At 62.8% G+C, this 115,343-nt stretch carries 82 protein-coding genes, 29 pseudogenes and 1 other annotated feature (2 of these 112 only partly in view); of the genes and pseudogenes, 58 read left to right on the forward strand and 53 right to left on the reverse strand.

Annotated features, from left to right (window positions below; all coding sequences use genetic code 11):
• On the reverse strand, nucleotides 1-86 hold the 5' end (the start) of the coding sequence (locus tag AB8998_RS03765; RefSeq protein ID WP_073881228.1) for an IS256 family transposase. It extends 1,147 nt beyond the left edge of the window; the window shows 86 of its 1,233 coding nt (coding positions 1-86); its start codon is at nucleotides 84-86; its stop codon lies off the left edge, out of view.
• Nucleotides 87-202: 116 nt separating this feature from the next.
• Nucleotides 203-286 (reverse strand): annotated as a pseudogene (locus tag AB8998_RS31665) (site-specific integrase); the annotation flags it as partial.
• 188 nt (nucleotides 287-474) lie between these two features.
• Here AB8998_RS31665 and AB8998_RS03770 point away from each other — a divergent pair.
• From AB8998_RS03770 to AB8998_RS03780, 3 genes are all read left to right on the forward strand, one after another.
• Complete coding sequence (locus tag AB8998_RS03770) at nucleotides 475-987, forward strand: hypothetical protein (RefSeq protein WP_007172179.1); 513 nt, start codon at nucleotides 475-477, stop codon at nucleotides 985-987.
• A 9-nt stretch (nucleotides 988-996) separates the two neighbouring features.
• Complete coding sequence (locus tag AB8998_RS03775; RefSeq protein ID WP_225325864.1) at nucleotides 997-1,509, forward strand: hypothetical protein; 513 nt, start codon at nucleotides 997-999, stop codon at nucleotides 1,507-1,509.
• A 497-nt stretch (nucleotides 1,510-2,006) separates the two neighbouring features.
• Nucleotides 2,007-2,627, forward strand: a complete 621-nt coding sequence (locus AB8998_RS03780) for a hypothetical protein (protein ID WP_225325865.1) — start codon at nucleotides 2,007-2,009, stop codon at nucleotides 2,625-2,627.
• Nucleotides 2,628-2,708: 81 nt separating this feature from the next.
• Here the strand turns inward: AB8998_RS03780 and AB8998_RS03785 are convergent, their stop codons facing one another.
• From AB8998_RS03785 to AB8998_RS03835, 11 genes are all read right to left on the reverse strand, one after another.
• Entirely contained in the window at nucleotides 2,709-3,227 is a 519-nt protein-coding gene (locus AB8998_RS03785) for a hypothetical protein (RefSeq protein ID WP_073877504.1), read from the reverse strand.
• A 71-nt stretch (nucleotides 3,228-3,298) separates the two neighbouring features.
• Nucleotides 3,299-3,883 (reverse strand): hypothetical protein, encoded by a 585-nt coding sequence (locus AB8998_RS03790; RefSeq protein WP_007172183.1) that lies wholly within the window; start codon nucleotides 3,881-3,883, stop codon nucleotides 3,299-3,301.
• Nucleotides 3,884-4,105: 222 nt separating this feature from the next.
• Entirely contained in the window at nucleotides 4,106-4,576 is a 471-nt protein-coding gene (locus tag AB8998_RS03795; protein WP_007172184.1) for a hypothetical protein, read from the reverse strand.
• The gene (locus tag AB8998_RS03800) at nucleotides 4,573-5,229 is read right to left on the reverse strand and encodes a hypothetical protein (protein ID WP_369736888.1); all 657 of its coding nucleotides are present in this window, start codon (nucleotides 5,227-5,229) and stop codon (nucleotides 4,573-4,575) included. The genes AB8998_RS03795 and AB8998_RS03800 overlap by 4 nt, the downstream gene beginning before the upstream one ends.
• 284 nt (nucleotides 5,230-5,513) lie before the next feature.
• Nucleotides 5,514-6,770, reverse strand: coding sequence for a hypothetical protein (locus tag AB8998_RS03805; RefSeq protein ID WP_369736889.1), 1,257 nt, complete (start codon nucleotides 6,768-6,770; stop codon nucleotides 5,514-5,516).
• Nucleotides 6,767-8,491, reverse strand: a complete 1,725-nt coding sequence (locus tag AB8998_RS03810; protein ID WP_007172186.1) for a hypothetical protein — start codon at nucleotides 8,489-8,491, stop codon at nucleotides 6,767-6,769. The genes AB8998_RS03805 and AB8998_RS03810 overlap by 4 nt, the downstream gene beginning before the upstream one ends.
• The gene (locus AB8998_RS03815) at nucleotides 8,491-9,960 is read right to left on the reverse strand and encodes a tyrosine-type recombinase/integrase (protein ID WP_162839945.1); all 1,470 of its coding nucleotides are present in this window, start codon (nucleotides 9,958-9,960) and stop codon (nucleotides 8,491-8,493) included. The genes AB8998_RS03810 and AB8998_RS03815 overlap by 1 nt, the downstream gene beginning before the upstream one ends.
• A gap of 89 nt (nucleotides 9,961-10,049) precedes the next feature.
• Nucleotides 10,050-10,679 carry a hypothetical protein gene (locus tag AB8998_RS03820; protein ID WP_007172188.1) on the reverse strand — a complete coding sequence of 210 codons (630 nt, stop codon included), beginning with the start codon at nucleotides 10,677-10,679 and terminating at the stop codon, nucleotides 10,050-10,052.
• A complete protein-coding gene (locus AB8998_RS03825; protein ID WP_007172189.1) occupies nucleotides 10,676-11,899 on the reverse strand; it encodes a hypothetical protein in 1,224 nt (407 codons plus the stop codon). The genes AB8998_RS03820 and AB8998_RS03825 overlap by 4 nt, the downstream gene beginning before the upstream one ends.
• A complete protein-coding gene (locus AB8998_RS03830; protein ID WP_007172190.1) occupies nucleotides 11,896-12,828 on the reverse strand; it encodes a tyrosine-type recombinase/integrase in 933 nt (310 codons plus the stop codon). Before AB8998_RS03830 ends, AB8998_RS03825 begins: the two co-directional genes overlap by 4 nt.
• A complete protein-coding gene (locus AB8998_RS03835) occupies nucleotides 12,797-13,060 on the reverse strand; it encodes a hypothetical protein (RefSeq protein ID WP_225325868.1) in 264 nt (87 codons plus the stop codon). Before AB8998_RS03835 ends, AB8998_RS03830 begins: the two co-directional genes overlap by 32 nt.
• A gap of 150 nt (nucleotides 13,061-13,210) precedes the next feature.
• Here AB8998_RS03835 and AB8998_RS03840 point away from each other — a divergent pair.
• The 8 genes and pseudogenes from AB8998_RS03840 to AB8998_RS03875 all read left to right on the forward strand — a co-directional run.
• Nucleotides 13,211-13,778, forward strand: a pseudogene (locus tag AB8998_RS03840) (tyrosine-type recombinase/integrase); the annotation flags it as partial.
• Nucleotides 13,738-14,847 carry a tyrosine-type recombinase/integrase gene (locus AB8998_RS03845; protein ID WP_007172192.1) on the forward strand — a complete coding sequence of 370 codons (1,110 nt, stop codon included), beginning with the start codon at nucleotides 13,738-13,740 and terminating at the stop codon, nucleotides 14,845-14,847. The pseudogene AB8998_RS03840 and the gene AB8998_RS03845, both read left to right, overlap by 41 nt.
• On the forward strand, nucleotides 14,844-17,099 hold the full coding sequence (locus tag AB8998_RS03850; RefSeq protein ID WP_007172193.1) for a tyrosine-type recombinase/integrase: 2,256 nt from the start codon (nucleotides 14,844-14,846) through the stop codon (nucleotides 17,097-17,099). Before AB8998_RS03845 ends, AB8998_RS03850 begins: the two co-directional genes overlap by 4 nt.
• On the forward strand, nucleotides 17,089-17,529 hold the full coding sequence (locus AB8998_RS03855; RefSeq protein WP_007172194.1) for a DUF6262 family protein: 441 nt from the start codon (nucleotides 17,089-17,091) through the stop codon (nucleotides 17,527-17,529). The genes AB8998_RS03850 and AB8998_RS03855 overlap by 11 nt, the downstream gene beginning before the upstream one ends.
• A 225-nt stretch (nucleotides 17,530-17,754) precedes the next feature.
• A complete protein-coding gene (locus AB8998_RS03860; RefSeq protein WP_007172195.1) occupies nucleotides 17,755-18,081 on the forward strand; it encodes a helix-turn-helix domain-containing protein in 327 nt (108 codons plus the stop codon).
• Nucleotides 18,082-18,929: 848 nt separating this feature from the next.
• Nucleotides 18,930-19,550 carry a hypothetical protein gene (locus AB8998_RS03865; RefSeq protein ID WP_007172196.1) on the forward strand — a complete coding sequence of 207 codons (621 nt, stop codon included), beginning with the start codon at nucleotides 18,930-18,932 and terminating at the stop codon, nucleotides 19,548-19,550.
• A 46-nt stretch (nucleotides 19,551-19,596) separates the two neighbouring features.
• A pseudogene (locus AB8998_RS03870) lies at nucleotides 19,597-20,524 on the forward strand (IS5 family transposase).
• A 46-nt stretch (nucleotides 20,525-20,570) separates the two neighbouring features.
• Nucleotides 20,571-21,498 (forward strand): annotated as a pseudogene (locus AB8998_RS03875) (IS5 family transposase).
• Here AB8998_RS03875 and AB8998_RS03880 read toward each other — a convergent pair.
• The gene (locus AB8998_RS03880) at nucleotides 21,499-22,755 is read right to left on the reverse strand and encodes an IS30 family transposase (protein ID WP_420492635.1); all 1,257 of its coding nucleotides are present in this window, start codon (nucleotides 22,753-22,755) and stop codon (nucleotides 21,499-21,501) included.
• A 169-nt stretch (nucleotides 22,756-22,924) separates the two neighbouring features.
• Between AB8998_RS03880 and AB8998_RS03885 the strand changes: the two genes are divergently transcribed.
• Entirely contained in the window at nucleotides 22,925-23,602 is a 678-nt protein-coding gene (locus tag AB8998_RS03885) for a hypothetical protein (RefSeq protein ID WP_174814221.1), read from the forward strand.
• A 159-nt stretch (nucleotides 23,603-23,761) separates the two neighbouring features.
• On the opposite strand, the gene AB8998_RS03890 is transcribed toward AB8998_RS03885, so the two are convergent.
• Nucleotides 23,762-24,361 carry a TetR family transcriptional regulator gene (locus AB8998_RS03890; RefSeq protein WP_033717415.1) on the reverse strand — a complete coding sequence of 200 codons (600 nt, stop codon included), beginning with the start codon at nucleotides 24,359-24,361 and terminating at the stop codon, nucleotides 23,762-23,764.
• 428 nt (nucleotides 24,362-24,789) lie between these two features.
• Between AB8998_RS03890 and AB8998_RS03895 the strand changes: the two genes are divergently transcribed.
• On the forward strand, nucleotides 24,790-25,401 hold the full coding sequence (locus tag AB8998_RS03895; RefSeq protein WP_007172200.1) for a TetR/AcrR family transcriptional regulator: 612 nt from the start codon (nucleotides 24,790-24,792) through the stop codon (nucleotides 25,399-25,401).
• Between the two features lie 75 nt (nucleotides 25,402-25,476).
• Nucleotides 25,477-25,923, forward strand: coding sequence for a DUF6188 family protein (locus tag AB8998_RS03900; protein ID WP_007172201.1), 447 nt, complete (start codon nucleotides 25,477-25,479; stop codon nucleotides 25,921-25,923).
• Nucleotides 25,924-26,037: 114 nt separating this feature from the next.
• Here the strand turns inward: AB8998_RS03900 and AB8998_RS03905 are convergent, their stop codons facing one another.
• Together AB8998_RS03905 and AB8998_RS03910 are read right to left on the reverse strand one after the other, a co-directional pair.
• Nucleotides 26,038-26,934, reverse strand: a complete 897-nt coding sequence (locus AB8998_RS03905; RefSeq protein ID WP_033717417.1) for an alpha/beta fold hydrolase — start codon at nucleotides 26,932-26,934, stop codon at nucleotides 26,038-26,040.
• On the reverse strand, nucleotides 26,931-30,017 hold the full coding sequence (locus tag AB8998_RS03910; protein WP_007172203.1) for an MMPL/RND family transporter: 3,087 nt from the start codon (nucleotides 30,015-30,017) through the stop codon (nucleotides 26,931-26,933). The genes AB8998_RS03905 and AB8998_RS03910 overlap by 4 nt, the downstream gene beginning before the upstream one ends.
• A gap of 804 nt (nucleotides 30,018-30,821) precedes the next feature.
• Here AB8998_RS03910 and AB8998_RS03915 point away from each other — a divergent pair.
• Together AB8998_RS03915 and AB8998_RS03920 are read left to right on the forward strand one after the other, a co-directional pair.
• Nucleotides 30,822-31,463: a TetR/AcrR family transcriptional regulator gene (locus AB8998_RS03915; protein WP_007172204.1), complete on the forward strand. Its 642-nt coding sequence runs from the start codon at nucleotides 30,822-30,824 to the stop codon at nucleotides 31,461-31,463.
• A gap of 245 nt (nucleotides 31,464-31,708) precedes the next feature.
• Nucleotides 31,709-31,865: pseudogene (locus AB8998_RS03920) on the forward strand (DUF5078 domain-containing protein); the annotation flags it as partial.
• 50 nt (nucleotides 31,866-31,915) lie between these two features.
• Here the strand turns inward: AB8998_RS03920 and AB8998_RS03925 are convergent.
• The 4 genes and pseudogenes from AB8998_RS03925 to AB8998_RS03940 form a co-directional block, all read right to left on the reverse strand.
• A complete protein-coding gene (locus AB8998_RS03925) occupies nucleotides 31,916-34,849 on the reverse strand; it encodes an MMPL/RND family transporter (RefSeq protein WP_007172562.1) in 2,934 nt (977 codons plus the stop codon).
• Nucleotides 34,846-35,265, reverse strand: coding sequence for an MmpS family transport accessory protein (locus AB8998_RS03930; RefSeq protein WP_007172563.1), 420 nt, complete (start codon nucleotides 35,263-35,265; stop codon nucleotides 34,846-34,848). The genes AB8998_RS03925 and AB8998_RS03930 overlap by 4 nt, the downstream gene beginning before the upstream one ends.
• A 218-nt stretch (nucleotides 35,266-35,483) precedes the next feature.
• Nucleotides 35,484-35,790 (reverse strand): annotated as a pseudogene (locus AB8998_RS03935) (TetR/AcrR family transcriptional regulator); the annotation flags it as partial.
• A gap of 82 nt (nucleotides 35,791-35,872) precedes the next feature.
• On the reverse strand, nucleotides 35,873-36,883 hold the full coding sequence (locus tag AB8998_RS03940) for an alpha/beta hydrolase (protein ID WP_033721600.1): 1,011 nt from the start codon (nucleotides 36,881-36,883) through the stop codon (nucleotides 35,873-35,875).
• Nucleotides 36,884-37,160: 277 nt separating this feature from the next.
• On the opposite strand from AB8998_RS03940, the pseudogene AB8998_RS03945 reads away from it, so the two are divergent.
• Nucleotides 37,161-38,449 (forward strand): annotated as a pseudogene (locus tag AB8998_RS03945) (IS1380 family transposase); the annotation flags it as partial.
• Nucleotides 38,448-38,783: pseudogene (locus AB8998_RS03950) on the forward strand (IS5 family transposase); the annotation flags it as partial. The pseudogenes AB8998_RS03945 and AB8998_RS03950, both read left to right, overlap by 2 nt.
• Before the next feature lie 14 nt (nucleotides 38,784-38,797).
• On the opposite strand, the gene AB8998_RS03955 reads toward AB8998_RS03950, so the two are convergent.
• The gene (locus AB8998_RS03955; RefSeq protein ID WP_046187320.1) at nucleotides 38,798-40,072 is read right to left on the reverse strand and encodes an ISL3 family transposase; all 1,275 of its coding nucleotides are present in this window, start codon (nucleotides 40,070-40,072) and stop codon (nucleotides 38,798-38,800) included.
• A gap of 188 nt (nucleotides 40,073-40,260) precedes the next feature.
• Here AB8998_RS03955 and AB8998_RS03960 point away from each other — a divergent pair.
• Nucleotides 40,261-40,867, forward strand: a pseudogene (locus AB8998_RS03960) (IS5 family transposase); the annotation flags it as partial.
• 50 nt (nucleotides 40,868-40,917) lie between these two features.
• On the opposite strand, the pseudogene AB8998_RS03965 reads toward AB8998_RS03960, so the two are convergent.
• The 12 genes and pseudogenes from AB8998_RS03965 to AB8998_RS04020 form a co-directional block, all read right to left on the reverse strand.
• Nucleotides 40,918-42,059, reverse strand: a pseudogene (locus AB8998_RS03965) (acyl-CoA dehydrogenase family protein).
• A 287-nt stretch (nucleotides 42,060-42,346) separates the two neighbouring features.
• Complete coding sequence (locus tag AB8998_RS03970) at nucleotides 42,347-43,747, reverse strand: IS1380 family transposase (protein WP_369736302.1); 1,401 nt, start codon at nucleotides 43,745-43,747, stop codon at nucleotides 42,347-42,349.
• A gap of 71 nt (nucleotides 43,748-43,818) precedes the next feature.
• Nucleotides 43,819-44,493 carry a transglutaminase-like domain-containing protein gene (locus tag AB8998_RS03975; protein WP_369736890.1) on the reverse strand — a complete coding sequence of 225 codons (675 nt, stop codon included), beginning with the start codon at nucleotides 44,491-44,493 and terminating at the stop codon, nucleotides 43,819-43,821.
• A pseudogene (locus tag AB8998_RS03980) lies at nucleotides 44,490-45,889 on the reverse strand (cytochrome P450). Before AB8998_RS03980 ends, AB8998_RS03975 begins: the two are co-directional and overlap by 4 nt.
• 250 nt (nucleotides 45,890-46,139) lie before the next feature.
• Nucleotides 46,140-47,181, reverse strand: a pseudogene (locus tag AB8998_RS03985) (alpha/beta hydrolase).
• Between the two features lie 102 nt (nucleotides 47,182-47,283).
• Complete coding sequence (gene istB / locus AB8998_RS03990) at nucleotides 47,284-48,093, reverse strand: IS21-like element helper ATPase IstB (protein WP_007172566.1); 810 nt, start codon at nucleotides 48,091-48,093, stop codon at nucleotides 47,284-47,286.
• A complete protein-coding gene (gene istA, locus AB8998_RS03995) occupies nucleotides 48,090-49,598 on the reverse strand; it encodes an IS21 family transposase (protein WP_079669096.1) in 1,509 nt (502 codons plus the stop codon). The genes istB (AB8998_RS03990) and istA (AB8998_RS03995) overlap by 4 nt, the downstream gene beginning before the upstream one ends.
• 424 nt (nucleotides 49,599-50,022) lie before the next feature.
• A complete protein-coding gene (locus AB8998_RS04000; RefSeq protein WP_007172211.1) occupies nucleotides 50,023-50,475 on the reverse strand; it encodes a MaoC/PaaZ C-terminal domain-containing protein in 453 nt (150 codons plus the stop codon).
• Between the two features lie 14 nt (nucleotides 50,476-50,489).
• Nucleotides 50,490-50,966, reverse strand: a complete 477-nt coding sequence (locus AB8998_RS04005) for an FAS1-like dehydratase domain-containing protein (protein ID WP_170826177.1) — start codon at nucleotides 50,964-50,966, stop codon at nucleotides 50,490-50,492.
• 32 nt (nucleotides 50,967-50,998) lie between these two features.
• Complete coding sequence (locus AB8998_RS04010; RefSeq protein WP_369741416.1) at nucleotides 50,999-51,307, reverse strand: AtuA-related protein; 309 nt, start codon at nucleotides 51,305-51,307, stop codon at nucleotides 50,999-51,001.
• A gap of 13 nt (nucleotides 51,308-51,320) precedes the next feature.
• Nucleotides 51,321-52,712 carry an acyclic terpene utilization AtuA family protein gene (locus AB8998_RS04015; protein WP_033721564.1) on the reverse strand — a complete coding sequence of 464 codons (1,392 nt, stop codon included), beginning with the start codon at nucleotides 52,710-52,712 and terminating at the stop codon, nucleotides 51,321-51,323.
• Nucleotides 52,709-52,882: a hypothetical protein gene (locus tag AB8998_RS04020; protein ID WP_007172215.1), complete on the reverse strand. Its 174-nt coding sequence runs from the start codon at nucleotides 52,880-52,882 to the stop codon at nucleotides 52,709-52,711. The genes AB8998_RS04015 and AB8998_RS04020 overlap by 4 nt, the downstream gene beginning before the upstream one ends.
• A gap of 456 nt (nucleotides 52,883-53,338) precedes the next feature.
• Here AB8998_RS04020 and AB8998_RS04025 point away from each other — a divergent pair, with 456 nt between their 5' ends.
• The 4 genes from AB8998_RS04025 to AB8998_RS04040 all read left to right on the forward strand — a co-directional run bounded on the left by AB8998_RS04025 (nucleotide 53,339) and on the right by AB8998_RS04040 (nucleotide 56,719).
• Nucleotides 53,339-54,493: an acyl-CoA dehydrogenase family protein gene (locus tag AB8998_RS04025; protein WP_007172216.1), complete on the forward strand. Its 1,155-nt coding sequence runs from the start codon at nucleotides 53,339-53,341 to the stop codon at nucleotides 54,491-54,493.
• Nucleotides 54,453-55,721, forward strand: a complete 1,269-nt coding sequence (locus AB8998_RS04030; RefSeq protein WP_007172217.1) for a thiolase family protein — start codon at nucleotides 54,453-54,455, stop codon at nucleotides 55,719-55,721. The genes AB8998_RS04025 and AB8998_RS04030 overlap by 41 nt, the downstream gene beginning before the upstream one ends.
• Nucleotides 55,722-55,741: 20 nt before the next feature.
• Nucleotides 55,742-56,122, forward strand: coding sequence for a Zn-ribbon domain-containing OB-fold protein (locus AB8998_RS04035; RefSeq protein WP_046185921.1), 381 nt, complete (start codon nucleotides 55,742-55,744; stop codon nucleotides 56,120-56,122).
• Nucleotides 56,123-56,194: 72 nt separating this feature from the next.
• Nucleotides 56,195-56,719 (forward strand): transposase, encoded by a 525-nt coding sequence (locus tag AB8998_RS04040; RefSeq protein ID WP_369741417.1) that lies wholly within the window; start codon nucleotides 56,195-56,197, stop codon nucleotides 56,717-56,719.
• 393 nt (nucleotides 56,720-57,112) lie between these two features.
• Here the strand turns inward: AB8998_RS04040 and AB8998_RS04045 are convergent, their stop codons facing one another.
• Nucleotides 57,113-58,660, reverse strand: coding sequence for an acyl-CoA synthetase (locus AB8998_RS04045; RefSeq protein ID WP_007172220.1), 1,548 nt, complete (start codon nucleotides 58,658-58,660; stop codon nucleotides 57,113-57,115).
• Between the two features lie 62 nt (nucleotides 58,661-58,722).
• A complete protein-coding gene (locus tag AB8998_RS04050) occupies nucleotides 58,723-59,922 on the reverse strand; it encodes an acyl-CoA dehydrogenase family protein (protein WP_007172221.1) in 1,200 nt (399 codons plus the stop codon).
• Nucleotides 59,923-60,690: 768 nt separating this feature from the next.
• On the opposite strand from AB8998_RS04050, the gene AB8998_RS04055 reads away from it, so the two are divergent.
• Nucleotides 60,691-61,344 (forward strand): TetR/AcrR family transcriptional regulator, encoded by a 654-nt coding sequence (locus AB8998_RS04055; RefSeq protein WP_007172222.1) that lies wholly within the window; start codon nucleotides 60,691-60,693, stop codon nucleotides 61,342-61,344.
• A gap of 214 nt (nucleotides 61,345-61,558) precedes the next feature.
• Here AB8998_RS04055 and AB8998_RS04060 read toward each other — a convergent pair whose 3' ends face one another.
• Complete coding sequence (locus AB8998_RS04060; protein ID WP_007172223.1) at nucleotides 61,559-62,323, reverse strand: enoyl-CoA hydratase/isomerase family protein; 765 nt, start codon at nucleotides 62,321-62,323, stop codon at nucleotides 61,559-61,561.
• 226 nt (nucleotides 62,324-62,549) lie between these two features.
• Between AB8998_RS04060 and AB8998_RS04065 the strand changes: the two genes are divergently transcribed.
• The 9 genes and pseudogenes from AB8998_RS04065 to AB8998_RS04105 all read left to right on the forward strand — a co-directional run.
• Complete coding sequence (locus AB8998_RS04065) at nucleotides 62,550-63,950, forward strand: IS1380 family transposase (RefSeq protein ID WP_369736302.1); 1,401 nt, start codon at nucleotides 62,550-62,552, stop codon at nucleotides 63,948-63,950.
• Nucleotides 63,951-64,447: 497 nt separating this feature from the next.
• Nucleotides 64,448-66,001, forward strand: coding sequence for an acyl-CoA synthetase (locus tag AB8998_RS04070; RefSeq protein WP_007172224.1), 1,554 nt, complete (start codon nucleotides 64,448-64,450; stop codon nucleotides 65,999-66,001).
• A gap of 92 nt (nucleotides 66,002-66,093) precedes the next feature.
• Nucleotides 66,094-67,152, forward strand: a complete 1,059-nt coding sequence (locus AB8998_RS04075; protein WP_007172225.1) for a BtrH N-terminal domain-containing protein — start codon at nucleotides 66,094-66,096, stop codon at nucleotides 67,150-67,152.
• 338 nt (nucleotides 67,153-67,490) lie between these two features.
• Nucleotides 67,491-68,948, forward strand: coding sequence for a flavin-containing monooxygenase (locus tag AB8998_RS04080; RefSeq protein WP_007172226.1), 1,458 nt, complete (start codon nucleotides 67,491-67,493; stop codon nucleotides 68,946-68,948).
• A gap of 447 nt (nucleotides 68,949-69,395) precedes the next feature.
• Nucleotides 69,396-70,007, forward strand: coding sequence for a TetR/AcrR family transcriptional regulator (locus tag AB8998_RS04085; RefSeq protein WP_046184315.1), 612 nt, complete (start codon nucleotides 69,396-69,398; stop codon nucleotides 70,005-70,007).
• Between the two features lie 56 nt (nucleotides 70,008-70,063).
• Entirely contained in the window at nucleotides 70,064-71,362 is a 1,299-nt protein-coding gene (locus AB8998_RS04090) for a cytochrome P450 (RefSeq protein ID WP_007172228.1), read from the forward strand.
• 11 nt (nucleotides 71,363-71,373) lie between these two features.
• The gene (locus AB8998_RS04095; RefSeq protein WP_007172229.1) at nucleotides 71,374-71,565 is read left to right on the forward strand and encodes a ferredoxin; all 192 of its coding nucleotides are present in this window, start codon (nucleotides 71,374-71,376) and stop codon (nucleotides 71,563-71,565) included.
• A gap of 121 nt (nucleotides 71,566-71,686) precedes the next feature.
• A complete protein-coding gene (locus AB8998_RS04100) occupies nucleotides 71,687-72,745 on the forward strand; it encodes an LLM class flavin-dependent oxidoreductase (protein ID WP_007172230.1) in 1,059 nt (352 codons plus the stop codon).
• Nucleotides 72,746-73,082: 337 nt separating this feature from the next.
• Nucleotides 73,083-74,101, forward strand: a pseudogene (locus AB8998_RS04105) (flavin-containing monooxygenase); the annotation flags it as partial.
• A 37-nt stretch (nucleotides 74,102-74,138) separates the two neighbouring features.
• Here AB8998_RS04105 and AB8998_RS04110 read toward each other — a convergent pair.
• Together AB8998_RS04110 and AB8998_RS04115 are read right to left on the reverse strand one after the other, a co-directional pair.
• Nucleotides 74,139-74,567: a transposase gene (locus AB8998_RS04110; protein WP_250644919.1), complete on the reverse strand. Its 429-nt coding sequence runs from the start codon at nucleotides 74,565-74,567 to the stop codon at nucleotides 74,139-74,141.
• Nucleotides 74,542-75,474 (reverse strand): annotated as a pseudogene (locus AB8998_RS04115) (transposase); the annotation flags it as partial. The gene AB8998_RS04110 and the pseudogene AB8998_RS04115, both read right to left, overlap by 26 nt.
• Nucleotides 75,475-75,495: 21 nt before the next feature.
• Here AB8998_RS04115 and istA (AB8998_RS04120) point away from each other — a divergent pair.
• The gene (istA, locus tag AB8998_RS04120) at nucleotides 75,496-77,004 is read left to right on the forward strand and encodes an IS21 family transposase (RefSeq protein ID WP_079669096.1); all 1,509 of its coding nucleotides are present in this window, start codon (nucleotides 75,496-75,498) and stop codon (nucleotides 77,002-77,004) included.
• The gene (istB, locus tag AB8998_RS04125) at nucleotides 77,001-77,810 is read left to right on the forward strand and encodes an IS21-like element helper ATPase IstB (protein WP_007172566.1); all 810 of its coding nucleotides are present in this window, start codon (nucleotides 77,001-77,003) and stop codon (nucleotides 77,808-77,810) included. The genes istA (AB8998_RS04120) and istB (AB8998_RS04125) overlap by 4 nt, the downstream gene beginning before the upstream one ends.
• Here the strand turns inward: istB (AB8998_RS04125) and AB8998_RS04130 are convergent.
• The 4 genes from AB8998_RS04130 to AB8998_RS04145 all read right to left on the reverse strand — a co-directional run bounded on the left by AB8998_RS04130 (nucleotide 77,807) and on the right by AB8998_RS04145 (nucleotide 82,578).
• Nucleotides 77,807-78,001, reverse strand: coding sequence for a hypothetical protein (locus tag AB8998_RS04130; RefSeq protein ID WP_369741826.1), 195 nt, complete (start codon nucleotides 77,999-78,001; stop codon nucleotides 77,807-77,809). The two genes, istB (AB8998_RS04125) and AB8998_RS04130, sit on opposite strands and share 4 nt — an antisense overlap.
• A 242-nt stretch (nucleotides 78,002-78,243) precedes the next feature.
• Complete coding sequence (gene ltrA, locus AB8998_RS04135) at nucleotides 78,244-79,986, reverse strand: group II intron reverse transcriptase/maturase (protein ID WP_369736891.1); 1,743 nt, start codon at nucleotides 79,984-79,986, stop codon at nucleotides 78,244-78,246.
• A gap of 697 nt (nucleotides 79,987-80,683) precedes the next feature.
• On the reverse strand, nucleotides 80,684-81,922 hold the full coding sequence (locus AB8998_RS04140; RefSeq protein ID WP_007172236.1) for an IS110 family RNA-guided transposase: 1,239 nt from the start codon (nucleotides 81,920-81,922) through the stop codon (nucleotides 80,684-80,686).
• A 332-nt stretch (nucleotides 81,923-82,254) separates the two neighbouring features.
• Nucleotides 82,255-82,578 (reverse strand): hypothetical protein, encoded by a 324-nt coding sequence (locus tag AB8998_RS04145; RefSeq protein ID WP_007172237.1) that lies wholly within the window; start codon nucleotides 82,576-82,578, stop codon nucleotides 82,255-82,257.
• A 137-nt stretch (nucleotides 82,579-82,715) separates the two neighbouring features.
• Here AB8998_RS04145 and AB8998_RS04150 point away from each other — a divergent pair, with 137 nt between their 5' ends.
• From AB8998_RS04150 to AB8998_RS04170, 5 genes and pseudogenes are all read left to right on the forward strand, one after another.
• On the forward strand, nucleotides 82,716-83,606 hold the full coding sequence (locus AB8998_RS04150; RefSeq protein WP_172975555.1) for a metal-dependent hydrolase: 891 nt from the start codon (nucleotides 82,716-82,718) through the stop codon (nucleotides 83,604-83,606).
• Between the two features lie 46 nt (nucleotides 83,607-83,652).
• Nucleotides 83,653-85,218 carry a flavin-containing monooxygenase gene (locus tag AB8998_RS04155; protein ID WP_007172240.1) on the forward strand — a complete coding sequence of 522 codons (1,566 nt, stop codon included), beginning with the start codon at nucleotides 83,653-83,655 and terminating at the stop codon, nucleotides 85,216-85,218.
• A 162-nt stretch (nucleotides 85,219-85,380) separates the two neighbouring features.
• Nucleotides 85,381-85,587: pseudogene (locus AB8998_RS04160) on the forward strand (transposase); the annotation flags it as partial.
• Nucleotides 85,588-85,956: 369 nt separating this feature from the next.
• Nucleotides 85,957-86,835 (forward strand): annotated as a pseudogene (locus AB8998_RS04165) (IS110 family transposase); the annotation flags it as partial.
• A 54-nt stretch (nucleotides 86,836-86,889) separates the two neighbouring features.
• A pseudogene (locus AB8998_RS04170) lies at nucleotides 86,890-87,284 on the forward strand (transposase); the annotation flags it as partial.
• Nucleotides 87,189-87,288: a sequence feature (AL1L pseudoknot), on the forward strand. Its footprint overlaps the pseudogene before it by 96 nt.
• Nucleotides 87,289-87,342: 54 nt before the next feature.
• On the opposite strand, the gene AB8998_RS04175 reads toward AB8998_RS04170, so the two are convergent.
• Nucleotides 87,343-88,653, reverse strand: coding sequence for an IS256 family transposase (locus AB8998_RS04175; RefSeq protein WP_369736892.1), 1,311 nt, complete (start codon nucleotides 88,651-88,653; stop codon nucleotides 87,343-87,345).
• 78 nt (nucleotides 88,654-88,731) lie between these two features.
• Here AB8998_RS04175 and AB8998_RS04180 point away from each other — a divergent pair.
• Nucleotides 88,732-89,574, forward strand: a pseudogene (locus tag AB8998_RS04180) (IS3 family transposase); the annotation flags it as partial.
• Between the two features lie 479 nt (nucleotides 89,575-90,053).
• A pseudogene (locus AB8998_RS31525) lies at nucleotides 90,054-91,394 on the forward strand (IS256 family transposase).
• A gap of 352 nt (nucleotides 91,395-91,746) precedes the next feature.
• Here AB8998_RS31525 and AB8998_RS04200 read toward each other — a convergent pair.
• Nucleotides 91,747-92,196 (reverse strand): SRPBCC family protein, encoded by a 450-nt coding sequence (locus AB8998_RS04200; protein WP_007172254.1) that lies wholly within the window; start codon nucleotides 92,194-92,196, stop codon nucleotides 91,747-91,749.
• 315 nt (nucleotides 92,197-92,511) lie between these two features.
• Between AB8998_RS04200 and AB8998_RS04205 the strand changes: the two genes are divergently transcribed.
• Nucleotides 92,512-93,213 (forward strand): TetR/AcrR family transcriptional regulator, encoded by a 702-nt coding sequence (locus tag AB8998_RS04205; RefSeq protein WP_033721584.1) that lies wholly within the window; start codon nucleotides 92,512-92,514, stop codon nucleotides 93,211-93,213.
• A gap of 146 nt (nucleotides 93,214-93,359) precedes the next feature.
• Here AB8998_RS04205 and AB8998_RS04210 read toward each other — a convergent pair whose 3' ends face one another.
• A complete protein-coding gene (locus AB8998_RS04210) occupies nucleotides 93,360-93,677 on the reverse strand; it encodes a hypothetical protein (protein ID WP_367870059.1) in 318 nt (105 codons plus the stop codon).
• 82 nt (nucleotides 93,678-93,759) lie between these two features.
• A pseudogene (locus AB8998_RS04215) lies at nucleotides 93,760-94,173 on the reverse strand (transposase); the annotation flags it as partial.
• Nucleotides 94,174-94,230: 57 nt separating this feature from the next.
• On the opposite strand from AB8998_RS04215, the pseudogene AB8998_RS04220 reads away from it, so the two are divergent.
• The 3 pseudogenes from AB8998_RS04220 to AB8998_RS04230 all read left to right on the forward strand — a co-directional run.
• Nucleotides 94,231-95,111 (forward strand): annotated as a pseudogene (locus AB8998_RS04220) (DDE-type integrase/transposase/recombinase); the annotation flags it as partial.
• A gap of 223 nt (nucleotides 95,112-95,334) precedes the next feature.
• Nucleotides 95,335-96,210: pseudogene (locus AB8998_RS04225) on the forward strand (IS110 family transposase); the annotation flags it as partial.
• Between the two features lie 210 nt (nucleotides 96,211-96,420).
• Nucleotides 96,421-96,634: pseudogene (locus tag AB8998_RS04230) on the forward strand (integrase core domain-containing protein); the annotation flags it as partial.
• Nucleotides 96,635-96,676: 42 nt separating this feature from the next.
• Here the strand turns inward: AB8998_RS04230 and AB8998_RS04235 are convergent.
• Nucleotides 96,677-96,990, reverse strand: a pseudogene (locus AB8998_RS04235) (IS256 family transposase); the annotation flags it as partial.
• A gap of 190 nt (nucleotides 96,991-97,180) precedes the next feature.
• Between AB8998_RS04235 and AB8998_RS04240 the strand changes: the two are divergent.
• The 9 genes and pseudogenes from AB8998_RS04240 to AB8998_RS04280 form a co-directional block, all read left to right on the forward strand.
• A pseudogene (locus AB8998_RS04240) lies at nucleotides 97,181-97,542 on the forward strand (metal-dependent hydrolase); the annotation flags it as partial.
• Nucleotides 97,543-98,048: 506 nt separating this feature from the next.
• The gene (locus AB8998_RS04245) at nucleotides 98,049-98,762 is read left to right on the forward strand and encodes an MlaE family ABC transporter permease (RefSeq protein WP_085981747.1); all 714 of its coding nucleotides are present in this window, start codon (nucleotides 98,049-98,051) and stop codon (nucleotides 98,760-98,762) included.
• Nucleotides 98,763-98,872: 110 nt separating this feature from the next.
• Nucleotides 98,873-99,634 (forward strand): ABC transporter permease, encoded by a 762-nt coding sequence (locus AB8998_RS04250; protein ID WP_369741418.1) that lies wholly within the window; start codon nucleotides 98,873-98,875, stop codon nucleotides 99,632-99,634.
• A 6-nt stretch (nucleotides 99,635-99,640) separates the two neighbouring features.
• Nucleotides 99,641-100,858, forward strand: coding sequence for an MCE family protein (locus AB8998_RS04255; RefSeq protein ID WP_007172259.1), 1,218 nt, complete (start codon nucleotides 99,641-99,643; stop codon nucleotides 100,856-100,858).
• Entirely contained in the window at nucleotides 100,855-101,898 is a 1,044-nt protein-coding gene (locus AB8998_RS04260; RefSeq protein WP_007172260.1) for an MCE family protein, read from the forward strand. The genes AB8998_RS04255 and AB8998_RS04260 overlap by 4 nt, the downstream gene beginning before the upstream one ends.
• On the forward strand, nucleotides 101,895-103,460 hold the full coding sequence (locus AB8998_RS04265; RefSeq protein ID WP_007172261.1) for a virulence factor Mce family protein: 1,566 nt from the start codon (nucleotides 101,895-101,897) through the stop codon (nucleotides 103,458-103,460). The genes AB8998_RS04260 and AB8998_RS04265 overlap by 4 nt, the downstream gene beginning before the upstream one ends.
• Nucleotides 103,457-104,971, forward strand: a complete 1,515-nt coding sequence (locus AB8998_RS04270; RefSeq protein ID WP_007172262.1) for a virulence factor Mce family protein — start codon at nucleotides 103,457-103,459, stop codon at nucleotides 104,969-104,971. Before AB8998_RS04265 ends, AB8998_RS04270 begins: the two co-directional genes overlap by 4 nt.
• Nucleotides 104,972-104,973: 2 nt before the next feature.
• Nucleotides 104,974-106,101: a virulence factor Mce family protein gene (locus AB8998_RS04275; protein ID WP_033721559.1), complete on the forward strand. Its 1,128-nt coding sequence runs from the start codon at nucleotides 104,974-104,976 to the stop codon at nucleotides 106,099-106,101.
• 5 nt (nucleotides 106,102-106,106) lie between these two features.
• On the forward strand, nucleotides 106,107-107,651 hold the full coding sequence (locus AB8998_RS04280) for an MCE family protein (RefSeq protein ID WP_007172264.1): 1,545 nt from the start codon (nucleotides 106,107-106,109) through the stop codon (nucleotides 107,649-107,651).
• Here AB8998_RS04280 and AB8998_RS04285 read toward each other — a convergent pair.
• From AB8998_RS04285 to AB8998_RS04300, 4 genes and pseudogenes are all read right to left on the reverse strand, one after another.
• Nucleotides 107,651-107,800 (reverse strand): annotated as a pseudogene (locus AB8998_RS04285) (IS3 family transposase); the annotation flags it as partial. The gene AB8998_RS04280 and the pseudogene AB8998_RS04285 overlap by 1 nt on opposite strands.
• Before the next feature lie 65 nt (nucleotides 107,801-107,865).
• Nucleotides 107,866-109,084, reverse strand: a pseudogene (locus AB8998_RS04290) (ISL3 family transposase).
• Nucleotides 109,085-109,320: 236 nt separating this feature from the next.
• Nucleotides 109,321-110,244 carry a ferritin family protein gene (locus AB8998_RS04295; protein ID WP_007172267.1) on the reverse strand — a complete coding sequence of 308 codons (924 nt, stop codon included), beginning with the start codon at nucleotides 110,242-110,244 and terminating at the stop codon, nucleotides 109,321-109,323.
• A 113-nt stretch (nucleotides 110,245-110,357) separates the two neighbouring features.
• Nucleotides 110,358-110,572, reverse strand: a pseudogene (locus AB8998_RS04300) (SDR family NAD(P)-dependent oxidoreductase); the annotation flags it as partial.
• Between the two features lie 877 nt (nucleotides 110,573-111,449).
• On the opposite strand from AB8998_RS04300, the pseudogene AB8998_RS04305 reads away from it, so the two are divergent.
• Both AB8998_RS04305 and AB8998_RS04310 read left to right on the forward strand, forming a co-directional pair.
• A pseudogene (locus AB8998_RS04305) lies at nucleotides 111,450-111,653 on the forward strand (IS3-like element ISMysp3 family transposase); the annotation flags it as partial.
• A gap of 346 nt (nucleotides 111,654-111,999) precedes the next feature.
• The gene (locus tag AB8998_RS04310; RefSeq protein WP_033721575.1) at nucleotides 112,000-113,016 is read left to right on the forward strand and encodes an AurF N-oxygenase family protein; all 1,017 of its coding nucleotides are present in this window, start codon (nucleotides 112,000-112,002) and stop codon (nucleotides 113,014-113,016) included.
• 212 nt (nucleotides 113,017-113,228) lie between these two features.
• On the opposite strand, the gene AB8998_RS04315 is transcribed toward AB8998_RS04310, so the two are convergent.
• Nucleotides 113,229-114,092 (reverse strand): SDR family NAD(P)-dependent oxidoreductase, encoded by an 864-nt coding sequence (locus AB8998_RS04315; RefSeq protein WP_007172270.1) that lies wholly within the window; start codon nucleotides 114,090-114,092, stop codon nucleotides 113,229-113,231.
• A gap of 545 nt (nucleotides 114,093-114,637) precedes the next feature.
• Here AB8998_RS04315 and AB8998_RS04320 point away from each other — a divergent pair.
• Nucleotides 114,638-115,343, forward strand: the 5' portion of a protein-coding gene (locus AB8998_RS04320; protein ID WP_170826031.1) for a metal-dependent hydrolase. It continues 185 nt past the right edge of the window; the window shows 706 of its 891 coding nt (coding positions 1-706); it begins with the start codon at nucleotides 114,638-114,640; its stop codon lies beyond the right edge, outside the window.

Raw genomic sequence — 115,343 nt, forward strand, 5'->3', positions numbered from 1 at the left:
TCAGCGGCTTGAGTGACCCGCTCGCCGGCATCGGCGGTGCGTAGTGCATCGAGCACCTCCAACAAGGCAGACTGATCCAGGGCCATCGCGATGTTCCTCTCGGTAGTGATCCTTGGTCGTTTCACCACAGAGACTCACGCGATGGCCCCTCTACATCGGCACCGACACGCCGCTACTTACACCACACCCGGGGACGTTCCCTGATTGATGCGTGGCCCATTGCCTTTTGCAGGAGTCGCAAGTCGGCGCCGGCCCGTCGTGACAGCGATGCGTAGGTATGCAAGAGGTGTGTGGTGTCTGGGGTGGTTCAGAACGGTTGATGCCGGTGGTCATTGGTGTGTGGTGCATGAGGGTGGGATCGGCTTATGTTGTGGGACTGGGGGATCGGGAAACATTGGTGGTGGACAAATGTGGACGCACTGATGTTGGTCAGTGTGGTAGAGCGGGACAGCCGGTTCGTCGTATGGTGCGGCGATGGGAACGATCAACTCGAAATCAGCGGCGCGTAGGCGGGTTCGCGAGGCGCAGCTTAGAGCGAACGAGGCACGCGTGGAGTGCGAGCGGCAAAACGTCGATGACGCGGCGTCGTTACTCGTTGAGCTGGGTCGCCTGGCGGCCGTGGAGGAGTGGGAGGCAACTCGCATCCTCGAGATTCGGGCAGAGGCAGAGCGGCGTCGGCACACGCACCGCCAGGCCGGCGGCATCGCGGTGGCTCGAATGCAGGGTCGCGGCGAATCACTCGCGGCGATAGCGGAATTGGCTGGGGTCAAAGTCGGTAGCGTTCGGATGATGTTAAAGGCGGCGAGCGCGCACACTGGCGCGGCGGTGCAAGCACTAGGTGAGGGCAACGGCGCGGCGGCCCCTGGCGCGGCGCCGTTGGCACTAGGTGCGAACGGCGTTACTGCGCATGACGATGGCGCGGCGGCGCAAGCACTAGGTGCGAATGGCGCTGCGGCGCATGACGAAGGTGTCGGTGGCCGGGTTTAGCGTGGGCGCGTGCGTGTTCATCTGGGGATGCCGCTGTGGGTCGATCCTGTTGTGCACGCCGACGAATGCCGGCGCTTTGACTCCGACGTGGTGCAAGGACCCGGCGCTGACGACTGCGATTTTTTCACGGGGGCTATCGGTAAAGACGGATATGGCCGGTTCTTCATTTACCGTGGGGGTAAAGGGATTTGCGTGCGGCCGCACCGGTACGCGCTGGCGCGTCGACTCAGTGTGCTCCTTCAGCCAGACGAGTTGGGCCTGCACGAGTGCGATAGCCCGCTGTGCGTGAAAGTCTGTGCGGCCGAGGCGACATTCCAGCATGTGGTAATCGGCACTCAGAGTGAAAATATGCGACGAATGGCCCGGATGCGGCGCGGAGGAGGCCGCAGGTCGATTCCCAGTGATGGGTTATGGGCTCGGCGGGAGCGCTCGGTCGCGTTGCACACGGTGTTGCGGGAACGCGGCTGGGATCGGGCCGCAGTGGAGGCGGCGCGCCTCGGTGATATGCCGATGTTGTGGTGAGGGTGTAAGCACTGTTGGTGATTTAGCCGGCGAGTACTGCCGGTCGTGCTGCGCTGCTGTGGGAACGGGGTGGATGCGATCCAGCCGATAGACGGCGGTATGCATCGCCCAGTAGACGGCGACGATGTTGGCCCCGGGTATCACGCTGGCTAAGACGGGCCCGCACGTCGGCCGGATTGCTTCACCGTATGCGGCTGCGGCGCACTGCTCGGGGCTGGGAAGAACCCTGGCCGGGGCGCTGTGGGCGGTGTGAGGCGACGCTTGGCGCCAACAGGGTGCTTGTCGGACTAGTTCAGTGCACTTGCGGGTCGATGCACCGTACTCACTTCTGCCGCAGGACGAGCGGAATTGCATCTGCTGCAACATAATTGCTCGGTTGAGAGCGAGTATAGCGCCCAGTAAAGCGCGTCCCGCGGACATCGGATCACACCTCAGAAAGGGTGCTGTCTCGACACTTACGTCTGGCGCATCATTGTCGCATCTAGTACAACAGGATGGTGGGCGTCGAGTTGCCGGGGTCAGCAGCGCTGTCGCTGGTGTCGAAAGTGCTTCCGTTGGATCCAGAAGCCACGGTCTTCACCGCGATGCTGTCTGGCTGGGCTGATCAGCAGCGAGCCCGGGTGTGCAAGCCACCGACGGTGCAGGCGCGGGCGAGCGTGGTGCGCCGTTTCGCCGAGTTCACCGGGACGTATCCCTGGCAGTGGCAAGCAGATGACGCGGATGCGTTTTTCTCCCAACTGCTTTCCGGTGCGGAGCCAAAAGCTGACTCGACGGTACGGGGATACCAAAACGCATTGCGGTTGTTCGGCGACTTCGTTACTGACACGCGATATGGATGGGCGTCTTTGTGCGCTGAGCGGTTCGGGCAGGCCCCGGCACAGATCCTGCATGACTGGAACACCGTGCGTCACGTCAACGAGTTTGAGGGGCGGCCGGGACGGCGCCCGCTGAGCTATGACGAGGTTCAAGAGCTCTTCGATGCCGCCGATGGCTTGGTAGATCAGGCGCGACTTCGCCACCGCAAGGGAGCGTTGTCAGCGTTGCGGGACTCGACGCTGCTGAAGACCGTCTACGCGTATGGGCTGCTCTCCGGGGCTCAACCAGATGCAGCGGCGTGATTCTCTGAGTTTGTGCAGTTCAGAAGCTGATGTTGGGATGCTATCTGCTGCAACAGGTGTGGTGCAAGTCGACTCGCGGTTTCAGCGGGGCCGGCCTGGCGCGTTGAGTCGGGCCATGAGTTCGCGGTTGGTAGCGCGGGCGGCGGCGAGGTCTTCGTCGCGTTCGTCGAGTTGTTGTTGTTGGTCGAGGACCTGCTGTTCGAGATGGGTGATCCGTTGGTGGAGTGCATCGATGTCGGTTGGGGCGTCGAGCCCGGACTCGCGCCATGTTTGTTCGCCGAGTGCTTGGGAGAGCCGCTGCTCGAGTTGGCGGATGCGGGCGTTGAGCCGGGCGGCGCGTTCGTGGGCGGCGAGCAGGTCGGCCTGCAGTGAGGCTTGGGTGACCGTGGGGCCGGTGTGTTCGTCGGGGACTGGATCTGTTTGCAGCGCATGGATTTTCTCGAGTAGGTCGCGGTACCGATAGAGGAATGTGCGGTCGACTCCGGCCGCACGAGCGATCGCGGCCGCGCTGAGCCGGTCGCCGGCGGCTGCGGCTTGGTCGATCGCGGCCAGCACGCGCCGGCGTCGGCGCATCGAGTCGCCGCGACGGCCGTCGAGCATCGATCGGGTGCGTGTGCTCGACGAGACAGATTGTGCGCGTGTGTGATTCGACGTGGTGTCGGTGGTTGTGGTCATGCGGTGGCCTCCGAAGCGGGGGTTGCTGGTGCGGGTGGGGTGGCGGCGAGGGTGGGCATGCCGAGCGGGACCGTGTGGGCCGCACGATGACGACGCACGATGGCGACCGCGTCGTTGATCTGCGCTCGCTCCGTGTCGTCGAGTTCGGCGATGTCGCCTTTGATCCTGTTGATCAGTCGCCGGATTCGGGTGATCTCCTCCTCGGTGGGGGTGGCGTCGGCGCGGGCCCATTCGTCCACTCCGTCGATGGTGGCGGCCAGCCGTTCGCGGGTGCGCAGCAGGTCGTCCAGGTATGCCTGCAGGTCGGGCAGGAAGGCGATGTTGGTGCGGAAGTGATCGCAGCCGACGCAGCGGAATCGGATCGGGCAGGCACCGCCGCCGGCCTTGACGTTGGTTGGTTCGGTGCAGGTGCCGTCGGGGACGGCGACCTCGCCGATGGCGTGGCGGGCGCGCTCGGAGTCCAGCAGGGCGTGTGCGTCACGCCAGATCCGGTTGCCGTGCCGGTCGAAGCTGAGCGTGGTGACCGTGTCGACGGCGTCGCGGCGGCGGTCCTCGCCGATGCGGTAGTAGCGGCGGGTCACCGAATAGCTTCGGTGATCGAGCAGTTCGGCCAGGACGTCGATCGGGATGCCGGCGTCGGCGTGGCGTTGGGCGTAGGAATGGCTTGTCTCCGCAGTGGCTGTGTGCGGTCGGGTTCGTGTTGCGTTTGACGTGGCCGATTCTCGGCGTGGAGTTCGTCGCTGATCGCCGTTCGTGTGGCGATAACGCGAAACCGATTGTGATGGACGTCACTGCCGGGTCGGTCAGCATGGTCCCATTACCCTCTGCTGGTATTTCGGGCGATTCGACGCGAGGCGGGTGATGCCTGCCGCCGGGTCGTTGGCCGTGCGGAGCCGAAGGATCTCGTCGTGCTGGGCAGCGATCCGGGCCAGGGCCTGGCTTCGGAAGTTGGTGAGCTCCTGGATTGTCGAGTTGACGTGGGCGAGGTTGTTTTTCAGCTTCTCGACCTCCGTCTTGAGGCGTTCGATCTGTGCGGTTTTCGGGTCCGGGGTTTCTCCGGCCTGCTGAAGCTGCTGGAGGCGGTGCTCGAATTCGGCGCGTAGGTGTGCGTAGGGCCGGGTGCCGTAGAAGGCGGTGCGGTCGACCCCGGCTGATAGTGCGAGGGTCTTGATATCGCAGTTGCCGCCGGGTGAGATCTCGCCGCGCAGAAGCCGGTCCATGGCGGCGCGGATGCGGTTCTCGTTGTGGATGCGTTGGGCGGCAGTGATTCTCATGCCTGTTCCTCGGGTGCGCTGGTTCCTGTGGCAGTGTCGATGCTGGTGATGACCTGGACGGCGCGGTCGTAGTCGGCCTGCAGACGAGCGCGTTCGGCGGTTCGGGTTTTGCCGAGTTGGCCGAGGAAGGTTTTGGTGCGTTCGGCGTGCTCGGCCCAGACGGGCCGGTGGTGCTGGTGGTGGGTGGCCTGCGGGCAGCGTGCGGAGTCACACATGCCGATCATCGGCCGGTCCGCGGTCAGGGTGCCTGCAAGTTTCAGGCAGAGCGCGCGGGAGGGGTCGGTGAACCAGCAGTAGTTCGCTGGGCCGAGGTGCAGCGCCGTGGCGCGTTTGGACAGCAGGTTGAGGATGTCGCGGTCGTTGCGCTGGATCTTCGGCGCCGCAGTGGCTTTGGTGTTCGGGTCGGTGTCGATGGTGGCGAAGAATTCGGTCAGGCTGCGGGCGCCGGGTCCGGCGGGCAGGATGCCTTGCTGGTAGTTGCGGAACTCGGCCAGCACGAGCTTGAGTATGTGGTCGGCCTCGAGCTTGTTGACCTCGGCCAGCAACTCTGCTTGAGCGCCGCCCGGTCGAGCCGCGTAGCCTTCCGTTGTCGCCGCGGCGATATGTTTGAGGTGCAGTTTTGCGGCGAGGACACCGCCAGGCCGGTAAGCCATCTCCAGGGCAACCGTTCTTCTGAGCATACGCAGTGCTACTGGTTCGTCGGGGATCGGGACGAGTCCGAGACGGGCTCCGGCCGGGGAATTCACCCAGGCGCGGAACCAGAGGTAGCGGACTCGGAAGCTGAACCGGGACAGCAGGAGAACACCGTCACGCGGGTCGTCGTGGAGCTGCTCGATGAGTTCGATCGCGCGGTGGACCGGTTCGATGACGACCCATTCGTCGTCGGTGCCGCCGAGGCCCTGACCTTTGATGATTTTGCTGGCGATGCGATAGCACTTCAGGCCGGAGATCGGTTCCTCGACCGGCAGCCGACCCGCAGTTCCATCAGCTCACTGGCCCGCATTCCGGACGCGCCAGCCAGGACAACGATCGCTGCGGTGCGGGCGATGCCGACCATGGCGACCGCTTCGGACCGGTGCACTGGCAGTGTCCAAGGCAGCAAGGTCGCACCATCGGCGGCCGGGACTTCGGCGGCGTTGCGGCCGAAGATCTTCTCGACTCCGACGGTGTTGAGGGTGTCGATCAGCGGTTTGCGCAGTGTGGGCATCCATTTCGCCCAGAACTGGACGTATCCGGCCTGCCGCGCCAGGGTCCCGGTGGAGACCGGCAGCAGCGGGTCGTTCGCGTCCCAGCCAGCCTTGAGTCTGCGGTTGACGTCGTGTTCTTCGAGCATCGGCAGCGGTGTGTCGGTCGCCCTGTGGTCGGCCAGCAGCATCGTGATGTCGCTGACCATCGCCGGGGAGCCGTGACGAAGCCCGGGGGCTCCGGTAGCCCAGACACGGTCGATCTTGCGGATCTGCTCGTTCAGCTCGACAACGTGCGGGCCGAGGATCTGCACCAGGTGCAGGGCCGCGGCCAGCATCGGCTGCAGCACTTCGGCAGGAACGGCAGGTGTCTTGTTTCCGTCGCGACCAGAAGGCATTTCGGCGACCGCGGATGCTGTTGCGCCGCCCCAGGGGCGCAGATCGGCCGGAACCCGGTCGGCGGTGAACAGGTCACGGTAGTCGACCAGATCGACGATCATCTGCGCGGCTGCGCGCCGGACGCCTGGGCTCTGCTCGCCAACGATGACGCCGTCGGGGTCGATCACGTAGCGTCGGAACGCCAGGTATTCCTCGCAGAGGTGGGTGTCGAGCTCGGTGAGGGCAGTGATGCCCCGCTGATCGAGCCAGCCGAAGAACTTGCCGGCCTCGTAGAGGCGGCTGTAGCAGCTGGTCAGATGCAGTGGGGTGCGGTAGGCGCGTGGCAGACGGACCACGGCATTGTGATTCGGGGCCAGCAGCGCCAGGATCAGCTCCTTGGCGACCAGCCGCCAGCGGGTGTCGGTGATGGTGGTGAAGTCGAATCGGCGTCGGTAAAGGGCCATTTGGACCGGGAGCCCGACCACGTCGGTGAAATCCCACAGGTCGTCGTCGAATACCGGTCGTGGCGTGCCGCCCGGCAGCGTGAGCCCGGCGTCGCGGCAGATGTCCGCGCCGGTGAACGGCGACCGTGGTTGAACGCCGGGTGCTGCGGTCGCGATTGTGCTCGTCATGCGGTGCGTTCCTCTGGGCGCAAGGGGATTTCGTCGTCGCTGTCGGTGACGCGTGCGGCTGCGACAGCGAGTTCGGCGGGGTCGAAGCGGTCGAGGATCTGGTCGATCCGGGCGGCGTAGGGGCCGAAGACGGTCATGAAGTGGGCGGCGGGCATCTGCTGCCACTGGCGCGAGAAGAATGCCTTGAGCCGCAGCAGGTTCACTGCGTGCCGCGGAGCGAACACCGCCAGCGGGCAGAGCAGGCAGACCCAGGGACGTGCCGGGCATGGTTTGCCTGCCGGCCCGTGTAACCCGGCCAGCTGATCGGCGCAGGCTGCGGTGAACACATCCCGCGCGCCACCGACCAGCTCGGCGAGCACGCCTTCGTCGAGCTTCATCACCGCCAGCAGCTGCGGGTAACCCTCGGCGAGCGCCGCCGCGTCTTCCTCGGTGATCACGGCCGGAGGGTGCGCGCGGCGGAGGATGTCGTGCTGGGCGTCGGCGATGATCGTCTCGACGGCGTGGCGTTGACCGGGAGTCGTCGCCGACAGGTAGTGGTCACCCTCGACCGCGGGCGTGTGGTTCGGGTCGATCGTGGCGCGCGCATTCCCGGTCCAGGACTTCTTGTCCCGCATCGCGTGATGGGTGGTGCGGATGCGGGACCGGTGCAGTTTCATCGGCTGACCGTCGTCGCCGACGATGCCATGGCGGCGCATCCACCGGCCAATCGCGGACCGGTTCACGTCATCGAGGCGGCGGGAGTAGCCGGGCTGGCTCATCCCCAACCACAGCGTGGTGCGCTCGTCCGGCGGCACGAAGCTGCGCAACAGCGCCGAGTGCGCCAGCCACTGCTCGAGCAACCGCACCGCCGGCCGCGGCAACGTCGCGCTCTCGGCGGCGGTGCGCCGTTTGATATAGGACAGCAGAACAGTCGAATCCCCGGCCCAGTCGATGTCCCCGATGTCCAAGTCGGCGATGCCGTCGGGGACGATGCCGGAATAGATCCCGAACAGCAGCCGGTAGGCGATCACGACCTCGAGATGCGGGAACATCGCCAGCGCAGCCTCGTGGAAGACAGCGATGACTCCTCGATGACGGAAAACGTTGATGGACATGCCAATTTCCTCAGCAGCTTCGCTGCTGCCAAGCGGGCCGAGTGTCGACAACAGCCAGCAGAAGTTCTGATGAGTCCACGCACCCGTGCCCGGATGCCGCCCTCCGGCGGCGGACGCCAGCGCGCGCCGATGTGCCGCGTAGGAGTCGTCGACCTGCTGTCGGCAGGCCATGGTCAGCCGCTGCCATGCGCCCTCGGAATAGGGCGGCAACGGGCGCCGATTGCGCTGAATGTTGAAGTGCCGCCCTGCGGCCAGCTCCAGCACCCCCTCGCCGAGACGGCCGCCGGATCGCGCATAACCTTCCACCAAGTACCGAGTCAGCGCCTCCAGCCAGTTCGGGCCCGCCATCCAGAACTGCGCCAGCTGTCCGCGCCGCAGATCGCCGACACCGCCGGTGAAACCCTGATCAGAAAGTGTTCGCACCATCCTGTGCAACCCACGCACGTACTGGTCGACGGTGCCAGCAGTATCGACGCTGCCGTGAGGATGGATCAGCTCCACCAACCCGGTGGCCAGATCACGCACCAACCCGGGGTTCGGCAACCCCGTGAGATCGAATGCAGCTCTGCTGCCGTCGCTGAACACGCAGGCCAAACGCAGCGGATCATCGAGCACCGTCGTCGGCATCACAGCTCCTCTTCGGTGTCGTCGTCGAACTCGGCGTCGGCTTCCCGCTGTGCGGCGGTATCCTCGGTGAGTCCCGCTGCGGCTCCGGCGGTTTCGTAGGCTTGCCGGTAAATCCGCGTCGTATCAAGACGTTTCAGGTATTTCTCGGTCGTCAGAACCGTGGAATGCCCGAGCAAATCGCGCAGCACCAGCAGCGGGTCGGCCTTGGTCAGGTAGAACACCAGCGCTGCGTCGGCGTCGGTGTCGCATACCAGCTTCGCTGCCTGTCGGTAATAGCCGGTCACCAGATATTCCAGCGTCTGCATCGAGAACGAGTGGCGGAGTCGGTGCGGGTGGACGTGCGGGAACCGTGGTTCGAACCGTGCGCGGATCCGGTCGGAGGTGCGTTCGAACACCGTCGCCCACGCCGTGAACGGGCCACCATCACCCTTCACCGCTAGCAGGCACGACCCGCCCTCGGGTGCCACCAGCCGCCGTCGCTCGGCCGGGGTGAGCGACTCCCAGGACCGGCGGACGCCGTTGATCCGGCCGCCACGGGCGTCCGGTTCGGTGACCTGCAGCGGTTCGCCCCGGCGTCGTGGTGGCCGCCAGGCCGATCCGTCGGTGACGGCAGCGCGGTCGAGCTGCAGGTAGTCGTGCAGCCCGGCCAAGGCGTCGTAGGAGATCCAGGTGGTTCTGAACTTGCGGCCCTTGGTGATTCCCGCAGGCACCGGAAACGGGATCGGGATCACCGTCGGCGCCGGCGGCAGAGCCGGGATTTCCCACGGCAGCAGATGTGTGAACTCGCCCAGCCGCAACCCGGTCGCCAGCGCGAGGTCCCCGATCGCGGCGTTGCGGGTCATCTCCCGGCCCGCGAACCCGGTGTCGCGGGTGCCATCCGGCGCCAAACCGCGCAACCCCTTCCGGAACAGGTCGGTGAAGTCCGGCTCCAAATACTTGATGGTCACATGCGGTTTCGGGGTGCGGCGCACCGCCAAGTTCACCCGGACATCGCGGCCGGTGCCGGCGAAGACCGCTCGCGCGGATCGGTAGGTGAACGGCTCCGCCTCGGCGTATCCCTCGTCCATCGCCCACCGGTAGAACAGCGACAGGATGCTCATGTGCTGCGCCCACGTGGTCGCCGCGAATCTCGCCCGGATTGCTCCGGCGGCGCGGTGCTCGGCGTATCGGCTCAGCCCTGCCTTGAGCCGGTCTCGCGAATCGAACAGGCCCACACCGTGTTCGGCGAGGAATTCCGTCCATTCCTTGACCGCCCGCGCGTAGTTCTCCCACGAACTCGGCGCCGGAGCCCCGCTGGCCGGAAGCAGCCGCAACCACCGATTGATCACCGTCGTCGGCCGCGGCACGGCCGGGCCGTCCTCGAACAGCAAGTCGTCATCGATCAGCACCGGCATCCCCTCTGGGATCACCGGCCGGTGCTCGACACCCCAGGACTGCCAGCCCTGCGACGAGAAAAAGCTCAAGATCACGACTGGAGACCATACAAACACCACACGGCCTCACCAAAGCAGAAACGCCGAGCACGCCCGGGCCTTTCAGGCCAATCGCAACACGGGAACTAAGCGGGGACAATGTGCCGGTAGGCGTAGGGCACGATCTTGGTCATGTCAAACTCGACTCCATCGCGGGTGCGCAGTGTCGGCAGGTCGGCCACCCAGTCGCGGTGGCGCGCCTGCAGGGTGGTTCTGCTGATTGCCTTGTGCCCGTCGGGATTTCGATAGGGCGTGGGCAGCAGCTTCAGCTTCGCGGCCAGGGTGTGGGGGAAGCGTTGACGGATTCGTTGTTGTTGGCCGGTGATCACCGCGGCGGTGGCCGTGCTGATCGGCAGCCGTCGGCCGAGCCGGTTGGCTTTGATGTTGTCGTAGACCAGTACGTCGCCGCCGTCTTTGTCGCGGGCCAGGCAATCCAGCGGCAGATTGAGGATGTCCTCGGGGCGGCGGCCGGTGTCGATGCCGATCTGGGTGGCGACCCTGACCTCGACGGGTTCGAGGGAGTCGAGGTTGGCGCACAGGACGGCCATGATCTCCGGTGGCAGGCATCGGCCGGGCTCGCCGCGTTCGGGGTCGGCGGGGATGTCGGCGCGTTCGATGGCGCAGTCGCCGGGCAACCCGGCCGCCGGCCGTCCGGTTCTCGTCAGCCCCAGGGATCGGATCCCGGCCAACACCTGCCGCATGTCACGGCAGATCATGTTGCGGCGGTAGCGACCGATCTGGCCGGTGAACTCCAGATGGCCGAGCCGGTTGAGGAATCCCTCCAAGTCGGTCCGGCCCAGCGCGGTCGGGTCAAGCCCGTGATCGGGTCGGCGATGCAAGTGCTCGGACAGCAGCCCGATGCTGTTGATCTTGCCGCGAACGCGAGAGGCGCCGCTGCCGCGGTGCTGGGGCAGTTGCTCGGCAGCCCACCGCTTCGCGGCCCCGGCCAGCCAGGGCTGGGTGATCTTGGTGAACGACAGCGTGCCGGGGTACCGAAGATCGCCAGATCCCAGCGGTCCTTATCCTGCTCGACACCCGGATCGGCCAACACGCGGCGGGCGTCGCGGGCGAACGAGGCCAGCACCGAGCGTGCACGCTTGCCGGGAGCCAGGCCCGGATCGCAGTCGTGGATCGAGCCGACCTGGTGGCGACGCAGCGTGTCGCAGACCGCTCGCAGCACAACGTCGGTGAGCCGCAAGCCATCCCTAACACGGGTCTGCAAGCCCGTCAGCACTTCCACAACTACCAGGGAAGGCAGCGCCCGCAGGTTGACCTGCCCCGGCTCGGCCACGCCCGATTCCCGGACCCGCCACCACTGTTCATCGAGTTCGGCATGCTCTTGCTGGTCCACGCTCCATCGCTGATAGTGGGTCGTGCAGTAGCCGATCGCGCCGTCGGCCGTGCGGGTGCACGCCGGCACCAGGCATGCCGGCAGCGGCGGCCTTGGCCGCACTCGCGGATCGCTCACGAACTGTTCCAGCGAGATCGGGATGCGCCTGCCCCGGAACTGTTGGGCGTGCGGTTCACACATCACCGCGTCCCGCACCGTCGGCGTGCACCGGCACTGCGGGACGGCGCAGCGTTCCGCGGGAACCGGTGCGGCGGGCAGGCTTTCGGCAGCGGCGATGTCCTCGACGCTCATGCCCATGCCGGTCAGCCTGGTGAAACATCGGTGGCAGATCTCGGGGGCGTCGTTGTGGACGGTTCCGACGCATCGTTCCACCCGGCACACCTTCCGGCCGAGCAGCCGATGCTGCGCGGGCAAGTACAGCACCCGGGTCACCGGATCCCATCCGGCCTCGTCAAGCAGTCCTTGGTCCAGCGCCCTGGCCAGGTGCGTGGCCGCGCCACTCAGGGCGGCCCCGTCCAACACATGCGCGAACTTGCAGGATTCCTCATCGCCCGGGATCGTCCTGGCCGACGTCACGGCGGTCACCGGCTCGCTCCGGTCTGTTCGCGGGGGCTGGGCACCGCGTCCACCGCGGCCCGCAGTCGAGATGCGTCCGGATGCAGGTAGATCTGGGACGAGGAGACAGCCGCGTGTCCGAGCAAATCAGCGACCACGTCGATACCGGCCCCGGCGTCGACGACGTTGCTGCCGTAGGCGTGTCGCAGCTGGTGCGGGCGGACCGGGGTGTCCAATCCGGCCCGGCGGGAGACCGCTGCCATCAGCTCGCCGATCGCGTCGGGCCGCATCGGCGCGCCGACGCGGCCGCGGAACAGGTTGACGAACACGAAATCACTACCCGCCGCGGCCGGAACTCGCATGCGCTCGAACTCGTAGACGTCGAATGCTTGCACGACAAGGAAATCCAGCGGCACCACCCGCTGTCGGCGCGATTTGGCCCACGCCCCGTTCGGGTTGTCGTCTCGGCGCACCACATGCAGATGCGCCCGAGCGACCTCGCATCCCAACCGGCGCGAATCCACCAGCAGGTGCACATCACTGCGCCGCAGCCCGCACACCTCGCCCCGACGCAGCCCGCCCCTGGCCATCAGCAGCACGATCAGCTTGTCCCGCGTGGACCGGCAGGCCCGCAGCAGCGCGACGATCTGCTCATCGCTGGCCCGATCGATCGTCGTTTCCGGTTCCCGCAACCGGTGCCGGGCCCGCATCCGCCATGCCAGGTGGCCATCGTCGTTGCGGGCTTCCGCCGGCAGGTCTCGGTCATCGGCCACCTCGTACAGCATCGACACCAAACCCGCCGAGCCGTTGCCGGTCGCGACCGCGTGCACCACCATCCCCCGCACCGCGGTGAGCACCCCGTTGATCCGCGATGGGCCCCGCGCCGGGGCGGCCCCCGGACCGGCCAACACCACTCCCGAAGCGACGTCATCGACGCCCGCTGGCCAGCGGTCCGGCATGGGCCAGCCACGTCATGAACAACGCGAACTGCTCGACACCGGCCTGCCAGGACCGGCCCGTCCTGGCGCACCAGCGCAGGAACAACGCGATCGCGTGTGCATACGCCTTCGTCGTGGATTCCGCGCCGTCGCGGCCGAACCGCTGATGCCGCAGATACTCATCGGCGATGCCGACTACCTGCAGATCCTCATCCAGCACCGTCCAATACCGTTGCCCGGACGGCAAACTCACCGGAAACGCTCGCATGGGCCCTCGCTTTCAAGTCGACAGTCAGAAACGACTACCAGCCACGAGCACCACACCCACGGAGAAACGCCGCACCGCCCACCAGATCACCCACTACGAGCGACGTCATGCAACAGGTCGCAGACCCCCGGAGAAGGCTTGCGGCGCCAAGAGGCGGTGGGGCTAGACCTGGTGGATCTGAGATCGAATCCAAAGCTACCGTCCTACGGGCGTTTTGGCGGCGTATTCGTCCGATTCGGAAAAGCGTCCCGCGGTAGTTCGCCGAAGCGACGCGTCGTGCTGACGGTGCCGGAAATGGACTGGATTGTCCAGGTTTTCGAGTCCTACCTGGAGGAGGTTCGTCCATGCTTTCGAGCGGGCCGGCATCCGGCGTTATGGGTCACCGAACGTTGCGGCCGTCTCTCCAGACGCGCCGCGAACGAGGCCTTTGTGGCTGCGCGTGACGCCGCGGGGTTGCCGCAGGAGCTGGACCTGCATTCGCTGCGCCAGACCCTACGTCACACACCTGACCGAATTCGATTACCCGGAGCGCTTCGTGCAAGTTCTCTCGAGCCCGCACAGGGGTGTCCACGACGTGCAACACGCACGTGGCGTTGGCGGCGATCTTCGTGGCGGAGGTGGTTATCTGCAGCGGTCCATCACGCAGATTCCACGGAGGTTTGATGCTTGTGCAACGGGTACTGATGCCCACTTCGTCGCTTGAATCCTGGACGGTCCTCGGCGACGGAGGCGGCTCGGTGGAGCCAATCGAGCGCTACCTGGCCTATCTGACCGACATCGAGCGGTCCCCGAACACGGTCAAGGCCTATGCGCACGACCTGAAGGACTGGTTCGTCTTCCTCGACGCTCGCAGCCTGAACTGGCGCGAGGTCCGATTGGAGGATCTCGGGGAGTTCGTGTCCTGGCTGCGGCTGCCGCCGGCTGGCCGGGCTGGCGCAGTGGTGCTGTTGCCCTCGGCTGAGCATCACTGCTCTGCGGGAACCGTCAACCGGAAGCTGGCGGCGATCAGCGGCCTCTACACGTTTCACGCCCGGCACGGAGTCGACCTCGGCGACTTGGTCACTGAACTGCACCCAGGTCGGCGCCGGCGCTCGGGATGGAAGCCGTTCCTCTACCACCTGAGCAGCGGCCAGCCGGAGCGGCGGCGCACGATCAAGCTCCGGACCCCGCGTCAGCATCCGACCATTCTGACCGCCGGTCAGGTGCAGGCGATCCTAGATGCCTGCATCCACCTGCGGGATCGCTTGTTGTGGGCGTTGTTGTGGGACACAGGGATTCGGATTGGTGAAGCGCTAGGTCTGCGTCACGAGGACGTGGCCGCTGCCGAGGGTGAGTTGACGGTCGCGCCGCGATCCAACGACAACAGGGCGCGCGCCAAGTCGGCGACACCGCGCACCATCCCGATCAGCCCGCAGCTCATCCGCCTCTACGCCGACTACCTGCACGACGAATACGGCGATCTGGACTCCGACTACGTGTTCGTCAACCTCTGGGGCGAACCGTTCGGGCACCCGTGGGGCTATCCCGCGGTCTACGACCTGGTGTTGCGGCTGCGCCGGAGCACCGGCATCGACTTCGATCCCCACTGGTATCGGCACACCTACGCCACGCGTTTGCTCCGCCAGAACACCCCGATCGAGGTCGTCAGCACGCTGCTGGGGCACTCCTCGATCGCGACCACGATGGACATTTACGGGCATCTGTCCGTCGAGGACGCCCGCCGGGCTCTGGAGGCGGCCGGCTTCCTGACCGGGCAGGAGGTGCAGTGGTGACCGCGGCAGTCCCGCCGCTACCGTCGGCTGCGGCTCCGGGCTTGCTGCGCAAGCTGGTGGCCGCGGTTCGACCGGAGTTCCGGGTGGACATCCTCGTTCCCGAGCGTGGTGCGCTGGTGTTCGACACCGCGCCGTGCCGGGTGCCGGGCTGCGTGCGCCAACCGCGCACCCGCGGGCTCTGCAAAGGCCACTACGTCGGTTGGCAGCAAGAAGGCCGCCCGGACATCGACGTGTTCGCCACGACTGCAGCACCGGAAGGGCTCGGGCGCAAAGAGCTCACGGTCTGCGCCGTCCAGGGCTGCCGGTACGGAGGTGCTCGCCGGGGTTTATGCCCACGCCACCAAGGGTTTTGGGAACGGTCCGGCATCGCCGACCGAGACGTATGGCTGGCTGCCGTTGCTCCGGTGGATGATCCCGATCATCCCGTCTGCGCGTTGTCCTATTGCACGCTATGGACGCAGGGACGGTCGCCGTTCTGCGTCAATCATCGGTCCCGATGGGCAGCGGTGGGATGTCCCGACATCGACGAGTTCATCGTGCTCTGCGAGTCCTATGGCGACGACCGGTTCGACTTCCGACCGTTCGGTGATCGCCGACAGCTCAAATTGGAGATGCAGTACGCGCTGCAGTGCCGGCACGATGAACGCCAGGTCAAGACTCCCGCTGCCGTCGCGCGTCCTGTCATCGCACTCACGGCCGCCAGTGGGGTGGCCTCGCTGCTGGACTGGCCGATGGCACGTTGGATCGAGTTCTTCGACGCCAACCACGCTGCGCAACACGGCCAGAACGGACAGCTGGCGTTTCTGCGTTACGCCTATCGCTGTCTGGAGGACCTGCACTGCGGCAGCGGGTGGGAGGCCGAGTTCCCGCGCGACGTGTGGGAGCTGCACCGGCTCGGCGTCGAGGGCCGCAAGCGGCTGCGCTTCGACGGCATTGCGCAACCGTGGCTGCGGGATCTGGCCAAGCGGTTCGCCCGCTGGCGGTTAAGCATCGGACGCAGCCCCAACCAGACCTACATCGACGTCCAGGCGGTGACGCGTTTGGCCGGCTTCTTGGCGTCCCCGCCGGTCGACATCACCAGCCTGGCCGGCATCAACCGCGCGGTATTGGAGCGCTACCTGGCCGACCTGTCCACCGACCCCCGGGCACTGCACTCCCGCAGCCGCGACATCAGCTCGCTCGGTGCGTTCCTCGACGCGATCCGCCGCCACGAGTGGGACCACGACCTGCCCGCGAGTGCCGCGTTCTATCCCGACGACTTCCCCAAACCCGCGAAACGCCTGCCCCGCGGGCTGGCCGAGCACATCATGGCCCAGGTCGAACAGCCCGCGAACCTCGACGGATGGAACAACCCCGAGAGTCGGCTGCTCACGATCATCCTGATGCGCTGCGGACTGCGCGTCGGTGACGCCACCAAGATCGCCTTCGACTGCGTCATCCGTGGCGGCGACGGAGCTCCCTATCTGCGCTACACCAACGGCAAGATGAAACGCGAAGCTCTCGTCCCGATCGACGAGGAAGTCGAGCAGGCCATCGCCGAGCAACAACAGCGGATCCTGCGCCGCTGGACCAACGGCAGCCCCTGGCTGTTCGCCGCTCCGAAGATGAACCCAGACGGCCGCCGGCCGCTGACTACGCCCTCCTACCGCGGCCAGCTACGGGACTGGCTGGCGCGCTGCGAGATCCGCGACGAGCACGGCCGTCCAGTGCATCTGACTCCGCACCAATGGCGGCACACCTTTGGAACACGGTTGATCAACCGGGACGTGCCGCAAGAAGTCGTACGGGTGTTACTCGATCACTCCAGCGGTGAGATGACAGCTCACTACGCCCGCCTTCACGACACCACCGTCCGCCGGCACTGGGAGTCCGCCCGCAAGGTCGATGCCAGGGGCCAAACCGTTGCGATCGACCCCGACGGCCCACTGGCCGAAGCGAACTGGGCCAAGCAACGGCTCGGGCGCGTGACCCAAGCATTGCCCAACGGCTTCTGCGGGCTGCCAGTTCAAAAGACCTGCCCGCATGCCAATGCTTGTCTGACATGTCCGATGTTCGTGACTACGCCCGAGTTCCTGCCGCAACACCACGAACACCGTCAGCAAGTCCTGCAGATCATCTCCGCTGCCGAGGCGCGCGGTCAGTTACGCCTCGTCGAGATGAACCAACAAGTCCTGGGAAACCTCGACACCATCATCACCACACTCGAAACCGACTCCGGTTCAGAGGAATTGGATTCTGCTGATGCGGGCTGACAACACCCGGCACCTCATCGTCGCCGCCCGACAACGCCACGAACTCACCCGAGCCAAGGCGATCCAGGCATTGAGGACCCTCGACGCCGAAGGGCGCCCGGTCACCTTCGAGGCCGTGGCTCAAGCAGCGGCGGTGTCTCGGTCCTGGCTCTACGCGCAATCCGACGTCCGAGCTGAGATCGAACGGCTTCGCGCTGCCCACCGTCGAGCACCCGCGACACCGGTCCCCGCGCGGCAACGAACCTCGGACGCCTCACTGCTACGCAGGCTCGAAGCCGCCAACCAGCGCAACCGGAAATTGGCCGAGGAGAACCGCACGCTCCGAGACCAACTCGCCCGAGCACTCGGCCAGCAGCGCACCGCATCCGAAACCACGTCAACCCGCACCCCCCGGAAACGTCTCAGCTCGATAACGATCGGTCCCTGCTGAAAGGCCTCCCCCATGACCCCACCTCAAACGTCGACGACAACGTCCACAACGAAACACCGCAGGTCAAAGCCCCGAATAGGCCAGCGGCTCAAGATAATTCAACACCAAGTCGGACATTCCTATGCGAGCACCACGTCGATCTATAGCCACGTCTGACGAGTACCGCAACCGTTTGCTCCGTGAAGCGCTCACCAAACGCGGCATTGCCGTCGGGGAGGATCAACCGTGATCAAGAAGATGGGTTATCAGTGGCGGCTGCGGGCGCTGATGGCGCAACGGGAGCTGTACCAGACGACTGATCTGGTTCCGCTGTTGGCCGAACGTGGCGTGGTCCTGTCGCGAGAGCAAGTGTTTCGCCTGGTCACTGCGCCTCCCCAACGGCTCTCAATGGACGTGCTGGCAGCGTTGTGCGACATCTTGGAATGCTCGCCCAACGACCTGATCGAAATCGAAGCCGTCAATCAATCGGTGAAGAAGGCGGCCGGGGACTCACCGCGGGAGGTGCCGAAGGTGCGGCGCACGACTGTGCGTCGACCTGACCGCAGCTCATGAGAGGATCGGCGAACTTCAGGCCCGACGCGTGGGATCGAGTCCGCGCTCACGTAGTCCGCGCTCTTGGCGACCTATCGCTTGCAGATGCCGACCGCCTCCTGAAAGCTGCTCGTGTCGACCGGCCGAAAACGCTCAATCAGGTCGACGCGTACCTGGCCGCTCATGGCGACGGAGTGCTCAACCCGGACGCGTCCTGCCCGCGGGGGCTTATGCGCTTGACGCACGTACTGGTGGCTGATGGCCACGCGTCGGTGAAGCCGCCGGCCTGTACGAATTGTCAACAGCGCGTGTCTCTGACCGCGATCGGTCCGACCGGCCGCATTTGTGGTCGCTGCAGAGATCTCGATCGATCGTTCACGTGCGCGCGATGCGCAAAGACCTCTGTCAGCAGACGCGTCAATCTTCCCGACGGACCCGTGTGCACGAACTGTTACAGCCGCGACCCGTTGTCGCGCAAGGAATGTAGCATCTGCGGACGCCTCCGTCCCCGGGCACGTCGACTCGTCGACGGCGGCGTGCTGTGTCCCACGTGCGCGCCACCGCGCCTATACACCTGCTCGGGATGCGGACAACGGCGCCGCGCCCCGTACGTGGCATCGGAAGGACGCATCTGCACGAACTGCTACGCCAAAGCCAGCACCGTGTGGGTATGCGGATTATGCGGAGCCACCCGGCGCCGCCAAAGCAGCAGCGTCCTCGGCCCGCACTTGTGCGGCACCTGCCGCGCCATCACAACGAGGACCTATTCCGGGATACGTTCACCACACTCGAAATCCACCTGCGCGTTCTGCCGACAACGGCGCGTTGTAGCCCGCCATTGGCCAGCGGGGCCTGTCTGCACACCGTGCGTGCGCAAGGCGAAGATGTACCCGTCACCATGCGCGGCGTGCGGCCAGCAGGCGGTGCTGATCGGATTTGACCCCGACGAGCGCCAAATCTGCGGGCCATGTTCTGGCTCCACGCTCGACTACCGCTGCGCCAATTGCGGTCAACCGGGTATTCGCGCGCATAATCGATGTAGCCGCTGCCACACCGCCGAATTACTGCACAACGCCTTAGCCGGGCCGGATGGCCAGATACCGGCGCAACTGAAGCCACTGGCGGACGCTCTTGCCAACGCCAATGATCCACGCAGCGTCGCCGTCTGGCTCGGCAAGAGCGCCGCCGCGGAGCTCCTCATGAATCTGGCGCGCACCGGACAGACCATCACTCACCACGCACTCGATCAGCTCCCACCCGGTGGGCATGTCAACTACGTACGTGAAATCCTCGTTCGCACAGCAGTATTGACGCCGCGTAACGAATACCTCGAACGTATCGAGCCATGGGTGGATCGCCACCTAGCCAACTATCCCGCCGAACACGCACGGCTGGTCCGCAGCTACACCATCTGGTACCTCCTGCACCGAGCCCGCCGAGCCAAACAACCACTAAGCAATCCCGGGTGTCAACGGCGGGGTGGCTTCTAGGGCGTGTCTCCCAATTTTTCGACTGTTGACCAGCCAGGATTGGCTGGTGACGCGGATTGGTGTGATTTCTGACGAGTTCTGGGCGGTGGTTGAGCCGTTGATGCCTTCGCATGAGGGCAAGCGGGGCCGGAGGTTTGGTGATCACCGGTTGATTTTGGAGGGGATTGCCTGGCGGTTTCGCACGGGATGCCCGTGGCGGGACCTGCCCGCTGATTTCGGGCCATGGAAAACGGTGTGGAAGCGTCATCACCGATGGTCGCTGGATGGCACCTATGACGTGATGTTTGCTCAGGTGGCGCACGCCTTCGGGTTCGACGCCGAGATGGCCGGCGATATCGAGAAGCTGTTGTCGGTGGATTCGACGAACGTACGGGCGCATCAACATTCGGCGGGTGCCCGGTCGGACACGCTGGCAAAAGGGGGCCCTGTCGAATTACAAGAAATCCGCCGATGAACCCGACGACCATGCAATTGGGCGTTCGCGAGGCGGGCTGACCACCAAGATCCACACCCTGACCGATCAGCGCGAAGCTGTTGTCGCGGTCCGGTTGACCGCTGGCCAGGCCGGCGACAATCCGCAGTTGCTGCCTTTGCTCGACGACTACGACCACGCCTGCGCTGAGCACGGTGTGACCGGTGGCGACTTCCGATTGCTCGCCGACAAGGCGTATTCACACCCGAGCACGCGCACCGAATTACGTTCCCGAAGAATCAAGCACACGATTCCCGAACGCAAAGACCAGATCGCCCGGCGCAAGGCCAAGGGATCGGCCGGGGGTCGCCCACCGGCGTTCGACGCCGAGCTCTACGGTCTGCGCAACACCGTCGAACGAGGCTACAACCGGCTCAAGCAATGGCGCGGTATCGCGACCCGCTACGACAAATACGCCCTGACCTACCTCGGCGGTGTCCTATTGGCCTGCGCCGTAATCCATTCCCGCGTCGGAAACAACCAATTGGGAGACACGCCCTAGGGCGTGTCTCCCAATTTTTCGACTGTTGACCAGCCAGGATTGGCTGGTGACGCGGATTGGTGTGATTTCTGACGAGTTCTGGGCGGTGGTTGAGCCGTTGATGCCTTCGCATGAGGGCAAGCGGGGCCGGAGGTTTGGTGATCACCGGTTGATTTTGGAGGGGATTGCCTGGCGGTTTCGCACGGGATGCCCGTGGCGGGACCTGCCCGCTGATTTCGGGCCATGGAAAACGGTGTGGAAGCGTCATCACCGATGGTCGCTGGATGGCACCTATGACGTGATGTTTGCTCAGGTGGCGCACGCCTTCGGGTTCGACGCCGAGATGGCCGGCGATATCGAGAAGCTGTTGTCGGTGGATTCGACGAACGTACGGGCGCATCAACATTCGGCGGGTGCCCGGTCGGACACGCTGGCAAAAGGGGGCCCTGTCGAATTACAAGAAATCCGCCGATGAACCCGACGACCATGCAATTGGGCGTTCGCGAGGCGGGCTGACCACCAAGATCCACACCCTGACCGATCAGCGCGAAGCTGTTGTCGCGGTCCGGTTGACCGCTGGCCAGGCCGGCGACAATCCGCAGTTGCTGCCTTTGCTCGACGACTACGACCACGCCTGCGCTGAGCACGGTGTGACCGGTGGCGACTTCCGATTGCTCGCCGACAAGGCGTATTCACACCCGAGCACGCGCACCGAATTACGTTCCCGAAGAATCAAGCACACGATTCCCGAACGCAAAGACCAGATCGCCCGGCGCAAGGCCAAGGGATCGGCCGGGGGTCGCCCACCGGCGTTCGACGCCGAGCTCTACGGTCTGCGCAACACCGTCGAACGAGGCTACAACCGGCTCAAGCAATGGCGCGGTATCGCGACCCGCTACGACAAATACGCCCTGACCTACCTCGGCGGTGTCCTATTGGCCTGCGCCGTAATCCATTCCCGCGTCGGAAACAACCAATTGGGAGACACGCCCTAGTCAACGTCGCAACAGTTGATGGTCTGGTGAGGTTAGCAGCGCGGTGAAAAGTTCGGCGGGACTGCGGTCTTCGAGGGTGTGGCGGGGGCGGTTATTGATCTCGTATTCGACAGCGCGCAGATGGTCGGGTGTGTAGGTGCTTAGGCTGGTGCCCTTGGGGAAATATTGGCGTAGCAGCCCGTTCGCGTTCTCGTTGCTGCCGCGCTGCCACGGCGAGCGGGAGTCGCAAAAGTAGACCGGCACGCCGAGGTCTGCGGTGATGTCGGTGTGTCGGGCCATTTCGATGCCCTGATCCCAGGTGATCGATCGGATCAAGTTCGATGGCAGGCCACCCATGGTCGTGGCGATCGCGATACGCAGGGAGTCGGCGTCACGGGTGGGAAGGTGCATCAGCCGAATCAGGCGGGTCTGGCGCTCGACCAGGGTCCCGATCGCCGAGCGCTGGTTCTTGCCGACGATGAGGTCACCTTCCCAATGCCCCGGCTGGCTGCGGTCGGCGGGAGCGAATGGCCGCTGATGGATCGACAACATCGGCTGGGCGAACCTCGGACGCCGCCGACCCGGCCGCTGGTGCGCGCGGCGATGGGTCCTGCCAGTGCGCAACGGACCCCGGTGTGACGACCTGACCTGTGGCGGCCGTATCAAGCGCGAATGGGGTTGGTACACAGCCCGGTAGATGCTTTCGTGGCACAACCACATCAATCGGTCCTCGGGGTATTCGCGCCGCAAGTGTCGGGCGATCTGCTGCGGGCTCCACCGTTGAGCGAGGAGCTCGGCGATCAGGTCACACAGGGCGGGATTCTTGTCGACCCGCCGCTGGTGACGACGCGCTCTGCGCTGAACCGCCCAGCGGTGGGCTTCAAACGGCCGGTACTGGCCGTCGCGGCGGCTGTTGCGGCGCAACTCCCTCGATACGGTCGATGGTGCCCGGCCAAGCGTGGTGGCGATCTGCCGAACACCCATGCCCGTGCGGCGCAGATCGGCGATGCCGATCCGCTCCTCTTCGGATAGATAGCGATCGCTGATCTGGCGCACAGCCAAACGATCGAGTGCGGGCACGAATCCCACGGCCTCGCCACGCCGATAGGTTTTGTACCCCCTTGCCCAATTGTTTGCTGCGGTACGGGACACACCGACTTCACGACCCGCCGCCAAGATGGACCAGCCCCGGGCGCGCAGCTCCGTAAATCGCTCACGCTTGGCGGACTGTGGCCGTCGGCCCGGGCCTTTTTTCACGCGACGCGACGATGACAACACAACCTCCAGAACCTAGAGAAGTGTTGCGACCGCCCCTAGAAACCACCCGGGGACACGGGGTCAGTTTTCAGACGACGCCGACACCGGGGCAGCACGCATTCGCCGCCAGGTGTGCGTCGCACTGGAATTCCTCGCTTGGCTCGAGACCCGGGGACGCACCCTCGCCACCATGGACCAAGCAGACATCGACAACTGGTTGGCCCACGGCACCTGGCGACACCGAGAGATCCGGCCCTTCCTGCACTGGACAACTCAGCGTCGCATCACCCACGGCGCCTCCGCGCCGGCCAACCGACCCAGCCCGCCCTCGGTGTTCATCGACGAAGCCACGCACCTCGAGCAACTCCGCCGATGCCTCAACGACAACACCATTGACATCGATGTGCGCGCCAGTGGTGCGCTCATCCTGCTGTACGGAATCACCACCATGCGAGTACTCGGGTTACGACAGAACCAGATACACACCCAGGACGGCCACACCTACCTCACCCTGCGCGACCACGAAATGGTGCTGCCTCCTAAGCTCGCCCAACTGCTCGCACAACTGCCGCGTCCAACCCGGCGCTCGACCCTGCCCGAACCCTCAACACCGGACCGGCTCCTGTTTCCCGGACGAACACCAGACCGCCCAGTCAACTCGGGCGTGTTCGGCAAGCGACTCAAACATAGCGGCCTGACAATCCGAGGCGGTCGCAACACCGGCCTCATCACAATGGCAGCCGAGTTACCGGGCGCAGTTCTGGCCGACCTACTCGCCATCGATATCGTCACCGCGACCCGCTGGGCGGCATATGCCAAACGCGACTGGAATCAGTATCTTGCCACCCGAAAAGCGGGCTCTACCTAGCAATTGCGCCTGCCCCACTAGGGTTAGCCCATTTGATCACCGGTGGTTGCCGTTACAAATATGGTGTGGGGTTTCGGGTTACCGGCCGGGTCCTCCGGGCTGTGGACGTGGCAACGGCCGCGGCTGCCGCCGAGCGCGATGGTTCATCGCGGTCCGCGATTAGTCGAATCCGGCTAGTGTGATTCTCAAGGCTTGTTCCAGTTGAATGTGGAGCGGTGGACTCGTTTTGGTGTCCGTGCTAAGCCAGCGCCGAAGTATGAATTGTGCAGTGGCCAAACCCGTGTGGACCAGCAGCGAGGGGCGGATGTCGGTCACCGCGTCGACGTCCATATGCGTAGCGACCAGTTCGATGAGCCGGTGGTTATCGTTCTCGCTGATCAGCGCCGATTCGCCCAGTAGGTGGGGGGCGGTCCGGATGGCTTCTCGCCAGTATTGCAGATTCTGATTTGCTTTGTCCCAAGCGGTTTCGATAAGCAGACGCATCAGAGTTTCGGTTGCTGATGCATCGGACGGCTGGGCGCGGTAGGACGCAACGATTTCGGCGACCGTTTGCCGGACGGGTGCGACAAGCAGGTCTTCCTTGGTGGGTGCGTAGCGGAAGTAGGTACTGATCGAGATTCCGGCCGCGGCCGCGATGTCCTCGGTTGTCACGGCAGCGAATCCGCGTTCGGCGAAAAGCTGGTGTGCGGTGTTCTGGATCTCGGAGATCAACTCGGCGCGGCGTCGGTCCCGTAACGAGCGGATGTTTGCTGACGGCATGCCATCACCTTCGTCAATGTGACATTCCAACTGCATTATGAGCTATGGTACGAACAGTAGCGTAGCGAAACCGAAAGTACTGGGGGTATTTCCTTGCCGGTGTCGCAGCGTCGGGTGCCGTGGGTTGCGTGGGGAATTGCGGCTACCCGCATGAGTATTCGCTGCCGAGTGCGCCCGGAAGCGTCCGCCGATCGGGTCCGCGTTTCGCACCGCGGTCTGGACGGCACAGCTTCAGTACCCACTCATGGCTGTGTCACCAGTACGCTCGTGCTAGCCCCGTTTACCGCACTCGCGGCTCTTGCAGTTGCGCTTGCGGCTGCACGCATATCCAACGGTCTGCAAAGACATCGTCTTCCCCGAAGGGGGATTTGAGGAATGTCATCCCGCCACCTCCTCGTCGAAAGGTCTATCCCCGAAGTGAAGTCGTAGTGTCGGTTGACGTACCGTTCCGCGCGGCGCCAGATTCCGAGACCGGTACCGGGGGCAGCACCGCAATCCTCGATGCTGCCCGAGCGGTCGCAACGGCGGGCGGTTTCAAGGCCGTGCGTCTCAAGACGGTGGCCAAGCAAGCTGGCATCACTGTCGGGTCACTGTATGACCATTTCGCGTCGAAGACCGACCTGCTGGTGACGCTGCTCGCCCGTGAGTTCGAGCGGGTGAATCAGGAACGCGACTGGAGCACGTGCGCCGCTTCCCCGAGTGACCGACTGGGATCGTTGACAGCGCGGCTCCACGACGAGTGGCAGCAAAACCTGCAGCTCACCGAGGCCGTGGTTCGGGCATTCGTTATGGCGGGCACAGACGAAGCCTTGACAGTGCAACACGCCGCCGACGTCGTCGAAAGCATGCTGGCGCGCACGGTTGGTGGGCCGACGCAGGGAGCTTGCGAGCGACAGATCGCCGGAGTCATCGCAGATATCTGGCTGGCCAATCTAATGGCTTTCGTCGTCGGACGGGCGACAGCAGCGGAGGCGCGCGAGCGCATTGATCGAGGTCTGCAGCGCATTCTTGCTGCGTGGAACGCGAGCAAGAGCGCATAGCAATACTAATAGTATCGGTGCGCTACTAGCGGTAGCATAGGTAGGCGACTCGCTGGTGCGTCGAAGGGAGTGGTTATGTACACGCAATGGATCGAGCAGTGCACCGTGCAACGAGTCTCGCTGCACGAAGGGCTGGTAGTCGACCTGGACGATCACAACCAGCTGGTGATTTCCCGACCGATGCGGCTGACCCTCCCTCCGGCAGCAGGCTGGCCTGAGGAAGAAGTGTTGATCGACCCTATCAATCTTTCGGCCGAGGAGCGGCCACTGTTGGACCTGGCCGGAGCGATCTGCACGCGTGCCTGGTGCGACGACGACGGTGCGCTGCATCTGTGTTTCTCCCGCGGCCACCGCATCGATGTCGACCCGGATGCGGCGGCGACTTCGTGGGAGCTCTATGGCAAGTGCCACGGCTACATGGCGTGTCTGCCGCGGGGTCGAGTCCGGGTGATTCGGCACGACCTTCCTGTTGACGAGAATGACTTAGACGCAACACAATCAGTGGCCATGGCGCATCAGTAGCCGCGCGCCTGGCGACAGGACGGCACAAGCGCCGAAGGCGTGCGAACGATAGATCGAGCCATCTCGATGGGTGTCCGACGTGTCAGCCGGGGCGGGTGCAGGTTCGCTGGATGCTTACGTCGGGGTCCTTGTGGTGCGGTCGAGGAAGTCGGTGACCGCGGCGGTAAACGCGTCGTTGTTGTCGCCGGCAACCATGTGACCGGTGCCGGTGACGTCCGTCGTTTCGGCGTGCGGGACGAGCTGGAGGAATTCGTTGACGGTTTCCTGGGAGACTACGTCTGACAGTGCGCCGCGTACTAACAGCGTTGGGGCCGTGATTCGACGTGCTCCTTCGGCGAGAAATCCGCTGATGGCGTCGAACTCCTCGCTGCCTGTCATGAGATTGCCTTGCAGGACATCGAAGTTGGAGCTGATGAACGCTGGGTCCCAGCGCCAGATCCATCGTCCGTCGCTACGTTGCCGCAGGACCTTGTGCAGGCCGTCGAGATTTTCGGGTCGCGCGCGCCGGGGGTTGTATTCGGCGATGATGTCGGCGGCGTCATTGAGTGAGCCGAATCCGTCGGGGTGGGCGGCCATGAATGACACGACGCGACGGGCTCCATGAAATTCGATCCGCGGGGTGATGTCGACCAGGACAACGGCTGCCCAGAGGTCGGGTGGGGCCAGCAGATGGGTAGCGAGGATGATCAGCCCACCCAGCGACGCGCCGACGACGGCGGGGGGACTGTCGGCGCTGACGTGTCCTCGTACCGAGATCAGATCGGATACGAACCGTTCGACGTCGTATTGTCCGATCGGGTCCCAGTCGCTGTCGCCGTGACCTCGTGTGTCGTAGGCGACGACGGTGTAGCCGTGGGAATGGAGTCGACGAGCGGTGGTGGCCCACGCGTGACGGTTCTGACCGCCGCCATGGAGGAGCAGCACGACGGGGCGAGTCGCGGCGTGCCGGTAGCAGTCGGCCACGAGAGTGATCCCGTCGCTGGTGCGGATGCGCTCCTGGCTAATTGTCATGTGGTCCGATGTGGTCGGCCGTTGTGAGTCAGGGGTTTCCGTTGCGGCCACCAGCTCGCTTCGCGCAGCAGTGTGGCGATCGCGGGAACCGTGAGCGTGCGAACGACGAAGGTATCCAGAAGTAGGCCGCAGCCAATGATGAACCCGGCTTGGATCATGATCGCGATGGAGCCGACGATCAGGCCGAACATGCTGGCGGCGAAGATGAGCCCGGCCGAAGTGATGACTGAGCCGGTATTTGCGACGGTTCGCAGGACGCCGACGCGAATGTTGTGGGTCGATTCTTCGCGTAGTCGCGAGATGAGCAGCATGTTGTAGTCGGCGCCGACGGCCACCAGGATTATGAACGCTAGAAGCGGTACGGGCCAGGCGATTTCCTTGCCGAGGCCATATTGAAAGACGAGGGTTCCCAGTCCGAGCGCGGCGCCGTAGTTGAGCACGACGGTACCCAACAGGTAGAGCGGGGCGACCAGGGCGCGCAGCAATACGACCAAGATGAGGCCGACGATGACGAGGGTCGCAAAGGCCAGCTGATGAAAGTCGGCGGAAAGCAGGCGTTGGATGTCGGAGTTGACGGCGGGGAATCCGGCCATCGACACCGTGGCGTTGGCCAGCGAGGTGTTGGGTCGTGCGGCATCGGCGATCTCGGTGATTTTGTGGGCGAGGTTCATCGCGTCGCTGCTGTAGGGGTCGTAACTGGATTCGATGGCGAAACGCGCGGTTTTGCCGTCGGGCGACAGGAAATGCTTTGCGACGTCGGCGAATTGGCGGTTCTCGAAGGCATTGGTGGGAAGGTAGAAGCCGCTGGCGTTGTCTGAGCCGGCGGTGGTTCGTGCGGAATTCTGCAGTTGGGTGGCGATTTGGCTCATGCCCGACAGCATTTCGATGTTGCTGTCGGCCAGGGTGTGCACGCCGGTGGCGAGGGCCTGTGCGCCGGAGGCGAGTTGGCTGATGCCGCTTTGGAGGCGGCGGATGTTGCCGGCCAGGTCGGCAGGGTCGCCGAGTGCTCCGAAAGCCTTGTCCAGCGACGTGATTGCGTTTTGGACGTCGGCCACGGTGCCGGCCGCGGTGTCGCTGCCGGGCTGGTAAAGGTCGCCGAGGTTGGCGAGCTGGTTGAAGAAGCCGGTATGGCGCAGGGTCACCAGGATCTGCACCTGGTCGCGGAGTTGGGCGCATTCCGGTGTGGTCGCACACCATGGGGAGGTGTTGAGCGCACCGACGAGCGGGTCGATGGCGGCGATTGCGTTTTGGGCTTGGTCGGCTTGCTGGCGCAGTCCCGGACCGGTTCGGATGGCTTGGTCGACGGCCGGGGCGGTAGCCGAAAGCTGCTGTAGCAGCGGACGGAACCGCTGGACTTGGGATCCACTGGATTGGGCCTGGGTGAGGATCCCGGTCAACGGTGTCAACGCGGTGCGCAAGGTGGTGTCCAGTTGCGCGAGACCGCCGGCGAGTTGGTCGGCGCCGTGGGTGAGTTTGGCCAGGTCATCCTTATGGGCGTCTCCCTTGGCGACCGCGCCGGCCATCTTGTTACCGATCTGGCCGTTTTGCCACGACAGTTGAGCCTGGTCCAGGCGTGCGCCCGTGGGCCGGGTGACACCGGAGACCTTGGTGACACCAGGCAGTTGCGAGACCCGAGACGCCATTTCATCCAGGTCGGCCAGGGCCTTGCTGGTGCGCATATCAGTGGGCGATTCAACCAGCATGAATTCGGTGATGATGACGTCCTTGCGAAAGTGGCGGTCCAGCAGGTGATACCCCTCATTGCTGGCGGTGGTCGCCGGCTGTCCTTGGCGATCGTCGTAGCTGATGTGCATAGTCAGCGCGACGGCCGCCAGGCCTAGCACCAGGGCCAGACTGGCGACCAGCAGTGGAACGGGTCGACGCACCACGGCCACGGCGATCCAGTTCCAGTAGCGGCGTGTGCGGTCGGCCTTGGGTTCACCGATGCCGCGTTTGGCCGCCAGCGCCAACACCGGGGGAAATAAAGTCACCGTGGCCGCAAATCCGACAAAGACGGCGATTGCGCACGCGGGACCCAACGCGGCGAACACGCTCAACTTCGCGAACACCATGGCCAGAAACGCAAACGCCACGGTGGCGGCCGAAGCCAAAATCACGCGCCCGATGGTGGCGGTCGCGTTGATCACCGACAGATCCGGCGGGACGTTTTGGCGTCGCTGCTCGTGATATCGACTGATCAAGAACACCGAATAATCGGTGCCGGCACCCAGCAAGATCACCGTCATGAAGGCGATGGTGAACTGCGACACCGGCATGCCCGATTCGCCCAACGCTGATAGCACTCCGCGCCCCACCGCCAGGCTCACGCCGATGACCAGCAGCGGCAGCAAGGCGGTAAACACCGACCGATACACGACCAGCAAAATCATCGCGATCAGGCCTGCTGTCGCGACCGAGATGACAACCAAATCCTCTTCGGCCGAAGCGATTTGATCGCGGAAGGTGGCCGGGGGCCCGGTGACGCGAACATCGGTGGGTGAGCCGCTAAATGCCTGGGCGGCGATCGTGCGGACCGCCTGGACCGATTCGGCAGCTTTGAGATCGCCCAGCGTTCCGGCCACTCCCACCGGCACATACCAGGCTTTGCCGTCTTGGCTGACTGCCTGGCTTGCGGTGACTGGGTCGGCCAACAAGTCTTGAACCAAGCGCACATGCTCCGAATCGGCACGCAACCGGGAAATCATCGCGTTGTAGCGTCCGCGCACCGGCGCAGTCAGGCCCGCCGGATCCTCCATCGCGACAAATATCGTCGTCTTGGATCCCTGCTCGCCGAAGGCCGCGCCCATGCGGTCTACCGTCTGAAGCGATGGCGCATCGCGCGGTATGAGATTCACTGACTGCTGTCTAACAACGGTTTCCAGCTGCGGGAACAGCACCGCCAGGGCAGCGGCGCTCACCACCCACATGCCGATGATCAGCACCTTATGTCGGATACTGAAACCCGCCAAGCGCGCTAGCCGATCGCTGTACGCGCCCTCACCGGCCGCAACCTTTTGAAGTCGCTCCCGAACAGGGCGACTCAAGGTCGCCACGCCCGAAGAGACCCACCCGTTGTCTGCCATCCCCCGCCCCGCTACTTCGAAAGAAATCAACGGTATCGCAACAGTACTACCAGTACCCTTCTACCTGCCCGGCGAAACCGCCACCGGTGTCCGAAGCTCTCTGATCGCCGCCGCGCAACCAGCCGCTTCAGGCGGTGACCAACGCGCCGTCGACGGTCCAGCATGTCCGGTACAGCGACACGTGATCCCTTTGCGCACAGGCGGTTTGACAATGACGATGCACCGACTCCGAAACAGTGACCGCTTCATGAACGGCGCAGGCGAAATCCCAGCCGGGAGATCAACCTGATCGGCTCGTCGCGCACGTGGTCATACATTTCCCGGTTCATCAACTCGTCGTCCAAGTAGGAGCAGGAGCGAGGAGGGTAGTGACGGGGACGAACGCGGCCGCGGTCATCAACCGGCGGCTGTCGGTGTAGGCGCCGAGTGATACCGCGGCGGACCAGCCTGAAATCGCGAACCCCCCGCGCCCACACATGCGTCTTGGTTAGCCCAAGCGGCACATTCATCGCCGACCAGCCCCGCCCGTCTGTGCGATTCCCCCTCGCGCCCGCCGGCAGAGTTCGTTCGTCCGCCACACGAACCGGCCTGTGGTGGCCGCGCCCTGGAGCTGCTCAACCAGGGATCGTCCGACCCGCTGCCCGATCATGCGTCCTCCTTCGCCCCACAGACCCTTACAGACAAGTGTACTAGTGGTATCGCTACGCTACTAGTAGTAGCGTAGCCGTCTAGGGGTCGAATCAATCGACCGATGCAGCCGCGATTCGGTGCCGGCCAGCTACGCGCGAGGTTTACGGTGACTACATGGAGCGCGACACCCTGGAATTCCCGGTCGACGACGATGATGACGTCGACCCGCGCCTGTTGCGCTCACGAACCCGGCTATTGGATGCGGCCACCAAACTCCTGAGCGCCGGCGGCATCGAAGCCGTCACCATCGACGCGGTCACCAAAGCCTCCAAAGTCGCGCGCACGACCCTGTATCGCCACTTCAGCAGCTCCACTCAACTGCTTGCCGCCACATTTGAAAGGCTGCTGCCGCAGGTCCACCCTGCACCGGAGACGGGATCGTTGCGCGACCAACTCATCGAACTGTTGAGCCGACAGGCCACGCTGTTCCAGGAGGCACCGCTGCACGTCACCACCCTGGCCTGGGTCGCGCTTGGCCGCACACCAAACGGCACCCAGGAAACCCACGACCGGCACGCGCTGCGCACACGGATCATCGACCAGTATCGCCAGCCATTCGATGCCCTGTTGCAAAGCCCCGAAGCCCGCGCCGACCTCGACGATTTCGACCCGGAGCTCATCCTGTGTCAACTCGTCGGGCCAGTGGCGTTTGCCCGACTCACCGGGCTGCGTGCCATCGATCGTCAAGACTGTGAGCGCATCGTCGATGACTTCCTCGCCGCGCACCGCCGCAAGGCCGATGAGCCCGCATCGTAGGCCACCGTCCGCAAACCCCTCTTTCCGCAGCAGCCGCTTCACTTTGTCCTCCAAGACTTCAGGACTTCATGCTCGACGGTGAGGTCTTTGATGGTTTCCCTATAGACCAACCGCCAACGTCACCAGCGGGCCTATGTCGCCGAAGTGTCTTCTGGTGCGGGGTGCAGCAGAAAGTAGGCGTTTAGGTCGATGTCTTAGCGACCGTCGGGCGCTATTGAGAAAGGTGCGTTGGATGTTGCAAAACTCGCGTGTTCTCCGAGGCTGTCTACGGCGATCCGCTTTGGTTCGCGTGGCCCAATCACATGAAGATCTTCTGCAACAACAAGGGCGTTGTCGCCAAGTCCACCCACGTGTGCAACAACTACCTTCCCCGGGGAAATGTCGGTCTGGAACTGGAGCTAACCCCGCCCTAGTCCCGCCGCGGTCGGGACTGCATGCACCTCAGCAATGCCTTAGTAGTGCGGTGAGGCCGCCGGGAACCGGTCGGTGGTCGCCGACTGCGGGTCATCTTGCCGGGGCAGCAGGTAGGCGCGAACCGCCGAACGTGGCCCGTAGGGCCGAAGTAGCTGGCTGGCCGGGCGAGTGCGTACCTGCTGCGGCCACCAGAACCAGCGCCCCAGCAGCGCGGCGACGGACGGCATCATGAATGAGCGCACGATCAGGGTGTCGAACAGCAGACCCAGGCCGATGGTGGTGCCGACCTGCCCGACGACTTTCAAATCGCTGAATATGAACGAGGCCATGGTGGCGGCGAAGACCAGGCCCGCAGACGTCACCACCGCACCGGTGCCGGCCATCGAGCGGATGATTCCGGTTTTCAAACCGGCACCGATTTCTTCTTTGAAACGGGACACCAGCAGCAGGTTGTAGTCGGATCCGACGGCCAGCATCAAGATGATGGACATCGCCAGCACCATCCAGTGCAGTTTGAAGCCGATGATGTCCTGCCACACCAGCACGGACAGTCCGAACGAGGCGCCCAACGAGATCAGCACCGTGCCCACGATGGTGACCGCGGCGACCAGGCTTCGGGTGATGATCAGCATGATGATCAAAATCAGGCTGGCCGCAGCTATTGCCGCGATCATCAGGTCGTATTTGGAGCCGTCGCGCATGTCCTTGTAGACCGCGGCGGTGCCGGCAAGGTAGATCTTGGCGCCCTCCAGCGGAGTTCCCTTGATGGCTTCCTTGGCTGCGTTCTTGATCGGCTCGACGTGCGAAATGCCTTCCGGGGTCGCGGGATCCCCTTCATGGGAGATGATGAAGCGGGCCGCGTGCCCGTCCGGCGACAGGAACATCTTCAGACCGCGCTTGAAGTCGGGGTTGTCGAAGACTTCCGGCGGGATGTAGAACGAGTCGTCGTTCTTGGCGGCGTCGAAGGCCTGGCCCATGGCGGTCGAGTTTTGGCTCATCACGTCCATCTGGTCATACAGCGACGACATCGAGCTGTGCATGGTCAGCATCATTTGCTTCATGGTCGTCATGGTGGCGATCATGGGCGGCATCTGCGCCAGCATCTGCGGCATCAAGGCGTCCAGCTGAGATATGTCGCCGGCAAGATAGGTGAATTTTTCGGTGATCTGATCCAGACCGTCGAGCGCGTCGAAGAGGGATCGCAGCGACCAGCAGCCCGGGATGTCGAAGCAGTGCTTTTCCCAGTAGAAGTAGCTGCGAATCGGCCGGAAGAAATCATCGAAGTTGGCGATGTTGTCGCGCAATGTGTTTGTGACATCCAACATTTCATGCGTGAGGCCGTCCATGTGGTGGGTGACCGCGGCCATCTGCGAGGTGATGTTGTACATGCGCTGCATGGTGTCGATGGACTGTTGCATCGCGTCGGCCTGCTTGAGCATGTCGTCCATGCGCTGGTGCATGTACTGCTGGTTTTCGACCTGCGTGGTGTTTTGCATGCTGATCTGGAACGGGATTGAGGTGTGCTCGATCGGCGTTCCCAGCGGCCGGGTGATCGCCTGGACGCGCGCGACACCCGGGATGTGGAAGACCCCCCTGGCGATCCGGTCCAACACCAGCATGCCCGCCGGGTTGCGCATGTCGTGATCGGTCTCGATCATCAACAATTCCGGATTCATCCGGGACGCGGGGAAATGCCGTTCGGCGGCGGCGTAGCCGATATTCGCGGGGACGCTCGGGGGTAAATACAGCCGGTTGTCGTAATTGGTTTGATAACCGGGTAGGGCGAGTAGACCGATGAGGGCGATCGCGACTGACACCGCGAGAATTGGCCCGGGCCAGCGCACGATCGCGGTGCCCACCCGTCGCCATCCCCGGGTCCGCATCTTGCGCTTAGGATCGAACAGCTTGAAGAAACTGCCGACGGTCAGGACCGCCGGACCCAAGGTCAGCGCGGCAGCAACGGCGACCAGCATCCCGACCGCACAAGGGATACCCATAGTCTGGAAATACGGAAGCCGGGTAAAGCTCAGGCAATACATCGCACCGGCAATAGTCAGGCCAGAGCCAAGGACGACGTGCGCGGTTCCGTGGAACATGGTGTAGAAGGCTTTTTCGCGGTCCTCGCCTAGGCCGCGCGCCTCTTGATATCGGCCGAGAATAAAGATCGCATAGTCTGTCCCAGCGGCGATGGCCAACAGCACCAAAATATTAACCGCGAAGGTCGACAATCCCATGATGTTGTTGTAGGCCAGGAAAGCGACAACCCCCCGAGCCGCCATCACCTCGATCACCACCATGAACAACGTGCTGAACACGGTGATAATCGAGCGGTATACCCACAGCAACATCACGATGATCACCACGAAGGTGATGATCGTGACCTTCTGGAGGCTCTTTTGTCCGGCCGAGTGCTGATCGGCGATCAACGCCCCAGCGCCGGTCACATAGGCCTTGACCCCCGACGGCGCAGGCACGCTGTCCACGATCTTGCGGACCGCCGCGACAGACTCGCTGGCCAGGCTCTCGCCCTGGTTACCAGCAAGATACGCCTGCACATAGGCGGCCTTGCCGTCGGAGCTTTGCGAACCGGCGGCCGTCAGCGGATCCCCCCAGAAGTCCTGGACGTGCTGGACGTGTTTCGTGTCAGCCTCGAGTTTGCGGACGATCTGGTCGTAGAAATGGTGGGCCTCATCGCCCAGCGGCTTGTCACCTTCCAGCACGATCATGACCGCACTGTCACTGTTGAATTCGTTGAATACTTTGCCGATGTGCTTCATCGCTTGCATCGACGGCGCGTCCTTGGGGCTCATCGACACGGTGTGTTCTTCGGCGACCGCGTCCAGCGATGGAACCAAGACGCTGAGGACGACGACAAGCCCCACCCAGGCAAAGACGACGGGCACCGCGAGTTTGTGGACCGTTCGCGCGAAAACCGGCATATGCGGCAGCCCTGCGGCCCGGTCATCGGTCATGCGGACTTCACTATGCAGAACGTTTGCGCATTCATACCCTGACTCGACCTTTCGTCCTTGACCACCTCGTCCACGATGATCCGGCAGCCGATTTGGTTGCTGTCGCCCTGCGCGACGATGTTGACGCTCACCGAGGGCAGCGTCGAGGTAACCGAGAGCGTCCAGGGCAAAGGCACGTTGCTAGCTTTCTGGGGCTGGGCATTGATGTCCAAGTAGTTGATGTTGGCCACCGTCCCCGGGGGACCATAAACCTGGTAAACCACGCGCTTGGGATTGAACGGCTTGATCTCATCGGCGATGCCGCTGGTCATCGTCTGATCGTCGTGGACGCCGAAAAAGGTGCGAAGCCGCAGTACGCAGAAGCCCGCTACCGCCACCACCGCCACGATGACCAGGACGATCCACATTTTCTTCATCGCAGCGCCAACGTGAATCCTCCCCAGCCAACCATCTCCCGCTAGTTGGGCGCCCCACCGCCCATTCGACTGGATCGATCGCAACTTAGCGTTTGGCGCAAAGCCATTGCCGGCGGAAGGCTGCGCGGTCTCGCCTGGTTCCCGGCCATCGACAAGGTTGGCATCGTTTTCACCGGTTGCAGTTCGCCAAGCCACTGCGTCCTGGTCTCCTTTTCTGTTCATGAGGTTTCAGAGATGAGGCCGATGCACCTGGCGGTCAGCAGGCGGGTCAAGGCGGACGCGAAGCCCAGATTCCACTCGGGCGGAACGACTTGCGCGCCCTTTGCGTAGACATCGGTGAGCCGCTCTGGCGGGTTGGCGTCTGCCAGAGGGTGGCCACCAGCGAGTAGGCGGCCAACAGCATATCCAGTGATCCCGAACGGCCGAGCGCAGGCAACGAGCTCTCAATTGCGTCGGCGGGGATAGCGTCGCGGCGGTCCTGATCCGCTTGACCTCGACAACCCGTTCGTCGTCCACCTCGTGCTGCGACCGGCGTCTTGGTCCGCGCCGCACTTGAAGCCCTGCGCTACTGGCTGCTCTATGTTCCACGACCTGCGCGATGGGCGGATTATGCGCTGTTCTTTTCCGGCGCGGTGGTGAGATGACGGATAAACATCGCCACCTCCTCAACCGCGCGAAGCGCATCTGGGTTGACGTCGAAACCGAGCTGGAACATGTGCATCGCCTTGTGCCACTGCTGCACCCACACTGGTACGCCGTGAGCCCGCAGCCGGTCGGCCAGCGTGAGGGTGTCATTGAGCAGCATCTCGTGGGTGCCAACCTGGAGCAAAAATGGGCCAAGGCCATGCAGATCGGCCTCCGACGGCATCACTGGCGCCGCCCGGGTGCCGTTGACAGTACCGAAGACGTCATAGAGGAACTTCACCGTCATGAACGGAAACATCACGTCGCGATGGTCTTTGAGGGCCCGGTACTTCAGCCCCATATCCGACGACGTCAGCGGTGACATCAGCGCCTGACCCGCAGGCACCGGCAGCCCGCTGTCGCGGGCGGCCAGTGCGGTACCGGCAGCCACCATGCCACCGGCCGAATCTCCTGCTAGCACAATGCGATCCGCTGAAAAGCCGAGCGACATAACGTAGCGGTAGGCGTCGAGCCCGTCGGACACGGCATCCTCAAGGCGGGCCTGCGGGGCCAGCCGGTAACCGACATTGAATACCCGCGCGCCGGTCTCTTGGGAGAGCTTACCGACAAACCGCCGATGCGAATTGAGACCCAAAGTCACCAGCGCCGAGCCGTGGAAGTAGACGATAACCCGGTCGGACTGGCGGGCCGTCGGGAATACCACCCACTCGGCCGGACACTGTGGCAATGCGACGGGGGTCACTTGAGTTCCCGCCGGTGGCGGCACCACGCGCAGCGGTTTGTCGATGACGTCAAGGCGTGCACGCTGCAACAGGTGAGGACTGAAACGGTTGATGACTATGCCGATGACGGTCAAGGTAGCGAGCACTGGGCGCGCGAAGATAGCCGTCAATAACGCCAGCAGGCGCGACTGCCAGCAGATGGAGCCGAAGTGGGCGCTCGCGGGCCGATCCCGCCAATCAGACGAATTCACAGAGCCAACGGTATCAGGTACCGCATGTATTAGATACTATCTGTATGGGGTCCGCTGTAACGCGCGAAGGAGTGAGGACGGTAGCGGTCTGCACGTTCGACAGACCCCTCGCGATCGGACGGGAGGGGCCCAGATCGCCGACTTCACAATGCTAGCCTCGAGGTTTCATGTCGTTGGGGGTTGTGACGGCGTGTAATGCACGGAAGCGCCTGTCCTGCAGGGAATTCTTGGGATTGCTGAAGTCTCAAGATCCTCAAGCAGGAAGGCAACTCCGTAGGTGAAGCGTAACGCAGTTGGTGGGCTGGTCGTCGATGATGTCCGCGAGTCGTTGGTGACGTCATCGGGCGCGGCGATGATGAACGAGACGATCCGGGTTGCGGGCCTGGGGCTTGTCCTATCGAGGGCGCTGGGGCCGTGGCGGCTGGCGCGGGCCCGCCATGATCCGGGCAAGGTGCTGCTTGACGTGGCGATCGCGGTCGCGCTCGGTGGTGACTGTTTGGCCGATGTGGCCGCAGTCCGTGCGCAGCGCGACTTGTTCGGAGTCGTGGCCTCCGACCCGACTGTGTCTCGGTTGTTTGCGGCGTTGGCCGTCGATGACGCCACCACCGATGCTGCGGTCATGGCGCTGCGCTCGGCACACGCTGCAGCCCGTGACCGGGTCTGGTCACGGCGTCGGCCGCTGGCGGGAACACCGGGAACACGAGAGGGTGGGCAGGTCATCGTCGATATCGATGCCACCCTGGTGGCGGCGCATTCGGATAAGGAGGGCGCTGAGGCGACCCACAAGATGTCTTATGGGTTCGCCCCGATGTGCGCTTTTGTCGACCATGGCGAGCACGGCACCGGAGAAACTCTGGCGCTGGACCTACGCCCGGAAAGGCCTCGCCGTTCAATAGTTCTGATCACATCACAGTGCTGGGCGCCGCGCTGGAACAACTGCCCGCCGCCGAGCGGGGCCAGGTGCTGGTGCGCGCCGATGCCGGCGGGGCGTCTAAAGCATTCCTGCATCACCTCACCGACGCCGGATTGCACTATTCCATCGGGTTTCCCGCTCACGGCCCTGTCCAGGCCGCGATCGAGACGATTCCCGAGCAGGCTTGGGTGGCTGCGCTCGACAGTGACGGCGCACCTCGTGAGGGTGCGCAGGTCGCCGAGCTCACCAACTGGATGCCGACCCCGGTCAAACCCACCCGTTCGCCGGCCAAGTACGGCCCCCAGGAATGGCCACGCGGGATGCGAGTCATCGCCCGCCGTGAACGTCCTCACCCCGGTGCCCAGCTACGGCTGACCGACCATAACGGCTGGCGAATCACCTGCTTTGCGACCAACACTCGCGGAACCGGCTGGACGCTGCCGACCCTGGAAGTGCGTCACCGCCAACGCGCCCGCGCCGAAGACCGTATCCGCTGTCTGAAGGACACCGGCCTGCGTAACCTGCCTTTCCACAGCTACCGGGCCAACCGGATCTGGCTCGAAGTCGTCGCCCTGGCTGGCGACCTGATCGCCTGGACTCAAACCCTGGCCTTCGAGCGTCATCAACCCGCCCGCAGCCAAGATCGATCTCGTGACACGGACGGGTGTGATTTGTGATGAGTTTTGGGCGGTGGTCGAGCCGTTGATGCCGTCGCATGACGGTAAGCGAGGCAACAGGTTTCGTGATCACCGGCTGATCCTGGAAGCGATCGCCTGGCATTTTCGCACAGGATGCCCGTGGCGGGACCTGCCCGCCGAATTCGGGCCGTGGCAAACAGTGTGGAAACGCCATCACCGGTGGTCGCTGGACGGCACGTACGACGAGATGTTCGCCCGGGTCGCGGCCTCGTTCGGGTTCGACGCCGACGTGCACGCCGACATCGAAAAGCTGTTATCAGTCGATTCGACCAACGTGCGTGCCCATCAACGGCTCTTCGTAATTCAGAGTGCATTGACAAGTTGGTGGAGTGCTCCGCTGTGTAGTAGTGAGCGCCAACGGTAGTGGGTGAGGTTGCGGAATCCGAGGGCGTTGCGGCGCAATGCTTCCAGGCGGCCGTTGATGGCCTCGGTGGGTCCGTTGGAGACGTGGTGGTCGAAGAAGGCCAGGATGTCGGCGCGGCGGCGCGATAGCGTGCGGCCGAGTTGGGCGATCTCCTCCAATCCGGCGGGTACGCCGCGCCGTATCGACTCGATCAGCCTGGTCATTGCCTTCTTGCCGTGACGTCGGTTCGGGTCGGCGTAGGCGGCGATGATCTTCTGATAGATCAGCCAGGCGACCTTGACGGCGAGATGGTCGTCGCCGTCGAGCACCTCGGTCAGCCGGGTGTATTGGCGTGGGGAGAGCAGCTGCAGGCGGGTTCGGGCGATGCGCCGGATCCCATAGAGCGGGTCACCGGTGTGTCCGCGCCGACCCAGGGTCTGCTGCTGGATGCGTTGGCGGATCAGGTCGAGCTTGGTCCCGGCCAAAGCCACAACGTGGAAGGGGTCCATCACGGTGACCGCGTCCGGGATGACCTCGGTGGCGGCGGTCTTGTAGCCGGCGAACCCGTCCATCGCAATGACCTCCACGGCCCGGGCAAAGTCGGTGGGTTGGGCGGCCAACCACGTGGCCAGTGCGGTCGCTGAGCGTCCTTCGACCAGGTCGAGCAGGCGTGCCGGGCCGGTCTGGTCGTGGGTAGGCGTGAGGTCGATGATCAGCGTGACGAACCCCTCTGTGCCGCGACGCCGAGGCGCCCAGCGATGCTCATCGACACCGATCACCGTCACCCCGGCCAGCCGATCCGGCCCGGTTGTGGCGATCAGGCCGGCGGTCGCACGCATCGCGATGGAGCTGACAGTATGCCAGGACACCCCGAGTTCGGCGGCGATCGCCGAAATGGTGGTGCGGTCGATCATCAACCGCCGCAATACATACCGGGCACAGCGCCGCGTCGTCGATGAGCGCGGGGCCGCCAACTTGCCCAGATCCTGGTTGAACACTGCCCGCCCACACGCTGGCGTTGTGCAGCGGTAGCGAGGTAGGGCACCCTGCAGCACCAGCGGGTAGCCGGCCACCGGCAGATCCGTCAACGGCCGAGTCACAGTGTCGCGGTAGCGGCCCTCCCGGCCGCAGTCCGGACACCTGGCGTCACAGGCCACCGGCCTGCAGAAGATCGTCGTCGTCTTCTCGTCGACCGCGGCGTCGGTGATCGTCACCCCCAACTCGATGGTGCGCATGATCGTGTCGGCAACAACCGACGGCGGGCAGGCAGTAGCCTCAGGCAAGGGTCACCTCGGTGGTGTTGGTGAAGCGGCGTGTAGGAACCTGAATCGTCACCCACCGAGGCCCCACCTCAGCTCAACGACACGAACCCCCACCGCGGATATCCGCCAACCACTGCTGCACGCTCATTTCCGCAGAGCCCCATCAACACTCGGCGGGCGCCCGTTCGGACACGTTGTGCACAGGGGGCACTGTCGAATTCGAATTACAAGAAATCTGCCGATGAGCCCGACGATCATGCGATCGGGCGTTCCCGCGGCGGGCTGACCACCAAGATCCACGCGCTGACTGATCCTCGCGAAGCTCCCGTGGCGGTCCGGCTCACCGCCGGCCAAGCCGGCGACAACCCGCAATTGATGGCGCTGCTCGATGATTACGCCGCGACATGCAGGGATTCAGACCAGTCCGCTGACGATTTCCGGTTGCTCGCCGACAAGGCGTATTCGCATCCGAGCACCCGTACCCAATTGCGTTCCCGCAGAATCAAGCACACGATTCCCGAACGTCGAGATCAGATCGACCGCCGCAAGGCCAAGGGATCCGCCGGCGGCCGCCCACCGGCGTTCGACGCCGAGATCTACGCGCTGCGCAACACCGTCGAACGTGGCTTCAATCGGCTCAAGCAGTGGCGCGGCATCGCGACCCGCTACGACAAGTACGCCCTAACATACCTCGGCGGTGTACTGCTGGCCTGCGCCGTGATCCATTCGATGGCTTTATCTGCGGTGGAGCTTGCCTGTCTCAAGTAGCAGATCCTCATCTGCGTTGATACACCGGGCGTTCGGTCGTCGCTATCTTGTCAAAGCGACCTCGAAATAATCTCTTTCATTATTTCGTTAGACCCCGCGTAGATTTTCTGTACTCGCTGATCAACCCAGAGACGCGAAATCGGATATTCCGTCATGTATCCGTACCCGCCGTGCAGCTGCAGGCAGTCGTCGAGGACTTTCATCGCCCGTTCCGTCGTCCACCATTTGGCCATCGCGACAGTTTGCACGTCGAGCTGGCCCTGGAGGTGTAGGCAGATGCAGTGGTCGAGGAATACTCGCGCAATCCTTGTTTCAGTGGCCGCTTCGGCCAGGGTGAACTTGGTGTTCTGGAACCCGAAGATCGTTCGTCCGAAGGCCTCTCGTTCGCGCGTGTATTTGACCGTCTGCTGCAAGGCCAATTCCATGGCGGCAACCGCTCCGACCGCAACGATTAGTCGCTCCTGCGGCAGTTGCGTCATCAGCTGGATGAAACCTTGCCCCTCGGTGTCGCCTAGCAGATGCGTCTTGGGGACGCGCACGCCGTCGAAAAACAATTCAGATGTGTCCTGACCGCGCTGACCTATTTTGCTGAGGACTCGTCCTCTCCGGAACCCGGGGCGATCGGCTTCCACGACAATCAGCGAAATACCGTTGGCACCTTGAGTATGTCGGTCTTGGCCACGACGACAATGAGATCGGCTTGCTGACCATTGGTGATGAACGTCTTCGAGCCGGTGATGACGTACTCGTCCCCATCGAGGACGGCGCGCGTCTTCACGCTTTGAAGATCAGATCCGGTTCCGGCCTCCGTCATCGCAATGGCACCGATCAATTCGCCCGACGCCATCTTGGGCAGCCACTGCCTTTTCAGGTCTTCCCGGGCGTAGTGCAGGATGTAGTGTGCGACGATGCCGCTGTGCAGGCCGGCGCCCCACGAACTGTCCCCGATTCGAGCTTGCTCTTCGAGCAGAACTGCCTCGTGTGCGAATGTCCCGCCGCCGCCGCCGTATTCGACCGGCATCGACATGCACAGCAGGCCCAGCTCGCCTGCTCGTTCCCACACCGCCCGGTCGACATGGTGTTGCTCGGCGAAGCGCTCTGAGTGGGGTGCAATCTCAGTGGCAACGAACTTTGCGGCGAGATCACGAAGCGCTTCCAATTCCGGGTTGAGCCAGGGTGAGGCGGCTGTCATAGGGAGGCGTCCTTTCGGTTAGCTGCCGTGAGATATCCCGCATTAGTGCTTTGCACAAGCATAATCTTTCAAACTGTTAATTGGTGAACGAGTCTGATATGGGCGGAGGCCTCAGAATTTCACGGTGGCCCGGGTTCTGCTGTGGCGGTCTGCGGGGCGGCAGCTTTGTCGAGGTTTTGAGGCTGGGGGTAGGCGGCGGCGCCGCGTGTCGTGCGGTGACGCCGGGTCCTTTATCCCGGGGGTGGTTACTCCTTTCTTGGGGTCGAGAGGGCATAGGGGCCTGTGGGTCAGGGTATGGCGCGGACCCTGTTGAGGGCGTCGGCGAATTCTTGTGCCCAGGGCCAGGTTTGGGGGATCCGCAGGATCAGGTAGCGGGATCGTTTGATCAGCCGGGCCGCGGCGTGCAGCAGCCGGTAGCGCAGGGTGGCGGGTTCGGCTTTGGCCAGTGGGCCGTCCAGGAGTAGCAGTCGCATCCAGCACAGCAGGTCGATGGCGATCGCGACGGCGGTGACCCAAGCGGTGTTGATGGCGAACGAGTGTGAGGGCCAGCGGGCCAGGCCGGTGTCTTTGCCGGTGCGGATGAAGCCCTCCACCCGGGCGTGGACGCGGTGGCGGGCTTCCAGTCGCTGGGGTTGTCCACCGGCAGTCGAGGTGGCGAGGACCTGGTAGCGGTAGCCGGCCAGCTGCTCGAACAATGACAACTGGGTGCCGTGTTCGATTTCTTCGCGCCGCACCAGGATGCGCATGCCGGCCGGCCAGCCGACCAGCCGATCCCCTCCGGTGCTGTGGCGCAGCAGCCCGGTCAACTCGGCGACCTGGGCGTCGTCACGGGCCGCTCCGGTGGCATCCAGTGCGGCTTGCCATCCCGCATCGGGCATCTGGCCGATCGCGACCCGGACCCGCTCATCGAGGTCGAATCCGACCGAGTAGCCCACTGACATCCCCGGCCGGGCATTGAGTTTCTCCAGGTGTTCGACGACGGCGTGGCTTGAACCCGCGCCGTCGATGGTGACCAGCAACTTGCGGCGCCACTTGGCCGGGATCGCCGCGATCGCGGCGTCGATGATCGCGATATGATCGGCCGCGGTGTTCGAGCCGGCGTTGCCTGCACGGGCGATCACCGCCAGCAGTTCGCCGGTGTTGTCACACCACGCCAACAGCGGGTGGAAGCCAAACCCGCCTTTGAAATTGCCTGCGGCGTGCTGCTTATCGCTGTGCGACTGAATCAGCGACGCGTCGATGCGGATCACGATCGTGTCCCCGAGGTCCCCATAGCAGGTCTGCGAAGCCGGGATCGCACCGTGGCGGGCCTCGATCGCCTCCCACACCCGAGAGCGGACCTTGTTGCGCACGGCCGTGACCTCGGTGATGCTCTGCTCGTCGATCTCGCCCAGGGACCGCCACATCGTCGGAACCGACGCCACCGCCTGAAACAACCGGTGCTGATCGCGCAGCACCGCGGTGCCGGCCAGGTTCTGCGCGCCGCCGGCGATCGATACCGCCACATCGCGCAACACCGCGCCTCGGTCGTGGGTGACTTCTGGGCGCGACAGCACCGACGACAAACCGCTGGTCAAACCCAGATTGTCGGCCAGCAACCGGGGTATCACGTTACCGGCGTGCCCGACCACGTCGTCGCCACGGACCTCAACTCGGACATTCTTCGACCAATCCGTAGTAGCCTGCATCTGACAGGTGCACTCCCATCCTGGATAACCGAGCCTCGAATACTCCGATTATCCTTGCGGCAGTGCACCTTTCACGTTAACGACACCCCTGAGCTCCACATTCGATGAAAAATCCAGGGAGGTTCGTAGATGAGTTCGCTGTAGTTGTCGCGCAGCGCGTCGATGATTTCCGTGAGGGGAAGGTCGTCGAAAACGCCACGGTCATGGAGGTATTCCATGTGTTGGGAGCCGTCGCCTGTGTGAGCGTGCAACATGGCGTCTCGCTGACCGTCGAATTCGATAGGAGGGACCCCGAAGCGCGCGCATAACTCGCGGTTGAACGCCGGCGTGGCCTTGACCCACCGGCCATTCAGCAGCATTTGACTGTAGCCGTGGTAGACGAAAACGTCCGAGCCACCCATCCGTTCACGGAGACTCGGGGTCTGCAGATGGTTGCGGACGTCGGCGAAACCCAACCGCGCCGGAATCCCCGCGGCGCGACACGCAGCCGTCAAGAGCACCGCCTTGGGGACACAGTAGGCGCGCTCGGCGACGGCGACCGCGCTGGCTCGGTACTGGCACGGGTCGTCGGAGACGGAATACGGGTCGTACCAGATCGAATCACGGACAGCGGTGAAGATGCGGCACGCCTTATCGACGGAATCAATGGCGTTACGCGTCGCCGATTCGGTGAACTGCTGCACGGCATCGTGTTTCCAGTCGAGGAATTCGGTGGGTGCAAGGAACCGCGCGAACTCTAACTTCATCGGTGGTGGAGCCTGATCGGTAACCCGTCGACCGGGATCGGCAGCGATGTGTTGTCCCAACGGATGCGGTAATCGGTGTCGAGGCCGAAGGTGAACGTGCGCAGCATCTGGTGCAGGATCGCTTTCACCTCGAGGGTGCCGAAATGCATACCGATGCATTTGTGCGCGCCACCCCCGAACGGCAGCCACGCGAAGCGATGGGCTTGGTCTTCGCGGCGTGGGACGTCGAAACGTAAGGGGTCGAAGCGATCCGGGTTATGCCAGACTTCGCGGACGAAATGGTTGACGGCGGGAGTGATCGCCACAAGCGTGTCGGAGGGGATGTAGTGGCCGTCTATTGCGGTGTCTTCCACTGTTTTGCGCATCACTAGCGGAACCGGCGCCACGAGTCTCATGGATTCCTTGATCACCAGATCGAGGGACCTGAGCCCTTCCAAATCATCGATCTCCGGTGACCGGTCGCCGAGAACATCGCTTTCGGCGCGAACCCGATCCTGCCATTCTGGATGCTTTGCCAGGTAATAAGTTACCGCGGTGGTGGTGATCGTCGATGTGTCGTGAGCGGCCATCATCAGAAAAATCATGTGGTTGATGACATCGGAGTCACTGAAACGTTGCCCGTCTTCGGTGCTGGCATGGCACAGCGCCGAGAACAGGTCATTGCTGTCGCCGGCCCGGGCGGCCGGCAAGTGCCGGGCGAAGTACTCCTCAAGCACCCGTCGGCCGCGGACCCCGGCGCGATAGCGGGTACCGGGAAGCGGCGCGCGGACGAGCGAACTGGCCGCGCGTACCGTAGCGACGAACGCCTGGTTAATGGCGTCGCTGCTGTCTTTGCCTCGGCCACCCATGAACACATCGGTGGCGATGTCGAGGGTCAGGTTTTTCAACAGCGGGTACATGCGGACGGACGGGCCGGTCGGCCACGTGGGCAGGGTTGCGCGGACGCAAGGGGTCACTTGGGTGACGTAGCCGGCCAGTCGCGGCCGCGTGAAGGCCTCCTGCATGATGCGCCGGTGCATGAGGTGTTCGTCAAAGCTCATCAGCATCAATCCGCGGTGGAAGAACGCGTCGATGAGAAAGGCCCAGCCGTCTTGCGAGAACGCCTTTGCGTTGGTGGTGAGCGCCTCTTGGGTAGCTTGGGGGCCCGCGATGACCGCCATTTTGGTACCGAACGCTCCCATCCACGAGACAGAACCGAACCGCTCGTAGCGCTCTCTGCCCAGGTCGGACCCAAACCGGATGTAGTCGAGGGTGTGCCCGACCAAGGGGAGCCCGGCATCACCGAGAACCGGTCGCAATCCGCTTCCAGCCGGGGGGCTGCCAGTTCACGCACTGGCCACCGCCGACTCCACCGGCGAAGTCCGTCGTCCACCCGTTGCGGCGCGGGAATCAAGATGACCGAAGATAACCGTTCCCGGGCTTTATGGCTTTATCGACGGGCGCGTGTAGCGGGTTAACCATTGTCGCTCCCCGGCCTGTGGTCGTCGTTGGCGGCCTGCTCGCGATGAGGAACCGACCAGCTGTTTACATTACGCCCAATAATGTCAAAATTAATACATGCATATCTGACTTGTCAACGGGCTCCCAGTGGCGCGCAAAGGCGGTCGCCGCGCAGCTAGCCGCTGCGCCCGCGTTCAGCTCCGGCGTCAAGGAAACTTGCGTTCAGCGCTGTCGGCGAGAAACGCCCCGCTGAGGCGCAAAGCGTGACGCGCCTCGGGCAAGAGTCGAAACAGGGCTTGAAACACGTGAATTTGACCGCGAAACACCTGAAGTTGCACGGACGACCCCGCGGCGAGCATGCGCTCGGCGAGTCGTCGGGAATCGTCGAGCAGCATTTCTCTCCCGCCCACCTGGATCAATGTCGGCGGCATGCCGGTGAGGTCGGTGGCGAGCACGTTGACGCGGGGGTCGTGCGGATCGGCGTCGCCCACGTAGAGACTCAGCGCCCGCGACGCGGATCGGGCGGATGCGAAAGGATCGCGGCGCCAGATTTCGCGAGCCGTCGCCAGCTGACACGTCAGATCGATGACGGGGGACATCAGTAGCATGCGGTCAGGCAACGGCAGGCGATGTGCGAGTGCACCCAACGAGGTCGCGACCGCCAGTTGGCCGCCCGCCGAATCGCCTGTGTCGGCGGCAAGTGAATACTGACCAGTGCGCGGCCGACTCCTGATCAGTTTTCGATTGCCGTTGACAGCCTGCGATCGCTACCGTGCGGGCTGATGTCGATTCTTCAGAGCCCGCCAACCACCGGTAGGCCCTCAGTGCGTCGTCAGCAGCCGCCGGATACGGGTAACGCGGAGCCAATCGATAGCGGACCGCGAAGACCGGGCGCAGCGACGCGGCAGACAGTTCGCCCAGCAGACCGCGATGGGTTTTGGGAGAGCACATCGAAAATGCGCCGCCGTGAATGTAAAGGATCGGTGGCCCGTCCGGGTTGACGTTCGGTGCGACGACCCAATCTCCCCTCACTCGATCGCCGGCGAAGACGGTGTCGACCAGCCTTACGCGCAGTCCTGGGCGTGGGCGGGACGCGATGAGCGCCGCCCGAAGCACCCGATCCATCACAGCAAGCCCGTACTGGTTGGACGGTAGTGCTTGCGTCAATGGGCGAAGGACCCCGCGTGCGGATGTTGCGATGAGGTAGCTTGTCAGGCTCGGATCCCAATCCGAGGAAACGGATATCACGATAAGCCAGCCAGCTTTTCGTTGGTGCGGCCCCCTTGTCAATGGCCAAGTAGAAGTACCCGCTGGTGGCCGGATAAAAGTACCCACCCCGTGCAGTGATTCTTAGATTGGTTGGGGGTTCTCCTTCCGGTGTTGGGCGTCCTTCATTCGGTAGGACTGGCCGTCGGTGATGACGACGGTGGCGTGATGCAGGAGCCGGTCCAAGATGCTGACGGCGGTGGTCTGCTCGGGCAGGAATCGACCCCACTCTTGGAAGGGCCAGTGCGAGCCGATGGCCAGGGAGCGGCGTTCGTAGGCGCCGGCGACGAGGCGGAACAGCAGCTGGGTGCCGGTGTCGTCGAGTGGGGCGAAGCCCAGTTCGTCGAGGATGATCAGATCGACACGGAGCAGGGATTCGATGATCTTGCCGACGGTGTTGTCGGCCAAGCCGCGGTAGAGGGTTTCGACGAGGTCGGCGGCGGTGAAGTACCGGACCTTGTGCCCAGCATGAATCGCAGCGACCCCCAGTCCGATCAGGGTGTGGGACTTGCCGGTCCCAGCCGGTCCGATGATCGCCAGATTCTGTTGTGTGCGAACCCATTCCAGGCTCGACAGGTAGTCGAACACCTTGGGCTGAATCGACGATGCGGCCACGTCGAAGGACTCCAAGGTCTTGGTGACCGGGAACCCGGCAGCCTTGAGCCGGTTGACGACGTTGGAGGCATCCCGTGCCGCCAGTTCGGTCTCGACGAGGGTCCGTAGCACTTCTTCGGGGGTCCAGCGCTGGGTCTTGGCGGTGATTAGGACTTCGGGGGCGGTGCGCCGGATCGCGGCGAGCTTGAGCCGCCGCAGCCCGGCGTCGAGATCAGCGGCGAATTGCGGAGTGGACAGTGGTGCAACGGGTTTGGTTGCCTTGGCTGGCGTGCCGTTCATGACGTGGCACCACCGTCTGCGGCCGGGTTGACCGTGTAGGCAGCCAGGGATCGGGTCGGGGCGACTGGGAGGTCCAGGATCAACGCATCCCCGGCGGGGCGGGGCTGCGGCGTTCCGGCGCCGGCGGCCAGGATGGACCGCACGTCGATCGCGCGGAACCTCCGGAACGCGACCGCCCGGCGAAGCGCGCCGACCAAGGCGTCGGTGCCGTGGGCGGCGCCCAACGCCAGTAGGACTTCCAGTTCGGAGCCCAGCCGAGTGTTGCCGATCGCGGCGGCCCCGACCAGGAATGCTTGAGCATCCTCGCCGAGTGTGCAGAACTGTTGCTCAGCATGAGTTTTGGGTCGTGGTCCGCGGCTAGGTTCCGGGCGGGGACCGTCGTAGTGATCGTCGAGGACTGATGCGCTGCCTGGGGCACCCAGTTCGTGCTCAGCCACGATCACCCCAGTCGCGGGCTCCACGATGCACAGCGCGCCGTGATCGACGACGACGGCCACGCTGGTCCCGATCAGTCGGGTGGGCACCGAGTAGCGGGCCGAGGCATACCGGACACACGACAGCCGGTCGACCTTGCGGATCACCGACGGTGCCCCGATTCGAAGTTGCAGCGACGGCAACGGTTGCAGGAGTTCCCGTTCGATCAGCAGTTGCTCATCGGGGACCGCACAGATCTCCGAATGCACCGCGGCATTGACCTCCAGACACCACGCCCTGGCCGCAACGTTGGCAGCACGCAGATCAACCGGCACCCCGGCGATGGCGGCGTCGGTGAGCAGCGGGACGGCGAGGTCGCGTTGGGCGTAGCCGCACAAGTTCTCCACGATGCCCTTCGATTTAGGGTCGGATGCATGGCAGAAGTCCGGCGCGAAACCGTAATGACCTGCCAGCCGGACGTATTCGGCGGTAGGGATCACCACGTTGGCGACCACGCCGCCCTTCAGACAGGCCATCCGGTCGGCCAGCACCCGGGCCGGGACACCACCTATCCCGGCCATCGCTTCGGCGATCAACGCCAACGTCGTGGACGCCTTCTGGTCGGTGGCGAACGCGACGAAGCGCCACCGGGAGAACGCCAGCACTGCGCAGAACAGGAACAACCCGGGTGCGGCTTGGGCCCAGTCGATCACCAGATACTCACCCGGTGACCACACCGCCGGGCGACGTCCCCGGTGATGTTCGTTGCGCCACAACACCTTCGCCTCAGCAACGAGGCGACGGAAGTTGCGTGCCGACCCGTCGTAACCGGCGGCCTTCGCGATCGGCAACATCCGCTTCGCCGACATCCGACCCGCCGACTTCTCGACACGCTCGGCGACCAGATCGGCCACCGCATCGTAATTGTGGGCCCGCTCGACCCGCGGCGGTGCGCTCTCACCGGCTTCGAATTTCTCGACGACTTTCTTGACGGTCCTATGGGTGGTGCCGCACAGCTGCGCGGCGCCGCGGTATGACCCGACTTGTTGATAAGCAGAAATGATGTCCATGCGGTCCCTCGCAGACTTCAATGGAACTCCCCGGTGGTGACGATGAGTGGTTGGCACCTTCACCGTCACCACCGGGGCCCGCAGTTCCTGATCGACACGACGAACACGGGGTGGGTACTTTTATCCGGCCACCAGCGGATACCTCCACTTGGCCACCAGTGGGTACTTTTTCATGGCCACGGACACCCCTGTAGCATCCCAAAGCCCGCGTATAGCGGATCGAGGTCGCTGGCGCGGGGCCACGTCGTCTTTGAAGTGGTGGGTATAAGAAGGAAGCAGGCCTTGTAGGAACCACTGTTACTGATCTACCGGCAGCCTTCAAAGCGACGCGCGCCGTCGTCGCCAGAGCCGCAGAGCTACGCGATCCAGAGCGGGTCGTCCCCCGGTCGAGCTGGCGCAGGAACGTAGGCAACGATGATGCAGCGACGGCTGTCGAAGTTCTCGATTACCGCCGACCGGCCGGCAGTTGCAAGGTCGCCTCACTGGGCACGCATATGCCCTCCTCGCTGGACACTGCCAGTTCCAGGTCGACCAGGCGCATTCCGCGGTCTTGGCGCTTGGCCACCACCCGCCCGGTAAGGGTCGCGGTCTGTCCCGGGTAGATCGACTTGATCATCGATATCTTGCGCCGGCGCAGGAGCGCGTCGGGGCCCGCCCAGTCGGTGAGGCCCCGGTCGATGAAGCCGTGAAAGAACAGCGTCGACAGGTAGATCGTTCGCTGGCCCTGGCTGCGTGCGTACTCCGGATCGTGATGGCCCGGGAACCAGTCCCACGTCGCCGCGGCGTTCATGCAGACCCGCTTGTAGGTGATAGGAATCGACACCGGCGTGATCTCGTCGCCGACAATGACGTCATCGAAGGTAAGGCCTTTGATGTCTGCAGTGCTGATCTTGGTCATGAGCGCCCCCGGGTTTACTGGGCTGTGTCGTAGCGGAACAGGACGTTGGTGTTGCGGGCGATGTTCTCGCCGTGCTGGTCGGTGTAGGTGGTAAGCGATGTGATGAAGACGCCGGTTCCCAGCCGAGTCGTCTTCTCGTCGGATAGCGAGACGATCTCCTCGACTATCCAAACGTGGTCACCGACTCGGGGTCGGCGCTCCAGCTCGGTGGTGGTGGAGGCGTTGATGATGTGGTGGCCGGGCAGGGGAACGTTGAGCGCGAAAAGCCCGTCCTCGCGGTGCAGGTGCGCGGGCGCCCATTGCGGGTTCATGCCCAGGGTCATCAGCAGGCCCGGTGGGCACTCGTCGCCCTCCCAGTACCGTGGGTTGGCGTCCTCAACCAGAGAGCAGTAGTAGAGGATCATCGATCGGTCGATCGGAAACCACGCCTGCTTTGGCTCGGAGCGACGACCGACCCAGGACCGGCCCTCCTCTAGAGTGCCGAACGCCATCCCGAGCCCGGTGACATCGTTGGTGTGGGAGCTCACGGTGTTGCCTTCCCTTCGATGGCGGGTTCGGGCAGGGGCATGCGGGACAGGATCGAACACATCGACTTGCCGGTCTCGTCGAAGCGCAGTGTTGCGGTTGCGCCGCCGCCGAGGGCTCCCCGCATGACGATGTTGAACGCATGCAGGCGAGGCAGCGTGTAGATCGTCACGGTTCCGGTGACCAGACCCTTCATGAAGGAGGTGATGGCCTCCGGCCGCAGTCCGCGTTGCAGCGCGGCAAAAGCCTCGGCGTCGCGGGCGAGCACCACGACGTTGGAGATGTCACCCTTGTCGCCTGAACGCACGAACGCCAACTCGTCAATGGTGGGCATCGAGCATCTCCTTGGCGGCCTGGACACGGACGTGCTGTGGGACGAACTCACGCGGTACCAGGGTCGGCCACAGCGCTATCACCTTGCGCACCGCCAGCGGCGCGCCGAAGGCGGTACCCACCGGACCGGCCGTCGCTGGCAGCAGCATCGCGCGGCGGGCGACCTCGGCCTCGCTGCGGGTGCGGCACTTGGCCACCATCCGGAGCTCGACCTCGTTGGGCTGGGCGTCGGGTGCCGGTCGTGGGGCCACCGGGCCGGCCAGCGCGTCCCAACCGACACGGTCGAAACGCATCTCCTGCGGAATGACACCCAGGTACTTGATGCGGCCGCGCACTAGCCTCTCGCAGAAGTCGGCCTTCTCCAGAGCATCGGGCCAGGGGATCATCGTGCGCCCCTCGGCGAGGTAGCCGTCCTCGTAGCCGATCTGCACCTTGAGCGTGTCCGGCCGTCGGCGGCCGGTCATGCCCGTGAGCTGCACGCGGTCGGGGCCGAGTTCTTTGACCTCGACACCGCCCATGTCGACGACACCGTCGGGCAGCAAATAGCAGAACGGGTCGTGCACTTCGTAAAGCAAATGCTCTTTGATGGTCCACTCGTTGAGCACCCCACCCGAGCCCGGCACCTTACTGATCACAGCGGTGCCGTCAGCCGACATCTCGGCCATCGGGAACCCGAGCCGCCACGGATCACGCGACAGCCGCCACTGCGAGGACATGCCGCCGGTCGCGATGCCCGCACACTCCAGTACATGACCGACGGTAAGCGCGGCGCCGATCAGGTCGGGATTACGCTCAAATATCCACCCGAAGTGGCGCATGAGCGGCCCGCAATAAAGCGCAGAGTCGGCAAGCCTGCCGCCGATCACGACATCGGCGTCGCCGTCAAGTGCGTCAATGATCCCGTCGGAGCCGGTGTACGCCGAGACAGCGACGATCCGGTCGGCGATGCGGTCGATGTCTTCTTCGCCGGACTCAAGGTGCGCGAATTGCCAACCCGAATCCCTGATTTCGGCGATTCTCCCCGTCAAGTCGTCGCCCTCAATGGTTCCGATGCGGGTGTCGGGATATCCGGCGTCACAGGCCACTCGCGCAGCGGCCAGTGCGGCGGCACCCGGGTTCGCTCCGCCCCCATTGGTCACGATGCCGACGTCGTTACGGCGGGCAGCGGGCAGCGCCTGACGCAGAATGGGTTCGACATCGGGCACGTACCCTTTACCCGGGTCACGCATCTTGGCACGGGTAAGGAGCGCAACGGTCAACTCGGCCAGCAGGTCGAAGCAGGCAAACTCGACACCGCCCTGCTCAATGAGTTCCACCGCGGGATCCACCATGTCACCCCAATAGCCGGCACCAGCACCGATCCGCACGCTGGCACTCATGCGCACTCCTGCGCCGCCTCGGCGCTTGCCGCCGCGATGTCGGCACTAGGCGGCGGCGCGCTTGGCGGTATCCCGCCGACTGCCGGATCGACAAAGGGCACGAATGCGGCGCGCCCGGCCAGCCGTCCTTTGCCGGTGACCCCCGCAGCAATCAGCATCGTTCCGGGCATCGTGTTTTCCTCCTCTCTGTCCCCGGCCGTCGACCGCAAAGCTCTTGGCCGCGGGCCTGTTAATTGGCGTTAGCGTACGCTGTCTTGACACCGCTCGGCAGTGACCCGAGGCCCGGCGTCCGGGTCAAGCGAATCGAGCTTCCCGAAGTTGTCGACGTTGCGCCACGCCAGAGGGGCGAGATTGCCTTTCTGCTCATGGGCTGGGGATTAGAACGACTCCGGCTGCTGCCGAGAAATCACGTATCCGGCGTGGCGTAAAGCCGGTCACTGGAAGTCGACGCACTACCGACACGCGGACTTGCGCGTCAATGTTAACGGCCGATAACGTATCACCGGGCGATTACGCTGCTGTCGAGCGGTGACGGAAGCTTCCCTCGAATTCCTCGGTGTGTCGCCTGAAGTTTGTCGTGGCCGGTGCAAACCCGGACCTGCGGGTGATTCAAGGGGTTGAGCGGTATGGAGATATCAGAGAGCCAGGAACGGCGGGATCTGCGGGCGGCGGTTGCGGCCATCGGGAAGTCGTACGGCCACGATTACTACCTGACCAAATCCCTGGGGGGCGAGAAGTCTACGGAACTGTGGCAGGAGGTAGGTAAGCAAGGTTTTCTCGGGGTGAATATTGCCGAGGAGTACGGCGGTGGCGGTGGGGGTATCTACGAACTGCATGCCGTGGGAGAGGAGTTGGCGGCGGCGGGGTGCCCGTTGTTGATGACGGTGGTGTCGCCGGCCATTTGTGGCACCATCATCCAAGCGTTCGGAACCGACGAGCAGAAACGGCGTTGGCTTCCGGGCATTGCGAGCGGCGAGATCATAATGTCGTTTGCGATCACCGAGCCCGACGCGGGCTCAAACTCGCACAACATAGCGACGACCGCCAAGCGGGACGGCGCCGACTGGGTTCTGCGTGGCACCAAGTACTACATCTCGGGAGTGGACGAGGCGCAAGCCATCTTGGTGGTCACCCGAACGGGTACTGACGAGCGTGGGCGCGGCCGGCTGTCGCTGATGGTGGTTCCCACGGACGCTGCCGGCCTGCAGAAGACTCTGATTCCCGTGCAAGCCGTGACACCGGAGAAACAGTTCACCCTGTTCTTCGACGATGTACGTGTTCCCGGTGACAACTTGATCGGCGCTCGGGACGAGGGACTGCGGCAGGTATTCGTTGGTCTGAATCCGGAACGGATAATGGGGGCGGCGCTGGGCAATGGGATCGGCCGGTACGCGTTAAACAAGGCATGTACCTACGCCCGGGAGCGCAGGGTGTGGGACACCCCTATAGGGGCACATCAGGGAGTCGCTCATCCGCTGGCGCACGCCAAAATTCAGGTTGAACTCGCACGCTTGATGACCCAACGGGCGGCCGCCTTACACGATGCCGGCGAGGCAGGGGCCGGCGAGGCGGCGAATATGGCCAAGTACGCGGCAGCTGAAGCCGGAATCCTTGCGCTGGACCAAGCGATTCAGACGCATGGCGGCAACGGTCTGGCTACGGAGTACGGGTTGGCGACGTTGTGGGGACCGGCGCGGTTGATGCGGACGGCACCGATCAGCCGGGAGATGATCCTCAATTATGTTGCGCAGCATAGTCTCGCGCTTCCACGGTCATACTGAACGTCGACTAGGTTTGGGTGGCTGCTTCCATGAGGTCAACGTGAGAACTTGGGCACTTGCCAGCGAGCCGGCTATCGCCGCAGTAGAAGAACTACCGCCAGGAAAGTACGAAGGCCACGACGGCGCGGGCATGCAGGAGTTGGTGCTTCGTCGGTTTCTGCAGAGCCATTCACTTGGTCCCCGCGATGTGGACGGCCTGCTGGTTTGCCCGTCCGGCATGGCCAGCGGTGCGGGTGCCGACATCTTCGTCCACGAGCGCCTCAATGACGTGTTGGGCATCCGGCCGCGCTTTTGTGAGACTGTCAACGTCGGTGGGGCGACCTACACGATCATGCTGTCGCGGGCTGCACTTGCAATCAGCGCCGGCCTTGCAAACGCGGTGCTCTGTATCGGTGCGGGGAAATTCCCCAAGGTGGGGCGGGGAGGCGGCGCCAACGCAATGGCGCGCATGATCAGCCACCCGGACTTTGAGTACCCATACGGCAGCTTCATCCCAGCCCTTTACGCCTTAGCCGCCACGCGGCATATGGCCGAACGCGGAACGAGCCGCGATGCTCTTGCCGCCGTGGCGGTCTCGAGCCGCGAGTGGGCGTTACGGCATCCAGATGCTTTGATGCGCAACGCGGGTCCGCTCACCGTCGAGATGGTTCTGGCTTCACGACCTATCGCGTGGCCGTTCAATTTGCTGGACTGCTCAGTACCGTGTGAAGGTGGCGCCGTGTTCCTAGTGGCCCATGGTGACCGCGCGCGGGAAATCACCGACCAACCGGCCTATGTATTGGGCTTCGGTGAACACCACGATCACGGCAACATCACCCACACCAGCGACTTCGCAACAATGGGTGCCAGCGTGTCAGCGCGTGCCGCGTTCGAAATGGCCGATCTTTCGCCTTCGGACGTGCAGGTGGCCGAACTGTACGATGCCTTCACGATCAACCCGATACTGCTGTTGGAGGAAACGGGGCTGGTGGCGGCAGCTAAAGGTGGCCACTTCTTCCTGGATGGGCGGGGGGCGCCCGGCGGTGACCTTCCGGTGAACACCTACGGGGGTCTGCTGTCATTCGGACACACCGGCGACGCGTCGGGAATGTCGATGCTGATCGAAGCTGCGCGCCAAGTGATGGGGAAGGCTGCGGATCGTCAAGTGTCTGCAGAAATAGCATTGGTACACACTTACGGCGGCATGATGGCAGACCATTCGACCGTACTCTTGGGGAGGACGCCGTGACAACTGCTCCCATGCCCACCGTGACTGACAGCACGGCCGTGTACTGGCAGCAGGCAGCTGTCGGGCGGTTTGTGCTCCCGAAATGTCGGGAGTGCAAGCGATTCCATCATCATCCCCGCCCTTGGTGCCCATACTGCTGGGCTGCGGATCTGGATTGGCAAGAACCTTCGGGAAAAGCGACGATCGTCACCTACACCGTCGTCCGTCAGGCCCCGTCGCCAGCTTTCACCGCTCCTTACGTCTTGGCGATAGTGGAGCTGGAAGAAGGACCTCGAATGATGACCAACGTGATCGAATGCAACGTCGATGAAGTGCGGGTCGGTATGGCTGTCGAGGTGGTCTTCGAATCACGAGGCAACCTGGCACTTCCGCAGTTCCGACGGGTCACGTCAACTGCGTGACGAGCCGACGCGAAAACTCACTTATCCAGCACCGATTACCTGTATTTGTGGGTGGATGGCATCCACCTCAAGGTGCGCCTTGAGGTGGAGAAACTCTGTTTGCTGGTAATGATCGGGGTCCGTGCTGATGGCCGCATGGAGCTCGTCGGGCTGGCTGACGGCTTCCGGGGATCGACTGAGTTCTGGGCTGATTTGCTGCGCGATTGCCGCCGCCGCGCCATGACCGCAGCGGTGCTCGCGGTCGGCGACGGCGCCCTGGGCTTCTGCAAGGCGTGCGGGAGGTGTTCCCGGATATTCGAGAGTAGCGCTGCTGGTGGCATAAGCAGGCCAATATTCTTGCCGCACTGCCGAAATCGGTGCACCCAGGGTGCAGTCGCGGCGATGAAGGAGATCTACAACGCCGAGGATATCGACAAAGCCCAGCTCGCGATCAAAGCGTTCGAGATCGACTACGGCGCCAAATACCCCAAAGCGGTCGCCCAAGATCGTCGACGACGCCGAGGTGTTTTTGGAGTTCTACCGGTATCCCGCCGAGCATTGGATCCACCAATCGCACCACAAATCCGATCGAAAGTACCTTTGCGACAGTACGTTTGAGGACCAAAGTCACCAAAGGGCCGGGCTCCCGCGCGGCCTGGCTGGCGATGGCCTACAAGCTAATCGAGGCCGCCCAGGCCCGCTGGCGCGCGGTCAACGCACCACACTTGGTCGCCCTCGTCCGTGCCAGCGCCGTCTTCCACAAGGGCAAGCCGCTCGAACGGCCTATCGACATCACACCCGAACCGTCGGCAGCTGAGCCTCGAACCGTCGGATCATCCGCCATCCCGCTGCGCTGCCACTCGTATCCACCCATGAACGACTCTCACCCAAAGCGATTCGGCAGGCGTGCGAAGATTTACGTCCATGCTGCCGCTGACCGCATTCTGCGTACCGCAACGTGGTCGAGGTGTGGCGAAAAGCAAATGTGCGTCTGGCCGAGAGAACGGCGTTTCAACGCAGAACTGAAAGCCCCTCCCCGCCGAATTGCAGGCGAAGCTCCGTCTTGAGCACCTTGCCGGTGGCGTTTCGCGGCAAGTCGGGAACGACATGTACTCGTGACGGGCATTTGAAGTGGGCAAGGCGTTCTCGAGCGTAATCGATAAGCTCCTCTGCATTGACGGCGGCATCCTGCTGAAGGGCCACGACGGCCACCGGAGTTTCGCCCCAACGCGGATGCGGCACACCGACAACCGCGACCTCGCGCACGGCATGGTGACGGTAGAGGACCTGCTCCACCTCGATCGGGTAAACGTTCTCACCACCGCTGATGATCATGTCTTTTTTTCGGTCGACCAGAGTGATGAAACCTTCTCGGTCAATGCGGCCCAAGTCGCCAGTATGAAACCAGCCGCCACGAAAAGCTTGCACTGTCGCCTCGGGAAGACCCCAGTAGCCCGCGAATACGTTAGGGCCGCGCACTACTAACTCGCCCACCTCGTCGACGGGGACGTCGTTGTCGGCGTCGTCGACGATACGAGCTTCGACGTGAAAAGCCGTCCGACCGATCGATCCGGCCTTCTCCTTAACGTGTTCAGCGTCGAGGAATGAGACGATAGGCGCGGTTTCGGTCATCCCGAAACCCTCCTGGAACGGCAGACTGCGTCCTTGGAAGAATTCGATGACGGTCAACGGACACGGTGCGCCACCCGCAGCCGCCAGTTCGAGAGCCGACAAATCGTGGTCCTCGAATCCATCGACGTTCATCAGCGCGGCCCACATCGCCGGAACCATGAATTGCACTGTCGCATGCTCTTGGGCCATCATCGCCAGCGTCTGTCGCGGATCGAAGGACGGCAGCAGCACGCTGCAACCGCCGACATGCAGCAGCGGCAGCGTGTGCACTCCGAGTCCCCCGATGTGGAACATCGGAGCCACGGCGACGGTCACGTCCGTCTCACGCAGCCCGCGCCCGATTGTCAGCGCGTTCATGACGTTCCACAGATGGTTGTCGTGGGTGAGCATCACACCTTTGGGACGCCCCGTAGTCCCGGACGTATACATCAGATTTGCAATGTCATGGCCCGCCACGTCGGAGCCCACAGCTGTGGGCGCTTCACTGTTCACAACGTCGTCGTAGGAAAGCTCACCGGCAAGGCATTCACCGCCGACGGCCATTTGGTGGCGGACCCGCACCCCATCCTCTGACACCGCGGCGCGGGCGACCGGGGCCAGCGGGTTGGAATACACGAGCACGTCTGCGCCTGAGTCGGCCAGCTGGTAAGCCACCTCTGCTGGCGCCAACCGCACGTTCATGGGCACGAAGATCGCGCCTAGTTTCGCGGCCGCCAGCATCGTTTCTATGAACGCGGGACTGTTGATCAAGAGACCGCCAACCCTGTCGCCCTTGCGGACACCGAGCGCTCGCAGGGCACGCGCAAGCCGGTTGGTCCGTTCATCGAGCTGAGTGAAGGTGATCCGTCGGTTATCGTCAACGAGGGCGGTGCGGTCGCCGGACAGGAAGGCCCGTTTCGTCGCCCAACTGCCAATACCCCTGTCCATGTGAACTCCTTCGGAGCCGGTCGCCCAGACACGTCGTCGTGGGCCGATTCAGTGCCGAACAGCTATAAGCCGATGCGCTTGGCGATGATCTCGTTCATGATCTCGTTGGTGCCACCGCCTATTCCGAGAATGCGGCAATCTCGGTAATGCCGTTCGACTTCGGACTCGCGCATATAACCCATCCCACCAAAGATTTGAACCGCCTCATTCACCACATAATCGCACGCGTATACGGCGGTGTTCTTGGCCATCGACACCTCAGTGACTACATCCTCCCCGGCCAGCCACCGTTGCATCACGGCGCGGGTGTAGGCGCGCGCGACGTCGACCTGCCTGGCCATTTCCGCGAGCTTATGGCGGATCACTTGACGAGCCGTCAGAGGTTTCCCGAAAGTCTGGCGTTCGCGCGCCCAACCCTTGGCTAATTTGAGCGCGCGCTCCGCCGTCGCGTATGCCTGCACGGCAATGCCGAGTCGTTCCGACTGAAACTGCTGCATGATCTGCAAGAATCCGCCGTTCTCTGCCCCCACCAGGTTCGCAGCGGGAACGCGAACGTCAAAGAACGAGAGTTCTGCGGTATCGCTGCAACGCCATCCCATCTTGTCCAGCCGGCGGTCAACCTTGAACCCCGGTGTGCCCTTGTCGATAACCAGCAACGAAACTCCGCCGTACCCGGGTCCCCCGGTACGCACCGCGGTAGTCACGAAGTCGGCGCGGACACCGCTCGTGATGAAGGTCTTAGCACCGTTGACCACGTACGTGTCACCATCGCGGACTGCTCGTGTGCGTAGGTTCGCCACATCTGAGCCCGCTCCGGGCTCGGTGACTGCCAGCGAGCCGATCATATCTCCGGCCAGGGTGGGGCGAACGTAGTGGTCGATCAGGGCATCCGATCCATTCGCGGCGATGTGCGGAAGCGCGATGCCGTGGGTGAACAACGCGGCGCACACGCCGGTAGACCCACCGCACGCCAGAATTGCCTCGGTTACCAACGCCGAATCGATCGCGTCGCCGCCGCTGCCTCCCACGTTCTCGGGGAATCCAACCCCGAGAAGTCCCACATCGGCAGCCTTACGGTGCAGCTCGCGCGGGATTTCACCTGCCTCCTCCCAATCCGTCACTTTCGGTGTTATCTCGCGAGCGACGAAAGATCGCGCCAACTGGCTCAGTGCTAGCCGCTCCGGCGTGGTCCACGGATCGTTGGGCACAGCGCAGCCTTCCGTCCCGGCTATGTGTTTGGTGGTTGCTTCGATATCCGTCATGATGGCTCCCGGATCGAATTGCGTCGGCAACCGAACAGCGGTTGCACGCAGGTGCAAGGTGTCTCAATTCGATTGTGCAGTCGGACGATTCGGAAAGCATTCGCCCAACGGGGCGAGCGGCCCGTGTGCTGAATTCCGAAACAATCGGAGCGAAACTTTGTCTTCGCCTCCCAGCGCACGCGCCGAAAGCATTGTCCTGGAGCATGACTGCGCCGCCCACCAACACGATCAAGCGCATAGGCGGCATCGGTCAGCCAGGCTCCTCGCGCGAGGATCGGCACTGAATCTCTCAAACCGATCCCTTCCTACCCACTCGCGACCGCGACTTAAGTCAATGCAAGGCTCGGGCGTCGCGTGCAAGTGGCCACCTCAAGGAGTGCTTCGCGTGCCCCGATTAGTCCAGAAACCGTCGAAGCTCAACAGCCTCAGTTACTGGTGGCTAACGTTACGTGCGAGGCCCAAGGATTTGCAACACCCATCGCGTAGATGTCGCGCTCCGGTGCACCAGATCTACGACTCATGCGAATGAAGGAGGTCTCGTCCGCCGATCACTGCAATCTATCCGGGTTGATTGTCTTGGTGGTTGCAGCCGCGCCGCGCTTGGAGGTACCCCGGGGCCTCTCCCAGTATGGACGTTGGATGGCGCGGCAGTTGTGCGTGGGGAGTGGGCATCGTGAAGAAGTGTTAACGTTCGTAGATCACCCGGAACGTGTGGGCGTTTCGAACGGAAGAGGTATTGCTGCTTCGACTGCGAAAGGATGGTCGACCGTGACCGACACAGTCACCGTCGGCCGCACGCGAGGAGGCGAGCGTCGCGAGCGGATTCTGGCGGCCGCCGCCGAACTCATCGCGGACCGTGGCTATCACGCTGTTTCTATGGCCGATATCGGCATCTCGGCAGGGGTCGTCGGTCCAGCGATCTACCGGCACTTTGACAGCAAGGCGGGCTTGCTGGCGGCACTGTTCGAACAAGTGATTGACACGCTGCTGCGACGGGCGTCGGCGATCGTTGAACAAAGCCGAGATGATCGCGAGGCGCTGACTGCCTTAGTAGCCGACCACGTTGCCCTGGTGATGGAGAAGCGCGAACTCGCCATTGTTTACTACCGAGAAGTCCATAATCTGCCTGACCATCGACGTAGTCGCCTGCGCCGCAAACAGCGCCTCTACGTTGAAGAGTGGGTGCACGTTTTGGGCGAGTTAAGGCCGGAGTTGGACGAGACGGAATTGCGCGCCGTTGTTCACGGCGCGATCGGTGCCATCCAATCGACGTTGCAATATCGCGATACGGGGATGCCTCCCGAGCGCGTCTCGGTGCTGCTCGCGCGGATGGGGCACGCTGTTCTCGGCGTTCCACCGTGCGAGTCGCACAGTGAGGATCGGGCAAGCCACGCGTTGCCGCAGCGCCGAGGTCGACGGTAGGCGCAACCTCGGAGTGTCCTCGCCTCGGCGTGTCCTCGGGAGGGTGATTTCGCTGAGCAGAGGCTGTCAATGATTTGCTTCGTGTCGATGGCTCCCTGGCCACGATTAAGCACGCCGCCAATCGGCTTGCTTGGCGGGCCCGCACGCCGCGCCAGTCAGCCGGCGGTCTCGCCGCGCGGTCCTTGGCACGAGCATTCGCAGACATCCGGCGTGTTCAGCGTCCCCGCCATACAGGTGCCCGTTTCTCCCGGAATGCGCGTGGGCCCTCCTGCGCGTCCGCGGAGTGGTACACGGGTTCCCAGATCTTCTCAGCCAGCGTGTATGCCTCCTCAAGGCGATGTCGCGCCGATAGATACGCAGTCTGTTTAGCGGCCAGCACCGACAGCGGAGCATTTCCAGCGATTAGAGCGCCCAGCTTCTGGGCTCGATCCCTAAGCCGAGCGGCGGGCACCACCTCGTTAACAAGACCCACTTCGAACGCCCGGGCCGCGCTGATCGGTTCGCCGGTGAGCATCATCTGCAGAGCGATTCTCGGTGGAACGAGCCACGAAAGAGGAGCGGCCCAGGGAGCTCCACGGCCGACTTTGACTTCGGTGATCGCGAACAGGGCATGCTCGGCGGCGACGATCAGGTCACACTGCTGTGCGAGCAGGAACCCGCCGGCGAATGCAACACCGTTGACCGCCGCGATGGTCGGTTTAGCGATGTCGATGTTGCGGCCGAACTGCGGGGCGAAGTCCAGTGGCGGAACCGCCAGCGCCTGGTGCGCCATCTCTTTAAGGTCGCCGCCGGCGCAGAATGCCTTTTCACCCGCGCCGGTCAAAACGAGTACGCGCGCGTCAGCGTCCTCATTGAACCGACGTGCGCCATCCCATAATCCTTGGCGCACGGCGACACTGAGCGCATTGCGAGAGTGGGGCCGGTTGATAGTCAGCCAGGCCACCCCATCGACGACGTCATAAATCACCGGATCATCCAAGGTAGTCCTTCCGCGTGTTCTGGGCACTGTCTCCATCGACAATGCCGGCGTCCCATCGGCGACCACTTGGACGTCCCAGCGACACCTTCTGCGGGGCGTGCAGGTCTGCCTGGATTTTTCATCGAATGTGGAGCTCAGGGGTGTCGTTAACGTGAAAGGTGCACTGCCGCAAGGATAATCGGAGTATTCGAGGCTCGGTTATCCAGGATGGGAGTGCACCTGTCAGATGCAGGCTACTACGGATTGGTCGAAGAATGTCCGAGTTGAGGTCCGTGGCGACGACGTGGTCGGGCACGCCGGTAACGTGATACCCCGGTTGCTGGCCGACAATCTGGGTTTGACCAGCGGTTTGTCGTCGGTGCTGTCGCGCCCAGAAGTCACCCACGACCGAGGCGCGGTGTTGCGCGATGTGGCGGTATCGATCGCCGGCGGCGCGCAGAACCTGGCCGGCACCGCGGTGCTGCGCGATCAGCACCGGTTGTTTCAGGCGGTGGCGTCGGTTCCGACGATGTGGCGGTCCCTGGGCGAGATCGACGAGCAGAGCATCACCGAGGTCACGGCCGTGCGCAACAAGGTCCGCTCTCGGGTGTGGGAGGCGATCGAGGCCCGCCACGGTGCGATCCCGGCTTCGCAGACCTGCTATGGGGACCTCGGGGACACGATCGTGATCCGCATCGACGCGTCGCTGATTCAGTCGCACAGCGATAAGCAGCACGCCGCAGGCAATTTCAAAGGCGGGTTTGGCTTCCACCCGCTGTTGGCGTGGTGTGACAACACCGGCGAACTGCTGGCGGTGATCGCCCGTGCAGGCAACGCCGGCTCGAACACCGCGGCCGATCATATCGCGATCATCGACGCCGCGATCGCGGCGATCCCGGCCAAGTGGCGCCGCAAGTTGCTGGTCACCATCGACGGCGCGGGTTCAAGCCACGCCGTCGTCGAACACCTGGAGAAACTCAATGCCCGGCCGGGGATGTCAGTGGGCTACTCGGTCGGATTCGACCTCGATGAGCGGGTCCGGGTCGCGATCGGCCAGATGCCCGATGCGGGATGGCAAGCCGCACTGGATGCCACCGGAGCGGCCCGTGACGACGCCCAGGTCGCCGAGTTGACCGGGCTGCTGCGCCACAGCACCGGAGGGGATCGGCTGGTCGGCTGGCCGGCCGGCATGCGCATCCTGGTGCGGCGCGAAGAAATCGAACACGGCACCCAGTTGTCATTGTTCGAGCAGCTGGCCGGCTACCGCTACCAGGTCCTCGCCACCTCGACTGCCGGTGGACAACCCCAGCGACTGGAAGCCCGCCACCGCGTCCACGCCCGGGTGGAGGGCTTCATCCGCACCGGCAAAGACACCGGCCTGGCCCGCTGGCCCTCACACTCGTTCGCCATCAACACCGCTTGGGTCACCGCCGTCGCGATCGCCATCGACCTGCTGTGCTGGATGCGACTGCTACTCCTGGACGGCCCACTGGCCAAAGCCGAACCCGCCACCCTGCGCTACCGGCTGCTGCACGCCGCGGCCCGGCTGATCAAACGATCCCGCTACCTGATCCTGCGGATCCCCCAAACCTGGCCCTGGGCACAAGAATTCGCCGACGCCCTCAACAGGGTCCGCGCCATACCCTGACCCACAGGCCCCTATGCCCTCTCGACCCCAAGAAAGGAGTAACCACCCCCGGGATAAAGGACCCGGCGTCACCGCACGACACGCGGCGCCGCCGCCTACCCCCAGCCTCAAAACCTCGACAAAGCTGCCGCCCCGCAGACCGCCACAGCAGAACCCGGGCCACCGTGAAATTCTGAGGTCTGGGCTGCGACGGGGTCTTCGATTTTATCGCCTCCAACGCCACCTAATTGGAGTAGTCGACTTGGAAGTGGGGACTGGTAACACCGTTCCCGCCACAAGTCGCAGCATATGTGACTAAGCATTCACGATTGTGGGACGTGACGACGATTCGATGCAGGCGGGTGACTGGGTGGGCTCTCAGTTGTCGAGTTCAAAGGACGATTGTGCTATCCATCGGCGCCCCAGTAATGTTAACCACTGATAACGTGAGGGCGCTCGGGGCCACTGGATGTGTCATTGCCGGGCCCGCACCGGTTGAGAGTTCAGGAGGAGACGTGATGTACCTCACGCAGGGCTTGCACAGAGCACTGCAACAACACCCGGACCGCCTCGCCACCATCGACGCGGATCGAACACGGACCTATGCGCAGTCCGCACAACGAATCGCGAAGTTGGCGAGCGCATTACGGACGATTGGCGTTAACCGCGGGGATCGCGTCGGCATGCTGGCGCTCAACTCCGACCGTTACCATGAGTACCTGCTGGCGGTGCCGTGGGCGGACGCGGTATTAAACCCGATCAATATCCGCTGGAGCCCTCCGGAGATTGCCTACGCCCTGCGCGACTCCCAAACCGATGTCTTATTTGTCGATGACGCCTTCAGTCCAGCAGTCCCCGCACTTCGCGCGTCATATCCTGACCTGCGCGCAGTCGTTCATTGCGGAAACGCCCCGACCCCGGAGGGAATGTTCTGCTATGAGGAACTCATAGCCGGCGGCGAAGTCGGTGATGACGTGCGGCGCAGCGGCGATCAACTGGCCGGTGTGTTCTACACCGGTGGCACCACGGGTCTACCCAAGGGCGTCATGCTTAGCCACGCGAACCTGATGACCTCCGTGCTGGGAATGCTCAGCGTGGGAAGCTTTCTGAGTTCGGAGGCTCGACTGCTTCATGTTGCGCCGTTGTTCCATCTCGCGGACTTGGCCGCCTGGGCGGGGCAAACCACCCTGGGTGGCACACATGTGATGCTCTCGACTTTCGAGCCCAGTGCCATTCTCCAGACCATCGAACGCCACCAGGTCACCGACGTCCTTTTAGTGCCGACCATGCTGCAGATGGTCGTCGACCATCCCGCCGTCAGGGATTACGACCTCTCCAGCCTCAGAAACGTGATGTACGGGGCATCGCCGATTTCCGAGGCGGTCCTGTCGCGCGCGATGAAGACCGTGCGGTCGGCGCGATTCATGCAGGGTTATGGCATGACAGAACTGTCCCCCCTAGCCACAGTCCTGCGTCCTGAGGACCACGAGCATCCGGACCTATTGCGTTCAGCCGGCCGCGCCGCGCCCTGCGCCGAGGTCAAAATCGTCGATGCTGACGATAAGGAAGTGCCGCCGGGCAATACCGGCGAAATCGTCGTGCGTGGCGGCAACGTGATGTTGGGCTACTGGAATAAACCAGACGAGACAGCGGCCGCGCTGCGCAATGGGTGGATGCACACCGGTGACGCCGGTTACATGGACGAGCGGGGTTATGTGTTCGTCGTCGACCGCATCAAAGACATGATTATCTCGGGTGGCGAGAATGTCTACTCGACGGAAGTCGAGAATGTTCTGTCCAGGCACCCGGAGGTGGCGGCGTGCGCGGTCATCGGAGTTGCCGATGAAAATTGGGGCGAGCGCGTTCATGCGGTCGTCGTCTTGACCGAAAACTCCTCGGTGACAGCCGAAGAGCTCAGAGACTTCTGTAAGACTCAGATCGCGGGATACAAGGCGCCCCGTACAGCCTCGTTCGTTGATGCGCTCCCTCTCTCAGGTGCTGGCAAGGTGCTCAAACGCGAACTGCGAAAACAGTTCCGGCAAGAGTGCACAAGCACTAGCCGGGGTCGATAGGTGCCCTTGCAGCGCGCCCCGCGGCCATCGACGCGGCTGCCTCCAAAGGATTTCCCTAGACGCCCTGGGCAGGCCGTCAGGACGGGATCGTCATGGCGCGCGTAGAGGTGCCTTACAGACACGAGCTCGGCGGCCACTGCGGGTCCGGTGCCCTCCGCGATCTGACCGAGTGGGCCGGACTCCGTTGGGGTGTGCACGCCCCCCGCGAAGGACTGGTTTTCGCGCTGAGCGGCACGCTGGATTTTTCCTATGCCCGTTCCGACGAGTTATTTCCGCCGGTGTACCTCGTTGGCAGGGGCCCCGATCTCGAAGAGCAATACCTCACTAATGTCGGTGCACAGTTCGAGATTCGCGCCACCGATGACGGCGACCTCGGGTGGAAGTGGGTGACCGATCAACTCGACCGCCGCACCCCCGTGATGGTTTGGGCCGACATTGCTCATCTGCCCTATCTGCGCGCACGGTTGAGCATGAGCCGCCACGACATTGTCATCACCGGCTACGACGACGACCGAGGCGTGGCCTTGGTCGTTGACAACGACCGAGATTCGGTCCAACTGGTCCCCTACGAGGATCTCCGTCGGGCACGGTCTTCGACCGGCTTTCCCGTGCCGACCCGTCACACCGCCTACATCGTCGACTGGCCGACTACGGCGCCGGACTTGGCGGCGATCGCCGGTCCCGCCCTTATCCGAAGCGCGCAGGCGATGGCGGCAATCACCGACAGCCGGGGTCTTACAGTCACTCGCGACCCTGAGGCACAGAAGGATGGACTCGATGGTGTCGAGCATTTCGCCGTCGACGTGGCGGCGTGGCCTGACGCCCTGGACGATCACAACCTCGAAAGCGCCCTGTTTGCGCTGTGGGCGTTCATTGAGAAGGCGGGGACGGGAGGGGGGTTGTTCAGGGCCCTGCAGGCCGACGGCTGTCGAAGCATCGCCAACTTGCTGCATTCCGAAGCCGCCCTGGAGGCGTCGAGGGCTGCTCGGGAGGTGTCGACCGCCTGGACCGAAGTAGCCCGGATGGCTTACAACCCAGGCACCCCACTGCGGGCTCGCGCCGCCGCCACTGCGGCCGCAGCCGAGCGTGTGCCTGACGCCGAAAAGCGGCTCACGGAATCGCTCTTCGCCGCCGGAGCGGCTCTGACGTAACAATTTCCGCCTTGGGCCGGCCGCTGCATTCAGCTTGGCATCTGGGTGCCGAACGTCCACGCAGCGCGGCTTTTGACCCACCGGAGCCATTTTCGAGGGGTACGCTAACGACGGTTAACACTGTTGGTGGCTCCACACGTGTAGCGGTCCGCAACTGGGGCAGCAGGAGGGAACGCTTGGTGCACGGAACAAGGGTCGCCGCACCGGCGTGCGCGGGTAGGACGGCTGGTCGTGTGCCGACAACGAGCGGAAGCGCGCATCAATGCCTTAGTGCGTAGCGGCGCCGGTATCGGCGTGATCGGCAGTGCCGAGTACAAGTAGCACTTCAAGAATGAGTGATGAACATGACGGAACAACGGTCAGTCAAAGTCGCAATCATCGGTGCGGGCATGTCGGGACTGTGCATGGCGATCAAGCTGCAGGACGCCGGCATTGACTCGTACACCATTTTCGAACAGGCCGAGGATGTCGGCGGCACATGGCGAGACAACACCTACCCGGGGCTAACCTGCGATATCCCATCGCGGTATTACTCCTACTCGTTTCGGCCCAACCCGAACTGGTCGCACCTGCTGCCGCCGGGGCCGGAGATCCAGGCCTATTTCCAGCAGGTGGCCGACGAACGGGCCATCCGCCCGCACATCAAGTTCGGCGCCGAGGTCATATCCGCCCGATACGACGACGAGCGGTGGCGGATCACGACCGACGACAGCGAAGAGACATTCGACGTCCTTGTCACCGCGACCGGCGTGCTCCGGGTGCCGCGCTATCCGGACATTCCCGGCCAGGAGAGTTTTGCCGGGCCGGTGTTCCACTCCGCGGAATGGGATCACTCCGTCACCTTGCGGGACAAGCGGGTCGGACTGATCGGGACGGGCTCGACAGGCATACAGATCATTGCCGAACTCGGGGGCAAGGTCAGTCGGCTCACCGTCTTCCAACGCACTGCGCAGTGGGTCTTTCCGATGCCCAATCCGCACTACTCACCGCTGATCCAGGCCGCGTTGACGCGGTGGCCGAGGTTGAACGGCCTGGGCTATTGGTTCTGGGGATTGGTGGTCAGGCGCATCTTCGGCCGCGCGCCGATCCGTCCGGGATTTCAGCGCCGCTTGGTTCAGACGCTATGTCGATGGAACCTGCGACTCTCGGTGCGCGACCCGCAGTTGCGCGCGAAACTCACCCCGAAAGATCAGCCGATGTGCAAGCGCCAGATTATGGCGGGACATTTCTACCGTTCGGTCCAACAACCGGGTGTGGAGGTGATCAACGAGACGATCGACCACATCGAGCCTCGCGGCGTCATCACGGCCGACGGTACCTTGCACGAACTCGACCTGCTGGTCTATGCCACCGGGTTTGACGCCCGGGCCTACGTGCGCCCGCTGACAGTGGTCGGGGAGCGTGGGCTCACCCTCGACGAGGCATGGGCCGATGGCCCCACGGCGTATCGGTCGGTCGCGGTGCCCGGATTCCCAAACTTGTTCATGCTGATGGGTCCGCATTCGCCGATCGGCAACCAGTCACTGATACCGGTCGCCGAGGACCAGGCTGATTATGTGCTGTGGTGGATTAACCGGATCCGTGAGGGCCGCATCGTCGCCGCCGCGCCCACCAAGTTGGCCACCAAGGGCTACAACGACAGCATGAAAGCAGCGATGCCACAAACAATTTGGGTTACCGGTTGCAACAGTTGGTACCTAGGCAAAGATGGGCTTCCCGAATTGTTTCCGTGGACACCCGAGCGGCACCGAGAACTATTGCGTGCACCTGAGATCGCAGATTTCGAACTCCGATGAGACGCGCATCGAAAGCCAATCAAGGTCTTTTCGCGCGGATCCTGTCGCGCTTGGTGCCATGCACGTCATCGGTGAAGATGGTTTGGGGCCCTAACGCGAGCGCAAGCGTCTCGGATCAGGCGGCGGCAGAATTCGGAGCGAGGACGCTACGACGCCCATGGAATGGGGAACGACTTCGCGTGGTCTTTGGTGGTGACGACCAAGCGTGGCCACTGTCCTGGCAACGCTTACGCCCACCGTTATCACGCCGGCGTTTGCCGACTAAGCCATCGAACGCTCCGAGCCGGCGTTAGAACCGCATCAACGAAATCATGCAGGGACCGGCGATTGGTCATCTTCGACAGCAAGCAGGTGTGGTCCTCCACCGCCCGGACGGAACACTTGTGCAAGACGCATATCCTGCTCACCATGTCCACAGAGTCCGTTCGCCTCTCGTTTCGCCAGCACATGCGTGAGCAAGTTCTCAGGGCTGCGCGTGACCTCACTATCGAGAAGGGCTGGCATCGGGTTCGCATGAGTGAAGTCGCCAAGCTTGTCGGCGTGTCCCGCCCGACGCTCTACAAGGAATTCACCGATAAGCAGGGACTGGGTGACGCGCTGGTTGTGTCCGAAGGCGAACGATTCTTGAACGGCATTCACGCAGTTTCGGCACAACACGCCGGAGATGTCCGCGGGGGTATCACCGCCGCGGTGTCGTACACCCTCGAGGAAGCGGAAGCGAGCCCGCTCTTGAAGGCGGTGTTGACGTCAAATCGGCCTACAGACAAAACGGTTTCCGAGACAACCGGTATGTTGCCGCTCCTGCCGACCTCGGCATCGCTGCTGGAGCTATCCTCGGCAGCCCTCGTGACTTGGTTCAACGAGCACTTTCCAGGTCTGGATGCCGATGACGTGCATGAAGTCGCCGATGCGCTGGTGAGGCTCACTGTGAGCCATGTCGTGCTTCCTTCTGCCGATGCAAGTCTGACCGGTGAGCGGATCTCGCGGATCGCCCTTCGCTATTTGGGCGCAGATCCCGCGAGGCCGTTTACACAACGCAGATTTTTGTCTGGATGTTGACTTTATAGAGAAAAGTGTAAACACTGGCGTGGAGACACTAGCTCGGGAGGACCCTCATGACTGTCAGCGCTTCCGCTCCGAAGTCGTCGGTGGAGCGTCGTTCAGCACGTTCGTATGATTCTGCCGACCTGTCCTCGACTGCCTTTTGGGCTGGCACCGCCGCTGACCGTGAGAAGACCTACGCGGAGCTGCGCCGACGCGCCCCCATCAGCTGGCACCCGCGCGTCGAGCACACCATGATCGACGACGAGGACGACCAAGGCTTCTGGGCCGTGGTCACCCACCCGCTACTTGTCGAGGCGACCCGGCGACACGACGATTTCCTGTCTGGTCAAGGCATTGTGATGGAGTCGATCCCGCAGGAACTGCTCGACACCGCGCAAGGCTTCATCGCTATGGACCCGCCGCGGCATACCAAGATTCGACGATTGCTGGCATCCGCATTCACACCGAAGCAAATGCGGCTGACCAGTCACCAGATCGAGGCCAACGCGAAACGGGTCGTCGATGGCCTTGCCCCGCAAGGCGAGGCTGACTTCGTCGACCAGTGCGCCGCGTTGCTGCCGATGCACAACATCTTCGACATGATGGGCGTGCCGGACTCGATGCGCCGCGACATCGCGTGGGAGTCACGGTATGCCGGTGGGTGGAGCGACCCGGAGGTGATGGGCGAAGACCCGGTCATACCTCGCCTGTTCCAAGCGATGGGATTCTTGGGCGATGGCGCCCGCGAAATCATCGCCGCACGTCGCCGGCAGCCCGAAGATGACCTTATGACGAACCTCGTTCAAGCTGAAGTGGACGGCGAACAACTCACCGACGACGAGATCGTCTCGTTTTTCATACTTCTCACGATCGCCGGGAACGACACCACGCGCCAAAGCACCAGTCACGCGATGAAAGCATTGACGGACTTCCCAGACCAAAGAGCTTGGCTCATGGAGGATTTCGACGGACGGATCAAAGGGGCCGTGGAAGAATTCGTCCGGTGGGCCACACCAATCATGACATTTCGCCGGACGGCGGCTCGCGACTGCGAACTGGGCGGGCAGCAGATCACCGAGGGTGACAAGATCATACTTTTCTACAGCTCGGCCAACTGGGACACCACCGTGTTCACTAACCCGGAGAAGTTCGATCTGTCGCGCGACCCTAACCCGCACGTGAGCTTCGGAGGCGGGGGAATCCATCACTGCCTCGGCAACCAGCTGGCCAGGCAGCAACTCGCTGCGCTCTTCAGAGAACTGCTGCACCGCCTGCCTGATATTGAAGTCTGCGGGCCACCCAGCTACACCGTCAGCACGTTCTTCCACGGCGTGAATCACCTTCCCGTCCGCTTCACCCCGAACGCGTAAGGCGGCGTGGTATGAAGATCAGAGTCGACCGCAACCGATGCTCGTCAATCGGAATGTGTGAAGGCCTGGCTCCTGACTTCTTCGAGGTCAGGCACGATGGCCAACTCAATATCGTGAACCCCGAGCCACCGGAATGCCACAGATCACTCATCGAAGAAGCAGTATCGTGCTGCCCCACAGGCGCTCTCGCCGTCGAGGACTGAGACCGCGGTCCTGAGGCAACGCTGACACACCTGCTTGCTGTCGGCGGCGATGGGCTTTCGCCTTCGGGTCAACTAGCCGCTGACACCGTCTGTCACCTACCACACGATGGAGCCGTCACTTATGAGTACTTATGGACTTTCAGTCGTCGCCCCTGAACTTGCCGCGATGAAGGCCACCGCCGCGGCTGCCGACCAGGCCGGGTTCGACGCCGTCTGGGCATCCGAGTTCTACACCCGGTCGGGATCCATCTCGATGGCGGCGATGGCAACCTCGACGAACAGGTGTCGCATCGGGTCGTCAATCCTCTACGGCATCGGACGTAGTCCGCTGGTCTTGGCGACCGAAACACGCGACCTCGACGAACTGTCCGGTGGTCGGGTCGTGCTCGGGATCGGCAACGGCACCAAACGGATGATGAGCGATTGGCACTCTGTCACCGATACCAGCGCCCCCGCCCTGCGCGTCGAGGAACTCGTACCCCTTATCCGGCGCATCTGGAACCTGCACGAAGGACCCGTCCGCCATGAGGGCCGTTTCTACAATATGAATCTCGTCCCCACCGGGCCGGTAGAACCCCCTGCGCGCAATATCCCCATCGTCACCGCCGCCGTGCGGCCGCGAATGTGTGAAGCCGCCGGACGGGTCGCTGACGGCTTGGCCGGGCATCCACTCTTCACCACCGCGTATGTGGAGGAAGTCGTGCGGCCTGCGGTGGCCAAGGGCGCACAACGCACCGGGCGCGACCCTAACGGCGTCGAGATCGTGTCGATGGTGATGTGCTCCATCCACGACGACCCCGAGATCGCTCGTCGCGAGGTAGCGCAGCAGATCGCATTCTACGCCTCGGTCAGGACCTACGAACCGCTGCTCGACTTCTGCGGATTCGCCAAGCAGGGTGCCGTCATCCGAGAAGCCTTCACCCGCAGCGACTTTCAGGCCATGTTCAACGCCGTCACCGATGACATGATCGACGTCATGGGTGTCGCCGGCACCGCTGACGAGGTTCGCAACGGGCTACGCCGCTACGAGGGCGTGCTAGACCACATCATGCTCTACCCACCGTCGGTAGGTACCGCGCCTGAGCGGGTCGGACAGAACGTCGATGATCTCATCAAGCATTGCGCCCCGCCCAATATGCCTCCGGCCTCCCAGCTGCACGCGCGACCCGGACCACGGTAGCGACACGGCGATCTCGCACACAAAGTGCGCTGCCGCATCGATCGATGCCGACCTTCGGGTTCGCATGAAACTACTCATTTCCCTCTGGGACTATCTCGGTGGGGTGCAGTCCCCCAGTGACAGCCGAGCTTGCGTTTGGCAATAACGGTCCTTGGGGAAGGCTAGGACGATGCCGGTCCTCTTTCACTAGGAAGTGAAGTGGTCAGAACACGTTGTGGCACGCAGATGCGTTGCGGCGCGGACCTTCTGCGCCGCATCAAGGCGGTCCGACGGAGTAGATGCGGAGTCGATCGAGCGGTTTGGCGACAAGGTCATCGGGTTGCTAACCTCGATTAACATGTCAGAGTTGTTCGATGTGGTGGTCGTGGGAGCGGGGATTTCCGGTATCAGCGCTGCCTGGCACCCGCAGGATCGCTGCCCCGGTAATAGGTACGTAGTTCTAGAGCGCAGAAGTGATCCGGGTGGCACGTGGGATCTGGTCAAGTATCCGGGCATCAGGTCGGACTCAGATATGTGCACGTTCGGATTCCTTCAAGCCCTGGCACTCGGCCAGGTTCACTGTCGACGCGCCGACAATCAAGAACTATCTGCGTGAGGTCGCGACCGAGAACGGCATCCATGAGCACATTCACTTCGGTACCCAGGTCTTGTCTGCCGCTTGGTCGGACGCCAGCCGGCGCTGGACCATCAAGGCGGTTCGGAACGGCTGAGGAATTAGAGCTCGAGGCGCGGTTCGTCTTCATGTGTAGCGGCTATTACAACTACGACGCGGGTTACCGACCAAACTTTCCCGGCGAGGAGAACTTCGGTGGGCCCATATTGCAACCTCAGCACCGGCCCAGAGACCTTGATTATGCCGGTAAAGAACGTCGTCGTTATCGACAGCGGCGCCGGGCACATAACGATGCTGCAACGTTCGCCAACATCGACCGCTTCACCAGAACGGGTCACGAGTTGGCGGCCGATATCATCTTCTACCGCAACAGGATTGAACTTGTGGCTTTTGGGGGCGCCAAGCTTGGTCGTAACGGCCAGGATGTCGACGTCAGCAAGTCGATGACCTATAAGTCGATGTTGCTGTCCGATGTGCCCACCATGGCGTTCACCATGGGCTATATCAATGCATCGTGGACCTTGAGGGCCGACCTGGTATCGGAATACGTTTGTCGCCTGCTCAATTGCATGGACGCGCGCGGCTACGACACCGTCGTAGCCGCTCATCCAGGGAAGATGTCGAAGAAGAACCCTTCGCCGATTTCGCACCAGGCTACTTCCAGCGCGCGATGGACCAGCTACCGAAGGCGGGATCTCGAGGGCCATGGCAGGTAAAACACCAATTACCTCTTCGACATCCGTGAGTGAGATATCGTCAAGACCTGTGGATCGGTGAGTTTCAGGCGACCTGCGATCCGACGGTTTGAGGCTCAGCTGCCGACGGTTCGGGTGTGATGTCGATAGGCCGTTCGAGCGGCTTGCCCTTGTGGAAGACGGCGCTGGCACGGACGAGGGCGACCAAGTGTGGTGCGTTGACCGCGCGCCAGCGGGCCTGGGCGGCCTCGATTAGCTTGTAGGCCATCGCCAGCCAGGCCGCGCGGGAGCCCGGCCCTTTGGTGACTTTGGTCCTCAAACGTACTGTCGCAAAGGTACTTTCGATCGGATTTGTGGTGCGAAGGTGGATCCAATGCTCGGCGGGATACCGGTAGAACTCCAAAAACACCTCGGCGTCGTCGACGATCTTGGGCGACCGCTTTGGGGTATTTGGCGCCGTAGTCGATCTCGAACGCTTTGATCGCGAGCTGGGCTTTGTCGATATCCTCGGCATTGTAGATCTCCTTCATCGCCGCGACTGCACCCTGGGTGCACCGATTTCGGCAGTGCGGCAAGAATATTGGCCTGCTTATGCCACCAGCAGCGCTACTCTCGAATATCCGGGAACACCTCCCGCACGCCTTGCAGAAGCCCAGGGCGCCGTCGCCGACCGCGAGCACCGCTGCGGTCATGGCGCGGCGGCGGCAATCGCGCAGCAAATCAGCCCAGAACTCAGTCGATCCCCGGAAGCCGTCAGCCAGCCCGACGAGCTCCATGCGGCCATCAGCACGGACCCCGATCATTACCAGCAAACAGAGTTTCTCCACCTCAAGGCGCACCTTGAGGTGGATGCCATCCACCCACAAATACAGGTAATCGGTGCTGGATAAGTCACGCTTGCCGAAGGCTTTGGCCTCGTCCTGCCGCTGCGCGGTCAGCCGAGTAATCTCGGTCGCCGAGAGCGCCGCGCCCGTGCCGAGGAAATGCTCCGGCGCCGGGCCGAAATCCCCGCTGGACAGCCCGTGCAGGCACAGCAGCGGCAACACCTCGGTCATCTGCGGCGACTTGCGCGCCCACGCCGGCAAAATCGGGGAGGAAAACCGGCACCGCTCACCGGTGTCAGCGTCGATGCGCTTGTCGTTGACCCGCGGGGCCTTGACCGGCACCGCCCCAGCGGCCGTCAACACGGTCCGCTCCTCGTGGTAGCCGTTGCGCACCACTAGGCGATGCCCATTCTCGTCAACCTGATCGGTGAACTGCGCGATATAGGCCGACTTCTGTCCGTGGCCATGAAAAAGTACCCACTGGTGGCCAAGTGGAGGTATCCGCTGGTGGCCGGATAAAAGTACCCACCCCGTGTTCGTCGTGTCGATCAGGAACTGCGGGCCCCGGTGGTGACGGTGAAGGTGCCAACCACTCATCGTCACCACCGGGGAGTTCCATTGAAGTCTGCGAGGGACCGCATGGACATCATTTCTGCTTATCAACAAGTCGGGTCATACCGCGGCGCCGCGCAGCTGTGCGGCACCACCCATAGGACCGTCAAGAAAGTCGTCGAGAAATTCGAAGCCGGTGAGAGCGCACCGCCGCGGGTCGAGCGGGCCCACAATTACGATGCGGTGGCCGATCTGGTCGCCGAGCGTGTCGAGAAGTCGGCGGGTCGGATGTCGGCGAAGCGGATGTTGCCGATCGCGAAGGCCGCCGGTTACGACGGGTCGGCACGCAACTTCCGTCGCCTCGTTGCTGAGGCGAAGGTGTTGTGGCGCAACGAACATCACCGGGGACGTCGCCCGGCGGTGTGGTCACCGGGTGAGTATCTGGTGATCGACTGGGCCCAAGCCGCACCCGGGTTGTTCCTGTTCTGCGCAGTGCTGGCGTTCTCCCGGTGGCGCTTCGTCGCGTTCGCCACCGACCAGAAGGCGTCCACGACGTTGGCGTTGATCGCCGAAGCGATGGCCGGGATAGGTGGTGTCCCGGCCCGGGTGCTGGCCGACCGGATGGCCTGTCTGAAGGGCGGCGTGGTCGCCAACGTGGTGATCCCTACCGCCGAATACGTCCGGCTGGCAGGTCATTACGGTTTCGCGCCGGACTTCTGCCATGCATCCGACCCTAAATCGAAGGGCATCGTGGAGAACTTGTGCGGCTACGCCCAACGCGACCTCGCCGTCCCGCTGCTCACCGACGCCGCCATCGCCGGGGTGCCGGTTGATCTGCGTGCTGCCAACGTTGCGGCCAGGGCGTGGTGTCTGGAGGTCAATGCCGCGGTGCATTCGGAGATCTGTGCGGTCCCCGATGAGCAACTGCTGATCGAACGGGAACTCCTGCAACCGTTGCCGTCGCTGCAACTTCGAATCGGGGCACCGTCGGTGATCCGCAAGGTCGACCGGCTGTCGTGTGTCCGGTATGCCTCGGCCCGCTACTCGGTGCCCACCCGACTGATCGGGACCAGCGTGGCCGTCGTCGTCGATCACGGCGCGCTGTGCATCGTGGAGCCCGCGACTGGGGTGATCGTGGCTGAGCACGAACTGGGTGCCCCAGGCAGCGCATCAGTCCTCGACGATCACTACGACGGTCCCCGCCCGGAACCTAGCCGCGGACCACGACCCAAAACTCATGCTGAGCAACAGTTCTGCACACTCGGCGAGGATGCTCAAGCATTCCTGGTCGGGGCCGCCGCGATCGGCAACACTCGGCTGGGCTCCGAACTGGAAGTCCTACTGGCGTTGGGCGCCGCCCACGGCACCGACGCCTTGGTCGGCGCGCTTCGCCGGGCGGTCGCGTTCCGGAGGTTCCGCGCGATCGACGTGCGGTCCATCCTGGCCGCCGGCGCCGGAACGCCGCAGCCCCGCCCCGCCGGGGATGCGTTGATCCTGGACCTCCCAGTCGCCCCGACCCGATCCCTGGCTGCCTACACGGTCAACCCGGCCGCAGACGGTGGTGCCACGTCATGAACGGCACGCCAGCCAAGGCAACCAAACCCGTTGCACCACTGTCCACTCCGCAATTCGCCGCTGATCTCGACGCCGGGCTGCGGCGGCTCAAGCTCGCCGCGATCCGGCGCACCGCCCCCGAAGTCCTAATCACCGCCAAGACCCAGCGCTGGACCCCCGAAGAAGTGCTACGGACCCTCGTCGAGACCGAACTGGCGGCACGGGATGCCTCCAACGTCGTCAACCGGCTCAAGGCTGCCGGGTTCCCGGTCACCAAGACCTTGGAGTCCTTCGACGTGGCCGCATCGTCGATTCAGCCCAAGGTGTTCGACTACCTGTCGAGCCTGGAATGGGTTCGCACACAACAGAATCTGGCGATCATCGGACCGGCTGGGACCGGCAAGTCCCACACCCTGATCGGACTGGGGGTCGCTGCGATTCATGCTGGGCACAAGGTCCGGTACTTCACCGCCGCCGACCTCGTCGAAACCCTCTACCGCGGCTTGGCCGACAACACCGTCGGCAAGATCATCGAATCCCTGCTCCGTGTCGATCTGATCATCCTCGACGAACTGGGCTTCGCCCCACTCGACGACACCGGCACCCAGCTGCTGTTCCGCCTCGTCGCCGGCGCCTACGAACGCCGCTCCCTGGCCATCGGCTCGCACTGGCCCTTCCAAGAGTGGGGTCGATTCCTGCCCGAGCAGACCACCGCCGTCAGCATCTTGGACCGGCTCCTGCATCACGCCACCGTCGTCATCACCGACGGCCAGTCCTACCGAATGAAGGACGCCCAACACCGGAAGGAGAACCCCCAACCAATCTAAGAATCACTGCACGGGGTGGGTACTTTTATCCGGCCACCAGCGGGTACTTCTACTTGGCCATTGACAACTTCGGCCTCCAGCGCCGCCGCAAGCATTTGCCGGGCGCCATCGCGGACGACCTCATCGAGTAACGAGCGACCCGAACCGGTGTTGTCGTTGGACTCGTCGACGTCGTGAACTACCGTGAGCATGGGCGTACCTTCCCAACCAGCGCGCCAACGCCGGTCCTTGATCAGACAAACCGAATTCAGAGCACCCTCGGGAAGGCGGCGCCCCTTCAGGCTGCCTCACCGAGGCTCATGTCGGGTAGGACCGCCGCATTGCTGCGGCGGTCCCCCCTCAGAACCGTACGTGCCAGTCGTCCCGGCATACGGCTCAAGCAAGCCCCGAGGACGTTGCGGGAACTGCGTAATTCGTTGGGCTCCCGCGCAACTTAGCCCGAAGGCTGCGATGGCAGGAGGCGTGTACCAGGTGGGTCTCGTCCAACCGGGCCAGCCGCCCGTGGTGGGTGAGATGCTCGGCGGCGATGGCTCGCTTGACAACTCCTAACCACCACCGTTCCCATTCGGAGGGCGACTGCGGGGGTTGATCGACGGTCAACAAATGATCGCCACACAGCGGGCACCGTCCGTCCTGCTTGGCGAGCAGGCGCAGGTTGTAGCTGTCCAGCGCGGGTTTGACCTTGCGCCGTCGTTCGGCCCAGTAGCTGGCCAATTCCGGGGCGGGGAGACGCCCGGCCCGCGACTAGCGTGTGTCGGACGATGTGAGTCCAGGAGAATTTGACCAGACACGCGATGTTTTCACGGCGGTCATCCAACGGCCGTTCGGGATCGCCGAACACCCACTGATCGTTCCTGAACTTGTTGAACCGACCCCAGTGGCGGCGTGCGATCCACTTTTTCGGCTTCTTCGGATGCGGTCGGCGCGCCCGCCCGGAGGTGAGCCGCCACATATAGTGGTCCAGCGAGCTGAAAACCTTGCTGGACACCGCACCTCGATAGTAGGCGGACCATCCCCGGATAATCGGGTTCATCCGGGCGATCACCGCCCTGGCGTTGGAGCCGCGCAGCCTGCGCATCTCCTCGGCCAACCGTTTGCGGATACGCTCGATCGCCTCCGGGCTCGGCTTGATCAACAACTTGCCCGGCCGTCTACCGTGGCGGTAGCAGCGGATGTTGAATCCGAGGAAGCTGAATCCCTCTTCGAGGTGGACGATGCGCGTCTTATCCTCGTTGAAGACCAGACCCCTCGGAGCCAGCCACCGGGCAAGCTGCGCCTTGACGTGTTCGGCCTGCTCACGTGAATGGCAGCAGGCGACCATATCGTCGGCATATCTCACCAGAACCGGGTTGCCCGCTATCGCCGCGCCGGCGTAAACACCGGTCGAACTGCGGTAACGAACTCCCGCGGCCTCCTCCAGGCCATGCAGTGCCACGTTCATCAGCAACGGGCTGATCACCCCGCCCTGCGGAGAACCCTCCTCGGTCGGCGCGAACCCGCCGTTCTCGATCACCCCGGCTTTCAGCCACTTTCGGATCATTTCCTTGGCCGGGAACGACCCCAGCTTGTCGAGTAGCCGAGGATGGTCGATTCTGTCGAACGCGGCCGACAAATCGGCGTCCAGAATCCATGCCCGTTGGGCTCGTGGCCCTTTGAGCGTGAGGAAAAGGGACTGGATCGCATCGGCACAGCTACGGCCCGGGCGAAACCCGTAGGAACGGGCCTCGAACCGAGCCTCCCACTCGGGCTCCAGCGCGTTGCGTACCCGCGCCTGATGACAGCGGTCCATCACCACGGGGATACCGAGCGGACGCTGATTTCCGTTGGCCTTCGGAATATACACACGCCGAACCGGCAAGGGCTCCCACGACGACCGCGAATCATGCACTCGCACCGCAATATTCGCTCTCGCCTCGGGCGACAGGGCAACCTCCCCATCGATCCCGGCCGTTCGACGCCCAGCATTGCGCTGAGTCACCTGTCGCACACTGACCAACGTGTTCGACCAGGAACCCAGCATCAGTTTCTGCAGCGACCGGACCGAGGCCCAGTCCTGCTCCCGCGTCGCCTTGAAGATCCTGCGCCGCAACCTCGCTACGTTTTCCTCATGGACACGCCAATCCACGACGGTCCAATCGAAAACGCCCTCCGGTCCGTTCACCTCTACGGTGTCCAACTTGCCCTTCCGGTTCGCAAGGCCCTCGGTCTCGGTATTTCAAAGGCTCACCTGCCCACGTCAGCGCCCTTTCGAGCCCAGCCACCACGCTGGTATCCGACCGGTTCCCCATGATCGCCGCCCAGGAGGAGCGGCGGCACCACGACCACAGGTCCCGCTGCCTTTCGGCCATCGGCATTCGCTTCTTGAGCATCCTGTTCCCGCCGAGGGATTCCGCCCCTCTCACGATCGGCCTACCGGCCCGAAGGCCGGACCCGACGGGGTTTCCACGTTCCGCGCATACGAGATACGGCCGGGGAGGGCGCCCTCTATACCCCGAGACCAGCGGTGTTCGCACGACCGGCCTGTGGCCTCCGGTCGCCGCTTGCCGCCACTGCCAGCGGCCGGGTCCTATCACCCGGGTTCTCAACCCGTCTTCCCGGGCTTCAAATAACGAGGCGTCATCAAGGGTTCATTCGCATTCGCCCGTCCGGCCTTCCCTCGCCCGGTCGTTCCCCCAGACGGAACGGGGGCCCTTGGGCTTCTTCCCTGAGCTTCGCACGCCCACGGGCAGGACCCGTCGACGCACGTCAGGGCGGGGATCGGTCACGAACACCAACCGAGAACTACGCGACCGGCATCGCCGACCTCCACTCCACGAGCTCACTCACATGCGCGACATCGCGTCGCACCCACAGACCTCCGATCTTGTTAACAGTCAAGCGGCGGCTCGTGTGGGGTGCGTCGGGGGTGGTCGGTATGCCTTGATTGGGTCGTAGGTTTGGCTGGTTTGCAGGCAGTGGTAGAGCTGGCCGAGCATGCGGTTGTAGAGGTGGCGCAGGGCTGCGGGGTGGCGGTCGCCGTGGTCGCGGCGTGTCAGGTAGTGAGCGCGGGTGGGTCCTTCGCAGCCGGCCGCGATGAACGCCCAGACGAATCCGACGGCGGCAAGTCGGTTGTTCTTCACGTGCCGGTGAGTGATGCGGATGCTGCGCCCAGAGGCTTTGGTGACGGGCGCCGACCCGGCGAACGCCTTCAATGCTCGGGCGTCGGCGAATCGTGTTCGGTCGTCGCCGATTTCGGCGAGCAGGCGGGCACCGGTAAGGTCGCCGACCCCCACAAATGAGGTGATGATCCTGTGGTCGGCGTGCTGGGCAAAGGTGGCGGCGGTGGCCTCGCCCAGCCGGTCGACGTTGGCGCACTCAGCGTCGAGGGTGGCCAGCAATGCGACTGCTTGGATACCGAAGGCGTCTTCGACCGGGGCGGGGTGTCGCAGCTGCGGCAGCCGCAGCTGCTGGTGGATTGTCGCCGCGAGCGTGGTCAGGCCGCGTTGGCGTCCGGCGCGGCGCAGGGCGGCGGTGATCTGCGGCTTTGACAGCCGCGCCGCCTTGGCCGGGGTGGCAGCGATGGCGAGCACCGCACGAGCTTCGGGTGCGGTGATTCCGCCGGGACGGTCGGCGAAGGCGTGCAGGAAACCCGGGAAATATTCCCGCAGCAGCGACCGCAGTTCGTTGCCGGCCCGGTTACGCCGCCAGGTGGCGTCCTGGTGGGCACGGGCCAGCACGGTGATCGATTGCGCCAGTTCGGTGTCGGCGGGTAACCGACGATGCTGGTCGATGTCGGTACGCAGGATGTTGGCCAGCGTGACCGCATCGCCGTGGTCAGACTTCTTGCCCGACATCGACGTCCGTTCCCGATAGCGGGCCACCGACATCGGGTTGATCGGGTAGATCGGTCGACCGCTGGCCCGCAACACGGCGACCAGCAACCCGCGCGGGGTCTCGATCGCGACCGGGATCGGATCCTCAGGGTCGTCGTCGGCATCGGCCAGCATGGCGGTCAGTTCGGCGAATCCGGCGACCGACTCGGGGATGCGCCGTCTGGCGACCAGCCGACCGTCGGCATCCACCAGCGCGACGTCATGATGATCCTGGGCCCAGTCGATCCCACACGTGACCATGGACAAATTTACCTCCTTGGTTGTCGAAATGTGTTGGGTGCGTGACCCTTTGTGAGAACGCGCGGCGCCCTAATAGCAAGGCTCTGATGGCCTGACCTCCGATTGAGCCGTTCGCGACCCCAGCAACCCGCACGACCCCCAGTCTTTGTCAGAGCTCAACGGCTCCCCGTCGATGAGGTGTCGATCGTGCAGGCGGGCTCGAACCACGTTCCCCACCCCAACCCCTTCCGAGGAGCAGCCGGTCACGACACGCCGACCTCGCCGTTCTCCCGGCAGGTCTAGCCGACCCCGGTATCGGTCAGGCGTTCCGTCGACACTCGCTGGCCGACCGCTCACTCGGAAGGTCGCAGAGCAGCCGGCGTTCCCGCCTGTGGAAGGGGGTCTAGCCCCGAGTTCTGATCAGGAATCGTCCAGTGCCCTACAAAGCTATTAGGTTCCTGATCATTGCTCCACCGCAGCGCCGTCGGGCGGGTATCACGCTGTCTGGCCAGGCGGTCAAATTCGAGGACCAGGTCCTCGCCGGTGATGCCGCGCGCCACCCGACCGTCGACGCATTTGCGGGTGTGTTCGTCGATGATCGAGACGATCTTTGATCTGGCGGCGGTCAGTGGTGCCATCGAAATGGAAGTCAACAGCCACACCCGCTTCAGGCGCATCTGCGTACCCCGGGCATGGCGCTTTCTGCGCCCGCGTCTCCCCAAGCGAGCGAGCGGGACATTTGACTTGTAGCACCACGTCTACACCCGATACTATCGGTATCCGAAACTGGATGTTCGAGGAAGGGCAGCCTGTCATGGTCGACGGAGACATAGGACAAGGGGCAGTGACCACTGCAAGTGCGGCAAGTGTGGGGTCTCGGTATCCGAGAACCCGGCGGATACGTTTCCCCTTTGGCGAGGGCAGCAAGTATTTCTTCGATGACGACATCATCTTCAGCCACCTGTGGGCGAACTTGTCGGGGTCGTTCCCGCCGGGGGAGGAGTTGTTCATTCGGTCGGTGCGCCGGTTTGCCGATGAGATCGCCGATCCTGGGTTGAAGAAGCGGGTGGCCGGGTTTATCGGTCAGGAATCGGTGCATGGCCAGCAGCATCGGGCGCTCAATGACAAGCTCGTTGACATGGGGTATCCGATTGGGTGGTGGGATTCCGAAAAGTTTGTTGATTGGGTGAAACGCATCGAGGAGGTGCTGCCGGCCCGGATTCCGCTGGCGGTGACAGCAGCCGCAGAACACTTCACCGCGATACTTGCTGAGCGGCTGCTCGGCGATGAGGACTTCCGGGCGATCCCGGGTGATGCGGAGGTGTGGAATCTCCTGAAGTGGCATGCGCTGGAGGAACTTGAGCACAAGTCGGTTGCCTTTGACGTATTCCGCTCGGTGGGGGGTACCGAGCGGGTGCGTCGACGTGTGATGGCGGTAATGATCCCCCTTCTGCTCCTCCTCATGAGTGGCACGCTGGCGTATTCGGTGGCGCGGGATCCCGAAGCGTGCCGTCAGCCAGTGCGACTGGTGCGTGAGACCTATCGGGTCTACCGCGGTCCGATATTTCGGGGTTTGATCCCAGAGCTCAGGCAATACTTGCGACCGGGATTTCATCCCGACGACATCGACACCAACGCGTTGCTCGAGCAATGGCAGGAGGAACTCTTCGGCACCAAGGGGGCCCTGGTCGGCTACCTGAAGTGAACCGAATTTCACCGAGACCGTCGCCAAGAAGGGAGCAAGCAGTTTTATGTCCGAATCCTTTGACGTTGTGATTGTGGGTGCGGGTATTTCCGGTATCAGCGCTGCCTGGCATCTGCAGGAGCGCTGTCCCAACAAGAGTTATGTAGTTCTAGAGCGCAGAGCTGATCTGGGTGGTACATGGGACCTGTTCAAGTATCCGGGCATCCGATCGGACTCCGACATGTGCACCTTCGGGTTCCGTTTCAAGCCGTGGCACTCGCCGCGCTTTACCGTTGATGGCGCCACGATCAAGGATTATCTCTGGGAAGCTGCCGCCGAGAGCGGCATCGACAACCACATCCGGTTTGGTAGCCAGGTATTGTCTGCGGACTGGTCGGACGCCGACAGGCGCTGGACGATCAAGGTGGCTGGGGACCGCCAAAAGACGACCGAGATCACGGCCGCGTTCCTGTTTGCGTGCAGCGGCTACTACGACTACGACCAGGGGTATCGTCCAGAATTCCGGGGCGAGAAGGATTTCGAAGGAATTATTGTTCACCCGCAGAACTGGCCCGAAGACCTCGATTATGCGGGTAAGAACGTCATCGTCATCGGCAGCGGTGCTACCGCAGTGACCCTTATTCCGTCCCTCGTGGATTCAGGCGCTGGCCAGGTAACGATGCTGCAGCGTTCACCGACTTACATCGGATCGCTGCCAAACATCGACCCCATTGCCGTGCAGCTCATCAAGTGGTTACCGACAAGGAGCGCGGACTTCGTCAACCGCTGGAAGAACATCCTGTTAGCTGTGGCGCAGTACAGACTGGCGCGTCGCTTTCCCCGTTCCATGCGAAAAGCGCTGATCGCTTGGGCTAAGCACCAGCTGCCCGCAGGCTATGACGTGGATAAGCATTTCGGGCCGAAGTACAACCCGTGGGATGAACGGATATGCCTGGCCCCTAACGGCGACCTTTTTAAGGCCATTCGGGACGGCAAGGCCGATGTAGTCACCGATACTATCGACCACATCACCAGGACCGGGATCAAGCTTTCCTCGGGTCAGGAGTTGACGGCCGACATCATTGTCGCCGCGACCGGTTTGAACATGCGGCTGTTCGGCGGCGCCAAGATTACCCGTAACGGCCAGGTCGTCGACGTCGCGAAGTCGATGACCTATAAGGCCATGATGCTATCCGACGTCCCGAGCATGGCGTTCACTATCGGTTACATCAACGCGTCCTGGACACTGAAAGCAGACCTGGTGTCTGAATACGTCTGTCGCTTACTCAACTACATGGATGCGCACGGCTACGACACCGTCGTAGCTCCCCACCCTGGCGAGGATGTCGAGGAACTGCCGTTCACGGATTTTGCGCCCGGCTACTTCCAACGCGCGATGGATCAACTCCCTAAGTCTGGATCCCGCGGTCCATGGAAAGCAAAGCAGAATTACCTCTTCGATGTCCGTCAAATACGCCGCGGCAAGATCGATGACGGTCTGCGCTTCACGACCAAAGCATCCCGGCCGGCAACTCTGCCGGCCTCGACATCACACCAAAGCACTTCCGAAATGGCTTCTGGCTCAAACCGAGGAAACGGTGAGCACCGCACAAATCCGCTCATCGCCGGATAATCCAACGGGGACTGTCTCGGTGAGTCCGGAGACTTTCTGATGTGAGAGCTCAGCTGGCGGCTGCTCTCTCGCGTTGAGCGTAATAGGCGGCCTCGAGTTCGGCTGGCGGAACATCGCCGCAGTATTCATACAGGCGGCGGTGGTTGAACCAGTCGATCCGCCGTGCGGTGGCCAGCTCGTTCGACCACCACGCCTCCACCTGAGGGGCTGTTGGCGCAGATGACCAAGGCGGTGCTCCAACGCGCTTTGGATGTCGAGATCGCTGATCACCTGGGCTATGAGTACGGCGATCCGGCTGGTTATGGCTCGGGCAACTCCCGCAACGGGCGCGGCCGCAAAACCGTGCTCACCACGGCCGGAGCGGTCGACCCGACTTTATCAAACTAGCTTCTCGGGCGCGCTTCGCTCTCACCGTGGTGATCGAAAATTCCGCGAGCCAGTTGCGGTTCCGAACGGGGCCTGCGCTGGGTTCAGCGTCCAGGCGGCCGACGGTTCATGCTGGAAGGTGTTTCGGTTGACCCCGGTTGCACTATGTTGCCTGTGAGCCCGCAAATTAGCCTGAGGGTGGAGAGCCCCCCATCCACGGGGACCGTGGAATGTTGCCGTCGAGCACGAGTGTCAGAATTCTGTTTCATCCCGCTCTCCTGTCAACGGCGACACGGGGTCAGTTTTCAGACGACGCCGACATCTCCCCGGAACACGCCCCTTTGTCAATCCTGTTGGGAGGCGGTGAGTTCGATGGATGTGGTGCACCCGCGGTGCGCGGGAATCGATTGCTCGAAGAAAGACGCGAAGGTCTGTGTGCGGATTCAGGGCCATGGACGCAGAGGAGCGTCGTCGACAGTGACGACATGGGGTGCCATGACATCACAGATCCTGGCGTTGCGTGAGCATCTTATCGCGCAGAAGGTCACGTGTGTGGTGATCGAGTCCACCAGCGACTACTGGAAACCGTTCTACTACCTGCTCGACGATGAGCTGAACATGATGCTGATCAATGCGTCGCGGGTGCGCAATGTGCCCGGCCGCAAGACCGATGTGTCTGATGCTGCGTGGCTGGCCGATCTCGGGGCTCACGGGCTGGTGACGGCGTCGTTGGTGCCGCCGCCGCCGATTCGTGTCGGCGGCAAGTGAATACTGACCAGTGCTTGCCGACTCCTGATCAGTTTTCGATTGCCGTTGACAATTCGCGCGCTGCGGGATCTGACCCACGCACGCACGCACATCACCCGGGAATGCTCGCGCGAGGTAATGCGGTTGGAGAAGCTGCTCGAAGACGCCGGGATCAAACTCACCTCGGTGGCCACCGACATCACCGGAGTGTCCGGACGAGCGATGCTCGAGGCGCTGATCGCCGGCCAGAACGATCCAGCCATGATTGCCGATCTGGCCAAGCGGACGCTGCGCCGCAAGATCCCGGCGTTGACCGAGGCGTTGATCGGCCGGTTCAGTGAGCATCACGCGTTTATGTCCCGGTTGTTCCTTGACCGCATCGATGCTCACACCGCCGATATCGGTCGCCTCGATGAGCGCATCGAGGAAGCGATGGCGCCCTTTCGCCTCACCCGGGAACTGCTGATGAGCATTCCGGGATTCTCCGGCAAGACTGCCGAGGTGTGAATCGCCCTGGAAATCCCGGAGGCTCCTGACCTTGGAAACGAGGATGCAGGTATGCCGAAGGAACAGTCGTCTGGGAAGCCCACGGCGCGTCGTTACAGCCCGGAGGAGAAGGCCGCTGCAGTGCGGATGGTGCGGGCACTGCGTGCCGAGTTGGGCACCGAGCAGGGAACGGTGTCACGGGTAGCCCGCCAGCTCGGCTACGGGGTCGAGTCGGTGCGCTCCTGGGTGCGTCAGGCCGATATCGACGACGGGTATGCACCTGGGGTGTCCACTGCGGAGTCACAGCGGGTCAAAGAGCTCGAGCAAGAGATACGAGAACTGAAGCGGGCCAACGAGATTCTGAAACGAGCGGCCAGTTTCTTCGGCGCGGAGCTCGACCGCCAACACAAGAAGTAGTCGACTTCATCGACACCCACCGTGGGGAATTCGGGGTCGAGCCCATCTGCACCGGAGCCTGTCACGATTTCTGTGTAAGTCAGAGGTGATTTGACTACGAGTTGTATTCTAGCACAATGGGATTCGCCCAGGGAATAGTCTGGCGAGTGTGTTGAGCGCCACAGTCCAGTTGTGCGTTCCAGTACCCGAATAGCCTCCTCTCTCGCTGGAGATGTTGCGCAGCCCGAGGTACAGCAACTTCATCGCGGCGTCCTTGTCCGTGAAATGACCACGGTTCTTGGTGATCTTGCGCAACTGGAAGTTGATCGACTCGATCGCATTGGTGGTGTAGACGATCTTGCGCAACTCCACCGGATAGTCCAGGAACGGAACGAATTCCCCCCAGGCGTTGTGCCACACGTCAATTGCACCCGGATATTGGGCGCCGAATTGCTGGTCGAACTCCTTGAGTGCGAGTTCGGCTCCATCGACGGTCGGCGCACTGTAGATCGCCCGCATCGCGGTGGCGACCTTCTTGCGGTCCTTATAAGACACGAAGCGCATCGCATTCCTAATGACGTGCACGACGCAGGTCTGCACCACGGTATCGGGATAGATCGAGCGGATCGCATCAGGCAGACCGGTCAGCCCGTCGCAGCAGGCGATGAGGATGTCGCGCACCCCGCGGTTGCGCAGGTCGATGACGACCTTCTGCCAGAACTTCGCCCCCTCGGAGTCCTGGATCCAGCAGCCCAAGGCGTGTTTGCGGCCCTCCAGATCCACGCCAATGGCCAAATAGGCGACCTTGGTGGTGATGACCCCGTTGTCGCCGATCCGCAGCCGCAGCCCATCGATGTAGAGGATCGGGTAGACCTCATCGAGCGGGCGGGCCTGCCAGGCCTTGATCTCATCGACCACCACCTCGGTGATATTGGAGATCAACTCCCGCGACACCGACGCCCCATAGACCTCCTGCAGGTGGGCTTCGATATCGCGGGTGGTCATTCCCCGTGAATACAGCGACAACACCACCGAATTGATGTTGTTGAGCCGGCGGGTCTTCTTCGGCACAATCGCCGGCTCAAACGAGCCGTTGCGATCACGCGGCGCATCGATCTGCACCGGGCCGTTGACGGTGGTCACCGTTTTCGGCGTGGTGCCGTTGCGCGAATTTCCCGATCCGCGTCCGGCCGGATCGCCGGCCTCATAACCCAGATGGTGGGTTAGCTCCGCATTCAGCGCCCGCTCCAGCACGGCCTTAGTCAGCTGGTTCAGCAAACCGTCCGCGCCGTCGATCGGGGTCCCGGTCTTCACCGCATCCTTAATCAACGAGTCCAGCGTCTCTTCGGTGAACATCTCGGCCAGCCGCCGCGCCGCGGTCGTCTCCTCAGCCGGCATCTGCATGGTCTTGGTCACAAAACACTCCTTCTGTCCGCCCAACGGCGGTCCGATGATGGACCACCCCGGACTTACACAGATGGAATGACACGCCCCTGCACCGTCCTGCGCACCGCAGGGGTGTCGGTGGCCCCGAGTACTTACTACGACACCAAGGCACGGCCGCTGTCGGCACGGGCCCGTCGAGACGCCGAGCTGGCGCCCGCCCTGGTGGCGCTGTGGGACAACTACCGGGTCTACGGCGCCCGCAAGCTGTGGAAAGCCGCCCGCCGTGCCGGCCACGACGTCGGGCGAGACCAGGTCGCCCGACTGATGCGCGCAGCCGGCATCCAAGGAGCGCGGCGCGGCAAACGGGTCCGCACCACCAAACCCGACCTGACAGCGCCTCGCCACCCCGATCTGGTCAAGCGGAAGTTCACGGCGACTACGCCGAACCAACTGTGGGTCACGGATCTAACATTCGTGCCGACCTGGGCTGGGGTGGCGTATGTGTGCTTCATCGTCGATGCCTACTCCCGGATGATCGTGGGCTGGCGGGTGGCCTCCCACATGCGCACAACCATGGTGCTCGACGCGATCGAGATGGCCCGCTGGTCACGTGGAAACACATTGCCGGGCTTGACATGTCACTCCGATGCCGGGTCCCAGTTCACTTCCATCCGCTACGGTGAACGTCTCGCCGAGGTCGGTGCGGTGCCCTCGATCGGCACCATCGGGGACAGCTACGACAACGCTCTGGCCGAGACCGTCAACGGTTACTACAAGGCCGAGCTGATCTACGGGCCGGCTCACACCGGGCCCTGGAAGACCGTCGAGGACGTCGAGCTGGCGACCCTGGCCTGGGTGTACTGGCACAACACCAGCCGCCTACACAGCTACCTCGCCGACGTTCCTCCGACCGAGTTCGAAGCCACCTTCTACGATGCACAACGGACCGACCAACCCCTGATCGGAATCCAATAACCCGAGCCTCCGACAGAACCAGGGCGATTCATCACGCAGCTCCGGCGGATACCTCCTCAATGAACCACCTGACATGACTCCAACCTTCCCAAGAAGTGGAGTCTCCGGACATGCCGGGGCGATTCAGTGTGGAGCTCTTAAAGGCCATGGCCTGCATTCCAGACGGTCGCGACGAACGCTATAGTTATTGGCCATGAGATTAGATTCGATTCGCCGTTCGGGCGTTGTAGTGCTTGTCTTGGCCACGGCCTCGGTAGCAATGGTCGTGGAGGCGCTGGGGTGGCGCCGTTACCTTGTGCTGGGCACGGCCACACTAGCACTTGTCGTCAAGGCGGCGGGAGGGCGGCGTCGCCTCGGCGTCCGGCGCAGTCTGGGAAGAAAAGGCAAACGAACGGTCGCGTCCTAAAGCCGGTGTAAATGGGCCGGGCATAGGTTCTGCTTCGAGACCTACCAAGTCATCGAAGAAAGGACCTATGCCCGTGCCTGCACGAGTATCGCCGACTGATCGTGTTCGCGCCAAGATCGACGAGCTGTTCGCATCCGATCGTGAGCTGCCCGAGATTCTGGAGGAGGTGGCCCGGCTCGGCGCACAGTTGCTGATGCAGGCCGCGCTGGAGGCCGAGGTGACCGAGTTCCTCGGCCGTGACCGCTACCAACGCGCCGCGGCCGCGCCGGATGCGCAGCCCCGGGGCGCGCAATGGTTATCGGCCAGCGACGGTCAAGACCACCGTCGGCCCAGTCACCCTGGAGCGGCCCAAGCTGCGCGGCACGACCGCCGCGTTCGTCTCACGCCTGTTCGGCAAGCACGTCACCAAAACCAATGCGCTGGAATCGCTGGTGATCGCCTCGTTCGTGCGCGGACTGTCGGTGCGTGATGTCGAGGCCACCCTTGCCGATGCGCTCGGTGATCAGGCCGCGATCTCGAAATCGACTGTCTCGCAGGTATGCCAAGCGATAAAAACCGAGTACAACACCTGGGCGCGGCGCCCCTGGGCGATGTCGTGCTCGATTAGCTGTTCCTGGATGCCTCCTTCTTCCGGATGCATCCCGGCTCGCCGGCCGAGCCGATCCTGGCCGCGTGGGGCGTCACCACCGCCGGCAAGCCCGTCTTTGTTGGCCTGGCCCCCGGCGTGGTGGAGTCGACCGAGGCCTGGGCCGATTTCCTGACCGATCTCACCGACCGTGGGCTAGCGTGCCCGCTGCTGGTCATCTCCGACGGTGCCCGCGGCCTGATCGCCGCGATCGAGCAGGTCTTCCCGACCGCGCTGCGGCAACGCTGCCTGATCCAGCGGTTACGCAACGTGCTGGCCAAGATCCCGGCCGGGATGCAGGCCGAGATCCGCGACGGCTACTGGGCCTGCTTCGACACTGAGGACCTCAAAACCGAGCCCGGTCCGCGGCTGGTCGAACTGGTCGACGCCCGGCTGACCGCGTTCGCTACCCGCTACACGACCACCTACCCGGCAGCGATGAAGATCATGCTGACCGAGCGCGAGGGCCTGACCGCCTATCTGCGGTTCCCGCCCGAACATCATCACCGCATCCGCCACTCGAACTTCATCGAACGCACCTTCGGAGAAACCCGCCGCCGCGCAAAGGTTATCGGCCGCTTCCCTGGCGAGACCAGTTGTAACAGCATCGCCTGGGCCGTGCTCGACCGCGCATCCCGCGGCTGGCGCGGACTCACCATGACCCCCGCCGGGCTGCGCCAGCTCCAAGACCTGCGCCGCAGCCTGCTGCAACCACCCCGGCAACTGTGGCCCCAGCACACCCCGGACTTCGCTAGCAGCACCACCGAAACCGTCAGCGCCACCGCGTAGCATCACTCACCGAAGCCAGAACCTCCGCAGGCCGATTTACACCGGATTCCGGACGCCACCCAAACGAACTAGTGCCCTGAGTCATTAATTTTGGTGCAGTAGTTGCCGACGATGCTGATCAAGATTTGGTCGACGGTCTTGGTCCAGACGTATGGGGGCCCTCGTTCCGGGTTTCGACTACTGCGGTGATCGCCGCCCACTGCGAGGGGTACTGCGGATGCACCTCAGCGACCATGCGCACTGCACGCTCACGAAGCTCGTCGGGATACTTGCTCGGGCGTGCCATAACTCGAATCCTCCCAAGATCGGGAGTCTCCGGAAACGCCGGGACGGCTCAGTGTGTGGGAGCTGTTCAGCAGGTGCGTAGACATTGCCGACGCAGTGCTCGTTCAGTGTGTCGGATACCTGAACCAAGCAACGGCTCGATAGCGCGCTGGAGGACTTTGCCCGCGAGCCCACCGGGGAACTTGTAGTCGGCAGTTATGTCAACGCGGGTCACTGCTGATCCCATCGGCGTCGTGGCAACGGCTGCCAAGGCAACTATGCCGTTGTTGGTCACCAAGGCCTCTGTGATGCGCCGGCACGGCTCCCACTCGGTGATGCGACTCGTTCCGGTCATCGCGATTGGGCCGATCTTGCCGGTTCCTCGAAATTCGGCGCCGACCCCGTCTGATAGTTCGCCGATTGGCGTAATGGTGCGCAACCCAAAGACCCACTCCGGCATCCGGCGGTAGTCGACAGCGTAGTCGAAAACCGCCTCAGCCGGCAATTCTAGAGTGCCAGACGCGAACACCATCGTCATGCGCCACCAGCCCAGGCCAAAGACTCCGCCGTGGCATCGCCTACAGAATGATCCCTGCAGTCAGTGCGCATGGGTTGATGGTGGCATCACCGTCACAACCCGTCAATAGAATTGGATTTCGAATCTCCCTCGTGGTGGGTCGGCCGGCCGCTACGATGAATCGCGTTCATGATGGTGAAGACGGATCGTCACGCGCGGCGCGACGTTCAGGCGCTTCCAGGCGGGCACCGAGAGGCTCAACGCGTGAGGAGTTGCCTGACGCACCGTTGGCTTGTGCAGTAGCTTTAGCTTTTAGATTAGAATTTCGGGGTGTCGATGAACCTGGGTGCCGTGGGGCGGCTGCTACCGGAGTTGACCGGAGATGCCCGAGCCGATCGTTGGCGCGAGCATCGAGCTGCTGTGCGGGCGGAGCTGATAGAAGCGACGCTTCGCGCGATCGACGAGTATGGGCCTGACCTGTCCATCGACGATGTCGTAAAGACCGCGGGGATCCCCAGGCCCAAGCTGTATCGATTCTTCGCGGATAAGGACGCCTTATTCGCCGCGGTCGGCCAGCGGGTGCAGGAGATGATCATCGAGCAAGTCGTGCCGCAGTTTGATGCCGCCACCACGGCGCTGGAGCTGGTCAGCTCCGCGGTGGCCGCTTACGTCGGGCTCGTGGATAAGCGGCCTAATCTTTTTCGTTTCCTGGTGAATTCCCACTTCAGGGACGGGCGTTCGCCCGCGGATTTGATCGAGGGCGGCAGGCCGCTCTCGGACGCCACGGTGGATGTTTGGTCAGCCGCTATCGAGGCGCGTGGTGGCGAGGGCGCCAACTTTGAATATGTTGTGGATGCTGCTCTGGGAGCGGTGGGACTTGGTGTGCTGCGCTGGCTGAATTCCCCGACCGTCAGCAAGGATGCCCTTGTCGAAGAGTTGACCGCTTTTTTGTGGGGCGCCTTTTCGGCAATTGCGGAAGTGCGTGGGGTGCACCTCACTCCTGACACGAAGCTAGAGTCATCGGCCGAGGCAAATTAAGCGGTCGCTTTCCCAGTTCGGGCGGCTGGCGGCGCCGACATGCTGAACCTGCCCTGAACCGTAGAGGCATACACTACGAGGAGTGGATGTGCCGGAGACACGGATCGGGAGTGGAGATATCGTCAAGACCTGTGGATCGGTGAGTTTCAGGCGACCTGCGATCCGACGGTTTGAGGCTCAGCTGCCGACGGTTCGGGTGTGATGTCGATAGGCCGTTCGAGCGGCTTGCCCTTGTGGAAGACGGCGCTGGCACGGACGAGGGCGACCAAGTGTGGTGCGTTGACCGCGCGCCAGCGGGCCTGGGCGGCCTCGATTAGCTTGTAGGCCATCGCCAGCCAGGCCGCGCGGGAGCCCGGCCCTTTGGTGACTTTGGTCCTCAAACGTACTGTCGCAAAGGTACTTTCGATCGGATTTGTGGTGCGAAGGTGGATCCAATGCTCGGCGGGATACCGGTAGAACTCCAAAAACACCTCGGCGTCGTCGACGATCTTGGGCGACCGCTTTGGGGTATTTGGCGCCGTAGTCGATCTCGAACGCTTTGATCGCGAGCTGGGCTTTGTCGATATCCTCGGCGTTGTAGATCTCCTTCATCGCCGCGACTGCACCCTGGGTGCACCGATTTCGGCAGTGCGGCAAGAATATTGGCCTGCTTATGCCACCAGCAGCGCTACTCTCGAATATCCGGGAACACCTCCCGCACGCCTTGCAGAAGCCCAGGGCGCCGTCGCCGACCGCGAGCACCGCTGCGGTCATGGCGCGGCGGCGGCAATCGCGCAGCAAATCAGCCCAGAACTCAGTCGATCCCCGGAAGCCGTCAGCCAGCCCGACGAGCTCCATGCGGCCATCAGCACGGACCCTCGGCACGGGCGCGGGGCTCTCGGTTCCCAACCAGCGCGCCAACGCGATGACCGATGCCCACGTTTCCATGACAACTGTTTTGGACCGTGAAAGAGTTGGCATGCGCGTTCAACCGCCCCGGCATGTCTGGAGACTCCATTTCTTGGAAAGGATGGAGTCATGTCAGGTGGTTTGTCGAGGAGGTACCAGCCAGAGCTGCGGGAGCGGGCGGTGCGGATGGACGCGGAGATCAGCGATCAGCACGATTCGGAGTGGGCAGCGACCAGTGAGATCGCCGGGCTACTTGGTGTTGGCACGGCCGAGGCGGTGCGCAAGTGGGTGCGCCAGGCTCAGATCGATGCGGCGCACGCGGGGATCACGACCGAAGAGTCCTCCGAGCTAAAACGACTGCGGCGAGAGAACGCCGAATTCGGAAGGACCAATGCGATTTTCAAGACGGCGTCGGCTTTCTCCGCGGCCGAGCTCGACCTGCCAACACACTAATCACCCAGTTCATCGCCGATCATCACGGTCACCGCGATGGCCCTGATGGTTTGCGGTGGGGTGTCGAGTCGATCTGCACACAGCTGACCGAGCTGGGTATGCCGATCGCCCCATCGACCTATTACGACCACATCAACCGCGAGCCCAGCCGCCGCGAACGCCGTGACGACGAACTCAAAGAACAGATCAGCCGGCTCTACGCCGCCAACTACGGCGTGTACGGTGCCCACAAGGTGTGGCTGGCGCTCAACCGCGAGGGCACTCCAGTGGCCAGATGCACCGTCGAGCAGGGTTTGCCTACGTCGCTTTCGCCACCGACGCCTACGCGCGGCGGGATGCTGGGCTGGCGGGTCGCTTCCACGATGGCCACCTCGATGGTCCTCGATGCGATCGAGCAAGCCATCTAGAACCGTCAACAAGAAGGTGTACTGATCTCAAAGACGTTGTCCACCAGACGGATCGGGGATCGCAGTCAATACACCTCGATCAGGTTCAGCGAACGGCACGCAGAAGCGGGCATCCAGTCCTCGGTCCGAGCGGTCGGCAGCTCCTATGACTGTGAGAATGTTGGCGGCTGTCTGGTCGCCTGACTCGTGTTATGACTGACCCAGCGGTATGGGTGTCCTGGCTGTTGATCTGTCGTCCAACGGGCGGTCGTTCCACCTCGTGCTGACCGAGCGGGCAGTGACCTCATAGAAGCCTGACCACACCAGGTCCCATCGCAGTCCCGTCACCCGACCGGCCAGCCTCAACAACCCGCTGAAGGTCGCAATGACAAGCATGGCAACCACACCTCGCCGCGGTCGAGTCGTGATCGGTGTTGATACCCACAAGTTCGTTCATGTCGCCGCCGCGTTCGACGACTTCGGCGCGGTGCTTGACACCGGAACGTTCCAAGCCGACCGCGCCGGCTATGCCGAGCTGATCGAATGGGCTAGCCACCCGGGCCACATCCTGACCTTCGCCATCGAAGGCACCGGCTCCTACGGAGCCGGCCTGACCGCAGCCGTGCGTCGCAGCGACATCGGTGTCGTGGAGGTAATGCGCACCGACCGGCGCGACCGGCGGCTGCGCGGCAAGTCCGACTTCCTGGACGCCGAAAACGCCGCCCGTGCCGTGCTTGGTAGCCATGCCACCGCCACCCCGAAGACCGCCGATGACACCGTGGATATGATCCGACAGATCAAAATCGCCAAAAATATTGCGGTCAAAGCCCGTTCGGCAGCGATGATCTCGCTGAAGACGGTCATCGTTAACGCCCCAGACGAGCTGCGTGAACAACTGCAGCCCTTGTCCAAGATGGCCCTAATCCGCCGCTACGCCGGCCTGAGGCCAGCTGGCATCAGCACGGTCGAAGCCGCAACCAAGCACACCCTGCGCTCGATCGCCCGCCGCTGGCAGCATCTCAACGAGGAGATCACTGAACACGAGAAACTACTCGCCCAATTGGTCACCGAGATCGCGCCAGAGTTGACCGCAGCATTCGGCATCGGCGCCGACACCGCCGCCGAGATGCTCATCGTCGCCGGCGACAACCCCGACCGGATCCGTATTGAAGCCGCGTGGACCAAGCTGTGCGGCGTGTGCCCGATCCCAGCCTCCACCGGCAAAACCGTTCGCCACCTGCTCAACTGGGATGGCCACCGCCAGGCTAATGCGGCGATCTACCGCACCGTCATCGTGGGCATGCAACACCATCAACCCACCCAGGCGTACCTCGCAAGACGCACCGCCGAAGGCAAGTCCAAGGCCGAAATCATCCGGTGCTTAAAACGCTTCCTTGCCCGTGAGATATGGGCCTCGTGCATCCACTGCGCACCACTCCACAAGCCGAAAAACCAGCCGCTTGACGGATATAGGAGCATCAATGCACTAGCCGAGACGGTCAACGGCCTGTACAAGACCGAGCTGATCAAGCCCGGCAAGCCCTGGCGCTCCATCAAGGACGTCGAGCTGGCCACCGCACGGCGGATCGACTGGTTCAACCACCGTCGCCTCTACGAATACTGCGGCGATATCCCCACCAGTTGAACTCGAAGCCGCCTATTGCACTCCACGCCAGAGACCAGCCGCTGGCTGAAATCTCACATCAGAAAGTCTCCGGACTCACCGGGGCGATTCAGGTGGCGGACAGATCCCTGCCGCCGAACGCGGCGACTTCGTCTTGCCACTGGGCGGTCAGCCGGGTAATCGTGGCTGCCGACAACCCGGCCCCCGACCCAGGAACTGCTCCAGGGCTCCGGCCTGAAATCCCCGCTGGACGCCCATGCAGGTACAGCAACGGCAACACCTCGGCCATCTGCGGCGACTTACGCGCTTACGCCGGCACGATCGTCGACGAGAACCGCTGCCGCTCAACGGTATCGGGATCAATACGTTTGTCATTGACCCGCGGGGCCTGCACCTTGACCGCCCCCCCGCGGTCAGCACGTCGCGGGGCTAGCGTTGCGCACCCTGTCGCTTCGCAGTACTGTAACGCCCGACACCCTGTACTGTCAGTATCCGAAACTAGAAGTTCGGGGAAAAGGTAACCTTCGTGGTCGACGGGGGCACAGGCTAGATATATAGGGGGTCGTGACCACTATGAGTGCACCGAGTGGGGTCTCGGTATCCGAGGACTCGGCGGATATGTTTCTCGGTGGGGGGAGGGCAGCAACTATTATCGTGGATGACGACATCATCTTCAGCCACCTGTGGGCGAACTTGTCGGGGTCGTTCCCGCCGGGGGAGGAGTTGTTCATTCGGTCGGTGCGCCGGTTTGCCGATGAGGTCACCGATCCTGGGTTGAAGAAGCGGGTGGCCGGGTTTATCGGTCAGGAATCGGTGCATGGCCAGCAGCATCGGGCGCTCAATGACAAGCTCGTTGACATGGGGTATCCGATTGCGTGGTGGGATTCCGAAAAGTTTGTTGATTGGGTGAAACGCATCGAGGAGGTGCTGCCGGCCCGGATTCCGCTGGCGGTGACAGCAGCCGCAGAACACTTCACCGTGGGTTCGCGACCTATGGATGACCCGGTGATCACGGCCAGAGTCATTCTCGTCGAAGACGTCCGGGATCAGACCTTTTCCAGCGTTGGGAGCTGGCGGCGTGTTTTCGCAGATGCCATTTCAATTCGGCAAAAGGCCGTGCTGAGAGGCCGTTCCAATGGTTTGAGTTCATCGTCCAAGTTGCGGTTTTTGATGCAGATGTCGACCCTGCCAACCATCGCAGCTTCTTCGTCCCTGGCGGCGCTAAGCATCTTCACGCTCAACGTGTTGTTGTGCAACGTCGGCACAACGGACATCTCTGGCGCGAGCGATGGGTTGAGCGCTACCACCCAGTATGGTCTGCTGGTCACGGTTTCGGCGGTCGCGCTGTACGTTGATCGGCTGCTGCAGCGCGACGCACGTGGTGCTGTTGTCGAGGGGCATCGGTGACGGCATCCAACGGTTTGTCGGTATACCTTCGTGAACAACTGCGGAAACCGCTAGGGCAGGTGGCCAGCTTCACTCAGATGTGTGTGCTAACCGGCAAGGCGCTTGCACGTCCGTTCCAATGGCGCGAATTCATCCTACAGGGTTGGTTTCTACTCGGTGTGTCGTTCCTGCCAACCGTTATGGTCGCAATTCCGCTCACCGTGCTAATCATCTTTACGCTGAATATCTTATTGGCCGAATTTGGGGCCGCCGACGTCTCCGGCGCTGGGGCTGCGCTCGGCGCCGTCACTCAACTGGGCCCCCTTGTGACGGTGCTCGTGGTCGCTGGCGCAGGTTCTACTGCGATTTGTGCGGATTTGGGCGCTAGGACTATTCGCGAGGAGATCGATGCGATGGAGGTGTTGGGCATCGACCCGATTCATCGACTGGTAGTTCCCAGGGTGGTTGCATCGACCATTGTAGCCCTGCTGCTCAATGGCGCGGTGATCAGTATCGGGCTGGTCGGCGGGTTCTTGTTCGGTGTGTATATCCAGAATGTTTCGGCCGGCGCATACGTTTCGACCCTAACCTTGATTACTGGATTGCCCGAGGTGCTGATCTCGATTGTGAAGGCCACCTTATTCGGGCTTATTGCCGGGCTGGTGGGTTGCTACCGCGGGTTGACAGCCGGCGGGGGAGCCAAAGGGGTGGGCACAGCAGTCAACGAAACGTTGGTTCTTGCGGTGGTCGCATTATTTGCGGTCAACGTGGTGCTGACTACCATTGGTGTGCGGTTCGGAACGGGGCGTTGAGATTGGCTTCCCCGACGGTCGTGCAATCACGTTTCCCACGCGCTTGGAAGCTAGGCGCCGGATGGGTCGGCGCTCCTGGCCGTGCGCTCGACGCCTCTGGTGATGTCGCGCTGTTCGTCGGCGAAGTGCTCCGTTATCTCGGGTTTACCCTAAAGAATTACCGAAAGGAAGTCTTGCGCCTGATCGCCGAGATCGGCATGGGCACTGGCGCAATGGCCGCCGTCGGCGGCACGGTGGCGATCATCGGCTTTGTGACGCTATCGGCCGGTTCGCTGATTGCGATTCAAGGGTTCGCCTCGCTAGGCAATATCGGCGTTGAGGCGTTCACCGGTTTCTTCGCCGCGCTAGCGAATGTGCGTGTGGTGGCGCCAATCGTAACTGGCACTGCTTTAGCCGCGACCGTCGGGGCCGGTGCTACAGCGCAATTGGGCGCCATGCGGATCAGCGAGGAGATTGATGCGCTTGAGGTGATGGGAATCAAATCAGTTTCGTATTTGGTATCTACCCGAGTTATTGGCGCCTTCATCGTCACTATCCCACTATATTCGGTCGCGGTCCTCCTCTCGTTCTTTTCCGCCCAGCTGGTGACAACTTTGTTCTATGCGCAATCAATCGGAACGTATGACCATTACTTCAACACTTTCCTGAGGGTTAACGACTTCTGGTACTCTCTTGCGGAGACGGTCGCCATTTCGGCAGTCGTGATGTTGAACCACTGCTACTACGGATACAACGCCAGCGGCGGTCCGGTTGGAGTCGGCGCGGCAGTCGGGAGATCGATGCGCGCATCGCTAATCGCCATCGTAATGGTCGTGCTAATGGCTTCGTTAGCGATTTACGGCGTCAACCCCAACTTCAATCTCACGGTGTAAATTATTATGGCAACCACAAGCAAGCGGCTACGGCGACTTATTTCGGTCCGAAAGTTAGCGGGGCTGGCTTTGTGGCTCATCACCGCGGTCGTGCTGATCGTCGTCTGGGTCCAGTTCCGGGGTGGCTTCACACCCAAGATAACCTTAACAGCATTGGCTAGCCGGTCGGGTTTGGTCTTGGATCGGGGGGCGAAAGTCACTTACAACGGGGTGGAGATCGGCCGGGTGGGCAGCATCAGCGAGGTGGAGCGTGACGGAAAGCCGGCGGCCAAGCTGCTGCTGGAAATTGCGCCAAAATACGCCGGGCTGATCGCGCTAAACGTAAATGCCGAAATTACAGCCACCACGGTGTTTGGCAACAAGTACGTGTCGTTGAGTTCGCCCAAACAACCTGTGGCCCGGAAGGTTACACCGGCTGACATAATTGTGGTGAGGTCGGAAACAACGGAGTTTAACACGTTGTTCGAGACGGTCATGCAGATTTCAGAGAAGGTGGATCCGGTCAAGGTGAACTTAACGCTTTCGGCGGTGGCTGCAGCGTTAAATGGGCAAGGCGATAAATTCGGGGCTTCGATCATCAATGGAAACACCATACTCGATGACATCAACCCGCAGATGCCTCAAATCCGCCATGATATTCAACGGTTGGCGGATTTAGCCGATATCTACGGGGATGCCTCGCCGGATCTTTGGAGCGCCCTCGATAACGCAGTCACCACGGCGCGTACCTTCAACCAGCAAAAGAAGGATCTGGACGCCGCACTCTTGGCCGCGGTGGGGGTTGGAAACACCGGTGCCGACATCATTGACCAGAGCAGATCGGACCTGCAGCATGCGGTCAGCGACCTGGTGCCGGTGACTCAACTGCTTGACACCTACAGTCCGGAGCTTTACTGCCTTTTTCACCATGGCGCTAATGTGCTACCGAAAGTGACGGATGGGGAGAGCGGCAACGGTTACTCGGTAAGGTTAACAGGCACGATCTTGGGAGGAACAAATGCGTACGTCTATCCTGACAACTTGCCGCGAGTGAATGCTCACGGCGGACCGGGCGGGAAACCGGGATGCTGGAAGACCATTACCCGCGATCTGTGGCCTGCTCCGTACTTGGTAACGGATAGCGGTTCCAGCATCGCGCCATACACCCACTTTGGAATCCCGCAACCGCAGGCCAATGAATACGTGTGGGGCCGCCAGTGGGGGGAGAACACGATCAACCCATGAAAAAAATCACCGCTACGGCAGTGAAGTTTAGTACTGCCGTATTAACTTTAATTGCCGTGACGGTCATCATTGTCGTGGTGTTCGCCCAGTTGCGCTTTAACAAGACCTCCAGCTACACGGCCGAATTCAGTACTGCGAGCGGCTTGCGCGCCGGCCAGTTTGTCCGTGCCTCCGGGGTGGAGATCGGCAAAGTAAGCAGCGTACGGATCACGGAGGGCGGTCATCGGGTGCGTGTGGACTTCGAAGTAGACCGTTCGGTGCCGCTTTATCAGTCGACGACCGCGTCCATTCGCTATGCCGACCTACTTGGGCAGCGCTACGTAGAACTTAAGCGCGGCGACGGTGAAGGGATGGATCGGGTGTTGCCGCCGGGTGGGTTTATCCCGCTGTCACGTACGGAGCCAGCCCTGGATTTAGATGCACTGATCGGTGGTTTCAAGCCGGTGTTTCGCGCGCTCGATCCCGACAAAGTCAATACGATTGCGACCGCGATCGTCACTGTGTTTCAGGGCCAAGGTGGCACGATCAACGATATCTTGGACCAGACGGCGCAACTAACCGCGCAGATCGCTGGACGTGACCAGGCAATCGGTGAAGTCATCTCAAACCTTAACGTCGTGCTAGAGACCACGGTCAAGCATCGCAAGGAATTCGACCAAACGATCGACAACGTCGATAAGTTGATCACCGGGTTGAGCAATCAAGCCGATCCGCTCGCGGCCAATGTCGCGCACATCGGTAATGTGGCCGGCACGCTGGCGGATCTGTTGTCAGACAATCGGCCACTGCTGCAGAAGGCCGTTGGCTATGTGCAGAATACCCTCCAACCGCTAATTGACCGGCTCGACTACGTCGACGGGGTGTTACGGGACGCCCCACAATCTGCGAAGCGTGTCGCGGGTATCGGGGGGCTTTATGGCGACTTCTTCAATTTCTACGCGTGCGACGTCACGCTGAAGGTTGATGGCCTGCAGCCTGGCGGGCCCGTCCGTACCGTGAAGCTTTGGAGTCAGCCGACGGGGAGGTGCACTCCGAAGTGAGAACCCTTCAAGCAATCAATCCGTATCGGATGGGGGCGATGGGAATCATCGTTGCAGCGGTGGTGACCGGAGTAGGGCAAAGCTTCACCAGCATTCCGATGTTGTTTGCCCAGGCAACCTATTACGGAGAGTTCAAAGACACAGGCGGGCTGAACAAGGGCGATAAAGTTCGCATCGCTGGGGTAAATGTCGGCGAAGTGCAGGGATTTACGATCAATGGCAACCATGTAGTCATGAAGTTTTCCATCGGCTCCAATACAATCGGATCTAAAAGCCGTCTTGCGATCCGTACCGATACCATCCTGGGGAAGAAAGTGCTCGAGATCGATCCCCAAGGCTCCCGCGTGCTCCAACCAAATGCGACACTCCCGCTTGGGCAAACCACCAGCCCGTACCAGATCTACGACGCGTTCTTCGACGTCACGAAGGCGGCTACCGGCTGGGACATCAATACAGTCAAACGCTCCCTGAATGTGCTGTCGCAGACAGTTGAGCAGACTTACCCGCATCTGAGTGCAGCACTGGATGGTGTGGCCAAGTTCTCTGACACGCTAGGGAAACGCGACGAGCAAATCCAACGGCTGCTTGCTGACGCTAGGAAGGTGGCAAGCATACTCGGTGATCGCAGCAAGCAAATCGATCGGATTTTGGTTAACACGCAGATCGTTCTGGCGGCGTTCAACGAGCGCAAGAGTGCCATCGACGGCTTGCTGGGCAATATCGCCGCCGTTTCCGCCCAGTTGAAGGGTTTGATCGATGACAACCCGAATCTGCATAACGTTGTCGAGCAATTGAGGACGATTAGCGATCTGCTACTCAAACACAAAAAAGATCTCGTCGAGTGGGCGCCTAACGTAAGCTATTATGCGTCGGCTTTGGCGGAGTCGGTAGCGTCGGGTCCCTACTTTAAGGTGGCTCTGCTGAATCTTGCACCTTTTTGGATGACTCAGCCTTGGGTCGACGCGGCGTTCAAGAAACGTGGGATCGACCCTGAACAATTCTGGCGCAGCGCTGGTTTGCCCGCCTACCAGTTCCCCGATCCTAACGGCACCCGGTTTCCCAATGGCGCGCCACCGCCAGCTCCGCCGGTAAGGGAGGGCACCCCGGACCATCCAGGACCGGCGGTTCCGCCAGGCGCGTCGTGCGCTTACACCCCCGCAGAGGACGGTTTGCCGCGGCCATGGAACCCGCTTCCCTGCATGGGTTTGGGCGCCGGCCCTTTCGGTGGCCCGTCGACGATCGCGCCGTTTGACGTCCAAACGTCACCTCCCGACCCTAATGGGCTGCCACCAACACCCGGTATCCCGATTGCCGGACGACCTGACGAGCCCCCGCCGAATGTGCCAGGCACTCCGGTGCGGCTTCCCGTAAAAGCTCCACCAGGCGCGCGTACCGAGAACCTGGCGCCGGCCGGCCCGACATCACCGCCGTCGACCTTCGCGCCAGGACTCCCCCCGGGACCACCATTCCCGCCGGGCCCGGGCCCGCAGCTGCCGGGCCCATTCATCACCCCGGGCGGAACAGGAGGCAGCGGCGCTGCGACGGGAGGCAGCCAGAATTGAGTACTGTTTTCGATATACGCAAAATTCAACTCCCGAAGTTTTCGCGAACTGCAATCATCGTTGGGTCCTTGGTGATACTGCTGGCGTCTATTACGACGCTGGCTGCTCGGGATTTCTACGAAAAAATGACCAATAACACGGTGGTTGCGTATTTCCCGGAGGCAAACGCGCTTTATGTCGGGGACAAGGTCCAGATAATGGGTGTGCGAGTGGGCGCGATCGACAAGGTCGAGCCGTCGGGTGACAAGATGAAGGTGACTTTCCACTACGAGAAAAAATACAAAGTGCCCGCTGACGCCTCTGCGGTGATCCTCAATCCCGCGCTGGTCGCCTCGCGCGTCATTCAGCTGGAACCGCCCTATGAAGGCGGCCCATCGCTAGGAAATCATGCGGTGATCCCCATCGAACGAACACAGGTGCCGGTGGAATGGGATCAGTTGCGCAATGGTATCACGGACATTATCTCGAAGCTGGGACCTACGCCCGAGCAGCCCAAGGGGCCTTTCGGCGAAGTCATCGAATCTTTCGCGGACGGCTTGGCCGGCAAAGGCAAAGAGATCAACAGTACTTTGACCGGGCTTTCGCAAGCGTTGACCGCGCTAAATGACGGGCGTGCCGATTTCTTTGCCGTGCTGCGCAGCATGGCCTTATTCGTCAACGCGCTATATAAAGATGATCGGAATTTCGTCGCTTTGAATAAGGACCTCGCCGTATTTACCAGTTCACTTACCAGCTCAGATCCCGGGCTTGCGAAGGCACTGCAACAGGTAGACGATATGCTTCCCGCATTGCGAAAGCTTCTAGCGGACAATCGTGATGGGCTAACCCACGACATCAACACCCTCGCCGATGTGACCACCGCGCTGGTTCAACCCGAGCCGCTGAATGCGCTTGAAACGGCGCTGCATGTCTTCCCCCATTTTGCCGCCAACGCCCTCGCAATCTATGAGCCGGCGCACGGCGCGCTGACAGGTGCAATAGCCCTGCCAAACTTTGCCAACCCATTGCAGTTCATCTGCAGCGCGATGCAGGCCGGCAGCCGTATGGGATACCAAGAGTCTGCCGAACTGTGCGCACAATACTTGACGCCGGTTTTGGATGCGATCAAGTTCAATGGACCCCCGGCTGGCATCAACCTGTACCAAACTCCTGCTGTACTGCCCAAACATATCGCATATTCCGAGCCTCGGTTACAGCCTCCGCCGGGGTTCAAGGACACCACGGTCCCCGGGATTTGGGCGCCGGACTCGCCGTTGTCACATGGTAACCACGAGCCCGGCTGGGTCGTAGCGCCCGGTGAGCAAGGCCTCACAGTGGGACCGGCTACCGAAAGCTTGCTGACACCGGACTCGCTCGCTGAGCTGATGGGAGGCCCGGACACGACACCGCCGCCATCAAGGTTTCAGACGCCGCCGGGGCCGCCCAACGCCTATTCCAATATGGGTCCACCGCCGCCGGGCCCGCCACCCGCCGCTGACGCAGCATCAGTCGCGACAGGATCCGGCCAGTGAGCATGCGGGCGGGAATGTCACGGTTCGTGGCGCTATTTGCGGCCGCTACAGTACTTACCTCGTGTGCTAGCTGGCGAGGTATCGCTAATGTGCCACTGCCTGGTGGCCCGGGAAGCGAATCCGGCTCTTATACGATTTATGTGCAGATGCCGGAAACGCTGGCTTTGAATGCCAATAGTCGGGTACGCGTCGCCGACGTTTTTGTCGGCAGGGTACGCGCAATCGGCCTGAAAAACTGGATCGCGACGTTGACCTTGGATCTAGAAAAGGGCGTCAAGCTACCGAAGAACGCCACCGCGAAGATCGGGCAGACCAGCCTGCTCGGCTCACAGCATGTGGAGCTGGCGTCGCCAGCCAACCCATCACCGCAACTATTGAAGAACGGCGACATCATCCCGCTGCAGAATGCGTCCGCCTATCCCACCACCGAGCGGGTCCTGGCCAGTTTTGCCGCGGTGCTGCGCGGTGGCGGCATCCCTAACGTCGAAGTGATCGCAAGTGAAGTCCGTAACATGCTGACTGGGCGGGCCGATCAGATACATGATTTCCTCAAGAAGCTCGACACCTTCACCGCCCGACTAAACGAGCAACGTGATGACATCACTCGCGCTATCGACTCCACAGACCGGCTGTTGACTTATGTAGCCAAGCAATCAGACACCCTGGACCACGTTCTCACCGAGTTTCCCCCATTGGCAAAGCATTTCGCTGAACAACGACAGCCGTTCCTCGATGCGACCAATGCGTTGGGCCGGTTTAGCGACGTCCTCAATCAGACCTTGACGGCGGCGCGTCCCGACTTGGATAAAGACGTGCGCCAACTGCAGCGTCCCCTGAAACAACTCAGCCGGGCTTCGATGGATCTGGTCGAGACGCTAAAGATTGCCTTGACCCTCCCGTTCAGCGCCGACGCCATCCCGAAGGTGGTACACGGCGACTCAATGAATGTTTCGATAACCTTGGACCTCACCTTGAGTGCAATCGATAATGCGCTCCTCACCGGAACCGGGTTCTCCGGCGCACTGCGAGCGCTTGAGCAATCGTGGGGCCGCGATCCGAACACCATGCTTCCCGATGTCAGGTTCGCACCCAACCCCGCCGACGAACCCCCCGAGCGTGACGAGGAGTAGGCAGCATGTTGACTCGACGCCTTCGCCTTCAGCTAACCGTGTTCACTATCGTCACGATGCTCGCCATGAGCGTTCTTGGGTGGCATTATCTGAGGTTGCCGAGCGTCGTTGGGATGGGCCAGTACAGTTTGGAGGTGGATTTACCCACGTCGGGAGGGCTTTATCCCACTGCAAACGTCACCTACCGCGGAATCACCGTGGGAAAGGTAACTCGGGTAGAGCCGACCGAACAAGGAGTTCGGGCCACATTGCGTATCAGCGACCAGTACAAAATCCCAATTGACTCCTCGGCGAACGTGCATTCGGTGTCGGCGGTCGGCGAACAATACATAGACCTAGTATCCGCGCAGAATCCGGCCAAGTATTTCTCGCCCGGCCAGACCATCACTAACAGCACGGTGCCTAAACGAATTGGCCCGACCCTGGATACCGTTAACCATACATTGGACGTCCTGCCCAAAGACAAGATCGCCGGACTACTCGATGAGACAGCTCAAGCGGTCGGCGGCCTGGGCCCAGCCCTGCAGCGGCTAGTCGACTCGACCCAATCGATCGTTGGGGATTTCAAAACAAACCTTAGCGACGTCAACGATATCGTCCAAAACGCAGCACCGATCATCGACAGCCAGGCCAACTCGCGTGATCCCATCGAGCGGTGGGCGCACAACTTAAATACTCTCGACGCGCAGGCCGCGGAAAAGGACAAACAGCTCAAGAGCATCCTGGGCCAGGTTGCGCCGACCGCCGATCAGATTAAAGCCGTGCTCGGCGACGTTCGCGAAACTTTGCCGCAGACCCTAGCAAATGTTGCGATTGTGGCCGATCTGCTCAAGCGGTACAACAAGAATGTAGAGCAATTGCTGGTCATACTTCCGCAAATTCCCGCATTCGGTGAGACAGTGACCGCTGCTTACCCACATACGTTTTCTCTTTCGTTCCAAACGCCAATAAATATGACCCCTGCTTGCCTGACGGGGTTCTTGCCGGCATCGCAATGGCGATCCTTTGTGGACGAGACTCCCGGGCTTTTGACCACGCGATACTGCAAGATTCCGATGGAGGCACAAAACGCGGTCCGCGGCGCGCGTAATTATCCCTGTGTCGATGTTCCCGGCAAGCGCGCGGCCACGCCGCGCGAATGCCGCAGCAAAGAGCCGTATGTCCCGCTGGGGACCAATCCTTGGTACGGGGATCCGAACCAGATTCTAAGCTGCCCCGCACCTGCGGCGCGCTGTGATCAGCCGGTGAAACCCGGCTTGGTCATACCGGCTCCGTCGGTCGATACCGGCATCAATCCGCTTCCTTCCGACCGGGTGACGGGGACGCCTCCTCCACGAAGCGATCCACTGCAACGGCCAGGTTCTGGGAGCGTCCAGTGCAACGGTCAGCAGCCGAACCCGTGCATTTACATTCCTAGCGGTGCTGCAGCTATCTATAGTCCGCAAAGCGGCGAGTTCCTAGGGCCCGATGGCGTCAAATACACCATCGAAGATTCGGCCAAAATAGGAGACGACGGTTGGAAGGAGATGTTAGGACCTCAACCTCGGTGAAGCGGCCGCCCATCGGTGGTGACATCGAACTGGAAGTCGACCGCCCACACCCGGTTGGCCGCATCGGCGACCGTGGTCGGCGCGGTGGAACTGCCGCGGCGGTTGCGTCGTCACCGCTGCGGTACGCGCAGTCCTTCTTCACGCCAAAGCGGCTCTTCGTAATTCAGAGTGCGTTGACGAGTGAGTGCAGGGCTCCGCTGTGCAGCAGTGAGCGTCATCGGTAGTGGGTTAGGTTTCTGAATCCCAGCGCGTTGCGGCGCAGTGCTTCCAGTCGGCCGTTGATCGCTTCGGTGGGGCCGTTGAGGCGTGGTGGTCGAAGAAGGCCAGGATGTCGTTGCGGCGGCGCCATAGAGTGCGGCCGAGTTGGGCCAGTTCCTCGAGCTCGTCGGGGACGCCATGGCGCAGGGTGTTGATGATCGTGGTCATCATGGTTTTGCCGCGGCGGCGGTCGGGGTGGGCGTAGGCGGCGATCAGGCGTTGGTAGAAGCTCCAGCACAGTTGGACCGCGAGGTGGGCCTCATCGGTGAAAACGGCTTCCAGTCGGGCTTTTTGGTGCGCATTGAGCAGCGGATAGCGGGTGCGCAACGTGCCCCGCACAAGGTAAGCGGGTCACCCGTGCGGCCGCGGTGCCCGCATGTCTGTTGTTGGATGCGCTGGCGGCACAGGTCGAGCTTGGCGCCGGCCAGCGCGACGACATGGAAGGGGTCCATGACCGCGGTGGCCTCAGGCAGCTGATCTGTCGCCGCGGTCTTGTAGCCGCCGAACCCGTCCATCGCCACGACCTGCACCTGTTCGCGAAACGCTTAGCTCTGCTCAGACAGCCAGCTGCTCAAGGCGGCTGCCGAACGTCCGGGGACCAGGTCGAGCAGCCGCGCACGGCCGGTGCCATCGAGCACGGGAGTCAGGTCGATGATGACGGTGACGTAGCCCTCTGAGTCGGGTCGACGCACATGTGACCAGCGATGCTCATCAACCCCGATGACCCGCACGCCGTCGAGTCGGCCGGTGTCGTTGGCCACGATCAGCTGGGTGGCGTCCATGGCGATGGTGTTGACAGTGTCCCAGGACAGGCCGAGCTCGCGGGCGACCGCGGCGACGGTGGCGTGGTCGATCATCAGCCGGTGACAGATGTAGCGGGCGCATCTGCGGGTGGTCGACCATCCTGGCCGCGCTAGCGCAGAGGTGTTGTGGGCGAACACTTCCCGCTCACAGGCGGTGTCGACACAGCGGTAGCGCGGCACCCGCAGGCGAAGTGGATGCCCGACCACCGGCACATCAGTCACGTTGCGGATCACAGTGTCACGGTTGACGTCTCGACGGCAGCCCGGACAATGCCGCTGGCCATCATCGAGCAAGTTGCAAAACACCACCGTGGCCTCGCCGTCGACAGCAGCATCGGTGATCGTCACCCCAAGTTCGACCGTGCGCACGATCGTGTCGGCAACAACAGCAGCAGAACAAGACGTAGGCTCGGACACAGGACTCCCCAGAAGGCAGACGACAAAGGTGTAGGAACCTGCATCCTCTGCCCGCCGCCCGTATTAGCTCACCGACACGACCCAATCAACAAGTCGCCGCAGCGTTTACCTGCACTCCATTTCCGGAAGAGCCGGCAAACGGTTCGCTGACCCCCAGCCGGCACCGACGATCAGAACGGTCGATTGATCGGTCACTTGGAAACCGGTTCGTATGTCATGTCCCCAGCCCAGGAGGGCAGTTTGCCGAACACCTGGACGGGGAAATGGTCGACAAGGGTACCTAGCCCCTGGGAAAAGAAATGGAAAGGTTGAGCGCGGTTGATAGTCGCAGACATGTGCGTCCGAAGGATGTGATAAGCGGGAATTCGGCGGGTGAACTCGCTTCGATCGCCGATATTCGAGTAGCGTGTGACCGCGTTGTATAGCTTCTCCTCCGAGAGGCCCCACGCAGTGAGGTTAGCCATCATCCTGGTGAGCAGCGGTATATACATTAGGGAGCCGAGGAGAATTCTCGGATCAATAATGGACCCCACCGTCTCGATCACGTGCACCCGCACCGGGCTGGCGCCGAGGTCATTGAGAACTTGGAAACCCACTGCAAGATGGCGAGATTCGTCACTATTGACCTTACTGAAGACCTCGCCGCACAACGGGTCTGCCACCTCGTCTAGAAGGAACTTCAGCAACGCGCCGTCGAGGGCGCATTCCAACGCCGGGATCGCAGAGCTCATCACCGTCAACGGGAGCGCATCGCTATAGTGGTCGATCCACTCGATCCCCAGCCGAATATTCTTATTCGGCACAGGTGTCTCTCCTGGCTCGAGCATTCCCCAGCGATGCATGAGGGCAAGTTCGGCATTAGCGTGCCGCTGCTCCTCGGCGTGGAAGTAGTGGTAGATCTCTCTTAACGCCTCGAACGGCGCCTTAGGCGCCATCGCCTCGAAAGCACGCGCTCCGACATGCTCGATCCACACCACATCTGACATGAATTGTTTGAGGTGGGGCCGTTGCTCGTCGGTAATCAACTCCGCGCCTGGGGCTTCCCAATCGATGTCGGCAAGCGCCCACTGTCGGTCTTTAATCGTTTGCAGCATATCGCTGTATTCGAACGCCATTTCCCTACTCCGATCTGGTTCTTCAAATCGCCCGGTGGCTATTTACCGCGCGACCCACTCGATGACACCAAGCCCACCGGTATAGCTCCTGGGCGCCATTCTCTCGGCCTGCCATCACAGGTAATGTCCGAACCTTGACCACCAGCTTGGACGACAAGTCCAACGGTCTCCTTAGCCCGTCCCGGATCGATATCGGCGCAGACACCCGCGCACCCCGACGAGCAAGCTCAACGCCAAAGCCGCGGCCAATGCCGCTGCCAGCTCTCGTGACTACAGCGACAGCACCATGAGTGAGCACATCTGAGCCGCCGAATGGCACCAGCCTCATCGGCGACCGCACGCGCGGGAGCCAGCAGGATCCGCAACCACAAACTGGTGGCACTGGCCCTAAGTGTGGGCGCATGACACCAGTTTTGTGCCGCTCCGGGCGCCTTGTCAAGACGCCGCCTGGACTCAGCAAATGCGTGGGTAGACCCGCTCGTCGCGTCAGCTAAGAATGCGCGCGTGCGGCGCACCTGATCAGCCAAGGATAACGCGCTGGATAGGCCCAGCTGGTGGTACTGAAGGTGAGTCAACGCAAGGTGGTGCTGAGGCGATCGTAACCGCTACGTGGGGACGGACAGGGCCGGCAATGGCCGGAATCTCGACCAGTTGTGCGCCATCACCGGCTGGCGTCGCAATCACGTGCGTAACGCACTCAAGGACACGCTGCGCCCGAAGGTCGTCACGAAAAGACGGCCGCAGCCGCCAAAGAATGGGCCGAAGTCCTTGCGGTGCTGACCTTTGCTGGGAATTGTAGGGCATGCTGGCGGCAGACGACTGCCGCCTTATGCTGGGCGGGTTAGACGGGTATGGGGGGCTGGGGCCTCCGCTCACATGTGAACGTGGGTTGCCGTCAGAAAGTTGGTCCTGGTCGGTAGAGCCACAGTTGTGGGAGGCCCAAGTGGTAGTTCAGCGGACGAGCCATTCTGACCTGGCGCTCGCCCTCAGGAGATGAAAATTATGCAGTGGTCGCCTGTCGACGCCGTCTAACAACTGTGGTCCTACGAGGCCGTGCATCGAGCCGGGCGTCGGATGCCGCTGTTGGGCCCTTCACTGTTGCCGCTAGTTGAGCACGAGGATCAGAATCGTTGTCCCCATGCGTTATCCGCGGGCGGCCGCACCTTGAGATGAACAGGTGTGAGTGTGCAGTGAGGAGATGATGGCGCGCGGATTCCCCGTTTCGCCGCGGCCCGCTGAACACCCTGTCCGACGTCGCACACGTCACCGCCGACTATGTCGCCTGGTACAACCAGCAGCGGCTCATGCACCGCCTCGGACGAGTCCCACGCGCCGAAGCCGAAGCCCAGTACTATTCCCAACACGTGACCGACCAACCGGCCGGCTCACAGAACCCCGAGGGTGCATAGGATGGTTCACTTCGGCCGCACTGCTTGAACACAGCGGCTGGAGCGTGCCTCGAGGACGCGACGAGCGGGATAGTGTACAAATTACTGATCGCTGATGCCCCCAACCTCGGCTCCGGCGACATCGGTGCCCGCGCCCCTGCCAAGCGAGCTAGGAGCGGGCGATATCGTAATGAAAATGACTTTCAATAGGCTCGTGGTGGCGTGGCTGCGCGACGGCCCGAACCTGTTGCGGCGGGTACAAGCCCTTAAATGGACAGGCTTTTGAAAAGTTGGCGATACCAGCGGTACCGTATCAGTAGCTTTTCTGATGTGAACTTTCGGTAGGAGGCTGGCGATGGCCCAGAAGATCGCTCGGACGAGGTTGGTGCGGCGTTGGCGCCGCAACATGGACGTGCTGGACGACGCCGAGTATGCCGACGTGCTGCGCGTCCTGTCTGAGGGCTCAGTGCGACGCAATTTCAACCCATACATCGACATCGACTGGACCGCACCTGAGTACGCGGTAGTCGACAACGACCCCCGCTGGAAGTTGCCGGCGACTGACCCGCTGGGCCGGCACCCGTGGTATCAGGCGCAGTCGGAGGAACGCCAAATCAGGATCGGCATGTGGCGTCAGGCCAATGTGGCCAAGGTGGGGCTGCACTTCGAGTCGGTCCTCATCCGCGGCCTGATGGGGTACGCGTTCTGGGTGCCGAACGGGTCCCCGGAGTACCGGTACTGCCTGCACGAGGCGGTCGAAGAGTGCAACCACACCATGATGTTTCAGGAGATGGTGAACCACATCGGCGCCGACGTGCCTGGGATGCGGCGGCAGCTGAAGTGGCTTTCGCCGCTGATCCCGCTGGTCGCTAGCCCTCTGCCGATCCCGTTCTGGTTCGGCATCCTCGCCGGTGAGGAACCCATCGACCACACTCAGAAGAACGTGTTACGTGAGGGCAAGGAACTGCACCCGATCATGGAGCGGGTGATGTCCATCCACGTGGCCGAAGAGGCTCGGCACATCTCGTTTGCTCACGAGTATCTGCGTAAGCGTGTGCCGCACTTACCGCGGCGTAAGCGGTTTTGGCTGTCGTTATACGTGCCGGTGATTATGCGGGTGGCATGCTCGGCGATCGTGGTCCCGCCGAAGGCCTTCTGGCAGGAATTCGACATCCCGCGCGAGGTCCGCAAGCAGGTGTTCTTCGGGTCCCTGGAGTCGCGCAAGGCGCTGCGTGACATGTTCGGTGACGTGCGGATGCTGTGCTACGACACCGGGCTGATGAACCCGATCGCGCGAATGGTGTGGCGGATCTGCAAGATCAACGGCAAGCCGTCGCGTTATCGCTGCGAGCCGCAGCGCCAGCACCTGGTCGCGGTCGCCTAGCGTTGTGAGTCACTAATTTGGAGCAGTAGTTAGCTGATGCTGCCAGGATTTGGTCGGCGGTTCTGATCCAGACGTAGGGTCGAGGATTGTCGTTCCAGATGAATCGTCCTGCAAATCCCGGAGGCTCCTGACCTTGGTAACGAGGATGCAGGTATGCCAACGTTGTGGCTCCACCAGCAAATCATTTCGCCAGTCGTCAGGGTTGGCTCTTACTACCTGGGCAGGCCGAGGCGTTCGGCGAGTCGACGCCCCGCACCGTAGCGCCCGGTGCGATAGAACGACGCCATGATGTCCTCGTAGCGAGGGCCGAGGATTCGGGGAATGGCATCGAAAACTCTTGCGTCAGGACCGATCAGCACCCGCGGCTTATTCTTCTTGACCCCACGCAGTATCGCCCTCGAGGCTGATTCGGGGCTGGTGAACGCGATCCTATGGAAAAGGCGGCTAAGCGTTTCGGGGTCCGAGCCGTCGGGCAGCCCTCGGGCGTGACCGGCGATGTTGGTCTTCACCCCGCCCGGGTGAACGCAGGTCACACCTACCGGATGCCTGGCGGCCCGGAGTTCTTGGCGTAGGGCCTCGGTGAAGCCGCGGACGGCGAATTTGGCGGCATTGTAGGCGCTTTGTGACGGAATCCCGACGAACCCGAAAACCGATGACACATTGACGATGTGGCCATCGCCGGACGCGATCAGGTGCGGCATGAATGCCTTGGTGCCATGGGCCACCCCCCAAAAGTTGATGCCCATCAGCCACTCGAAGTCGTCCCAATCCATGTCGGCCACGTCGGCCGAGAGTGCCACACCCGCGTTGTTGAAAACAAGGTTCACTCTGCCGAATTCACTGACGACATTCTTTGCGTGTTCGTAAACTGCCGGCCGTTGGGCTACATCGAGCTCGAACGGCACCGCCTTAGCTCCGACCTTCTCGCATCGACCAGCGGTATCGGCCAGCGCGCTCGTATCGATGTCCGACAGCGCCAGCTGCGCCCCCTGTTCAGCCAAGCTCAACGCCAGGTTACGGCCGATACCTGAGCCAGCGCCGGTGATTACTGCCACTTTATTGGTGAAGTCCTTCATAAACTGATCGCCTCCGAATGTATTTGGACTGGCCGACGGCCGGTTCCGCAGATCGTTGACACCGCCCCCATCCTCTTCTGTAACAACCAGAGTCCACTGCACTACACGGCATGGCGCTGGGTGCCAATCCCGTCCGGGATGTTCACCGTCGCCACAGGCGCCCGTAGAGCAGCTAGAACCGCTAGGTATCCCGGAACATGAAACGCGAGCCTCCCTGTTACGCGCCGTACGAGTGGTTGCTGAGAGCCTCGATGCCGGTATCCAGCTTGAACGCTCCCTGCTTCCGAGTAAGCAATTTTCCGAACAAACAGTATACGTAACGACTAGTACTATGTACTGCGGTTTGGGCCGATTGTCAAAACAGTTTAAAGGCAGGAGTCGCGGAGGTGACAGCGTACGCGGCGGTGTGATGCGGCTCTCAAACGCAGCGCTTCTACACGTCATTGCGGAGTCTTGCGCGCCCTGTCGATCCGCAGTAACGTCTCACTAAACACCTAGTACTGTCGGTATCGGAAACCGGGTGTTCGAGGAAGGGGTATCTTGTTATGACGAGCGACCACATAGTGCAAGAGGCAGCGACCACTGCAAATGCGGTGAGTGAGGGGTCTCGGTATCCGACGACCCGGCGGATACGTTTCCCGTTTGCCCAGGGCAGCAAGTATTTCGTTAACGACGACATCATCTTCAGCCACTTTCTGGCGAACTTGTCGGGGTCGTTCCCGCCGGGGGAGGAGTTGTTCATTCGGTCGGTGCGCCGGTTTGCCGATGAGATCGCCGACCCTGGGTTGAAGAAGCGGGTGGCCGGGTTTATCGGTCAGGAATCGGTGCATGGCCAGCAGCATCGGGCGCTCAATGACAAGCTCGTTGACATGGGGTATCCGATTGGGTGGTGGGATTCCGAAAAGTTTGTTGATTGGGTGAAACGCATCGAGGAGGTGCTGCCGGCCCGGATTCCGCTGGCGGTGACAGCAGCCGCAGAACACTTCACCGCCGTACTTGCTGAGCGGCTGCTCGGCGATGAGGAGATCCAGGCGATCCCGGGTGATGCGGAGGTGTGGAACCTGCTGAACTGGCATGCGCTGGAGGAACTTGAGCACAAGTCGGTTGCCTTTGATGTATTCCGCTCGGTGCGGGGTACCGAGCGGGTGCGTCGACGTGTGATGGCGGTAATGATCCCCCTTCTGCTCCTCCTCATAACCGCCGTACTGGCTTGTTCGGTGGCGCGGGATCCCGAAGCGCGCCGTCAGCCAG

The organism is Mycobacterium sp. HUMS_12744610 (genome assembly GCF_041206865.1).
Taxonomy (GTDB): Bacteria; Actinomycetota; Actinomycetes; order Mycobacteriales; family Mycobacteriaceae; genus Mycobacterium; species Mycobacterium servetii.

What these genes read in the sequence shown, in the direction of transcription:
- AB8998_RS03770 (WP_007172179.1), top strand. Translation starts at nt 475, where the DNA reads ATGGGAACGATCAACTCGAAATCAGCGGCGCGTAGGCGGGTTCGCGAG.
- AB8998_RS03785 (WP_073877504.1), bottom strand. Translation starts at nt 3,227, where the DNA reads ATGCTCGACGGCCGTCGCGGCGACTCGATGCGCCGACGCCGGCGCGTG.
- AB8998_RS03795 (WP_007172184.1), bottom strand. Translation starts at nt 4,576, where the DNA reads ATGAGAATCACTGCCGCCCAACGCATCCACAACGAGAACCGCATCCGC.
- AB8998_RS03800 (WP_369736888.1), bottom strand. Translation starts at nt 5,229, where the DNA reads ATGGCTTACCGGCCTGGCGGTGTCCTCGCCGCAAAACTGCACCTCAAA.
- AB8998_RS03805 (WP_369736889.1), bottom strand. Translation starts at nt 6,770, where the DNA reads ATGACGAGCACAATCGCGACCGCAGCACCCGGCGTTCAACCACGGTCG.
- AB8998_RS03810 (WP_007172186.1), bottom strand. Translation starts at nt 8,491, where the DNA reads ATGCCGACGACGGTGCTCGATGATCCGCTGCGTTTGGCCTGCGTGTTC.
- AB8998_RS03820 (WP_007172188.1), bottom strand. Translation starts at nt 10,679, where the DNA reads ATGATCTGCCGTGACATGCGGCAGGTGTTGGCCGGGATCCGATCCCTG.
- AB8998_RS03830 (WP_007172190.1), bottom strand. Translation starts at nt 12,828, where the DNA reads ATGCCGGACCGCTGGCCAGCGGGCGTCGATGACGTCGCTTCGGGAGTG.
- AB8998_RS03845 (WP_007172192.1), top strand. Translation starts at nt 13,738, where the DNA reads ATGCTTGTGCAACGGGTACTGATGCCCACTTCGTCGCTTGAATCCTGG.
- AB8998_RS03855 (WP_007172194.1), top strand. Translation starts at nt 17,089, where the DNA reads ATGCGGGCTGACAACACCCGGCACCTCATCGTCGCCGCCCGACAACGC.
- AB8998_RS03885 (WP_174814221.1), top strand. Translation starts at nt 22,925, where the DNA reads ATGGACCAAGCAGACATCGACAACTGGTTGGCCCACGGCACCTGGCGA.
- AB8998_RS03890 (WP_033717415.1), bottom strand. Translation starts at nt 24,361, where the DNA reads ATGCCGTCAGCAAACATCCGCTCGTTACGGGACCGACGCCGCGCCGAG.
- AB8998_RS03900 (WP_007172201.1), top strand. Translation starts at nt 25,477, where the DNA reads ATGTACACGCAATGGATCGAGCAGTGCACCGTGCAACGAGTCTCGCTG.
- AB8998_RS03905 (WP_033717417.1), bottom strand. Translation starts at nt 26,934, where the DNA reads ATGACAATTAGCCAGGAGCGCATCCGCACCAGCGACGGGATCACTCTC.
- AB8998_RS03910 (WP_007172203.1), bottom strand. Translation starts at nt 30,017, where the DNA reads ATGGCAGACAACGGGTGGGTCTCTTCGGGCGTGGCGACCTTGAGTCGC.
- AB8998_RS03915 (WP_007172204.1), top strand. Translation starts at nt 30,822, where the DNA reads ATGGAGCGCGACACCCTGGAATTCCCGGTCGACGACGATGATGACGTC.
- AB8998_RS03925 (WP_007172562.1), bottom strand. Translation starts at nt 34,849, where the DNA reads ATGACCGATGACCGGGCCGCAGGGCTGCCGCATATGCCGGTTTTCGCG.
- AB8998_RS03930 (WP_007172563.1), bottom strand. Translation starts at nt 35,265, where the DNA reads ATGAAGAAAATGTGGATCGTCCTGGTCATCGTGGCGGTGGTGGCGGTA.
- AB8998_RS03955 (WP_046187320.1), bottom strand. Translation starts at nt 40,072, where the DNA reads ATGCGCACCATCGAGTTGGGGGTGACGATCACCGACGCCGCGGTCGAC.
- AB8998_RS03970 (WP_369736302.1), bottom strand. Translation starts at nt 43,747, where the DNA reads ATGCAGGCTACTACGGATTGGTCGAAGAATGTCCGAGTTGAGGTCCGT.
- AB8998_RS03975 (WP_369736890.1), bottom strand. Translation starts at nt 44,493, where the DNA reads ATGAAGTTAGAGTTCGCGCGGTTCCTTGCACCCACCGAATTCCTCGAC.
- istB (WP_007172566.1), bottom strand. Translation starts at nt 48,093, where the DNA reads ATGAACGGCACGCCAGCCAAGGCAACCAAACCCGTTGCACCACTGTCC.
- AB8998_RS04000 (WP_007172211.1), bottom strand. Translation starts at nt 50,475, where the DNA reads ATGACCAAGATCAGCACTGCAGACATCAAAGGCCTTACCTTCGATGAC.
- AB8998_RS04005 (WP_170826177.1), bottom strand. Translation starts at nt 50,966, where the DNA reads ATGGCGTTCGGCACTCTAGAGGAGGGCCGGTCCTGGGTCGGTCGTCGC.
- AB8998_RS04015 (WP_033721564.1), bottom strand. Translation starts at nt 52,712, where the DNA reads ATGAGTGCCAGCGTGCGGATCGGTGCTGGTGCCGGCTATTGGGGTGAC.
- AB8998_RS04020 (WP_007172215.1), bottom strand. Translation starts at nt 52,882, where the DNA reads ATGCCCGGAACGATGCTGATTGCTGCGGGGGTCACCGGCAAAGGACGG.
- AB8998_RS04025 (WP_007172216.1), top strand. Translation starts at nt 53,339, where the DNA reads ATGGAGATATCAGAGAGCCAGGAACGGCGGGATCTGCGGGCGGCGGTT.
- AB8998_RS04030 (WP_007172217.1), top strand. Translation starts at nt 54,453, where the DNA reads ATGTTGCGCAGCATAGTCTCGCGCTTCCACGGTCATACTGAACGTCGA.
- AB8998_RS04045 (WP_007172220.1), bottom strand. Translation starts at nt 58,660, where the DNA reads ATGGACAGGGGTATTGGCAGTTGGGCGACGAAACGGGCCTTCCTGTCC.
- AB8998_RS04050 (WP_007172221.1), bottom strand. Translation starts at nt 59,922, where the DNA reads ATGACGGATATCGAAGCAACCACCAAACACATAGCCGGGACGGAAGGC.
- AB8998_RS04065 (WP_369736302.1), top strand. Translation starts at nt 62,550, where the DNA reads ATGCAGGCTACTACGGATTGGTCGAAGAATGTCCGAGTTGAGGTCCGT.
- AB8998_RS04070 (WP_007172224.1), top strand. Translation starts at nt 64,448, where the DNA reads ATGTACCTCACGCAGGGCTTGCACAGAGCACTGCAACAACACCCGGAC.
- AB8998_RS04075 (WP_007172225.1), top strand. Translation starts at nt 66,094, where the DNA reads ATGGCGCGCGTAGAGGTGCCTTACAGACACGAGCTCGGCGGCCACTGC.
- AB8998_RS04080 (WP_007172226.1), top strand. Translation starts at nt 67,491, where the DNA reads ATGAACATGACGGAACAACGGTCAGTCAAAGTCGCAATCATCGGTGCG.
- AB8998_RS04085 (WP_046184315.1), top strand. Translation starts at nt 69,396, where the DNA reads ATGCGTGAGCAAGTTCTCAGGGCTGCGCGTGACCTCACTATCGAGAAG.
- AB8998_RS04090 (WP_007172228.1), top strand. Translation starts at nt 70,064, where the DNA reads ATGACTGTCAGCGCTTCCGCTCCGAAGTCGTCGGTGGAGCGTCGTTCA.
- AB8998_RS04095 (WP_007172229.1), top strand. Translation starts at nt 71,374, where the DNA reads ATGAAGATCAGAGTCGACCGCAACCGATGCTCGTCAATCGGAATGTGT.
- AB8998_RS04100 (WP_007172230.1), top strand. Translation starts at nt 71,687, where the DNA reads ATGAGTACTTATGGACTTTCAGTCGTCGCCCCTGAACTTGCCGCGATG.
- AB8998_RS04110 (WP_250644919.1), bottom strand. Translation starts at nt 74,567, where the DNA reads ATGCCGAGGATATCGACAAAGCCCAGCTCGCGATCAAAGCGTTCGAGA.
- istB (WP_007172566.1), top strand. Translation starts at nt 77,001, where the DNA reads ATGAACGGCACGCCAGCCAAGGCAACCAAACCCGTTGCACCACTGTCC.
- AB8998_RS04130 (WP_369741826.1), bottom strand. Translation starts at nt 78,001, where the DNA reads ATGCTCACGGTAGTTCACGACGTCGACGAGTCCAACGACAACACCGGT.
- AB8998_RS04140 (WP_007172236.1), bottom strand. Translation starts at nt 81,922, where the DNA reads ATGGTCACGTGTGGGATCGACTGGGCCCAGGATCATCATGACGTCGCG.
- AB8998_RS04145 (WP_007172237.1), bottom strand. Translation starts at nt 82,578, where the DNA reads ATGCGCCTGAAGCGGGTGTGGCTGTTGACTTCCATTTCGATGGCACCA.
- AB8998_RS04150 (WP_172975555.1), top strand. Translation starts at nt 82,716, where the DNA reads ATGGTCGACGGAGACATAGGACAAGGGGCAGTGACCACTGCAAGTGCG.
- AB8998_RS04155 (WP_007172240.1), top strand. Translation starts at nt 83,653, where the DNA reads ATGTCCGAATCCTTTGACGTTGTGATTGTGGGTGCGGGTATTTCCGGT.
- AB8998_RS04200 (WP_007172254.1), bottom strand. Translation starts at nt 92,196, where the DNA reads ATGACGATGGTGTTCGCGTCTGGCACTCTAGAATTGCCGGCTGAGGCG.
- AB8998_RS04205 (WP_033721584.1), top strand. Translation starts at nt 92,512, where the DNA reads ATGAACCTGGGTGCCGTGGGGCGGCTGCTACCGGAGTTGACCGGAGAT.
- AB8998_RS04245 (WP_085981747.1), top strand. Translation starts at nt 98,049, where the DNA reads ATGTGTGTGCTAACCGGCAAGGCGCTTGCACGTCCGTTCCAATGGCGC.
- AB8998_RS04255 (WP_007172259.1), top strand. Translation starts at nt 99,641, where the DNA reads ATGGCAACCACAAGCAAGCGGCTACGGCGACTTATTTCGGTCCGAAAG.
- AB8998_RS04260 (WP_007172260.1), top strand. Translation starts at nt 100,855, where the DNA reads ATGAAAAAAATCACCGCTACGGCAGTGAAGTTTAGTACTGCCGTATTA.
- AB8998_RS04275 (WP_033721559.1), top strand. Translation starts at nt 104,974, where the DNA reads ATGCGGGCGGGAATGTCACGGTTCGTGGCGCTATTTGCGGCCGCTACA.
- AB8998_RS04280 (WP_007172264.1), top strand. Translation starts at nt 106,107, where the DNA reads ATGTTGACTCGACGCCTTCGCCTTCAGCTAACCGTGTTCACTATCGTC.
- AB8998_RS04295 (WP_007172267.1), bottom strand. Translation starts at nt 110,244, where the DNA reads ATGGCGTTCGAATACAGCGATATGCTGCAAACGATTAAAGACCGACAG.
- AB8998_RS04315 (WP_007172270.1), bottom strand. Translation starts at nt 114,092, where the DNA reads ATGAAGGACTTCACCAATAAAGTGGCAGTAATCACCGGCGCTGGCTCA.